The sequence below is a fragment of the Micromonospora sp. NPDC127501 genome, from assembly GCF_040302185.1.
Lineage (GTDB): Bacteria > Actinomycetota > Actinomycetes > Mycobacteriales > Micromonosporaceae > Micromonospora.
The window spans coordinates 57672-173014 of record NZ_JBEORJ010000001.1 but is presented as its reverse complement, the minus strand read 5'-3'; the positions used below and the strand labels follow the sequence as shown (position 1 = coordinate 173014).

Annotated in this window: 95 protein-coding genes (2 of these 95 cut by a window edge); 52 read left to right on the top strand and 43 right to left on the bottom strand. The window is 71.1% G+C overall.

Features of this window, described 5'->3' with window-relative positions; all coding sequences use genetic code 11:
- Positions 1 to 207, bottom strand: the start of a protein-coding gene (locus tag ABTW72_RS00700; RefSeq protein ID WP_350852339.1) for an Hsp70 family protein. Its footprint begins 1053 nt before the window's first position; 207 of the gene's 1260 nt are visible here — the first part of the coding sequence; its start codon is at positions 205 to 207; the stop codon falls past the left edge of the window.
- A gap of 300 nt (positions 208 to 507) precedes the next feature.
- Here ABTW72_RS00700 and ABTW72_RS00695 point away from each other — a divergent pair, with 300 nt between their 5' ends.
- The 3 genes from ABTW72_RS00695 to ABTW72_RS00685 all read left to right on the top strand — a co-directional run bounded on the left by ABTW72_RS00695 (position 508) and on the right by ABTW72_RS00685 (position 4818).
- Positions 508 to 1389: an IniB N-terminal domain-containing protein gene (locus ABTW72_RS00695; RefSeq protein ID WP_350852337.1), complete on the top strand. Its 882-nt coding sequence runs from the start codon at positions 508 to 510 to the stop codon at positions 1387 to 1389.
- Between the two features lie 115 nt (positions 1390 to 1504).
- Complete coding sequence (locus ABTW72_RS00690) at positions 1505 to 3361, top strand: dynamin family protein (protein ID WP_350853918.1); 1857 nt, start codon at positions 1505 to 1507, stop codon at positions 3359 to 3361.
- Positions 3358 to 4818, top strand: a complete 1461-nt coding sequence (locus ABTW72_RS00685) for a dynamin family protein (RefSeq protein ID WP_350852334.1) — start codon at positions 3358 to 3360, stop codon at positions 4816 to 4818. The genes ABTW72_RS00690 and ABTW72_RS00685 overlap by 4 nt, the downstream gene beginning before the upstream one ends.
- A 54-nt stretch (positions 4819 to 4872) precedes the next feature.
- On the opposite strand, the gene ABTW72_RS00680 is transcribed toward ABTW72_RS00685, so the two are convergent.
- Together ABTW72_RS00680 and ABTW72_RS00675 are read right to left on the bottom strand one after the other, a co-directional pair.
- Positions 4873 to 5163 (bottom strand): DUF1540 domain-containing protein, encoded by a 291-nt coding sequence (locus ABTW72_RS00680; protein ID WP_350852331.1) that lies wholly within the window; start codon positions 5161 to 5163, stop codon positions 4873 to 4875.
- A 136-nt stretch (positions 5164 to 5299) separates the two neighbouring features.
- Positions 5300 to 5959 (bottom strand): DUF2470 domain-containing protein, encoded by a 660-nt coding sequence (locus ABTW72_RS00675; RefSeq protein ID WP_350852328.1) that lies wholly within the window; start codon positions 5957 to 5959, stop codon positions 5300 to 5302.
- A 113-nt stretch (positions 5960 to 6072) separates the two neighbouring features.
- On the opposite strand from ABTW72_RS00675, the gene rpsD reads away from it, so the two are divergent.
- The 4 genes from rpsD to ABTW72_RS00655 all read left to right on the top strand — a co-directional run bounded on the left by rpsD (position 6073) and on the right by ABTW72_RS00655 (position 12378).
- Positions 6073 to 6681, top strand: coding sequence for a 30S ribosomal protein S4 (gene rpsD, locus ABTW72_RS00670; RefSeq protein ID WP_350852325.1), 609 nt, complete (start codon positions 6073 to 6075; stop codon positions 6679 to 6681).
- A 254-nt stretch (positions 6682 to 6935) separates the two neighbouring features.
- A complete protein-coding gene (locus tag ABTW72_RS00665; RefSeq protein ID WP_350852322.1) occupies positions 6936 to 10865 on the top strand; it encodes a ThuA domain-containing protein in 3930 nt (1309 codons plus the stop codon).
- A 92-nt stretch (positions 10866 to 10957) separates the two neighbouring features.
- Positions 10958 to 11305 (top strand): PadR family transcriptional regulator, encoded by a 348-nt coding sequence (locus ABTW72_RS00660; RefSeq protein WP_350852319.1) that lies wholly within the window; start codon positions 10958 to 10960, stop codon positions 11303 to 11305.
- Positions 11302 to 12378 carry a hypothetical protein gene (locus tag ABTW72_RS00655; protein WP_350852316.1) on the top strand — a complete coding sequence of 359 codons (1077 nt, stop codon included), beginning with the start codon at positions 11302 to 11304 and terminating at the stop codon, positions 12376 to 12378. The genes ABTW72_RS00660 and ABTW72_RS00655 overlap by 4 nt, the downstream gene beginning before the upstream one ends.
- A 13-nt stretch (positions 12379 to 12391) precedes the next feature.
- Here ABTW72_RS00655 and ABTW72_RS00650 read toward each other — a convergent pair whose 3' ends face one another.
- Positions 12392 to 12751 (bottom strand): hypothetical protein, encoded by a 360-nt coding sequence (locus ABTW72_RS00650; protein ID WP_350852313.1) that lies wholly within the window; start codon positions 12749 to 12751, stop codon positions 12392 to 12394.
- Between the two features lie 55 nt (positions 12752 to 12806).
- On the opposite strand from ABTW72_RS00650, the gene ABTW72_RS00645 reads away from it, so the two are divergent.
- Positions 12807 to 13259 (top strand): MarR family winged helix-turn-helix transcriptional regulator, encoded by a 453-nt coding sequence (locus ABTW72_RS00645; RefSeq protein ID WP_350852310.1) that lies wholly within the window; start codon positions 12807 to 12809, stop codon positions 13257 to 13259.
- Between the two features lie 36 nt (positions 13260 to 13295).
- Here ABTW72_RS00645 and ABTW72_RS00640 read toward each other — a convergent pair whose 3' ends face one another.
- Both ABTW72_RS00640 and ABTW72_RS00635 read right to left on the bottom strand, forming a co-directional pair.
- Positions 13296 to 13760, bottom strand: a complete 465-nt coding sequence (locus ABTW72_RS00640; protein WP_350852307.1) for a septum formation initiator — start codon at positions 13758 to 13760, stop codon at positions 13296 to 13298.
- A gap of 57 nt (positions 13761 to 13817) precedes the next feature.
- A complete protein-coding gene (locus ABTW72_RS00635) occupies positions 13818 to 14717 on the bottom strand; it encodes a helix-turn-helix transcriptional regulator (RefSeq protein WP_350853915.1) in 900 nt (299 codons plus the stop codon).
- A gap of 104 nt (positions 14718 to 14821) precedes the next feature.
- Here ABTW72_RS00635 and ABTW72_RS00630 point away from each other — a divergent pair, with 104 nt between their 5' ends.
- The 4 genes from ABTW72_RS00630 to ABTW72_RS00615 are packed head-to-tail and all read left to right on the top strand — an operon-like array spanning position 14822 to position 18108.
- On the top strand, positions 14822 to 15520 hold the full coding sequence (locus ABTW72_RS00630; RefSeq protein ID WP_350852304.1) for an SDR family NAD(P)-dependent oxidoreductase: 699 nt from the start codon (positions 14822 to 14824) through the stop codon (positions 15518 to 15520).
- A gap of 25 nt (positions 15521 to 15545) precedes the next feature.
- Positions 15546 to 16241: a response regulator transcription factor gene (locus ABTW72_RS00625; protein ID WP_350852301.1), complete on the top strand. Its 696-nt coding sequence runs from the start codon at positions 15546 to 15548 to the stop codon at positions 16239 to 16241.
- Positions 16238 to 17524, top strand: a complete 1287-nt coding sequence (locus ABTW72_RS00620) for a sensor histidine kinase (RefSeq protein WP_350852298.1) — start codon at positions 16238 to 16240, stop codon at positions 17522 to 17524. The genes ABTW72_RS00625 and ABTW72_RS00620 overlap by 4 nt, the downstream gene beginning before the upstream one ends.
- A gap of 29 nt (positions 17525 to 17553) precedes the next feature.
- A complete protein-coding gene (locus ABTW72_RS00615) occupies positions 17554 to 18108 on the top strand; it encodes a DUF5872 domain-containing protein (protein WP_350852295.1) in 555 nt (184 codons plus the stop codon).
- A 34-nt stretch (positions 18109 to 18142) separates the two neighbouring features.
- On the opposite strand, the gene ABTW72_RS00610 is transcribed toward ABTW72_RS00615, so the two are convergent.
- Positions 18143 to 19126, bottom strand: a complete 984-nt coding sequence (locus tag ABTW72_RS00610; protein ID WP_350852293.1) for a LysR substrate-binding domain-containing protein — start codon at positions 19124 to 19126, stop codon at positions 18143 to 18145.
- Here ABTW72_RS00610 and ABTW72_RS00605 point away from each other — a divergent pair.
- Entirely contained in the window at positions 19125 to 19574 is a 450-nt protein-coding gene (locus ABTW72_RS00605; protein ID WP_350852290.1) for a GNAT family N-acetyltransferase, read from the top strand. The genes ABTW72_RS00610 and ABTW72_RS00605 overlap by 2 nt on opposite strands.
- Positions 19575 to 19725: 151 nt before the next feature.
- Positions 19726 to 20271 carry a PepSY domain-containing protein gene (locus ABTW72_RS00600; RefSeq protein ID WP_350852287.1) on the top strand — a complete coding sequence of 182 codons (546 nt, stop codon included), beginning with the start codon at positions 19726 to 19728 and terminating at the stop codon, positions 20269 to 20271.
- Positions 20272 to 20374: 103 nt separating this feature from the next.
- Here the strand turns inward: ABTW72_RS00600 and ABTW72_RS00595 are convergent, their stop codons facing one another.
- The 5 genes from ABTW72_RS00595 to ABTW72_RS00575 all read right to left on the bottom strand — a co-directional run bounded on the left by ABTW72_RS00595 (position 20375) and on the right by ABTW72_RS00575 (position 26071).
- Positions 20375 to 22267, bottom strand: a complete 1893-nt coding sequence (locus tag ABTW72_RS00595) for an ABC transporter ATP-binding protein (RefSeq protein ID WP_350852284.1) — start codon at positions 22265 to 22267, stop codon at positions 20375 to 20377.
- 257 nt (positions 22268 to 22524) lie between these two features.
- Positions 22525 to 23772, bottom strand: a complete 1248-nt coding sequence (locus tag ABTW72_RS00590; RefSeq protein WP_350852282.1) for an HNH endonuclease signature motif containing protein — start codon at positions 23770 to 23772, stop codon at positions 22525 to 22527.
- A 204-nt stretch (positions 23773 to 23976) separates the two neighbouring features.
- Positions 23977 to 24324, bottom strand: coding sequence for a thioredoxin (trxA, locus tag ABTW72_RS00585; RefSeq protein ID WP_350852279.1), 348 nt, complete (start codon positions 24322 to 24324; stop codon positions 23977 to 23979).
- Complete coding sequence (locus tag ABTW72_RS00580; protein WP_350852276.1) at positions 24294 to 24686, bottom strand: MerR family transcriptional regulator; 393 nt, start codon at positions 24684 to 24686, stop codon at positions 24294 to 24296. The genes trxA and ABTW72_RS00580 overlap by 31 nt, the downstream gene beginning before the upstream one ends.
- Positions 24687 to 24859: 173 nt before the next feature.
- On the bottom strand, positions 24860 to 26071 hold the full coding sequence (locus ABTW72_RS00575; protein WP_350852273.1) for a chitosanase: 1212 nt from the start codon (positions 26069 to 26071) through the stop codon (positions 24860 to 24862).
- 269 nt (positions 26072 to 26340) lie between these two features.
- On the opposite strand from ABTW72_RS00575, the gene ABTW72_RS00570 reads away from it, so the two are divergent.
- The 3 genes from ABTW72_RS00570 to ABTW72_RS00560 all read left to right on the top strand — a co-directional run bounded on the left by ABTW72_RS00570 (position 26341) and on the right by ABTW72_RS00560 (position 28401).
- Positions 26341 to 26940 carry an RNA polymerase sigma factor gene (locus tag ABTW72_RS00570; protein ID WP_350852270.1) on the top strand — a complete coding sequence of 200 codons (600 nt, stop codon included), beginning with the start codon at positions 26341 to 26343 and terminating at the stop codon, positions 26938 to 26940.
- On the top strand, positions 26937 to 27650 hold the full coding sequence (locus ABTW72_RS00565) for a hypothetical protein (protein ID WP_350852267.1): 714 nt from the start codon (positions 26937 to 26939) through the stop codon (positions 27648 to 27650). Before ABTW72_RS00570 ends, ABTW72_RS00565 begins: the two co-directional genes overlap by 4 nt.
- Positions 27651 to 27777: 127 nt before the next feature.
- On the top strand, positions 27778 to 28401 hold the full coding sequence (locus ABTW72_RS00560) for a hypothetical protein (protein ID WP_350852264.1): 624 nt from the start codon (positions 27778 to 27780) through the stop codon (positions 28399 to 28401).
- A gap of 46 nt (positions 28402 to 28447) precedes the next feature.
- On the opposite strand, the gene ABTW72_RS00555 is transcribed toward ABTW72_RS00560, so the two are convergent.
- Positions 28448 to 30073, bottom strand: a complete 1626-nt coding sequence (locus ABTW72_RS00555) for a glycoside hydrolase family 43 protein (protein WP_350852261.1) — start codon at positions 30071 to 30073, stop codon at positions 28448 to 28450.
- A gap of 307 nt (positions 30074 to 30380) precedes the next feature.
- On the opposite strand from ABTW72_RS00555, the gene ABTW72_RS00550 reads away from it, so the two are divergent.
- Positions 30381 to 31361, top strand: a complete 981-nt coding sequence (locus tag ABTW72_RS00550) for a LacI family DNA-binding transcriptional regulator (RefSeq protein WP_502892146.1) — start codon at positions 30381 to 30383, stop codon at positions 31359 to 31361.
- A gap of 36 nt (positions 31362 to 31397) precedes the next feature.
- Here the strand turns inward: ABTW72_RS00550 and ABTW72_RS00545 are convergent, their stop codons facing one another.
- Entirely contained in the window at positions 31398 to 32105 is a 708-nt protein-coding gene (locus ABTW72_RS00545) for a SanA/YdcF family protein (RefSeq protein ID WP_350852255.1), read from the bottom strand.
- A gap of 523 nt (positions 32106 to 32628) precedes the next feature.
- Positions 32629 to 33963, bottom strand: a complete 1335-nt coding sequence (locus ABTW72_RS00540; RefSeq protein WP_350852252.1) for an extracellular catalytic domain type 1 short-chain-length polyhydroxyalkanoate depolymerase — start codon at positions 33961 to 33963, stop codon at positions 32629 to 32631.
- A 793-nt stretch (positions 33964 to 34756) separates the two neighbouring features.
- On the opposite strand from ABTW72_RS00540, the gene ABTW72_RS00535 reads away from it, so the two are divergent.
- The gene (locus ABTW72_RS00535; RefSeq protein ID WP_350852249.1) at positions 34757 to 36817 is read left to right on the top strand and encodes a cellulose binding domain-containing protein; all 2061 of its coding nucleotides are present in this window, start codon (positions 34757 to 34759) and stop codon (positions 36815 to 36817) included.
- A 45-nt stretch (positions 36818 to 36862) separates the two neighbouring features.
- Here ABTW72_RS00535 and ABTW72_RS00530 read toward each other — a convergent pair whose 3' ends face one another.
- From ABTW72_RS00530 to ABTW72_RS00520, 3 genes are all read right to left on the bottom strand, one after another.
- On the bottom strand, positions 36863 to 39214 hold the full coding sequence (locus ABTW72_RS00530) for a VWD domain-containing protein (RefSeq protein ID WP_350852246.1): 2352 nt from the start codon (positions 39212 to 39214) through the stop codon (positions 36863 to 36865).
- Positions 39211 to 39813 carry a hypothetical protein gene (locus tag ABTW72_RS00525; RefSeq protein WP_350852244.1) on the bottom strand — a complete coding sequence of 201 codons (603 nt, stop codon included), beginning with the start codon at positions 39811 to 39813 and terminating at the stop codon, positions 39211 to 39213. Before ABTW72_RS00525 ends, ABTW72_RS00530 begins: the two co-directional genes overlap by 4 nt.
- 564 nt (positions 39814 to 40377) lie before the next feature.
- Complete coding sequence (locus ABTW72_RS00520; RefSeq protein ID WP_350852241.1) at positions 40378 to 43155, bottom strand: M14 family zinc carboxypeptidase; 2778 nt, start codon at positions 43153 to 43155, stop codon at positions 40378 to 40380.
- 202 nt (positions 43156 to 43357) lie between these two features.
- On the opposite strand from ABTW72_RS00520, the gene ABTW72_RS00515 reads away from it, so the two are divergent.
- Positions 43358 to 43714: an effector-associated constant component EACC1 gene (locus tag ABTW72_RS00515; RefSeq protein WP_350853912.1), complete on the top strand. Its 357-nt coding sequence runs from the start codon at positions 43358 to 43360 to the stop codon at positions 43712 to 43714.
- Positions 43715 to 43771: 57 nt separating this feature from the next.
- On the opposite strand, the gene ABTW72_RS00510 is transcribed toward ABTW72_RS00515, so the two are convergent.
- Positions 43772 to 45100: a glycoside hydrolase family 18 protein gene (locus ABTW72_RS00510; protein WP_350852238.1), complete on the bottom strand. Its 1329-nt coding sequence runs from the start codon at positions 45098 to 45100 to the stop codon at positions 43772 to 43774.
- Positions 45101 to 45245: 145 nt separating this feature from the next.
- Between ABTW72_RS00510 and ABTW72_RS00505 the strand changes: the two genes are divergently transcribed.
- Positions 45246 to 46130, top strand: coding sequence for a bile acid:sodium symporter family protein (locus ABTW72_RS00505; RefSeq protein WP_350852235.1), 885 nt, complete (start codon positions 45246 to 45248; stop codon positions 46128 to 46130).
- Positions 46131 to 46189: 59 nt separating this feature from the next.
- Here ABTW72_RS00505 and ABTW72_RS00500 read toward each other — a convergent pair whose 3' ends face one another.
- From ABTW72_RS00500 to ABTW72_RS00485, 4 genes are all read right to left on the bottom strand, one after another.
- Positions 46190 to 46609, bottom strand: a complete 420-nt coding sequence (locus ABTW72_RS00500) for a PPOX class F420-dependent oxidoreductase (protein WP_030337921.1) — start codon at positions 46607 to 46609, stop codon at positions 46190 to 46192.
- Between the two features lie 85 nt (positions 46610 to 46694).
- On the bottom strand, positions 46695 to 47150 hold the full coding sequence (locus ABTW72_RS00495) for a pyridoxamine 5'-phosphate oxidase family protein (RefSeq protein ID WP_350852232.1): 456 nt from the start codon (positions 47148 to 47150) through the stop codon (positions 46695 to 46697).
- A gap of 11 nt (positions 47151 to 47161) precedes the next feature.
- Positions 47162 to 47788 carry a glyoxalase gene (locus ABTW72_RS00490; RefSeq protein ID WP_350852230.1) on the bottom strand — a complete coding sequence of 209 codons (627 nt, stop codon included), beginning with the start codon at positions 47786 to 47788 and terminating at the stop codon, positions 47162 to 47164.
- A 97-nt stretch (positions 47789 to 47885) separates the two neighbouring features.
- Positions 47886 to 48296, bottom strand: coding sequence for a VOC family protein (locus ABTW72_RS00485; protein WP_350852227.1), 411 nt, complete (start codon positions 48294 to 48296; stop codon positions 47886 to 47888).
- Positions 48297 to 48365: 69 nt separating this feature from the next.
- On the opposite strand from ABTW72_RS00485, the gene ABTW72_RS00480 reads away from it, so the two are divergent.
- On the top strand, positions 48366 to 49259 hold the full coding sequence (locus tag ABTW72_RS00480) for an NAD-dependent epimerase/dehydratase family protein (protein ID WP_350852225.1): 894 nt from the start codon (positions 48366 to 48368) through the stop codon (positions 49257 to 49259).
- A 1-nt stretch (position 49260) separates the two neighbouring features.
- Here ABTW72_RS00480 and ABTW72_RS00475 read toward each other — a convergent pair whose 3' ends face one another.
- Positions 49261 to 50364, bottom strand: a complete 1104-nt coding sequence (locus tag ABTW72_RS00475) for a glycoside hydrolase family protein (RefSeq protein WP_350852222.1) — start codon at positions 50362 to 50364, stop codon at positions 49261 to 49263.
- Positions 50365 to 50706: 342 nt separating this feature from the next.
- Here ABTW72_RS00475 and ABTW72_RS00470 point away from each other — a divergent pair, with 342 nt between their 5' ends.
- The gene (locus ABTW72_RS00470) at positions 50707 to 54303 is read left to right on the top strand and encodes a family 78 glycoside hydrolase catalytic domain (RefSeq protein WP_350852219.1); all 3597 of its coding nucleotides are present in this window, start codon (positions 50707 to 50709) and stop codon (positions 54301 to 54303) included.
- 30 nt (positions 54304 to 54333) lie between these two features.
- On the opposite strand, the gene ABTW72_RS00465 is transcribed toward ABTW72_RS00470, so the two are convergent.
- Positions 54334 to 55356, bottom strand: a complete 1023-nt coding sequence (locus tag ABTW72_RS00465; RefSeq protein ID WP_350852216.1) for a LacI family DNA-binding transcriptional regulator — start codon at positions 55354 to 55356, stop codon at positions 54334 to 54336.
- A gap of 196 nt (positions 55357 to 55552) precedes the next feature.
- Here ABTW72_RS00465 and ABTW72_RS00460 point away from each other — a divergent pair, with 196 nt between their 5' ends.
- The 7 genes from ABTW72_RS00460 (at position 55553) to ABTW72_RS00430 (ending at position 65056) form a co-directional block, all read left to right on the top strand.
- A complete protein-coding gene (locus ABTW72_RS00460; RefSeq protein WP_350852213.1) occupies positions 55553 to 57076 on the top strand; it encodes a sugar ABC transporter ATP-binding protein in 1524 nt (507 codons plus the stop codon).
- Positions 57073 to 58134: an ABC transporter permease gene (locus ABTW72_RS00455; protein ID WP_350852210.1), complete on the top strand. Its 1062-nt coding sequence runs from the start codon at positions 57073 to 57075 to the stop codon at positions 58132 to 58134. Before ABTW72_RS00460 ends, ABTW72_RS00455 begins: the two co-directional genes overlap by 4 nt.
- Positions 58124 to 59179 carry an ABC transporter permease gene (locus ABTW72_RS00450; protein WP_350852208.1) on the top strand — a complete coding sequence of 352 codons (1056 nt, stop codon included), beginning with the start codon at positions 58124 to 58126 and terminating at the stop codon, positions 59177 to 59179. The genes ABTW72_RS00455 and ABTW72_RS00450 overlap by 11 nt, the downstream gene beginning before the upstream one ends.
- Before the next feature lie 38 nt (positions 59180 to 59217).
- Positions 59218 to 60303 carry a rhamnose ABC transporter substrate-binding protein gene (gene rhaS / locus ABTW72_RS00445; protein WP_350852205.1) on the top strand — a complete coding sequence of 362 codons (1086 nt, stop codon included), beginning with the start codon at positions 59218 to 59220 and terminating at the stop codon, positions 60301 to 60303.
- Positions 60304 to 60367: 64 nt separating this feature from the next.
- Complete coding sequence (gene rhaI, locus ABTW72_RS00440; protein ID WP_350852202.1) at positions 60368 to 61549, top strand: L-rhamnose isomerase; 1182 nt, start codon at positions 60368 to 60370, stop codon at positions 61547 to 61549.
- Positions 61550 to 61586: 37 nt separating this feature from the next.
- Positions 61587 to 63620 (top strand): bifunctional aldolase/short-chain dehydrogenase, encoded by a 2034-nt coding sequence (locus tag ABTW72_RS00435; protein WP_350853909.1) that lies wholly within the window; start codon positions 61587 to 61589, stop codon positions 63618 to 63620.
- Positions 63620 to 65056: a rhamnulokinase gene (locus tag ABTW72_RS00430; RefSeq protein WP_350852200.1), complete on the top strand. Its 1437-nt coding sequence runs from the start codon at positions 63620 to 63622 to the stop codon at positions 65054 to 65056. Before ABTW72_RS00435 ends, ABTW72_RS00430 begins: the two co-directional genes overlap by 1 nt.
- Positions 65057 to 65180: 124 nt before the next feature.
- Here the strand turns inward: ABTW72_RS00430 and ABTW72_RS00425 are convergent, their stop codons facing one another.
- Entirely contained in the window at positions 65181 to 66143 is a 963-nt protein-coding gene (locus tag ABTW72_RS00425; RefSeq protein ID WP_350852197.1) for an AraC family transcriptional regulator, read from the bottom strand.
- Between the two features lie 215 nt (positions 66144 to 66358).
- Between ABTW72_RS00425 and ABTW72_RS00420 the strand changes: the two genes are divergently transcribed.
- The 4 genes from ABTW72_RS00420 (at position 66359) to ABTW72_RS00405 (ending at position 71341) form a co-directional block, all read left to right on the top strand.
- Entirely contained in the window at positions 66359 to 67903 is a 1545-nt protein-coding gene (locus tag ABTW72_RS00420; protein ID WP_350852194.1) for a flavin-containing monooxygenase, read from the top strand.
- A 115-nt stretch (positions 67904 to 68018) separates the two neighbouring features.
- Positions 68019 to 69218: a low temperature requirement protein A gene (locus tag ABTW72_RS00415; protein ID WP_350852192.1), complete on the top strand. Its 1200-nt coding sequence runs from the start codon at positions 68019 to 68021 to the stop codon at positions 69216 to 69218.
- 158 nt (positions 69219 to 69376) lie between these two features.
- A complete protein-coding gene (locus tag ABTW72_RS00410) occupies positions 69377 to 70273 on the top strand; it encodes an acetyltransferase (RefSeq protein ID WP_350852189.1) in 897 nt (298 codons plus the stop codon).
- A gap of 75 nt (positions 70274 to 70348) precedes the next feature.
- Positions 70349 to 71341 (top strand): alpha/beta fold hydrolase, encoded by a 993-nt coding sequence (locus ABTW72_RS00405; RefSeq protein WP_350852187.1) that lies wholly within the window; start codon positions 70349 to 70351, stop codon positions 71339 to 71341.
- A 225-nt stretch (positions 71342 to 71566) separates the two neighbouring features.
- On the opposite strand, the gene ABTW72_RS00400 is transcribed toward ABTW72_RS00405, so the two are convergent.
- Positions 71567 to 72670, bottom strand: coding sequence for an aldo/keto reductase (locus ABTW72_RS00400; RefSeq protein ID WP_350852185.1), 1104 nt, complete (start codon positions 72668 to 72670; stop codon positions 71567 to 71569).
- Between the two features lie 132 nt (positions 72671 to 72802).
- Here ABTW72_RS00400 and ABTW72_RS00395 point away from each other — a divergent pair, with 132 nt between their 5' ends.
- The 12 genes from ABTW72_RS00395 (at position 72803) to ABTW72_RS00340 (ending at position 87058) form a co-directional block, all read left to right on the top strand.
- A complete protein-coding gene (locus ABTW72_RS00395; protein ID WP_350852183.1) occupies positions 72803 to 73414 on the top strand; it encodes a TetR/AcrR family transcriptional regulator in 612 nt (203 codons plus the stop codon).
- Positions 73415 to 73624: 210 nt separating this feature from the next.
- Entirely contained in the window at positions 73625 to 75247 is a 1623-nt protein-coding gene (locus ABTW72_RS00390) for an ABC-F family ATP-binding cassette domain-containing protein (protein WP_350852181.1), read from the top strand.
- 183 nt (positions 75248 to 75430) lie between these two features.
- A complete protein-coding gene (locus ABTW72_RS00385; RefSeq protein ID WP_350852179.1) occupies positions 75431 to 76534 on the top strand; it encodes a LacI family DNA-binding transcriptional regulator in 1104 nt (367 codons plus the stop codon).
- Positions 76531 to 77466 carry a carbohydrate ABC transporter permease gene (locus tag ABTW72_RS00380; protein ID WP_350852177.1) on the top strand — a complete coding sequence of 312 codons (936 nt, stop codon included), beginning with the start codon at positions 76531 to 76533 and terminating at the stop codon, positions 77464 to 77466. Before ABTW72_RS00385 ends, ABTW72_RS00380 begins: the two co-directional genes overlap by 4 nt.
- Position 77467: 1 nt before the next feature.
- On the top strand, positions 77468 to 78307 hold the full coding sequence (locus ABTW72_RS00375) for a carbohydrate ABC transporter permease (protein WP_196923637.1): 840 nt from the start codon (positions 77468 to 77470) through the stop codon (positions 78305 to 78307).
- Between the two features lie 40 nt (positions 78308 to 78347).
- Entirely contained in the window at positions 78348 to 79640 is a 1293-nt protein-coding gene (locus ABTW72_RS00370; RefSeq protein ID WP_350852176.1) for an ABC transporter substrate-binding protein, read from the top strand.
- Between the two features lie 4 nt (positions 79641 to 79644).
- Positions 79645 to 80814, top strand: coding sequence for an ADP-ribosylglycohydrolase family protein (locus ABTW72_RS00365; RefSeq protein ID WP_350852174.1), 1170 nt, complete (start codon positions 79645 to 79647; stop codon positions 80812 to 80814).
- A complete protein-coding gene (locus ABTW72_RS00360) occupies positions 80811 to 82172 on the top strand; it encodes an ADP-ribosylglycohydrolase family protein (RefSeq protein ID WP_350852172.1) in 1362 nt (453 codons plus the stop codon). The genes ABTW72_RS00365 and ABTW72_RS00360 overlap by 4 nt, the downstream gene beginning before the upstream one ends.
- Complete coding sequence (locus ABTW72_RS00355) at positions 82169 to 83107, top strand: ribokinase (RefSeq protein WP_350852170.1); 939 nt, start codon at positions 82169 to 82171, stop codon at positions 83105 to 83107. Before ABTW72_RS00360 ends, ABTW72_RS00355 begins: the two co-directional genes overlap by 4 nt.
- Complete coding sequence (locus tag ABTW72_RS00350) at positions 83104 to 85053, top strand: SUMF1/EgtB/PvdO family nonheme iron enzyme (RefSeq protein WP_350852168.1); 1950 nt, start codon at positions 83104 to 83106, stop codon at positions 85051 to 85053. The genes ABTW72_RS00355 and ABTW72_RS00350 overlap by 4 nt, the downstream gene beginning before the upstream one ends.
- Positions 85050 to 86237 carry a CaiB/BaiF CoA transferase family protein gene (locus ABTW72_RS00345; protein WP_350852166.1) on the top strand — a complete coding sequence of 396 codons (1188 nt, stop codon included), beginning with the start codon at positions 85050 to 85052 and terminating at the stop codon, positions 86235 to 86237. Before ABTW72_RS00350 ends, ABTW72_RS00345 begins: the two co-directional genes overlap by 4 nt.
- Entirely contained in the window at positions 86237 to 87058 is an 822-nt protein-coding gene (locus ABTW72_RS00340; RefSeq protein ID WP_350852164.1) for an HpcH/HpaI aldolase/citrate lyase family protein, read from the top strand. Before ABTW72_RS00345 ends, ABTW72_RS00340 begins: the two co-directional genes overlap by 1 nt.
- A gap of 92 nt (positions 87059 to 87150) precedes the next feature.
- On the opposite strand, the gene ABTW72_RS00335 is transcribed toward ABTW72_RS00340, so the two are convergent.
- The 4 genes from ABTW72_RS00335 to ABTW72_RS00320 all read right to left on the bottom strand — a co-directional run bounded on the left by ABTW72_RS00335 (position 87151) and on the right by ABTW72_RS00320 (position 92399).
- Positions 87151 to 87744 (bottom strand): DUF305 domain-containing protein, encoded by a 594-nt coding sequence (locus ABTW72_RS00335; protein WP_350852162.1) that lies wholly within the window; start codon positions 87742 to 87744, stop codon positions 87151 to 87153.
- Positions 87745 to 87813: 69 nt separating this feature from the next.
- Positions 87814 to 88728: a DUF1996 domain-containing protein gene (locus tag ABTW72_RS00330; protein ID WP_350852160.1), complete on the bottom strand. Its 915-nt coding sequence runs from the start codon at positions 88726 to 88728 to the stop codon at positions 87814 to 87816.
- A 243-nt stretch (positions 88729 to 88971) separates the two neighbouring features.
- Entirely contained in the window at positions 88972 to 89631 is a 660-nt protein-coding gene (locus ABTW72_RS00325) for a C39 family peptidase (RefSeq protein ID WP_350852159.1), read from the bottom strand.
- 884 nt (positions 89632 to 90515) lie between these two features.
- Positions 90516 to 92399: a Xaa-Pro dipeptidyl-peptidase gene (locus ABTW72_RS00320; RefSeq protein WP_350852158.1), complete on the bottom strand. Its 1884-nt coding sequence runs from the start codon at positions 92397 to 92399 to the stop codon at positions 90516 to 90518.
- A 328-nt stretch (positions 92400 to 92727) separates the two neighbouring features.
- Here ABTW72_RS00320 and ABTW72_RS00315 point away from each other — a divergent pair, with 328 nt between their 5' ends.
- From ABTW72_RS00315 to ABTW72_RS00305, 3 genes are all read left to right on the top strand, one after another.
- On the top strand, positions 92728 to 96069 hold the full coding sequence (locus ABTW72_RS00315; protein ID WP_350852156.1) for a S8 family peptidase: 3342 nt from the start codon (positions 92728 to 92730) through the stop codon (positions 96067 to 96069).
- A gap of 127 nt (positions 96070 to 96196) precedes the next feature.
- On the top strand, positions 96197 to 97012 hold the full coding sequence (locus tag ABTW72_RS00310) for a DUF998 domain-containing protein (protein WP_350852154.1): 816 nt from the start codon (positions 96197 to 96199) through the stop codon (positions 97010 to 97012).
- Entirely contained in the window at positions 97000 to 97329 is a 330-nt protein-coding gene (locus ABTW72_RS00305) for a DUF1801 domain-containing protein (protein WP_350852151.1), read from the top strand. Before ABTW72_RS00310 ends, ABTW72_RS00305 begins: the two co-directional genes overlap by 13 nt.
- Positions 97330 to 97339: 10 nt before the next feature.
- On the opposite strand, the gene ABTW72_RS00300 is transcribed toward ABTW72_RS00305, so the two are convergent.
- The 9 genes from ABTW72_RS00300 to ABTW72_RS00260 form a co-directional block, all read right to left on the bottom strand.
- Complete coding sequence (locus ABTW72_RS00300) at positions 97340 to 97834, bottom strand: DUF2231 domain-containing protein (protein WP_350852149.1); 495 nt, start codon at positions 97832 to 97834, stop codon at positions 97340 to 97342.
- Positions 97835 to 97985: 151 nt separating this feature from the next.
- On the bottom strand, positions 97986 to 99212 hold the full coding sequence (locus ABTW72_RS00295; protein ID WP_350852147.1) for an SGNH/GDSL hydrolase family protein: 1227 nt from the start codon (positions 99210 to 99212) through the stop codon (positions 97986 to 97988).
- Entirely contained in the window at positions 99212 to 101620 is a 2409-nt protein-coding gene (locus ABTW72_RS00290) for a glycosyl hydrolase family 95 catalytic domain-containing protein (protein ID WP_350852144.1), read from the bottom strand. The genes ABTW72_RS00295 and ABTW72_RS00290 overlap by 1 nt, the downstream gene beginning before the upstream one ends.
- 81 nt (positions 101621 to 101701) lie before the next feature.
- Complete coding sequence (locus tag ABTW72_RS00285; protein WP_350852141.1) at positions 101702 to 103525, bottom strand: alpha-galactosidase D; 1824 nt, start codon at positions 103523 to 103525, stop codon at positions 101702 to 101704.
- Between the two features lie 69 nt (positions 103526 to 103594).
- Positions 103595 to 104761 (bottom strand): ROK family transcriptional regulator, encoded by a 1167-nt coding sequence (locus ABTW72_RS00280; protein WP_350852138.1) that lies wholly within the window; start codon positions 104759 to 104761, stop codon positions 103595 to 103597.
- A gap of 93 nt (positions 104762 to 104854) precedes the next feature.
- Complete coding sequence (locus tag ABTW72_RS00275; RefSeq protein ID WP_350852135.1) at positions 104855 to 105490, bottom strand: LysE family translocator; 636 nt, start codon at positions 105488 to 105490, stop codon at positions 104855 to 104857.
- 2 nt (positions 105491 to 105492) lie between these two features.
- Positions 105493 to 106239: a metallophosphoesterase gene (locus tag ABTW72_RS00270; protein WP_350852132.1), complete on the bottom strand. Its 747-nt coding sequence runs from the start codon at positions 106237 to 106239 to the stop codon at positions 105493 to 105495.
- A 75-nt stretch (positions 106240 to 106314) separates the two neighbouring features.
- On the bottom strand, positions 106315 to 107358 hold the full coding sequence (locus ABTW72_RS00265; RefSeq protein ID WP_350852129.1) for an SEC-C metal-binding domain-containing protein: 1044 nt from the start codon (positions 107356 to 107358) through the stop codon (positions 106315 to 106317).
- A 92-nt stretch (positions 107359 to 107450) separates the two neighbouring features.
- On the bottom strand, positions 107451 to 108281 hold the full coding sequence (locus ABTW72_RS00260; RefSeq protein WP_350852126.1) for an NmrA family NAD(P)-binding protein: 831 nt from the start codon (positions 108279 to 108281) through the stop codon (positions 107451 to 107453).
- A 102-nt stretch (positions 108282 to 108383) separates the two neighbouring features.
- On the opposite strand from ABTW72_RS00260, the gene ABTW72_RS00255 reads away from it, so the two are divergent.
- Both ABTW72_RS00255 and ABTW72_RS00250 read left to right on the top strand, forming a co-directional pair.
- Positions 108384 to 109310 (top strand): AraC family transcriptional regulator, encoded by a 927-nt coding sequence (locus tag ABTW72_RS00255; RefSeq protein WP_350852123.1) that lies wholly within the window; start codon positions 108384 to 108386, stop codon positions 109308 to 109310.
- A 133-nt stretch (positions 109311 to 109443) separates the two neighbouring features.
- A complete protein-coding gene (locus ABTW72_RS00250) occupies positions 109444 to 111513 on the top strand; it encodes a phosphocholine-specific phospholipase C (RefSeq protein WP_350852120.1) in 2070 nt (689 codons plus the stop codon).
- A 112-nt stretch (positions 111514 to 111625) separates the two neighbouring features.
- Here the strand turns inward: ABTW72_RS00250 and ABTW72_RS00245 are convergent, their stop codons facing one another.
- Positions 111626 to 112618, bottom strand: coding sequence for a helix-turn-helix transcriptional regulator (locus ABTW72_RS00245; protein WP_350852117.1), 993 nt, complete (start codon positions 112616 to 112618; stop codon positions 111626 to 111628).
- A 104-nt stretch (positions 112619 to 112722) separates the two neighbouring features.
- On the opposite strand from ABTW72_RS00245, the gene ABTW72_RS00240 reads away from it, so the two are divergent.
- The gene (locus ABTW72_RS00240) at positions 112723 to 113196 is read left to right on the top strand and encodes a VOC family protein (RefSeq protein ID WP_350852114.1); all 474 of its coding nucleotides are present in this window, start codon (positions 112723 to 112725) and stop codon (positions 113194 to 113196) included.
- 39 nt (positions 113197 to 113235) lie between these two features.
- Here the strand turns inward: ABTW72_RS00240 and ABTW72_RS00235 are convergent, their stop codons facing one another.
- Positions 113236 to 114072 carry an aldo/keto reductase gene (locus ABTW72_RS00235; RefSeq protein ID WP_350852111.1) on the bottom strand — a complete coding sequence of 279 codons (837 nt, stop codon included), beginning with the start codon at positions 114070 to 114072 and terminating at the stop codon, positions 113236 to 113238.
- A 62-nt stretch (positions 114073 to 114134) separates the two neighbouring features.
- Positions 114135 to 115343 carry the 3' portion of a hypothetical protein gene (locus ABTW72_RS00230; protein ID WP_350852108.1) on the bottom strand. The gene runs 327 nt beyond the window's last position, so the window shows 1209 of its 1536 coding nt (coding positions 328–1536); its start codon lies off the right edge, out of view; its stop codon occupies positions 114135 to 114137.

The window sequence follows — 115343 nt, the reverse complement described above, 5'->3', positions numbered from 1 at the left end:
GTCCCGGGTGGTGCGGCTGCCGTCGTCGGTCACCGGCTCGCCGACGCGCAGCGAACCGTCCTCGGCCAGGCACAACACCGACGGCATGAGAGGTGAGCCGGCGCTCAGCGGGACGGCCTCGGGACGGGTCCAGGTCGCGCCGCGTCGCCGTGCGACGGCGGCGGCCGTGTTGCTGCTTCCGATGTCTATCCCCAGGACGTACGGCATCGTCTCTGTCTCTCCCCGTGAGTCGGCCGGTCGGTGGCGATGGCGTCGGCTGCCCGACGACCCACCCCCGGCGAACCCCGCGGGCTCCTACGTTCGTACCAGAGATCAGTCCCTGGTCGGGACCCTAATCTCGTCGGGACGGTTTCCCCCTGTCCCCCTAACGTACGAGGTGGCGGAGCCCCTAGTTCAACCGCCCCGGATGCGGGTTCAACCCCGATGCCCGGGGGCGGGCCCCGGCAATAGCGTCGTCACCGTCGACGTACGACACCCGCCAATGCCATATCCGAGGAGAACCGGCACATGGACTCGCAGCAGACGCTCCACGACTTCGTGCTCGACCTACTGACGAACCCGGACGCGCGGTCGGCCTTCGACCTCGACCCCGAGGGCGCGTTGCGGGGCGCCGGGCTCACCGACATCACCGCCGCCGACGTGCAGGACGTCGTGCCGCTGGTCGTCGACTACGCGCCGGGGGCGGGCCTCGCGCCGTTGGCCTCGCCGGTCGAGCAGCTCGGGCTGGACCCGCTGCTCACCGACACCACGGATGTGGTGGGTCAGTTGCAGAGCGTGGCGCAGCAGATCAGCATCACCAGCTCGCCCAGTGGCGTGGACGTCAAGGCCGGCGTGCTCGGCGCCATCGCGGTCGACCCGTCGACCGCCGCCGCCGGGGTCACCGTGCTGCCGGGCATCGGTCTGGGTGTCGGTCCGTCGGGCCTCGACACCGACCTGGCCGGTGTCGCCGACGTGGCGCACACCCTCGACGCCGACGTGGTGCAGCCGGTGGACGCGATCGCGGACCCCGTGATCGGTGACGTGACCGGCACCGTCGGCGACCCGAGCGGTCTGCTCGGCGTCACCGACTCGAACCTGATCGGCGGCGACCTGACCGGTGGTGTCCTCTCCGGCACCCACGGTCAGCTCGGCGGGGTCGTCAGCTCGCTGGGTGTCGACGACACCCTCAACGGGCTGGGCCTCGGGCACGGCGACGGTGTCGTCGGCGGGGTCCCGCCGCTCGACGTGCCGTCGACGGTGGGCGGCGTGACGCACCAGGTGGACAGCCTCCTCCCCGGTGTCACCGACACGGTCGGTGACGTGACCGGTGGGGTCACCGATGGTGTGCTCGGCGACTCACACGCCTCGTCTGATCACGGGCTGCTGGGTATCACCGGCGGTCTGCTCTGATCCGGATCTCCGGTCGGAGCGGAGGGTCGGATCGTCTCGGGCGATCCGGCCCTTCCCGGTTCCACATCCGGTCCCTCTTGATAATTGAGCCGAAATCCGCACACTTGGTGCGGTGATGGCCGGGATCTGGTTGGACGTGCTGGACGAGATCGCCCGCACGTGCACTGCACACGGTCGCGGTGACCTACTTCAGACGGTGCGGCAGAAGCGTGCGCAACTGCTGGACCCGACGCTGCGTGTCCTGGTCATCGGTGAGCCGAACCAGGGTAAGAGTCAGCTGATCAACGCGATCATCAACGCTCCGGCCTGCCCGGTCGGCGACGGTCGGACGACCGTCCTGCCGACCGTCGTGCGGCACGCCGAGGCCCCCACCGCGGCGGTGGCGCAGGCGCCGCCACCAGCGCCGGGGCATCCCACCGGCACCGCCGACGCGGTGGCCGTCGAGCGGACCCCGGTGGCGCTCAACCAGGTCGCGGCGGGGGTGGCCGGCCTGGTCGGACGTCGGCCGGGCGGCGGCCCGGCGTACGTCGAGATCGGACTGCCCCGCGCCCTGCTCGGTGCCGGGCTGGTGCTGGTGGACACTCCCGGCACCGACGAGGTCACCGGCATCGGCGCCGCCGCTCCGGTCGCGGCGCCGGCCCGCGCGGACACCGTGCTGCTGGTCTCCGACTCCACTCGGGAGTTGTCGGTCGCCGAGCTGAACATGCTGCTGCACATCACGCGTTCGCATCCGAACGTGGTGGTGGTGCAGAGCAAGACCGATCTGGTGGCGGACTGGCGTACGGTCGCCGAGCGCAACCGGCAGCACCTGGCCGAGGCGGGCGTTCCGGCGACGCTGATCCCGGTCTCGGCGGCGCTGCGACTGCGCGCGGCCGCGGCCGACGACCGCGGGCTCAACGCCGAGTCGGGTTTCCCCGCGCTGATCGCCCGCCTGCAACGCGACCTGGCCGGCAAGGCCGACCACCTGGCCCGGGCGGCGGTGCAGACGGTGGCCCGGACGGTGGTGGAGCAGTTGGCGGCGCCGCTGCGCGCCGAGTTGGCGACCCAGGAGGCCGAGGAGCAGTCCGGGCCGATCTCCCGGCTGCACGCGGCGCAGCGCGAGGTCGACGAGCTGCGCCGGTGCTCCACCCGGTGGCAGAACACGTTGACCGACGAGATCACCGACCTGCTCGCCGACCTCGAGTACGACCTGCGTGACCGGACCCGACAGATCCTGCGCGCGGTGGACGAGGCGTTCGACACCGCCGACCCGTTGGTCGCCTGGGACACCTTCCAGGACTGGCTGGAGCGCAGCCTGGTGGAGGCGGCGGAGGCGAACCACGAGTGGCTGATCCAGCGCTGTGACTGGATCGCCCGGCGGGTGGCCGCCAACTTCGACCGGTACGGCTACGACGTGCTGCCGCCCTGGTCGATGACGATGCCGGACGACATCGGCGAGCGACTGCCCGAGCTGCAACGGCCGACGATCGACCGGTTCACCACCGGCCAGAAGTTGTTCACCGGCATGAAGGGCTCGTACGGCGGCATGCTGATGTTCGGTCTGGCGACCACCCTGGCCGGCATGCCGATGATCAATCCGGTCTCGGTCGGCATCGGGGCGCTCTTCGGTGGAAAGAGCATCCGTGACGAGAGCAAGCAGTTGCTCCGACGTCGGCAGGCGACGGTCAAGACGGCCATCCAGCGGCATGTCGACGACTTCTTCGTCCGGATCATCCGAGACTGTCGCGACGCCGCCCGGCAGGTGCAGCGGATGCTGCGGGACCACTTCACGGGGCTGACCGAGGAGCTCCAGGAAGCCATCGTGCAGTCGTTCCGCAGCGCGAAGCAGGAGGCCGACACCGACGCCTCCCTGCGCGAGCAGCGGCAGCGCGAGATCCGGTTGAAGATGACCCGGTTGGCGGCGGTGTACGAGCAGGCTCAGCAGTTGACCGGTGCCCGTTCCGCCCCGCTGCTGCTGGAGCCGCAGGCATGACGGTGGGAGTGCGCCTGGACGAGGCGGCGTGGGGGTTGCTGCACCAGGCCATCGAGCTGTACCAGGACAATCCCCGGGCCGTCGCTGAGCTTCGGCAACAGGTGGCCAGGTTGGAACAGCCGCTGCGGATCGCCATCGTCGGCCCGTGGCGGTCGGGCAAGTCGACGGTGCTCAACGCGTTGATGGGCGAGGAGGTCGCGCCGGTCGAGCGGGCGGACGGGGCCTTCACCTGGTACGAGGACGGGGCCGCGCCGCGTGCCATTGCCTACCCGGTCGGGCAGCCACCGCAGGAGTTGGCAGTGGTGAAGTCGGCGACCGGGCTGCGGGTGGATCTGGGCTGGGGTGCGGGGGAGGTGCGGGACATCGTGGTGCGGTGGCCGACGCGGGCGCTGCGGCAGATCACGCTGATCGACACCCCGGCGGTCACCGGCGGCGCCGAGCAGGGCCGGGCGCCGGTGTTGGAGCGGGTGCTGCGCGACTCGGACGCGGTGTTGTACCTGACCCGCGACGGTCGCGACAGTGACCTGCGGGTGCTGGAGTCCGCACGGGACAGTGCCGTCGGACAGTCCGCCCCGGTCAACGTGATCATGGTGTTGTCCCGCGCCGACGAGACCGGCGGCGGCCGGATCGACGGTCTGCTCACGGCCCGCCAGCTCGCTCGCCGGCACTACCGCGACCCCAGGGTGAACGCGCTCAGCGTCAACGTCGTGGCGTGCAGCGGCATGATCGGCCTGGCCGGCCGGATGCTCGGTGAATCGGACTTCGCCGCGCTCGCGACCCTGGCGCAGGTGCCCCGGGTCGAGCTGGACGCGCACCTCATCTCCGCCGACCGCTTCCTCCGCGGTGAGCTGCCGGTACGGCTGGACACCGAGGTGCGCGCCGCGCTGCTGGGCCGGTTCGGGGTCTTCGGCGTCCGGCTGGCGGCCACGCTGGTGCGCAGCGGGTTCGACAGCCGGGTGAAGCTCTCCGCGGAGTTGATTCGGCGCAGCGGTCTCACCGAACTGCGCGAGTCGGTGACGCGTTGTTTCATCGATCGCCGCGACGCCCTGAAGGCGCGGTCCGCGCTGGCCGCGGTGGAGGCGCTGCTGCGGGCCGAGCCCACCCGGGGGTCCACCGAGCTGGTCGGCGCGGTGGAGCAGATCCTCGCCGGTGCGCACGAGTTCCGGGAGCTGCGCCTGCTGGTGGCGCTGCGGAACACCCGGCTGGGGTTCGACGCGGAGTTGGCCGCCGAGGCGCAACGGCTGGTCGGCGGGGACGGGGTGGGCCTCGCGGCTCGGCTCGGTGTCGAGCATGAGGCCGACGTGCGGCAGCTCTGGGAGGTCGCCGCCGAGGCGCAGTGGCGGTGGCGGGACCGGGCGGAGGATCCTCTGCTCCCGTTGGCGCAGCGGCGCGGCGCTCAGGTCGTGGTCCGCAGTTGCGAAGGGATGATCGCCGAGCTGGCCGCGGGCGGGCGCTGAGCGCACCGTGAGGGACGGCCGTGGTGGCCGTCCCTCATCCGCGTCGCGCCGGGATCAGCGCGGCTCGTACGTCTGACAGTCCGCGATGTCCTGACCCGGACCCACCCGGATGGACGGCGCGTGGCACTCCAGCTCGGCGTTGTGCTGGCAGTCGTCCCGCTTGCAGGCACCGACCTGGGCGATGACGCGGTCCAGCCCGCCCTTCGCTGCGGTGTCGATGAACGTGGCGCAACTGGCGTTCTGTTGCCCGATGGTGATGGCGAACGCGTGGCAGCCGTCATGGTTGTAGCCGCAGTCGGTGACCGTGCACTCGTGTACCCGCGGCATCTCCAGCATGTCGGTCATGGCGATCTCGCTTCCGTCGGTGCTGCCGGGCCACCGTCATACCCGACCTCGACGGGACAACTCCCTATCAGCGCCCCCTTTTTGGGGCATTTTGCGTAGGCCAGCCTTGCCTAACCGCCGACGAGGGCGGCGATCGTCAGCGGGCGTGTCGGGCGCGGCAGCCGCGGGCGTGCCGAAGTAGCTCCTCGATCTGCGCGCCGAGTTCGTCCGGATGCCGCAGAGGCGCCCGGAAGCTCAGCCGGACGTCCCGGTCGCCCCTGCTCAGCTCCAACCGGAGCACGACACCATGGCGGTCCAGGCGTACCGGCCGGACCTGGCGAACACCCTGAAGGTGGCGGGCGGGTATCAGCCGGCTCAACCCCTCGACGGTGTGCGGGTGGTGGTGGTCGAGGTGGCACAACAGATCGGCCTCGACGGCGGCCAGCGGGTCGGGTAGGGCGGCCGCGAATTCGTCCGGGTCGACGCACGTGGTGTGACCGTCGACGGTCAGCTCGGCGGCGGCGAGGTCGAGGACGGTCACCAGCTCCTGATCGATCCCGGTCGTGACGGCCTCGCTCACCAGCCAGCCGGTGAGCGTGGCGCGCCCACGCACCCGGTCGCGTACCGGAGTGGGCGCCAGGTCGGTCACCTCGACCATCGCGACGGTCTCCCGTTGGTGCGTGAGGTGGTCGGCCAGGTGGCAGCCGGCCGGTAGGTCGACCCGCAGCCGACCGCCGCTCGTCACGACGTGCCGTCCGACGACGTACGCCTCAACGCCCGGGATGTGCACGGTGAGGGAGTCGGCGGCGACGAGCATCGATCGGATTCGGACACCCGCGTCATCTGTGGAGTCCGCCGTGCTGGTCGAGGGCTTGCTCAAGGCGATCATCTCCTAATAAGGTTAGGCTACCCTAACTTAAGAGGTGAAGGATGAATCAGACCCGCCCCAAGGTCAAGCGCTCCCGTGCCCTCGGCATCGCGTTGACCCCGAAGTGCGTGCGCTACTTCGAACGCCGCCCGTTCCCGCCGGGGCAGCACGGCCGGGCCCGACGCACCACCAGCGACTACAAGGTCCGGCTGCTGGAGAAGCAGCGGCTCAAGGCCCAGTACGACCTGCACGAGGGGCAACTTCGGCGCGCGTTCGACCGGGCCGTGCGTCGACCCGGCAAGACCGGTGAGGAGCTGATCGTCGAGTTGGAGAGCCGGCTGGACGCGCTGGTGCTACGAGCCGGTTTCGCCCGCACCATCTACCAGGCCCGACAGGTCGTCACCCATCAGCACGTCACGGTGAACGGCCGTCGCCTCGACCGGCCGTCCGCGCGGCTGCAACCCGGTGACGTCATCGAGGTGGCGGAGCGCAGCCGGGGCAAGGCGCCGTTCGTCGTCGCGGCGGCCGGGGCGCACGCCCCGGAACGTCTCGCCCCCTACCTCGAGGTCAACCTGCCCGGCCTGACCGCTCGGCTGACCCGCCTCCCGCTCCGCTCGGAGGTCCCGGTGGTCTGCGACGAGCAACTCGTCGTCGAGTACTACTCACGCTGACCGACGGTCGGAAGGGCCCCGAGTGCAGGCACCTGCACCGGGGCCCTCCGCGTGTGGATCGTGGCCCGAAAACCGTTATTCGATCTCACTCCACACGGTCGCCCCTGACCTGCGGAGATAACGCTCTCACGGATGGCGGGGAAGTGCTTGACGCGCCCGTGATCCGAACGCAACGATGCATTCACATGTCTCGTCCCACCACCGCCAGGCGTGATCGGCGCACGCCGTCCCTCGCACCGCGAAAGGACCCCACTGTGCGCAGATCCCTGAGATCGTGGCTCGGCCTCGCGCTGAGCGCGATCCTCGTGGCGGGCGGCATCGTCGCCGCGCCACCCACGGCCAGCGCCGCACCGTTCACCGTCCTGGTCTTCAGCAAGACCGCCGGATTCCGGCACGGATCCATCACCCCGGGCATCGCAGCGATCCAGCAACTCGGTGCCGCCAACGGCTTCACCGTCGAGGCCACCGAGGACGCCGCCCAGTTCACCGACGCCAACCTGGACCGATTCGCCGCGGTGATCTGGCTCTCCACCACCGGCGACGTGCTCAACGCCGCCCAGCAGGCCGCGTTCGAGCGCTACATCACCGGCGGCGGTGGGTACGTGGGCGTGCACTCCGCCTCCGACACCGAGTACGACTGGCCCTGGTACGGGGGACTGGTCGGGGCGTACTTCGCCTCGCACCCGGCCGAGCAGAACGTCACGGTGAAGGTCGCCGACCAGGTGCACCCGTCCACCGCGACGCTGCCGCAGCGGTGGAACCGGTTCGACGAGTTGTACAACTACCGCACCAACCCCCGCGGCAACGCGCACGTGCTGGCCACCCTGGACGAGAGCACCTACACGGGCGGAAGCATGGGCGCCGACCATCCGATCTCCTGGTGCCAGAACTACTCCGGCGGCCGAGCCTGGTACACGGGCCTGGGGCACACCGACGCGTCGTACACCGAGGCGAACTTCCGTCAGCACCTGCTCGGCGGCATCCGGACGGCCGCCGGAGCGGTCGACGCCGACTGTGGCCCCACCGTCACCAGCAGCTTCCAGCAGGTGGAGTTGGCCAAGGGCGCGGCCGAGACCGGTGAGCCGATGAGCCTCACCGTCCTGCCGGACCGGGGCGTGCTGCACACCTCCCGCAACGGCGTGATCCGGCACACCGACGCCGCCGGCAACACGAAGATCGCCGCCACCCTGCCGGTCTACACCGGCGACGAGGAGGGTTTGCAGGGCATCAAGGCCGACCCGAACTTCGCCACCAACCGCTGGGTGTACGCGTACTTCGCGCCACCACTGAGCACCCCCGGCGGCGGTGCGCCGGCCACCGGCACCCCCGCCGACTTCGCCGTCTGGGAGGGCGTCAACCGGCTGGCCCGGTTCACCGTCAACGCGGACAACACCATCAACCTGGCCAGCGAGACGTTGATCCTGAACGTGCCGACCAGCCGGGGCATGTGCTGCCACGTCGGCGGTGACATGGACTTCGACGCGGCCGGCAACCTGTACCTGTCCACCGGTGACGACACCAATCCGTTCGACTCGGCCGGCTTCACCCCGATCGACGAGCGGGCCGGGCGTAACCCGGCCTTCGACGCGCAGCGCACCTCGGCGAACAGCAACGACCTGCGCGGCAAGGTCCTCCGGATCAAGCCGAGCGCGGCCGGCGGCTACACCATCCCGGCCGGCAACATGTTCGCCCCGGGCACCGCGCGGACCCGTCCGGAGGTCTACGCGATGGGCTTCCGCAACCCGTTCCGGATGAGCGTGGACAAGGCCACCGGCATCGTCTACCTCGGTGACTACGGTCCCGACGCGGGCACCGCCGACCCGAACCGGGGGCCGGCGGGCAACGTCGAGTTCGCCCGGATCGACCGGCCCGGCTTCTACGGCTGGCCGTACTGCACCGCCCGCAACGACGCCTACAACGACTACACCTTCCCGTCCGGGCCGTCCGGGGCGAAGTTCAACTGCGCCGGTGGACCGGTTAACAACTCGCCCAACAACACCGGCATCACCCAGCTGCCGCCGGCCGTCCCGGCCTGGTTGCCGTACGGCGGCTCCGGCTCGCCGCCGGAGTTCACCGGCGGTGGCCTGTCGCCGATGGGCGGGCCGGTCTACCGGTACGACCGGAACAACACCTCGCCCGTGGCGTTCCCCGAGTACTACGACGGAACCTACTTCGCCGGCGAGTTCGGTCGCCGCTGGATCAAGAACATCAAGCTCGACGCGTCCGGACAACCGCTGAAAATCAACCCGTTCCCGTGGACCGGCACCCAGGTCATGGACATGGAGTTCGGCCCGGACGGCGCGCTCTACGTGCTCGACTACGGCACCGGCTGGTTCAACGGCGACGCCAACTCGGCGCTCTACCGCATCGAGTACGCACGCGAGGGCAGAGCACCCATCGCCAAGGTGTCCGCCACACCGACCAGTGGCACCGCGCCGCTGACCGTGGCCTTCTCCTCGGCCGGCACCCTCGACCCGGACGGTGACCCGTTCACCTACGCCTGGGACTTCGACAACAACGGCACCACCGACTCGACCGCGGCGAACCCGAGCTTCACGTACACCACCAACGGGACCCGGAGCCCAACGCTGACGGTCCGGGACACCACCGGCAAGACGGCCACCGCGAGCGTGGTCGTCACGGTCGGCAACAGCGCCCCGGTGGTCACCGTCAACACCCCGTTGAACGGGCAGACCTTCAATTTCGGAGACGCGGTGCCGTTCTCCGTCACCGTCACCGACGCCCAGGACGGCGCGATCAACTGCGCCCGCGTGAAGGTCAACTACGTCCTCGGCCACGACTCGCACGGCCACCAGCTCGGCAGCGTGCAGGGCTGCACCGGGGTCATCCAGACCTCGGCCGACGGCGAGCACGACACAGCGGCGAACATCTTCGGCATCATCGACGCCGAGTACACCGACCTGGGCGGGGGCGGCCAGCCGGCGCTGACCACGCACACCCAGGCCGTGCTGCAACCACGGGTACGCCAGGCCGAGCACTTCGGTGACTCGTCCGGCGTCCAGATCGTCTCCGGGGCCGCCGGGCACGGCGGCGCGGCGGTCGGCTACGTCGACAACAACGACTGGATCTCCTTCCGCCCCTACAACCTGACCGGCGTCCAGTCGTTCAGCGCCCGGGTCGGCGCACCGGCCGGCGGTGGTGGCACGTTGGAGTTGCGGGTCGACTCGCCCACCGGGCCGCTTGTCGGTTCGGCCACCGTCGTGCCCACCGGCGGGTACGCCAACTTCGCCACGGTCACCGGTGGGGTCACCGCCCCGACCGGCACCCGAAACCTTTTCCTGGTCTTCAAGGGCACCGGCCCGTACTTCGACATCGACGAGTTCACCCTCTCCACCAGTCCGGGCGGTCCCGGGCCTGACCCGGACCCCGAGCCGGGTGCCAACCTGGCCCGCGGCAAGCCGGCGCGCGCGTCCAGCTTCGAGGGCGCGTTCACCGCGGCCAACGCGTTCGACGGCGTGGCCGGCACCCGGTGGGGCAGCGCCTTCGGCGACCCACAGTGGATCGACGTCGACCTCGGCGCCACGCACGCCATCAACCGGGTCAAGCTGACCTGGGAGGCGGCGTACGGCAGCGGATACCAGATCCAGACCTCGCCGGACGGGGTCAACTTCACCACGATCCGTACGGTGACCGGTGGTGACGGTGGGGTGGACGACCTGACCGGGCTCAGCGGGTCCGGCCGGTACGTCCGGCTGCTCGGCACCACCCGGGGGACCGCCTGGGGCTACTCGCTGTTCGAGTTCGAGGTGTACGGCGGCACCGGCACCCCGACCGGCGGGAACCTGCTGCTGAACAAGCCCACGTTGACGTCGAGCAACGAGGGGGCCGACGTGTCCGGCGCCCAGGCGGTCGACGGCAGCCTCACCACCCGCTGGTCGAGCACGTTCTCCGACCCGCAGTGGATCCGGGTGGACCTCGGCAGCGCCACCGCTATCGGTCGGGTCAAGCTGAGCTGGGAGGCGGCGTACAGCAGCGCGTACCAGATCCAGACCTCGAATGACGGCACCACCTGGACCACGGTGAAGACGGTGACCGGGGCCGACGGCGGCGTGGACGAGCACACCGCCCTCGGAGCCAACGGCCGCTACCTGCGGATCAACGGCACCGCCCGGGGCACCGGATACGGCCATTCGCTCTGGGAGTTGGAGGCGTACGCGAGCTGAACCACCACCGATGACGTGGCCGGCACGGTTGTCCGTGCCGGCCACGCGCTTCCCCTCTTGTATATACCGACAACCTGTATATGCTCCCTGGTATGGCCGAGGCTCCACTCCGGGAACCGACGTTCCTGGTGCTCACCGCGCTGGCGGAGGCGCCCCTGCACGGGTACGCCGTCATCGAGGACGTGCTGCGCATCTCCGACGGCCGGGTACGCCTGCGCGCCGGCACCCTCTACGCCGTCCTCGATCGGCTCCGCGCCGACGGTCTCATCGAGGTCGAGCGCGAGGAGGTGGTGCAGTCGCGACTGCGCCGCTACTACCGCCTCACCGCCCTGGGTGCGCGGCGGCTCGCCGAGGAGGCGTCCCGCCTACGACACAACGCGGACGCCGCTCGGGTGCGGCTGCGCCGCAGCGGCCTCCTGACCGACGGGGGTGCGGCGTGAGCAGCGACGATCTGGAGCGCCGCTACCGACGGCTGTTGGCCGTCTATCCGTGGGAACACCGCCGGGTGTACGAGGACGAGATGCTGGCCGTGCTCCTCGCCGGTGCGCGGCCGGGCCAGCGGCGACCCGGCGCCGCGGACGTGCGGAATCTGGTCGGCGCCGGGTTGCGGGCGCGGCTGCGGGTGGGCGCACGGGGGTTCACCGAGCCGAGCTGGGCGGACGCGGCGACGGTGACCGGCCTGCTGGTCGCGGTCGTCCTGCTGGCCCTCGCCGGGAAGGCGCTGCTCGACCAGCTCGTCCTCGCGCCGAGCCTGCCGCCCGGGTTCGGGGCGAGCAGCCCGGATCTCGTCGACTGGCTGCGCGTCGCCGGCTGGGCGGGCGTCTGCGCCGCGGTGCTGGTCGGGTGGCGCTGGGTCGCCGCCGGTCTGGCCTGGGCCGGTGTGCTCGGCTGGGGCGCGCTCGTCGCCCCGCAGACGAGTGGCAACCCGACGTACGTGGTGGACACGTTGCCGCAGTTCGCCCTCGCCGTGGTGGCCGCCGCCGCGCTCACCGTGCCGGCGCCGCGCCGCCGGGCGATCGCACTGCTGGGCGCACGCCGACTGCTGGCGCTACTGCTCGCGCCGGCCGCGATGGTCGCGCTGTTGGTGACGAACCGGGTCACGAGTCCCGCCTTCGACTTCGGCGGCGGAGTGTCCTACCAGGTCTTCTACGGCATCGAGGCGAGCAGTGAGCTGGTTCTCCGGCTCTACGTCGCGGGCCTGGCGCTCGCCGCGTTGGCCATGGTGGTCGCGGTGGCCACGCTCACCCCAGGGGTACGCCGGCGGATCGTGGTCATGCTCCTGCCCGTGGCGGCTCTCGCCCTGGTGATCGACAGCGCCCTCGCCGGTTGGGCGACCTCAACGATGTACATGGGACACACCATCCCCCTGGTGCCGGCGCAGTGGGCGATGCTGGCGCTCGTCCCGCCGGTGACCTTCCTGGCCGGGGCGCTACTCGTGCGCCGACGAGAGGAGACGCTGCGCATGGTCGCCCTCGGCCGCGACGCCGACCGTGAGCAGCCGACGGGTCAGTGAGGCGGACGGCTGCTCACCCGGCGCCTGGCGGCTGTCCATCGTCGGCGCGAAACACCGCTCGGCTCACGAAGTGCCGGGACTGCCGGTCGAAGCGCCCGAGCAGGTCACGGGCGGCAGGCGGGACAACGGAGGCGGACGGATCGCCGCCGGTGAAGGCCGATACCGCGGCGAAGTCAGTGAATGTCATGGCGGTGAGAAATTCGCTGCCCTCGGCGGGGTCCAGCTCCTGCGGGGAACGACGCAGAACCCGAAGCTCCCGGAGCCCGGCCACGCCCCGGGCGAGGATCGCGGGCGCGATCTCCTGTGTCAACAACCGCTCGTAGGCGTCAGCGAGAGCGGGCTCGGTCCACCCGTTCCACAGTCGAAGAATCATGACAGCATGCTGTCATTCCAGTAATGGGCTGTCAATGTGCGCTAGCATGCCGGCGATGACCGAACGGAAGCAGGACCCTGTCGACGCGTATCGGCTGCTGATGGCGGACGTGTACGAACTGGCAGGCGAGTCTCGGCGCTCAAGCGAGGAACTGGCCCGAGAGGCCGGACAAACTGCCGCCCGATGGCACGTGATGAGCGTGCTCTCCGACGGCGCCCGTACCGTCGCGAGCGCAGCGCGCAGACTCGGCCTCACGCGACAGAGCGTCCAGCGAGTGGTCGACGACCTGGCCCGTGCCGGGATGGTGGAGTTGCACGACAACCCCGATCACCGCCGCGCGCCACTGGTGACACTCACGACAGCAGGGCGGGCCACGCTCACCGGCCTCCTGGAACGCTCGGACGCCGACCGCCGGGACGCCGTCGAGCGAGCGGGTCTCAGCCTCAGCGATCTCGAGAATGCGCGCGCGACGCTCCGCAGGCTGGTGGACGCCCTGCGGAGCCCGTGAAACGCCGCGACCCCCACCTCATCCGCGCCGAGGACGTCAGTCGTCGGCGACGGCCACCGGCTCCGAGCCGATGCAGCGCACCTTCAACTCGTACTCCCGGGCCGCCCCCTGGAACGTGACCTCGACGTCGTCGTCCGGGCCCCGGTCCACGTCGCGGACCCGGTAACCCTGCGCGGGTGCCCAGGAGACGAGGCGTACGCCGCCGGCGCCGCACTCGGCGACGGCCGTGCCGCCGTCGGTGGCGAACCCCCGGCGGGCCCCGGAGCTGGCGCTCGGCGCCGGCCCCGTCGTACCCGGCCCGGCCGAGGCGGTGCCCGTGGTGCCGGTGGGCACCGGCTCCGGTGAGGCGAGCGCCCGTTCGATCTCGGCCTCGCTGCGCACCCCACCCGGCGTGCCGGTGAGGCTCTCGCCCACCAACCGGATCGCGCCCAACCCGATCACTGTCGCGATGGCGGCGGTGGCCACCCACCCGGTGGCGACGAGGATCGAACGACGGCCCATCCCCTGACTATCCCCGATCCACTGTTGCCGCCAGCACATCCGGACCCTAAGGCACGGTTAACGCCCGCCCGGGTGGCGGGCCCTGTCGTCGAGGTCCACAGAACCCGCCGGTTGATGGACGCCTGCCACCGTGGCGAGGCGGATCTTGGTCTCGTCGTCGGTGCCCGGGGCCGCGGTGAGGATCACAATCTTCAGTTCGGCGTCGCCGTCGGTCAGCACATCGCAGTCGACCCGGACAGTACCGACCGCCGGGTGTTCGACGATCTTTCGGTCTTCCCGGTGAGCGGTGACCGTCCCGGCCGCCCACAGGTCGGCGAACTGCTTGTTGCCCTCGGCGAGATCACGGACGAGCTTCGCCAGGCGTCGATCACGGGGAAACCGCCCGGTGGCCCGCCGCAGGTCGGAGACGACGGCGGCGCTCGTGGCAGCGGCGTCCAGTGAGATCACGGGCCAGCGTGACATCCCCGGCCCGTCGGAGTTCACCGGGAAGGTGTCGCGGGCGAAGTTGCGACGAACCGGCGGGGACGCCGACGGGTCGCCCAGCAGCGCCGCCCAACTCTGGTTCCACCAGATCACCTGCCAGTCCGCGGCGAAGACGGCGACGGCAGCGTCACCGAGGCGGCCCACCACCCGCTGCACGCCCGGAGGAATGTGGTCAGAAATCTGGCCGTCCGTCGGTGGGGCAAGGTTGGCCAGCCGGAAGAGATGGTCCCGCTCGGCGGACGTCAGCTGCAGGGCACGAGCGAGCGCGGAGGTCACCTGCGCCGACGGGGTGGTCGCCCGTCCCTGTTCCAGGCGCACGATGTAGTCGACCGACACCCCGGCGAGCTCGGCCAACTCCTCCCGTCGCAGCCCGGCGGCTCGTCGCCCATGGCCGGCGGGCAGCCCGGTCGAGGCCGGCGACAGGCGGTCGCGCCAGGCACGGATCGTCGCCCCCAGTCCCGCAGCCTGCGTCATCACGCCTCGATTGTTTCGCACCCCACCACGACGAGGATGGTATTGCTTGTCCTACCGTCGCGGCGTCTCTGGCACAGGCCTGGACGGCGACAAACGATGGGTGCATGACGATCACCTTCATCACCGGAGCCAACAAGGGGCTCGGTCGCGAGACCGCCCGCCGCCTCATCGAGCTGGGCCACACCGTTCTCGTCGGCGCTCGCGACCCCGAGATGGGCGCTGCTGCGGCGGACAGGCTCGGAGCCCGTTTCGTGCAGATCGATGTCACCGACGACCACTCGGTCGCCGCCGCGGCCGCCGAGGTCGAGAAGCACGAGGGCCGCATCGACGTGCTGATCAACAACGCGGGCATCCACGGCCCGTTCGGTGACCCGAGCGAACTGACCAGCCGCGACGTGCTCGCCGTCTTCGACGTCAACCTCTTCGGCGTGGTGCGGACGACAACCGCGTTCCTGCCGCTGCTGCGCCTTTCACCCGACCCAGTGATCATCAACGTGAGCAGTGCGATGGGCTCGCTGGCGGCCACCCATGACCGGTCGCGAGCCGAATCGGGTGTCATCGCCCCCGTCTACACGTCCTCCAAGGCGGCGCTCACCATGCTGACCACCCAGTACGCCAAGGCGATGACGGACATCCGGATCAACGCGGCCGACCCCGGCTATACCGCCACGGACCTCAACGGAAACAGCGGTCCGCAGACGGTCACCGAGGGGACCGACGCCATCGTCGCCCTCGCGACGGAAGGCCCGGGACACGGCTCGGGCCGCTTCGTCGACCGCCACGGCGAGATCGCGTGGTCCTAGGCGGTGAGCCGCTAGCCTGCCAGGTGTGCCGCGCCTACTGCTCATCGAGGACGACCTGACGATCCGTACCCCGCTGATCCGGGCCCTGCGTGAACGCGGCCACGCGGTGGCCGCGGCCTCGACCGCGATGGCCGGGCTCCGCGACGCGTTGGAGGACCGACCCGACCTCGTCGTGCTCGACCTGGGCCTGCCCGACCTGGACGGCCGCGAACTGCTGCGGATGCTGCGCGCGGTCAGCGCGGTGCCGGTCATCGTGGCCACCGCGCGCGACGACGAGACCGAGATCGTCCGGGTGCTCGACGCGGGCGCCGACGACTACGTGGTCAAGCCGTTCACCGCGGCCCAACTCGACGCCCGCGTCCGGGCGGTACTGCGGCGGGGCCCCTCCGGTGCCGACGGGCAGGACCCGGCGCTCGTCGTCGGCGGGCTCCGCGTCGACCCCCGGGCCCGGCAGGTCACCCTCGACGGGGCCGCTGTCGAATTGACGCCCCGGGAGTTCGACCTGCTGCACCACCTCGCCGGTCGACCTGGCCAGGTGGTCACCAAACGTGAGCTGCTCACGGAGGTGTGGCAGATCCCGTACGGCGGTGCCGACAAGACCGTCGACGTGCACCTGTCCTGGTTGCGTCGCAAGTTGGGGGAGAACGCCCAACAGCCCCGCTACCTGCACACCGTGCGGGGTGTCGGGGTGCGTCTCGAAGCCCCGGCGGCGCAGCCGTGAGGGCGCGTCTCGCGCTGCTGGTCGCCGCGGTCAGCGTCCTCACCCTCATCGCGTTCCTGGTGCCGTTGGCGCTGCTGGTCCGCACCGTGGCCGAGGACCGGGCCACGGTCCGGGCCACCGCCGACGCGCAGAGCCTGGTGCCGGTGGTCGGCACCGCCGACGCGGCGACCATCCGGCTCACCGTCGAGCAACTCGCCGCGGAGTCCGGGCGGCCGGTGAGCGTCTTCCTCCCGGACGGCACGGTGCTCGGCGCCCAGACACCGCGTACGCCAGCGGTTGCCCTCGCCGCGCGCGGACAGAGCCTCACCGGGGAGTCGGCCGCCGGCCGGGAGGTGGTCATCGCCGTGCAGGGCCGGGCGGACGGCACCGGGGTGATCCGGATCGCGGTGCCGCAGCGCGAACTGACCGCCGGGGTCACCCGTGCCTGGCTGGTGCTTGCCCTGCTCGGCGTGATCCTCGTCCTGATCGGGCTGCTGGTCGCCGACCGGCTGGCGCGCACCCTGGTCCGGCCCATCAGCGACCTCTCGGCCGTCTCACACCGGCTGGCCAACGCCGAGCTGGACGCCCGGGTCACGCCGGCCGGCCCACCCGAACTGCGCGAGGTTGCCGGCGCGCTCAACCATCTCGCCACCCGGATCCAGGTGCTCCTGGTGCAGGAGCGCGAACAGGTCGCGGACCTGTCCCACCAGCTGCGTACGCCGCTGACGGCGTTGCGGCTGGAGGCGGAGGCGTTGCGGGACCCGGACGACGCCGCCCGGATCACCGCCGCCGCCGACGGGCTCGAACGCGCCGTCACCGGGCTGATCCGCCAGGCCCGGTGGCGGCACGCACCGGCACAGCCGGCCGCCTCGGACGCGGCGGCGATCGTCGCCGACCGGGTCGCGTTCTGGTCGGTGCTGGCCGAAGACACCGGCCGGGCCGTCACCCTCGATCTGACACCCGGCCCCCTTCCCGTCGGCGTGGCCGCCGACAACCTGACGACGGCGGTGGACGCCCTGCTCGGCAACGTCTTCGCGCACACCCCCGACGGGACGCCGTTCGCCGTCCGGCTGACCCGGGAAACGGGCGAGGTGGTCCTCACGGTCGCCGACGAGGGCCCGGGCATGCCCGTCGGGGCGATCCGGCGGGGTGCCAGCGCGGCAGGGTCCACCGGCCTCGGCCTGGACATCGCCCGGCGCGCCGCGCAGGCCGCCGGCGGTCGACTGGAGGTGCGGGCCGGCCCGCAGGGCGGTGCGCAGGTGTTGCTGCGGCTCGGGCCTCCGACGTCGGCGCGGGACGCATAGGCGCTGCGGTGCCGGGGTAGCTGCCAGTCATGGCGCGGTACACGAAACCCGAGCTCAGAGAGCAGATCAAGGAAGAGATCAAGGCCTCCGACAAGGGCGGCCGACCGGGGCAGTGGTCGGCGCGCAAGTCGCAGCTGGTCACTCAGGAGTACAAGAAGCGCGGCGGCGGATTCCTGGGCGAAAAGGACGAGCGACAGAAGTCTCTCCAGCGCTGGGGCAACGAGAAATGGCAGACGAAAGAGGGCGACACCCGGGCGCGCAAGGGCGGGACGACGAGCCGCTACCTGCCCAAGAAGGCCTGGGAGGAGATGTCGGAGAGCCAGAGGCGCGCGACCGACACGAAGAAACGCGAAGCGTCCCGATCCGGCAAGCAGTACGTCGCCAACACCGGGCCGGCCAAACGCGCGCGTCGGGATGCCACCACCGCTGGACGGATGTCGGAGATGTCGGTCGCGGAGGCGGCCAAGCTTGTTCGTGGTCTCGACACGCGACAGCTCAAGACCGCGCTGCGCAACGAGCGCGCCAGCAAGGACCGCAAGACGCTCGTCCAGCGGCTGGAAGCCGAACTCAACCGGCGCGGCTGACCCAGCCGGCACGGCAGGTGGCGCAGCGGGCAGCTCAGGAAGCCTGACCCGCCGCCTCGAAGCCCGTCGAGGTGATCCGGTCGTCCTGTCGGCGGCGCAGGATCTGCACCTCGGTGGTGGCCTCGGTTCCGGTCAACGGCAGCACTCCCACCGAAGCGGGCACCACGGCGGAGATGCTCGCCGGGGCGATCGTCACCCCGAGGCCGGCCGCGACCAGATGCGCCACTGTGGCCCAACTGGTGGCCTCCTGGACGATGTTCGGTGTGTAGCCAGCTTCGAGGCACGGCCGAAGATTGCGCTGGTAGGCCCGCTCGCCGGCCACCCGGGGGAAGAAGACGAACGGGTCGTCGCGCAGCACCGCGGCGTCGATCGCGAGGTCTCCGGCGTGCGGATGATCGGCCGGCAGGACGGCGACGAAGGACTCGGTGGCGAACGTGGTGCCGACCAGGTCGTCGCGGTCGTCCGCGTCCCGAACCACGCCGAGATCGACCTCGCCGTTCAACAACCGGTCGACGATGTGCGCCGTGTACGCCTCGTGCAGGCGTAGGTGGACGGCCGGATGGCGCTCGCGGAATCGACGGATCGGCCCAGCCAGCCCGAGCTGAATCGCCGAACTGACGAAACCGATGTCGAAGCGCCCCTGCTCCCCGCGCCCGATCCGACCTGCCTCGTGCACGTCGTCGGCCACGGTGGCCAGCACCCGCCGGCACCGGTCCAGATACGCCTCGCCCGCGGGCGTCAGCGCCACCGACCGGGAGGTACGAACGAACAGCGGCGTGCCGATCATCGCCTCGAGCTGGCGGATCTGCTGTGACAGCGGCGGCTGGGCCATCCGCAGCCGCACCGCGGCCCGGCCGAAATGGAGCTCCTCGGCGACCGCGACGAAGTAGCGCAGGTGGCGCAACTCGGGTTCCATATCTCTAGGATACGGATGGCACCGAACAAGATATTGGACGTTCGAATAGCGGTGGTCGGAGAATCCCACCATGAAGCCGAGCGCGCTGACCATCACGTCCATGACGACCATTGCGGAGGCCGAGGCCTTCCGGACGCTGAACGAAGAATGGATCTCCCACTTCTTCACCATCGAGGAGTCGGACCGCAAGACGCTCAACGACCCGTTCACCGCCATCGTCGGCCCGGGTGGCGACGTTTTGATCGTCCGCGACGGCGAGGAGATCATCGGCTGTGTCGCCCTGGTCCGCAACTCGGACGACGTCTTCGAATTGTCGAAGATGACGGTGCTCCCGACGGTGCGCGGCCGGGGCATCGGGCGCCAGCTCATCGAGGCAGCGATCGCGCGCGCCCGCGAACTCGGCGCGACCACCCTGTTCCTGGGCAGCAACACCAGGCTCGCGAACGCGGTGCACCTCTACGAGACCACCGGTTTCCAGCACGTGAGTCCGGATCAGATCCCGCTGCCGCCGTATGCCCGCGCCGACGTCTTCATGAAGATGGCGCTCTGACCAGCCCAGGCCGAGGGCCCGGCCGCAGGGCCGACACCACCGCCGGCTTAACCCGGCCTTAGCGTTCGGACAGCGCGGTGCTATCCCAGTTCAGCGGATCCTCGGAGCCGACAACCAAGGAGTTGACATCCGAGGAAAGGTAGACACCACGATGAAGCGCACCAATCTGCTTCTGGCGTCGGTCGGCGGGTCGGCGGTGCTGGCGGTGGCCGGGGTCGCGCTCGGCGTCAACGCCGCGAACGACTCGCGGACCGGCGGTACGGCACTCGCCGCGGCCACCGTCGCGCCGACGGCCACCGACGCGCCGGTGGTCACCGGTTCGCCGTCGGCCGGCACCCCATCGGGTACGCCGTCGAGCGGAACGCCGTCCGGTACGCCGTCGACCGGCAGCGCGCCCGCGGGCAGCGCGGTCGACGAGAGGCGCGCCGGTGAGATCGCGCTCGCCAAGGCCGGTGGCGGCCAGATCGTCGAGGTCGAAGCCGAGCAGGAGAACGGCCGACCGGTGTGGAGCGTCGAGATCGTCGCCGGCGACACCGAGCACGAGGTGGACGTCGACCGGGACAACGGCTCGGTGGTCAAGGCCGAGCAGGAGCCGGTCGACGACGACGACGACGCCGACGACAAGGACGACGACAACGACGCCGACGACAAGGACGACGCCGACGACAAGGACGACGACGACAACGACAACGACTGACCGCCGTCGCCGCTCACCCCGGGTGCTTCCCCGGGTTGGGCGGCGACGCGTTGTGACGCGGTGGTCGGACCGTCCCTCGCGGGCGGATCGACCACCGCGCGGGTCATATGGCGACGCGTTGCTCCTGGACCGTCGGCTGGTCCTGGGCGAACTGGGTGCGGTACAACTCGTGGTAGCGGCCACCAGCCGCGAGCAGGTCGCTGTGTCGCCCGCGTTCGACGATGCGTCCCGCCTCCACGACGAGGATCTGGTCGGCCGCCCGGATGGTGGAGAGCCGGTGTGCGATGACCACGCTCGTCCGGCCGGTCAGCGCCTCGGCGAGGGCGTCCTGAACCGCCGCCTCCGAGGTGGAGTCGAGATGCGCGGTGGCTTCGTCGAGGATGACCACGCGTGGACGAGCCAGCAGCAGTCGCGCGATGGTGAGCCGTTGCCGTTCCCCGCCGGACAGGCGGTAGCCGCGCTCGCCCACGACGGTGTCCAGCCCGTCGGGAAGTGAGCGGATCAGGTCGTCGAGGCGGGCCCGCCTGAGCACCTCCCACATCTCGTCCTCGGTCGCGTCCGGCTGGGCGAACGCCAGGTTGGCGCGGATGCTCTCGTGGAAGAGGTGCCCGTCCTGGGTCACCACGCCCAACGCCGTGCGGATCGACTCGGCGGACAGCTCACGTACGTCGACGTCGGCCAGCTTCACCGCGCCGTCCTCGACGTCGTACAGGCGAGGCACGAGCTGCGCGATCGTCGACTTGCCCGCCCCGGAGGAGCCGACGAGCGCCACCATCTGGCCCGCCTCCGCGCGGAACGACACCCCGTGCAGCACCTCCTCACCACCGCGGGTATCGAGCTTCGCCACGTCCTCCAGGGATGCGAGCGACACCTTGTCCGCCGAGGGGTAACCGAACCGGACCCCGTCGAACTCGACCGCGACCGGCCCTTCCGGGACTGGTCGGGCGTCCGGCTTGTCGAGGATCAGCGGCTTGAGGTCCAGGACCTCGAACACCCGCTCGAAGCTCACCAGCGCGCTCATCACCTCGACCCGAGCACTGGCCAGCGAGGTCAACGGTGCGTAGAGCCGCGACAGGAGCAGCGCGAGGGCGACCACCGTCCCGGCGTCGAGGCTGCCCCGGAGGGCGTAGAGACCACCCAGCCCGTAGACCAGGGCCAGTGCCAGCGAGCCGACGACGGTGAGCGCGGTGATGAAGACCCACTGGAGCATCGCGGCGCGGATGCCGATGTCCCGGACCCGACGTGCCCGCGCCGCGAACTCGGCGGACTCCTCGGCCGGCCGCCCGTACAGCTTGACCAGCGTGGCACCGGGTGCGGAGAAACGCTCCGTCATCCGGGTGCTCATAGCCGCGTTGTGCTCGGCCGCCTCACGCTGCAACTGGGCGAGCCTCGAACCCATCCGGCGGGCCGGGAGAACGAAAATGGGCAGCAGGACGAGCGCCAGCAGCGTGATCTGCCACGAGAAGGTGAGCATCACTGCCAACGTCAGCATCAGCGTGACGGCGTTGCCGACCACACTCGACAGGGTGTCGCTGAAGGCCCGCTGCGCGCCGATCACGTCGTTGTTCAGGCGGCTGACCAGCGCACCCGTGCGCGTCCGCGTGAAGAACGCCACCGGCATGCGCTGAACGTGGTCGAAGACAGCCGTCCGCAGTTGAACGATCAGCCCCTCACCGATGCTGGCGGAGAGAAAACGCGTCACCAGACCCAGCCCGGCCTCGGCCAGGGCGATCACGGCGATCAGTACGGCCAACCGGATCACCACGCCGCTGTCGGCGCCGTCGACGATCGCGTCGACCACCCGACCAGCGAGAACGGGCGCCGCCACCGTGAGGACCGCCGTGACCACACTCAACAACAGGAACCTGACGATCAAGGCACGGTGTGGCCGTGCGAACTGCGCGATCCGCTTCAAGGTGGCGCGGGACAGCGGCCGCTCGTCCTGCGCGTTCATCGCGTGGTGCAGAGACATCCACGCGGTAACTTCCATGCTCATGCGTAACCTCCGATACCGGAGGCTAGGACCTCACCCGAGCTTGAGGTCAAGTCGCCACGCAAGTCTGTGGCTACGGGTTGTTCACGGTGGTCGTAACGGTGGGCCCTGTGAGCGGCGCAGACCGTCGTGAATCGCTGCGAGCGGCCCTCTCTTGGCCCGGCCGACAGGTGAGCCGGCGGTGCCGCTGGCGCTTCGGCGTCTTCGTGTTTTCCTGGCGTGATAGTCCGACACCGGTGATCGTCTTCGGCTGTTCGCTCCTATGTTCGTCGGTGGTAGTGGTTGCGGCGGGGGAGTTGTTCGGGGTCGAGCCAGGCGGGTGGGGTGAATTCGGGGTGGCCGTCGCGGCCGAGGTGGACAGTCCAGTCGCTGTGGTGCAGGTGTCGGTGGTGGTGGCCGCAGAGCAGGACGGCGTTGTTGAGGCTGGTTGGGCCGCCGTCGGTCCAGTGGTGGATGTGGTGGGCGTGGCACCAGCGGGGTGGTCGGTCGCAGCCGGGGAAGGCGCAGCCGCGGTCGCGCAGGACGAGGGCGCGTCGTAGCGGTCCGGTGATGAGGCGGCGTTGTCGGCCGACGTCGAGGACGTGGCCGCTGCCGTCGAGGACGGCGGGCAGGATGGTGGCGTCGCAGGCGAGTCGGCGCACCGTGTCTGGGGTGAGGCTGAGGCCGGTGTCGAGCGCGCCGGCGCCGAGTTGTCGGGTGAGCGCGTCGTAGGTGGTGGTGAAGATCTGGGCGGGTTCGCCTCCGCTGTTGGGTAGTGCGCTGGTGCGGAGGGTGAGTCGGCAGACCTCGGCGAGGGCGTCGTGGCGGCGTTGCCCGGCAGAGCGGGTGTCGTCGGGGCCGCAGGGTGTGCTCAGTGGGTCGACGGCGGCACGCAGCAGGGCGGCGGTTTCGGTGTCGAGGGTGCCGGTGAGTCGCAGTCGGCCGTCGGTCTGTTCGGACAGGGTGAGGTGGCGGTCGCGGGTGGCGCGGTGTGCTTCGGCGTCGAGGGCGGCTTGGGTGGCGGCGTCGGCGATGTCGGGGGCGACGTGGTCGAGGATGCGGGTGCCGAGTTTGCGCAGGTGGGTGGGGTCGAACTGGCTGGCCCAGCCGACGAGCACGCCGGCTGCTTTGTCGGCGGTCTCGGCGTCGGCCGAGGTGTTCACGGTGTCGATGGTGTCGGCGATGACCCGGGCCTGGTCCAGGCTGATGGCGCCGTCGGCCAGCGCTTGTCGGATGCCGGGGTTGCCGGTGTCGAGGACGGTGGCGAGGTCGATCAGGCGGCGGGCGGCGGGGATGGTGAGTCGCAGGTGTTCGCGCAGCCACACGGCGGTGTTGGAGGCGCCGTGGGTGCGGGCGGTGCCGCGGCCGTCGAGCTCACGGATCAGAGCGAGTTTGACGGCGGCGAGCCGTTGCTCCAAGCGGTGCGCGGCATCGAGTGCGGCGATCAGCTCGTGCTCCGGCAGCGCCCAGGCGGCGGCGTCGGCGCAGGCGGCGATCGCGTCGTCTGCCTGCGCCAACTCCTCGACCATGACCAGAGACTAGAACAGGTGTACGACACTTCCAGTCACCATGATCGATGTGCCGCCGGTCGAGTGGTGGGAACGATGCCGATGGCCCGACATCGGCATAGTGGTTTGCCGTGAACTGACCCCTGTTGCTCGGCCCGTACGGCAGTCCCCAACCGCTGGGAAGAGTTCAGCACCGACAAGCCTCCGGCGACCAGCCGGTGACGGTCACAGGCCCGCGTGCATGGTCAGGCTCTGCCGCAGGTGGAGTTTCGGCCTGGACCCGACGACCGAGCCGACGACCTCGCCCCCACGGAACACCAGCAGCGTCGGCAGGGACATGACTGCGTAGCGCCGCGTGGCCTGCGGGTTGTCGTCGGAGTTGAGCTTGGCGATGACCATCCGGTCGCCGAACTCTCCTGCCAGCTCGACGAGGCTCTTCTCGATCATCTTGCACGGCGGGCACCACTCCGCCCAGAAGTCGACGACCACGGGCCGGTCGCTGGTCAGCACCAACTCGGCGAACGTGTCGTCGGTGACGGTGATCAGGGAGCTGACGCTCGTCTCCTGGGGCATGTTTCCTCCCGGTGCGCGATTGCGTGGGTGAGCTGGCTGTGCAACTGCTGACGGACCGCTCCGAGCCGATCGAGGTAGTCGTCGACCTCGGCGAGCTTGCGTCGCAGCACCAGCACGGAATCCGGACAGACGTCGCCCGACGCGTTGCCCGCTCGCAGACAGGCGACGAACGGCCGGACGTCGTCGAGGCCGAAGCCGACGTCGAGCAGCGCCCGGATCTCCCGGACCACCCGCAGCTCCGCCTCGTCGTAGACGCGGTAGCCGTTCGCCGAACGCTGCGGGTGTACCAACCCGTGGGCCTCGTAGTAGCGCAGCGTTCGGGTGCTCGTGCCTGCTCGTTCGGCCAGCTCGCCGATCAACATCAGACCTCCTCGACCAGCCTGTCGCGACCAGGCTAAACCTTGTCGTCAGTGTCAAGGCAAGGCTGCTTCCGGTGCCGAGCACGGCTCAGGGCGCCCGCCGCGAGGCTGCTTCCGGTCCCGAGCACGGCTCAGGGCGCCGCGAGGCGGCGCCCCGAGCGTCTGCGGGCTCCGAACTAGCCGATGCGGAACTGGTCTCCGTAGACGGCGAAGGTCAGTGGCGTGTTGAGGTTGAAGTTTCCGTTGTTGAGGAACACCCGTTGGGCGGTGTCGACGCGGGAGGTGTCCGAGTGGGCCTCTTCCTTCTTCATCTCGATGACCCGCTCGTCGAGGAACGCGTTGAGCCAGGTCCGCTCGTCGCCGCCCTGGGCGGGCGGCTTCGCCCGGTTCAGGGCGCGGTTGCGGATCTGACGCATGCCCTCGTACCCGTGCATGACCGCCGCGTCGTAGTAGGCGAACTGGCCGAGCGCCCGGACCTGGTCGTTCTTGCCGTCGCGTACCGATGGGTTGAAGTAGACCCGGTCGCGTTCGGCCTCCTGGGCGGCCTGGAACACCGGGTCGCTGGCCGCAGTCCGCCAGTCGCGGGGGAAGTTCGGGTCGAGGCCGGCGTGCGACGCGGTGCCGTTGACGTTGCGCAGCGCCGGCAGGTAGCCGGCGAGCACGTTGCCCGGCTTGGTGCGGGTGTACGCCTCGACCAGTTCGAGCATGTCGCCGGTGCCGGAGCAGAAGCCGATGATGCCGGCGGTGTAGCCGCGCCCGTCGCCGATGTCCTCGATGTAGGAGAACTGCGCGCGCCAGTCGAGCGAGGAGTTCTCCGCGGCCGAGACGAGCTGCATGGCGACGTCCTTCTTCGCCGGGTCGTCGAGGTTGGCCCCGCTCGGAGTGGTGGGCGTCGGCGTGGGGGTGCTGCCGCCGCCCGGCAGGGTCCACCGCTGGTTCGTGGTGCCGCCGCAGGTCCAGATCTGCAACCGGGCGCCGTTCGCGGTGCTCCGGTCGGTGACGTCGAGGCACTTGCCGGAGCCGTCGTTGACGAGCGCGCCGTTGCTGGCGGTCCACTTCTGCGCGCCGGTGTTGTTGCAGTCGTACAGCTGCACCTTGGCGCCGTTGGCGGTCGACGCGGCGGTGACGTCGAGGCACTTGCCGAGTGCCCGGATCGAGTTGTCGGTGTTGCCGACGGTCCACGTCTGGGCCGCGCTGCCGTTGCAGTCGTAGAGCTGGACGGGCGTGCCGTTGGCCGAGCTGGCGCCGGCCACGTCGATGCACTTACCGCCGAGGCCGGTGATCGGGCCGGCGGTCGCGGCGCTCGCCGACGGCAGGCCGTAGCCGACGGCGGCGATGCCCACCAGCAGGGCGCCCACGACGTAGGCGGCTGTTCTCTTGTGAACCATGGGTGTTCCTCGGGGAAGGGGCGGCGTGCCGCCAGCCGGTCGGTGGCCCGGCGCGACGGTTCGGCCCCGGCGGGCACCGCGAGCATCAGGAAACTGTATTAACAGATACCAGTGCGTCGATTCCTCGTCAATCGACGACCGCGAGGCGTGACGGCGTCTGTTCATCCCGTCGTTGGCGGGACGTACCCGCCGGTGGCTATCGTCGGGCCGTAACTGATCAAGGGGCCGGTCCGTCGGAACCAGCACCGTCCGACGGACAGAAGATGGTCATGGAGTCGAGTCTGCGTGCTCGGGTGCGAGCCGGTGACGCCGGCGCGTTCGCCGGGCTGTTCGACACGTACGCGCGCTCGGTCTACAACCACGCGTTCCGGCTGACCGCCGACTGGGCCACGGCGGAGGACGTCATGGCCGCCACGTACCTGCAGGCCTGGCGTTCCCGGGAGCGGGTCACCGAGGAGGGCGGGTCGCTGCGGCCCTGGCTGCTCGGCATCGCCACCAACGAGGCCCGCAACCACGCCCGCAGCAACCGTCGCTACCGCAGGGTGGCCGCCGCGCTGCTCGCCTCCGACTTCACACTGCCCGACCACGCCGACGAGGTCGCCGGCCGACTCGACGACAGTCGACGCATCGCCGCCGCGATCGACGCGTTGGCCCGGTTGCGTCGACCCGAGCGCGAGGTGCTGACGCTGTGCCTGTGGGAGGGCCTCGACTACGAGTCCGCGGCGGAGGCGCTGGGTGTTCCGGTCGGCACGGTGCGCTCCCGGCTGTCGCGGGCCCGCGCCCGACTCCGTACCCTCGTCGACGCCCCGCCGCGCGCCGCACGGCCGCCGGTCGTGGACGCCTCGCTCGTGCGGGAGGGCAGTCAGTGAGCGCGCCGGACCCGACCGAGTGGGCGAAGATCGCCCCACACCCCGGTGACCACGACCTGCCGGCGGGCCGGCACGAGCTGCACCGCAGCCGCCTGCTGGCGGCGATCGCGCAGGAGGCGCGTACCCGAAGAAGGGCCTTCGTGTCGTTGCGGCCCGCGCTCGCGGCAGCCGCGTTGGTCCTGGTCGTGGCGGGGATCGGCGGCGGGCTGGCGACCCGGTCCGGCGACGCGCCGCCGGCCGCGCTCCCGTCACTCGAGGCGACCCGTCCGGCCGCTCGGCCGGCGCCGCCGGGCACGGCCGCCAAGAATCGTGGGTACGGCACGGTGCGCCAACTCACCGACACGGCCGACCTGGTGGTCCGCGGCGAGGTGACGTCGGTGACGGACGGGCAGGCGGTCTACCGGGTGGCGGAGGTGCTCTACCGCGCCCCGGGCGCTTCGGTGCCCACCGAGATCATGGTGGCCGCGGAGCCAGCCGGGGCGGCCGGCCGACCGACCGTCCTCTACCTGGGCATCGCTGATCCGGGTACGGGCGTCTACCACCCGCTCGGCGGCGAGTTCGGGATCTTCGACCTTGCCGGGGAGACGGCCACCAGCCGGTCACCGGCGATGTCGGTGACCGGTCTGCGTACCGAGGACGCCACCGCGGCGGGTCGCGCGTTCGTCACCACGTTGGCCGAGCTTCGACAGCTCGCGGGCGAGCGGCGCTGAGCCCGGAGAGCTGAGCCCGGGAAAAAGAATGGAACTCGGTGCCCGGGACGCACAGATAGAAGGCGTGAGCAGTGCCGCGTTCCGAGCGAGACAGCCCGGGACGGCACCGAGACGCGAGGAGCGTTCCATGGCAGTCGACCTTCGCCGTACCCGGCCCCTGTGGGCCACGGCCGCCGCCGTGCTGTCCGCCGCCGCCTTGGCCGCCTGCGGCAGCGGTGGTGGCGCCGACCCGGCCGCCGCGCCCGCCCCGAGCAGCGCCGCCCCGAGCAGCGCCGCCGCGCCGACCGATGTCGCGCCTCCACCGATCAAGGGCAAGCTGCGCGGGTACGCCACCGTGCGGCAGCTCAGCGACACCGCGGACCTGGTCGTACGCGGTGAGGTCGAGGCGGCCGGATTCCGGGTCGACGAGGTGCTTCGCGCGACGACCGGATCGACAGTGCGGGCCGGCGCGCGGATCACGCTCGCCCCGCTGCCCGCCGGAGTGCCGGACATGGCGCACATGTCGAAGCTCGAGGCCGGCCAGGTCGTGGTGCTCTACCTCGCCCAGGACCCGGCCGCCCCGACGTTCCGGACGCTCAGCGGCGACTTCGGCGTGTTCGACCTGACCGGGTCCGGCGCGGAGGCCGTCGCCACGACCCGCTCGCAGACCATGGCCGTCAGCGGCCTGAACGCCGAGGACCCGGTCGCCTCCGGCCACGGTTTCCGCACCACTCTCGGTCAGCTGCGGGCCGTCGCCGCCCAGGCCAGGTAGGACAGGTGGGCACGCGGACGGCACCCGCCGAGTGCCGTCCGCGCGGTCACTGTTCCCGGTAGGTGGCCAGGTCGAAGTCGGCGTGCACGCCGTCGCCGCCCAGGTCCTGCACCCACAGGCCGAGAAACGCCCCGGTGAAGCCCCACGCCGCCGGCTCACCGTCGATGATCAGCGCGGCGTGCTCGTCGGACAGGATTGTCGCGTCCAGCTCGACCGGTAGCCGCTGCCAACCGGCGCCGAGGTCGTAGTCGAAGCGCACCGCCGGCCCGTCGAAGACGGCCCGCAGGCCGACCCGGGTGACGCCGTCGGCATCGACGGTCAGCTCTGGGTACGCGGTGCGCCGCCCGTTGTCGGAGCTGAGCAGCTCCAGCACCGTCCGGCCGTCGTCGGCCCGGGTCAGGTAGAGGTGGTGCCAGTTGAGCGTGTTGTAGTAGGCGGTGATCCCGGCAAGTTGACGGTGGTCGGCCGGTTCGAATTCCACCACGGTCTCCAGTGAGCACTCCCTTGCCCCGACGCGTCGCCCGACCAGGCTGGGTGCCTGTCGACCGACCGGCGACTGCCCGCCGTGGACCCGTAGGTACGAGGGGCGGGTGCGCAGGTCGACCCAGTCCGGGGTGGCCGGGCGACGCAGCGTCGACCAGCACCGGCCCAGCTCGGGGGCGTCGAAGTGGTCCGTCTCGGGCTCCGCCGGCCAGGGGTGCGCGGGCAGGTCGGGTGCGACGACGTCGTCCGCGGGCACCCCTCCGGCGATCCGCGGCCAGCCGCCCGACGGCCACTCGACCCGCTGGATCGCGGTCTCCCGACCCAGCACACAGTTGCCCAGCGGGGAGTACGGGCGGCCAACCAGGTGGGCCAGGTACCACTCGCCGTTCTGCGTGTGGACCAGGCTGCCGTGACCCGCCTTCTGCAACCGCAGGTCGGGCCGCCCGAAGGAGGTGAGCAGTGGCCCGTCCGGGTCCACCTCGTACGGTCCGAACAGCTCCCGCGACCGCGCCATGGTGACCTGGTGCTCCCAGCTGGTGCCGCCCTCGGCGGTGATCAGCCAGTACCAGCCGTCGTGGCGGTACAGGTGCGGACCCTCGGTGACCCCGACCGGTGAGCCGGTGAACAGGATGCGGGGGCTGCCGACCAGACGGCGTGTGGCCCGGTCGTACTGCTGGATCTCGATGCCACCGAAGCGGTCGCGGCCGGGCCGCCAGTCCGCGCTCATGCCCAGCAGCCACGTGGTGCCGTCATCGTCGTGGAACAGCGCCGCGTCGAACCCGCGCCCGTGCAGCTTCACCGGATCGGACCAGGGGCCGGTGATGTCCTCGGCGGTGACCAGGAAGTTCTGCGGATCCCAGTAGCCGCTGGCGAAGCTGGCCACGTCGCTGTAGACGAGGTGGAACTGACCGTCGTGGTACGTCAGGTCTGGCGCCCACACCCCGTTGGAGTCGCCGCATCCACGTAGATCGAGCAGGCGCCGGTCGGTGATGATCCCACCCAGACTGCGCCAGTTCACCAGATCGCGCGAGTGGTGCACGAGGACGCCCGGATACCACTCGAAGGTCGAGGTGGCCAGGTAGTAGTCGTCGCCGACGCGCAGGATCGAGGGGTCCGGGTGGAACCCGGCGAGGACGGGATTGCGGATCGACCGGGTAGCGGTCGCCACGTTAGCGATGTCGGTCGACACGAGCACTCCTCTGGACGGGCTGTCTGGAACTTCCGGAAAATCGTGCTCCCGGATCACTGGAAGTCCTGCTTACGCTAGCCGGTCTTTTCGCAATAGGACAGAGGTATTGACCGCTGGGACAACAGCTCGTAGCGTGCCGGCCATCGATCGACATTACCGGCGATGCGTTGAAAGTTTCGGAGATCCATAGCTCTCATCCCGCCCGTTCAGCCGGATGACGACGCGCCACCGCGAGCAGACCTGAAGTTTCCAGCAGGACGCAGGGGGGACCGTGGGCACGGAGAACGGCCGAAATGTCACCATCGCCATGATCGCGCGGTTGGCCGGAGTCTCCGTGCCCACTGTCTCCCGGGTCATCAACGGCCGTTCCGACGTCGCTCCCGACACCCGGGAACGCGTCGAGGCGCTACTCAACCGGCATGGCTACCGCCGCCGCTCACTGGCCCGGCGTACCGACGCCGCCCTCATCGACCTGGTCTTCAACGACCTCGACAGTCCGTGGGCCGTGGAGATCATCCGTGGGGTGGAGGACGTCGGCCAGACCAGCGGCGTGGGCACCGTCGTGTCGGCCATCCACTGGCGCATCTCCTCGGCCAAGCAGTGGCTCGACAACATGCGTACACGCTCCACCGAGGGAATCATCTTCGTGACCTCGATGGTGAACCCACCGTTGCAGGCCGAACTGCGCCGGCTCCACCTGCCGGTCGTCATCATCGACCCGGCCGGGGTCGACCCGCAGGAGTCACCCACCATCGGCGCCACCAACTGGGCGGGCAGCCTCAGCGCCAACCAGTACCTGATCAGCCTCGGCCACCGCCGCATCGGCTTCATCGCCGGCCCGCCGCACCTGATGTGCAGCCGGGCCCGGATGGACGGCTACCGGGCCGCCCTCGGCGCCGCCGGGATCCCCATCGACGACGCCCTGATCCGCCCCGGCAACTTCTACCACGAGGCCGGCTTCACCGCGGGTACGCAACTACTGGCCCTGCCGGACCCGCCCACCGCCATCTGCGCCTCCAGCGATCAGATGGCACTCGGTGTGTACGAGGCAGTCCGCAAACGGGGTCTGCGGGTGCCCGACGACGTCAGCGTGGTCGGCTTCGACGATCTGCCGGAGGTGCGCTGGTGCTCGCCACCGCTGACCACCGTCCGGCAACCCCTGGCCGAGATGGGCATGCTGGCCGCGCGGACCGTGCTGCGCCTCGCTGGCGGCGAGAGGACCGAGAGCCCCCGGGTCGAACTCGCCACCGAACTCATCGTCCGCGACAGCGCCGGTCCGCCTCGCTGAGCGGCACGGTCGGCGCGAACGCGTTAGGTGCTGACGTCAGTCGTCGCGTAGAGCGTCGTCGACGCCCGTCTCCCGGCGGCCGAGGTGCGCCGGATCCCGACCGGAGAGCAGATCCAGCGCGGCTTTCAGGCAGGCGCCGTTCTCCCGGGACGAACTGAACCACCACGTCTGGGCGTACCGCTTCGCGCTGTCGTCGCCCACGCCGTTGGCGTCGATGCCGAGGCGCCGGCACAGCGCCACGGCGCGCGGAAGATGGAAGGTCTGGGTCACCACCGTGGCTCGCCGCACCCCGAAGATCCGCTCAGCGCGCGCGCACGAGTCGTACGTGTCGAAGCCGGCGTAGTCCGGCACCACCTTGTGCGCTGGTACACCCCGCTGCACCAGCCAGTCCCGCATCGCGGCGGGCTCGTTGTAGTCGGCGTTCATGTTGTCGCCCGAGACGAGGATGGCCCGCACCTTGCCGGCGTCGAACAGCCGCCGCGCGATCTCCAACCGGGCGGTGAGGACGGGTGAGGGCGTGCCGTCCGCGTCCACTTTGGTGCCCAGGACCAGGGCGACCGGCGCGTCCGGCACCTCGGCCTCACCGTAGAGGTGGCCCTCCGCGGTGTCGCGGATCCACGACACGCTGGCCACCGTGCCCCCGGTCAGCGCCACCGCCCCCACCGCGAACGCGAGGACGGTGCGACGGACCAACCGCCGGTGCTCCCCGTACCACCGTCTGGCCGCGCCGAATCGTCCCCGCATGCCGCAAGGCTATTCCGCCCGCGCGCACGACCGTCGTCGGTGTGCCCGCGACCGTCCGGAGCAGCAAACGAAGACTGTTGTCTATGGACAATCGCTCACTGTTAGCGCTAACGTGACGGACAGTCGTCGACCCTCGACCGACCTCGGGCCGCTGTGACGGAGCTGTCGCCATTGGCCCGAGGCATGCAGGACGACGATCGTGGCGTGGGGCGGGTGGCACGTGGCCGGCGCGAGACGGCCCGAGACCACCACTGGGCGACCCGCGCGCCACGCGGCCGAGGTATGAACGGCCACCGGGATTCCAGGGCACCGCAGCAGCCGGGACAGTCGTGCGACGACAACCGGCCCGCTCACCTGCCCAGCGAACCCGCAGGGCAGGGGCCCGCACCTGGGCCGCCCTGACGGCGACCGTCGGCCCAGCCCTGGCCGCCGGGTCGCGTCCCGCTGTTCGGAGTCCGGGCCCGAGCAGCGGGACGCACACCCGCACGAGCAACCGACGGGTACGCCGCCGTCGGTCACCGCGTCAGCTTCGGGTCCACCGCTGGCTGTTCGTGCCGTTGCAGCTCGACAGCACCGCCGGGGTGCCGTTGGCGGTGCCGGCGGCATTGGGCGTCAGGCACAGCGCGGACTGCACGCCGGTCACCGTGCCATCGGTGTTGACGTTCCACTGCTGGTTGGTGCCGCCGTTGCAGTCCCAGATGATCACCCGGGTGCCCGGCGAGGTCCCCGCGCCCTCCGCGTCCAGGCACTTCGTGCCGTACACCTGGAGTTGTTTCGCGGCGGTCGATGTCCACTGCTGGTTGGCGCCGCCGTTGCAGTCCCACAACGTCAGCTGGGTGCCGTTGGTCTGCGACCGCGACGGGACGTCGAGGCAGCGGTTGGCACCGGTGTTGCGCAGCGGTGCCGACGTGCCGCCGGGTGGCGGGGTGGTGGGGCTCGTCGTGTCGAAGCCGAGGAACCGGACGGCCTGCGCGGCGTCGAACGGGATGGAGTGGCCGTACCCCTGGAAGCTGATCGCCTCGACGGGCGCCGTGCCGCCGGTGCCCCCGTAACGGGTACGGGTGGCGCTGGTCTGCGGGGAGTCGGTGAAGCTGGGGGTCTGCGACACTCCCAGCACGTTGGTCCACTGCTTGATCTGCTCGCCGAAGTTGACGTAGCTCAGCGTGGTGTCCGTGGTGCCGTGCCAGATCTGGAACCGGGGACGCTTGCCGGAGTAACCGGGGTAGGCGTTGCGGACCAGGTCACCCCACTGCTGCCCGGTCCTGACGATGCGTCCGCCGGAGCACTCGCTGTTCCACTCCGCGCCGTTGGTGGTGGCGAAGCAGCCGAATGGGACCCCGGAGGAGCTGAACCCGGCGTGGAACAGGTCCGGGTAGAGGCCGACCATGACGTTGGTCATCATCGCGCCGGAGGAGAACCCACCCACACCGATCCGGCCGGCATCGACCGGGTAGCGGCTCCGGACGTGGTCGACCATGGACTTGAGGCCCACCGGGTCGCTGCCGCCGTCGCGCCGCAGGGCCTGCGGTGACGAGACGTCCCAACACTTGCTGCTCCGGGTCACCGACGGATAGATCACGATGAAGCCGTAGCGGTTGGCGAGGGTGCTCAGCCCGAAGCCGCTGTGCAGCGCCGGGCCGCTGCCGGTGCAGTAGTGCAGGGCGAGGAGCAGGGCCGGCTGAGCCGCGACGCGATCCGGCACGTACAGGTGCATCTGAAGGTTCGTCGGGTTGGTGCCGAAGTTGGTCACCTGGGTGAGCGTCGCGGCCGACGCCGGGGTGGCGACCGTGACCACGGCCGTCACCGTCGCCAGGGCCGTCGCCAGCGCGGCGGCCAGCAGTGCGATCCTTGATCTCATCGGCGGTTCCTCTTGTCGTGAGTCGGGGACCGGCGGCAGCACGGCGGTCCGGCGCAGGCGGTCGACGACGGTGCCTGGGCGGTCCCCAGGCGCGCGACGTCCGCCGCGCGTCACCGGCGGCTGCGGACAGATCCTGATGCGACGTCCACCTGCCCGGGGACGCCCTGACCACTGAGGACAGACCAGCGAGGGGTCTCCCGGTGAGCCGCGGACACTGATCGCCTCGCATCGACTGTGAGCGATAACATGCCGTTCGTCAAGCTGTAACGTATGACGTCTACCGATCTCCTGTCGAGCGTTCGCGTCTTCCGCTCGGTGGAGAGTGGATGCCACAATGAGGGCGGCGCTCAAGCGGTCACCGCTGAGCCCGGGGGAGGGCCTTCCGCAGGAAGCGGACGGTGGGCACGAACCCGGAGGCCGTCTCATGACCCATCTGCCAGACGCTACCGCCATGTCCGGCGTGGTCGATCTGCTCGTCGGCGTGCTGCAACTGGCCGCCGCGGTCGTCACTCTGCTGGCCGCCGTGAATGTCCGTGGGCGTCGTTCAGGGCGCGGCGAGGACGACGTCTGACGCACCTTGAGATTGTCGTGCCGACAGTGCAATTGTGGTACGTCGATGAAAGCCACGCGCGGGGCTGACGCCCGTCCACTGGGCAGCCGGGATCCAGATGTGATCTCCGGGGGACGGTGACACAAACGATGGACCAACCAGAGCCTGCCGTCCACGAGTTGCCCCCTCCCGCGTCGCACCCCGACCGGCCGGAGCGCTCATCCGCGTGAAGGAACCCCGCCCATGCGTGAACCGAAGACCCGAGCAGCACTCCTGGCGGGCCTGCTGCTCGCCGCGAGTGCGCTCGCCGGCGTCAACCCACCAACCGCCAGCGCGGCGGCCGACCCGGTCACCGTGACCGTCAACACCCGCGCGGGCCTGGCGACCGTGCCGGACACCGCTCTCGGTGTCAACCACGCCATCTGGGACACGAACCTCGGCACCACGGAGACGTCGGACCTGCTCAGAGATGCCGGCGTGCAGATGATGCGCTACCCCGGCGGCTCGTACGCCGACATCTACCACTGGAAGGACCACACCGCGCCCGGCGGCTACGTCGCGCCGGGGACCGACTTCGACACCTTCATGGCGGCGGTCCGGCGCGTCGGCGCACAGCCGATGATCATCGCGAACTATGGCACCGGTACGCCCGCCGAGGCCGCCGACTGGGTGCGGTACGCCAACGTGACCAAGGGCTACGACGCGCGTTACTGGACCGTCGGCAACGAGAACTACGGCAACGGCCACTACGGGTCCGCGTGGGAGGCTGACGACCACCCCGACAAGAGCGCGACACAGTACGCGAGGCTGGTCGTCGAGTACGCCGACGCGATGAAGGCGGTCGACCCGAGCATCAAGGTCGGAGCGGTGCTGACCATGCCGGGCAACTGGCCGGACGGGATCACCGCCGGCAGCGACCCGGGCCCGTGGAACCAGACGGTGCTCTCCATCGCCGGCCCGAAGATCGACTTCGTGGACGTGCACTGGTACCCGGGCGGCACCGCGGCCGAGTCGCTGGCCCGCGTCAACCACCTTCCCGACGCCACCTACCTGCTGCGGCAGCAGCTCGCCCGGTACGCCGGCCCGAACGCCGACCGCATCGGCATCAGCTTCACCGAGCTGAACGTCGACGCCGGCCGCAACACCCAACCGGCCGCGCTGTTCCTCGCCGACGTCTACAGCGGTCTGCTGGAGAACGGCGTCTTCACCGCCCACTGGTGGAACGTGCACAACGGCATGGGCACCGTGACGCAGGTGGCCGGTCAGACCGACTACGGCGACTTCGGGATGCTCTCCAGCGGGGCCTGCACCGCGGACGGCTCGGTCTGCCAACCGCCGCTGAACACACCGTTCGCGCCGTACCACGGGCTGAGCATGATGACGCTCTTCGCGAAGACCGGCGACCAGTTCGTTCGCGCCGGCACCGACGAGCCCCTGGTGACCGCCCACGCCGTCCGCCGGAGCAACGGAGATCTCGCCGTGCTGCTGGTGAACAAGGACCCGGACAACGACCACCCGGTCACCATCGACTACGCCGGGTTCACCCCGTCGGCCGTCGCGCCGACGGTGTCCACCCTCACCAACGGCGCCACCGGCATCGTCACCAACCAGTCCGGCTCGGCGACCAGCCGGACGCTGCCCGCGTACTCGTTGACCACGCTCGTGCTGCGCCCGGCAGGCGCGACCGCCGGACGGCCGGCGGCACCGGGACAGCCGACCGCGAGCGGCGTCACCGACCGCGCCGCGACGATCACCTGGCCGGCGTCCACCCCGGGCGGCAGCCCGATCGCCAAGTACGAGGTGTACCGGCAGAACGGCGCGGTCAGCGAGCAGCTCGGCGAGACGTCGTCCACCTCGTTCACTGTCGGCAACCTCGTGCCGGGCAGCAGGTACACCGTCAACGTGCTGGCCCGCGACACCGCCGGACGGGTCTCCTGGGCCTCACCGCCGCTCACCTTCGCCACCGGCAGCCCCGCCGCCAGTACGTGCACCGTCCGCTTCAGCGCCAACAACGACTGGGGCAACGGTTACATCGGCGGCGTCGAGATCATCAACAACGGGTCCCGCCCGATCAACGGCTGGACGCTCACCTGGACCTGGCCCACCGGCTGGCAGCAGGTGAGCAGTGGTTGGAGCGCCACCTGGGAGCAGGTCGGCACCGCGGTGCGGGTCACGCCCACCACCGACAACCGGCAGATCGCCGCCGGCGGCACCGTGAGCGCCGGCTTCGTCGGCGCGTACGGCGGGCCGAACGTCCTGCCCACGGCGTTCACCCTCAACGGCACCATCTGCGCCACCGGCTGACGCCACGGCCGGCTGGCCCGTTCGTCGGGTCAGCCGGCCGTCCGGTCAACCGACCTGGCGGACGGTGACCGTGGCCGACCCGGTCTCGTCCGCCCATGGGTCCAGCACCAGGGCGTACGTGCCGCCGGTGGGCAGCGGGCCCATCTCGAAGCGCCCGACACCGCCGATGACGCAACCACTGCCCACCGCCTCGCCGCCCGGGCCGGTGACGGTCAGAATCGCGCACCGGTCGGGAAGGCTCGCGGCGCTCACCTCGACGATGAGGCGCTTACCGCTGTCGACGGGAAACCGCAGGCGGCTCACCGCACCGGGCCGGCTGACCGACAGGGTGGTCGCCCGTCCATCAGCGACGGTGTCCCGCTGCTCGTCGCTGGCGTCGCGCAACCGCACGTCCGCCGAGCCGGTGTCGGTGGAGGTCCCGTCGACCTCCAGCACGTACCGGCCGGCGGCCGGCAGGACGAACCCGTCGACATGCCCCTGGCCGCCGATCACGCAGCCGCTGGCCACCTGTTCACCGGCCGGGTCGCGCAGGCGCAGCAGGTTGCACCGGTCCGGCAGTGTGGCGTCGGTGACCTGGAGGAAGACCTTCTGGCCGGCGCGGCCGTCGAAGGACAGGCGGCTGACCGCGCCCGGTTGGGCGAGCGTCGCCCGGACCGGCGGCCCGTCCAATGTGAGCGTCTTCTCCTCGTCGGTCACCGCAACGACCCGTACCGTCGCTCGACCGAGGTTGGCATCCCACGGGTCGAGCACCACCTGATGGTCGCCGGTGGCGGTCAAGGTGGTCGTGTCGATGAAGCCGACGCCGGAGATGACGCAGCCGGTCGCCAGCTGACGGCCCTGCGGGTCGAGCAGCAACAACACCCCGCAGCGATCCGGCACGGTGGCGGCGGGCACCTCCACGAAGATCTTCTGACCGGCCCGGCCCGGTACCTTCATCGCGGCCGTGGCGCCGGCCCGGGTCACCGCCAGGTCGACGTCGCCGGCAGCGGGTGCCTCGCGCTGCGCGCGGGCGGCGTCCTCGGCGAACGCCACCTGCCCGGTGAGGCCGACGTCGAGCACACAGTCGGCGAGGATCTGCGGATCGGTGACACCGGCCCGCCGGCAGACGAGTTCGGCGGTGGCCCGGTTGGGCAGGTCCCCGACGGTGAGCAGTCGGTCCGGGAAGCGCCGGTCGGTGAACGTGCCGGTGTTCTGCCCCGGCTCGTAGTCGAACAGCGACCGTTGCGCCTCGACGCGCCAACTGTCGGCGAAGCCGGGGTACAGCGCCTCGAACGTGGGCGGCTGCGCCATCCGCTTCCCGTTGCGCACTGTCAGGTCGTCGCCGGGGTCACCGTCATGGTCGCCGAGCAGGCCCTCCAGCGTGCCGGCCCGGGCGGTGGGCGCGCCGACGCTCACGCTCAGCCCCCACACCCCGATCGGCTGCGCGGTCAATCGGGCGGCGTCCGGCCACTCCACTGTCACAGTGCCGTCTCCCCAGGTGGTGACGGTGCCACCGCGCGGAAGCTTCACCCTGTCGGGCGCGGACACCGGCGCGGCGCCGTTCACCCGGACCGCCGGGCCGTCGGGTGTGACGTACACGCCGACCCGGTCGCCGGCCACCCGAACCGCGACGGCCGAGTTGACGGCCACCACCGAGCTGGCCGGGAACATCGTCTGTCGTACCTGGACCTCGAAGTCGTCGGTAGTCGAGCGGGTCAGCACGAACTCGCCGGCGGCCTGGAAGTCGTACCGCAGACCGTCGTAGGTGAGCAGGTGCGGGTCGCCGTTGCTGTTCGCGCAGCGGTAACCCTTGCCGATCACCGAGATCGAACAGCCACCGCCACCGGGGGGTCGGGGCTTGGGCTGGTCGCAGTCCTTGCCGTTCGACGGCAGCTTCTGACCGCTGTACGTCGTGCGCAGCGGCACCCCCACGGCCTTGCGGTACGCGTTCTCCGCCAGCACCGCGTGCACCTCGGCGGGGTCCACGGTGCTCGCCTGTTGACCGCCCTGCGTGCAGAACTGCCCCCGGTCGGTGTCGTTCACCTCATCGAGGGCGTGGTTCATCTCGTGGACCAGGGTGGCGCACTGGTCCTCGGTGAAGCCCGCTCCCTCCTCCGGCAGCGCCCGCCCGTCGTTCTCCGGCACCCAGTTGATCTGCACATCACTGCCCGGGACGTACGTCGTGGTGCTGCTCTCCGAGCCGAAGATGGGTCTGCGCACCTTGATCTGCTTGCCGGAGCGTTCCAGTTCGTCGAGCACCGCGCCGTTGCCGGAGCCGCGGATCTGTCCGACGCAGCCCGCGTACTCCGCTTGCAGGTCGCTGTTGACGCTGACCACGGCGGACGCCGCCTGGGGGGCGACGAGCACCAGCACGCCTGCCAGAACCAGACCCGTCCGGATCACGCGCAACCCGGTCACCCGCCTCTCACCTCGAACGCGACAGCGCCCTGCTCGGCCGTCGCGGCGCAGGCGTCCGCCGGCACACCGCGCAGCGGCGCTCGCAGGTAGCCCAGCACCAGCCGGTACGCCCCCGGCTGGTCGACCGGCCACCAGGTGACGTCGGCCCCGCCCCGCCCGTCCGGGGCGGAGGTGGTCAGCGCCGGGCCGGCCGGGCTCTGCGGGTCGCTGCCCAGCGTCAGCTCCACCGACCCACGCGGCGGCACCCGTACCAGGTTCTCGACCAGGTACGCGGTGAAGTCCCGGTAGTAGGCGGCGCCGCCGACCGCGGGCGCCACCGCCGTGCCGTCGCGGGTCAACGACATGACCGTCACCGCCCCGTCCGGCACCCGACTGAGTTGGCACTCGGCGTCGCGGTTGTTGACCAGCTTCAGCCGCAGACTGATCTGCTCACCCACCCGGTACGACGGTTGCCCGGCGCTGACGGTCAGGCCGACCGTCGCCGTGCCGCTGGACGGCGTCGGCGACGGACGTGACCGTCTGCACCCGACGGTGGTGGCCATCAGCAGTAGCGCGAGACCGCCGGCGAGCACCGCCGTCCGTGCGCGGGTTACACCCATGGGCCGCGAGCCTCCTCCGGGTGCCGCCGGTCGGCACAGATCCCGGCCAGCCTGCGCCGACGGGTGCCGGGGCGCTGTCGTGATCCGGCCCGGTGGGTGTCCGCTAGCCGACCCGAGGGGCCGAAGGTCGATGATCGTGGACGGTGTGCTGCGGGACCGGACAACAGGCGGGGGAGAGGTGGCCGATCATGACGCAGTCGCAGTCGCAGTCGCGGCCGGAGGTCGCTCTTGCACATCGGACCCACGCTCCCGAACCACCCTCTCAGTCGCTATGGAGCTGATGTCCCAAACGAATCACCCGATCGCACTGCTGCCTGATTCGTCAACGACATCAAATTCCAAAGGCCCCAAACCCCTCCTTCACCCCAGGCCCCGGGGCAAGCGGGCGGTCGTCGCGGCAGCCAGCCACAACGTGTGGCGGGCCACCGACGAGTTTGCCGCCATCGTTCGGCCGCGGGTCGGAGCAGGGCGACCGAGGTCGCCGGGCGGTCGTAGCCGATCCCCGAACGCGCCGAAGCGCCCGCCCCCATTCGAGGGGGACGGGCGCTTCGCTGTGCGGGTTGGTCAGCCGACCACGGACCGCAGTGGCACCTTGGCGGCGTTCAACGCGCGTACCAGATCCCTCGCGAACGGGTGTTCGTCCACCTGGAGTCCCTGCGGGTTCGGGATCACGACGTACGCCGAGCCGTTCTTCTCGGACGCCTGCGCGTCGGCGGTGAAGCGTTCGACGACCGCCCGGGTGCGGGCCAGGTCGCCGGCCGCCACCTGGATGGTGATCGGCCGCCAGCCGCCGCCCAGGTCCGGCGGTACCGGCGCGGCGGCGGCGCTGGCGCGCGCCGCGTCGACGCCGGCCGGACGCCGGGCGTCGGGCGCGGCGGTCGTCGGGTAGAGCAGCGCGTTGGCGACCAGGTGCAGGCCATTTTCGTTGTACGCGCGGAAGAGCGGATTGAACGCGAACAGCACCGCCCGACCGGCGCCGGTCGGCTCGTCGACGACGGCTGCGGTGCCCTTCAGCGTCTCCGCCCCGACGGTGAAACCGTTGGCCCAGAAGGTATCGCCCGTCGGGTAGGTGAGCACGTTCGTCCCGGTGGTGCTCGGGGTGAGGATCGGGTCGCTGTTGTTGAACTCGAAGTCCTCCGCCGGGCGACCCAGCGCCACCGGGCTGGCCTGGTCGACGTCGACACGCAGGTGCGAGCCGATCACCAGGTAGTCCGCCGGCTTGGCCTTCTCCGTGGTCGAGGTGAGCCCGGCGGCCCGGGCCACCCGGGTGCCCTCGTTGCGCAGCCCGAGGTAGGTGTGACCCTGGCTGATCCAGTCGCGCAGGTTGGCCTGCCCGGCGGCGGTCAGGCCGCCGCTGGCGCTGCTGCCGTCCGGCACCAGCAGCACGGTACGCCCGGTGAACGCCTCGGTGTTGTCGTTGATGTCGGCAGTGGTGACCGGTGTGAGGTCGAGGCCCCACCGCTTGCCGAGCACGTAGCGGGCCTCGCCGTGCGAGCCGGAGGTGGTGGAGATGCCGGTGCCCTGGAACAGCCCCACGTCGGGTAGATCGAGGCGGGTGCCGGAGGGCCGACCGCCCGGGGTGAGGCTGACCCCGAGGGATTCGGCCAGCCCGTCCACGGTCCGGTTCACCCTGGCCGCCGGGATGGCGACAGTGCTGGTCGTGAGGTCACGGACCAGGGGTACGCCCCGGCCGAGCAGGCTGAAGGTGAACTCCGCGGCGGCGGCCGAGTCGAGCGGGTACGTGTACGAGCCCCAGGGCCAGGCCGCACCGGTGCGACCGCCGGAGACCTTGCGTACCAGTTCGGCCCTCGGCCGGACGGTGTCTCCGGTGTAGATGGTGTTGATGCCCATCAGCAGCGGGTTGCTCCAGGACGACACGTCGTAGAAGTACGGGAACGGGACGTAGGGGTCCTCGCCCATGATGGCCTGGATCCAGTGCTTCTGCGGTTGGTCCATCGGGATCCAGTACGCGCCCTTGGGCACCGTCACGTTGGTGGCGCTGCGCCCACCGAAGACCCGCGCGGTGGGCACCCGGGTCGGCTTCTGCACCTCGTACACCTCGACGTCCATCCGGCGCAGCCGCTCGACGAGTTGGCGGACGTCGGCGAGCTGCCGGTCGGGCAGCAGGAAGTACGAGCGGATGGTGAGGTCCGGCACCGGGAACTGGACCTCGTTGGTGGGCTGCACCACCTCGTTCGGTTCGAGCGTGCCCGCCCTGCCCTGGGCGAGCGCGTCGGTCCAGATGTCGAAGTAGCCGTCGAGCACCTCGCGTTTGTTCGCGGCAGCCCAGCCGAGCGTCGACCACTGGGTGTGGAACTGCTGCTGGACCCGGTCGGCCACGGCCGACGCGCTGCCCTTCTCGTACGTCATGCCGGCCGCACCGAAGCCGGTGGTCGGCACCGTGTCGCCGTAGCCCATGAAGAACATGTCGTACGTGTCGTAGTTGAAGTAGCACTCGGTGGTGACGGTCTCGTCGCAGGCCCCGTTGAAGCCGAAGCCCGCCTTGTTGGCCTCGCCGATGCGGTTGATCCAGTCCACCGCCTCACCGGCGATCTCGTGGTGGATCGGGTCGGCGTTGGGCGGGAAGAAGTACTGCCGGCCGCCCATCTCGTGTGCGTCGATGAACACCTGCGCCGGGTAGCGGCGCAGCAGTTCGAGCTTGCCGTCGGTCTCCTGCTGGGTGCGGGCGAACCAGTCCCGGTTCAGGTCGAAGCCGAACTCGTTCTGCCGGCGGGTCGCGTCGCGGCCGTCCGGGTTCTGGGTGGGGACGATGATGGTGACCAGGTTGTCGTTGCGCTGGGCGACAGCGCAGGACAGGCCCGCCGCCAACTCGTACAACGTCTTGAGCGCCGCGTCGGCGCCGCTCTTCTCGCCGCCGTGCACGTTCGCGGTGACCCAGACGATGGCCGGGCTGTCCTTCGCCGTCCGAGCGGCCGTTCGCGCGCTGGTCCGGCGCGGATCGCGCAGGTCCCGGATGTCGTCGGCGATCTCGCGTAGCGCGGCGGGCCGCACGTGGCGTTCGTTGGACACCACCGCGTACGGCAACGGCTGGCCGAGCACGCTGGTGGTCATCACGCCGGTGACGACCCGGTTGGAGGCGCGGTCGACCGCCCCGAGATAGGTCCGGACCTCGTCGTTGGTGACGACCCGCTCCTGCCCGACGCCGAGCGGGAAGCCGAGCACGTTCTCCGGAGTGGGCACCGTACCCAACCGGGCGGCCGGGTCGTCGCTGCACCGGGTGGGCGGGGCGGCGCTCGCGGCCGTTGTGCCGCCGAGCAGGGGGACCATGCCGAGCAGGAGGGCGATCGTCGCGGCACCTGCCAGCCGCCTGGCGGGGACCATCCGGAATGGACGTGTCGGTGGGGCCATGAGTCGTGTTTCCCTTCTCGGGAACAACTTCGCAGTGGCCGGAGCCTATGAACCGCCGATACGACGGTCAAGGGTTGATCGATATTGACGACTACTCGGCGTGCCGGTTCCGACGCGGACTGGCAGGATGGTGGCGTGGGCTTGTCGTCGTCTGGGAGGAGGAGACGTGCCGGAGATGATCACGCTCTCGGTCCATCCGGATTTTCCGTCCGCCGATGCTCGGCGTTCGCTGGCGTCCTGGCTGCGCGCTGAGGATCGGCTGCGGGAGGGGGTGACCACGACGTCCCCCGACGGGACGTCGGCGGACACCACGGACGTCCTCCAGGTGGCGGCCAGCGATGCGGGCACCGCCATGGTGCTGGTGCAGGCGATCGCCGGCTGGCTGACCCACCGCCGCGACGATGTGACGGTGAGACTCACCCGGCCCGACGGATGGTCGGCCGAGGTGGACGTGCACCGGGCTCGGGACATGGACCAGGTGACAGCGCTCATCGAGGCCGCGGTGCGCGCGGTGACACCCGCACAGCGGTGAACGGCCCGCCGCCGGCCGAGAGGTCGGCCGGCGACGGGCCGGGTGACGCAGGTACGGCTACCAGGTGGTCAGGCCGAGGCCGATCGTCTTGGTCAGCGTGGCGTTGTCGTCGTCGCCGTCGAGCGACCAGATCATGGCGCCGGCCAGGCCGGCCCGGCGGATGTAGAGCGTCTTCTGCAACACGACCGCCGGATCGTCGTACGTCCACAACGTCGTACCGTCGAACAACCAGGCGTGCCCGGCGCGCAGGTCGCGGTGCACCGTGTAGCCGTTACCGGTCAGGGTCTTCAGCTTCTTGTAGTCCTCGTAGCCGGCCTCGAAGGTGGCCGGCGCGGGCCCGGTGGCCGGCTGGAACAGGCCGTTGCCGCCGCCGGTGATGCCGGTCCAGCCGCGACCGTAGTAGGGGATGCCGAGCACGAGCTTGTCCCGCGGCGCGCCACGGGCGATCCACCCGTCGACGGCGACCTCGACGGAGAAGTCCGGGTTGTCCGGGGCACCCGCCGGAACGCGCAGCGCCGACTGCTGGTTGGCCCGCGCATCCCAGCCGCCGTGGAAGTCGTAGCCCTGCACGGTGGCGAAGTCCAGGTACTTGAAGATCTTGCGGCCCTCGTAGCCGGCGTCCATGGTGGCCGGGCTGGCCGGCAGGAACGCGGTCAGTGGGTGGTGCGCGCGGGTCGTGCGACCGTACGCGTCGAGCTGCCGGCGGAACTCGGCGAGCAGTTTGGTGAAGTTCTCCCGGTCCTCCGGGCGGATGACGTTGCCGGGCTCACCCGCCCAGTTGGGCCACTCCCAGTCGAGGTCGATGCCGTCGAAGACGCCGGCTGCGGTACCCGGGGCAGTGCCCGGCAGGTTTCCCTTGAGGTAGAGATCGATGCAGGACGTGACGAAGGCCTTGCGGGAGGAGTCCGTGCGGGCCGCGTTCGAGAAGTACGTCGACCAGCTCCAGCCGCCCAGCGAGATCAGCACCTTCAGTTTGGGGTGCTTGGCCTTGAGCTTGGCGAGCTGGCCGAAGTTGCCGTTGAGCGCCTGGCCCGGTGCGTCCGCGACGCCGTCGACGCTCTCCTCGGCCGGGACGGGACGCTGGTAGTCGGCCCAGGCGTCGCCCTCGCCGGGCCCACCGTCCACGTAGCAGCGGCCGTCCTCGCTGACGTTGCCGAAGGCGTAGTTGAGATGGGTGAGGCGGCTCGCCGCCCCGGAGGTTTCGAGCTTCTTGACCGGGAAGGCCCGGCCGTAGATGCCCCACTGGGTGAAGTAGCCGACCCGGTGGTAACCGGTGCGGCGCTGCTGGTTGTCGCCCGCGCTGGCCGCGCTGGGCGGGGCGGCCGTGAACAGCAGGGCCGCCAGGGTGACCACGGCGGTGAGACGGCGGTGGCGGAATGGTCGCATCGGCACACTCCCACGAGGCATGAGACAGAATTAGTAAAGAGACTTATCTGATTGATGAAGTTAAGCCGGTCACCGTCCGGGGTCAAGGGCGTCCAGCCACATGGGGGATTGTTGCGGCGTTACCCGGTGGTAACGATGTTGTGCCATGGACTCCGCCCTGACTCTGATCGGCCTGCCCATCGCCCTCGGCATCATCATGCTCGGTCTGGGTCTCGGACTGACCATGGCGGACTTCCGCCGGGTGGCCCAGCATCCACGCGCCGCCGTCATCGCCCTGGTGTGCCAGGTGCTGGTGCTGCCGGCCCTCTGCTTCTGCCTCGTCCTCGCGTTCGACCTGGCACCCGAGCTGGCCGTCGGCATGATGCTGCTGGCCGCCTCGCCGGGCGGCACCACGGCCAACCTCTACAGCCACCTGTTCGGCGGGCACGTGGCCCTGAACATCACCCTGACCGCCATCAACTCGGTGCTCGCCGTGTTCACCCTGCCGATCCTGGTCAACCTGTCCGCGGCGTACTTCCTGCCCGACGGCAGGAGCATCGGCCTACAGTTCGACAAGGTGCTCCAGGTCTTCGCCATCGTCCTCGTACCGGTCGCGATCGGCATGCTCGTCCGGGCGCGGATGCCGCACCTGGCCGAGCGGCTGAACCGCCCGGTCCGGATCCTCTCCGTCGTCGTACTCGTCGCGGTGATCGCCGGCGCGGTGCTCGGTGAGCGGGAGAACATCGCCGACTACTTCGTCTCGGTCGGCCTGGCCGTGCTCGCGTTCAACCTGCTCAGCCTCGCCATCGGGTACGGGGTGCCGCGCCTCGCCGGTGTCGACCGGAGCGCCGCGACGGCCGCCGGTTTCGAGATCGGCATCCACAACAGCACCCTGGCCATCACGATCGCGCTCAGCCCGGCGCTGCTGAACAGCACCCAGATGGCGATCCCGGGCGCCGTCTACGGCATCGTCATGTTCTTCACCGCGGCGGCCTTCGGCTACCTGGTGACCCGCGTCGGCGCCCGGTCCGCCACCGCCCTGACGCCCTGACGGCCGGTGCCCTGTCGCCCCGAGGGCAGCCGTCGAGGCGACAGGGCGGACGGTGACGGTCAGCCGACCTGGTTGTTGTCCTTCTGCGCGCCCCAACCGTGCCAGCGGTCGATCTCGATCAGGGCACTGACCCGGGCCCGTTCCCGGCGTGGGTACGCGTTGCCCGTGTAGTGCTTCGACAGCCGGTCGATGTCCGCCAGACCCTCGTCGGGGCGCAGCTCGGTGACGTGCCCGATGATGCTGACGTGGGTGTACCAGCCAGCCTCGTCGAGCACGGTGAGAGACACCCGGGGGTCGTTGCGGACGTGCTCCAGCCGGCGGCGGCTCTCGTCCATGTTCACCAGGATCCGGCCGTCCTCCCACAGGTACCAGGTGGCGGCGGACACCGGCTGGCCACCATTGCGAAGGGTGGTCATGACGGCGGGGTTCGGCTTCTGGAGCATGGCGACCGCGGCCTCGGGAAGCGGTGGCTTGGACATGAAGTCTCCTCGTCGCGACAACGTTTACCCCTGCACGTTACGCACCCGCCCGCCCCGATCATGGTGCTACAGGTACATCGCGCGGTCAGCCGAGCCAGCGGCCGTCACGCATGAGGACGCGGCCCTTCAGCTCGTTCGCCTCCCGCCAGGCCTGGATGCGCTGCGGTCGGATCAGAAAGTACTGGTAAGGCTCGTCGAGGCCACTCGGGTCGAAGCCCGTCTTCGTCGCGAACGCATCACCCGTCTCCGGGCCGAGGTCGGCGATGTCCACCGGCTCGGCGGTGCCGTCGACGATGACGACGTCGCGCGTCGGCCCGAGGCTGAGTCGCACCCGACCGTCCGCCACCAGGTTGCGGCCGGTGATCGAGGCGCGCGGCGTTGAGACGAGGAACGCGGTCCCGTCCCAGAGGAACGAGAGCGGTATGAGGTGTACGCCCCCGGGGGAGCCCGCCGTCGCGACCCAGAGGTCGATGTCGCTCTCCAGTCTGGCGCGAGTGTCCCGAAGCCTCTGCTCGAGCCCACGCGGCGGAACTTCCGTCATGCTTCCTCCGGTCACTTCGCGGTCGCCAGCGATGAGGCTTCCCAGGCGAACCCGTCCGGGTCGGTGAAATGCCCGCCGTCGCCGCCGATCGTGAGTCGATGCGACCCGGTGCCGTCGGGGGCGACGCCGACGTCCTTGGCGAGGGCACGACGTCGGTACAGCGCCAGCTTCACGGGGCTGGACCCGGCAACGAACTCGACGTACATGCGGCCGAAGCTCCTCGCCACGGCAAGGCCGCGCTCGACGTAGAACCGCTTGCTCGCAGCCACGTCCGCGACTCCGAGCAGGAGCACGATCTCGTCGATCTGCCGGGTAGCCGGGCCGCTGTCCTTCTTCGCCGAGGTCGCGATCTTCCAGATCGTCCCGTCCGGGGCCTGCACGACACCGCCGTAGCCCCAGAGCGACTTCGCGGCAGGCTTCAGCGACGTGGCACCGGCGTCCAGGGCGGTGCCGATGAGGCCGTTGACGGTGGCCGGCTGGGACACCGTGAGCGCCAGCGTGAACCCACGGAAGCCGCTCGTCGGTGCGTCCGAGGCCCGCAGGCGGATCTGCTTGTCCAGACCGAAGGCGGCGGTGTAGAAGCGCTGGGCGGCCGCGGGGTCGGCCACGTCGAGGGTGACGGAAGCGATGGATGTCATGGCGATCACGCTATTCGCGGCCGGGCGACCGGCGCTTCTTGAATCCTGACCGGTCTCGTCAGCTGTCCCGAACGGCGCAGATCGAGGACCGGACGGCTCAGCGAAGCTCTTGGATGCGGACCAGGTTGCCGGCGGGATCGCGGAAGGCGCAGTCGCGGATGCCGTACGGCTGCTCGGTCGGCTCCTGGACGACCTCGGCGTCGCCGGCCTGCACCTTCTCAAATGTGGTGTCGAGGTCCCGGGTGGCCAGCAGGATCCAGCCGTAGGTGCCCTTGGCCATCATCTCGGTGATGGTGCGGCGCTCGTCCTCGGTGGCCCCGGGGTCCGCGGCCGGCGGTGCCAGGAGGATGGACGTGCCGGGTTGGTCGGCGGGTCCGACCGTGATCCAACGCATCGTGCCCTGACCGACGTCGCTACGGACCTCGAAGCCGAGGGCGTCGCGGTAGAAGGCCAGGGAGGCGTCCGGATCGATGTGCGGCAGGGAGCACGTGTGAATCGTGATGTCCATGTCGATCATGCTAGGGGTAACGCCGTACCCGCGTGTGGATCCCCGTTCGCCCCCGACGAAGATGTGGTCATGAGCGAATCCACACTGCCCAGGCGTGTCGTCGTCACCGGCGCCACCGGCAAGCTCGGCCGTGCCGTTGTCGCCCACCTGCGCGCGGTCGGCGTCGACGTGCTGGCGGTGGACCGCGCCGGCGGCCGCGACCCACGCGACGTGGACGGCGAGTTCCTGCTGGCCGACCTGACCGACTACGGGCAGGTGGTGGAGGCGTTCACCGGGGGCGTCGACGAGCACGCGGGTGGCGTCGACGCGGTCGTGCACCTGGCGGCGGTTCCGGCTCCCGGGCTGATGTCGAACGCGGCCACCTTCGCGAACAATTCCGCCGCCACGTACAACGTGTTCGCCGCGGCCCGGGCGGCCGGAATCAAGCGGGTCGTGTGGGCGTCGAGCGAGACGGTGCTCGGGCTGCCGTTCGACACCCCGCCGCCGTACGCGCCGGTCGACGAGGAGTACGCGCCACGGCCCGAGTCGACGTACTCGTTGAACAAGGCCCTCGAGGAGGAGATGGCCCGGCACTTCTGCCGGTGGGACCCGGAGCTGGTCATGGTGGGGTTGCGCTTCTCCAACGTCATGGACGTCGAGGACTACGCGCCGTTCCCCTCGTTCGACGCCGACCCGCAGCTGCGCCGGTGGAACCTGTGGGGCTACATCGATGCCCGCGACGGGGCCCAGGCGGTCGAGCGCGCCCTCGCGTACGACCAGCCCGGTGCCGACGTCTTCGTCATCGCCAACGCCGACACCGTCATGAGCAGGTCCAGCGCCAGCCTGATGGCCGAGGTCCACCCGGGCGTCGAGATCCGCAAGGAGCTGGGTGAGCACGAGACACTGCTCAGCATCGACAAGGCCCGCCGGGTGCTGGGGTACGAGCCGCAGCACTCCTGGCGGGACCACGTCGACGTGCTGTAGGTCAGCGCGCCGCCTGGTAGGCGCGGCCGACGGCGGTCGCGGTGCTGCCGGTACGGAACAGGCCGGTCTGATCCTTGTCCGTGGCGGGCAGGCCGAACCACGCGTACCGCTGTAGCCAGGACAGGCCCCCCAGCATCCGGGTCGCCGCGGTGAGGAACGCGGCCTGCTGCGCCTGGGTGGGGAAGCGGACGCCGTTGGAGAAGTCGATCAGGGCGAACTCGGTGAGCCAGATCGGCAGCTCGTACCGGTCGTGCACGGCCTGGAGGTACGACCTGAGCTGGTTGACCGCGTTGGCGGTGGTGAAGTCGCCGCCGTACCAGTGCAGGGCGATGAAGTCGACGCGGTAGCCGCGCTGCTTCACCCCGGCCATGAACCGGTCGAGCCACTCGCCCGGCCGGTCGCCGCCCCAGGCCACCGCCGGGCTACCCAACGGAAGGCCGGTGGCCTGCAACTGCGGCCACAGGTCCAACGCCTGCTCGACGGTCATCTCCGCCTGACCCTTCAGGTCCGGCTCGTTGAACCCGAGCAGGTGGCGGCCGTTCTTCCTGGCCTGTTGCAGGTTGGTGGCGGTGACGCTCTTCGCCCCCCAGATCATCGGGACGAACTCGGTGTCCTTCGGGCTGGTGACGCCCGAGTGGGCCACGTCCCAGGTGTAGTACCAACTCGCCCCGGAGCTGGCCAGCGCCTGGTTGACGCCGTCGAAGGTCCACACGCCGACGCCCTTGCGCTTCGAGGTCGCCGCCGGGGCCGCCGGGGCGACCGGACGTCCCGTTGTCGGCTTCGCGGTCGGCGTCGGCGTCGGGCTCGCTACCGCCGGACTCGTCGCGGCGGCGGGTGTGGTCGCGCTGGGTGCGCCGGGCTGCGGGCTCGTTGGCGGCGGCGCGTCGAGCGCCTGCGTCGCCGCCGGGGCGGGCGTCGGCCCGGTGGGCTGCACCACGACGATCACACCGGTCACCAGTACGGCGACCACGGCGGCCACGAGGAGCGGCCACAGCAGACGCTGCGCACCGATCGGAAGGCGGGCGAGCAGACCGCCCCGGGGTTCCGCGTGGGCGCCTCGGGTGACCCCTGGTGTGACGACTCCATCCGGACCGGTTCCGCGCATCGTCTCGACTCCTCGTGTGGTCGTACCGCTACCGTCGTGGAACTGGCGGAAGATCCGCTACAGCCTCCCCTCAGGAGACTGACCGGTCGCACCGGGATAACAGTTTCCACCGCTGACGTCGGCCGCCGATCATCACGCGTCCGGCGGGATCGGATTCACCGCCGTCAACGTCTTCACTTGACCACAACGAGCGCGTAGCCTACCTGAAACGATTCATTAACCCGGAGGCCGACCCCTGCCGCCACACCGCGCAGAGAAGGATGAGGGCCAGGAATGATGCACACGTCGCGGCGTCACACCACACTTTCCGCACTTCTCGTGCTGCTACTTGGCCTGACACCGATGGTGGCACCGCACTCGGCGACCGCCGCGACGGCCGCCGCGGCGTTGACGGCGACCGACCTGACCGCCGAACGGGCCACCGCGCCGATCGGCCTGGACGTGGCGCGACCCCGCCTCGGCTGGCGGATCGACGCCACCACCCGGGGCGTCGTCCAGGAGTCCTACCAGGTACGTGTCGCCACCAGCGCGGACCGCCTCGGCGCCCCCGACGTCTGGGACAGCGGCCGGGTCCGGTCGCGGCAGAGCACCCTCGTCCCGTACGCCGGGCCGGCACTACGGCCATGGACCCGCTACGCCTGGCAGGTCCAGGTCTGGGACACCTCCGGCAACGCCTCCGGGTGGAGCACGCCGACGTTCTGGGAAACCGGCGTGCAGGGTGGTGCGGGCTGGCAGGCCGACTGGATCGGGCTGCCCTCGCCCACCGAATCCTGGGCCGACTACACAGTGCAGACGACGGTCCGGCTGGAACGCGACGCGGCTGGGATCTTCCTGCGTGCCCGGGGCGCGGGCAACGCGTACATGTGGCAGTTCTCCATCACCGGCGGCAGCGCCAAGCTGCGCCCACACGCCCGGGTCAACGGCGCCTGGACCGTGCTCAAGGAGGTGCCGCTCGGCGGTGTCGTACCGGCCGACAGGCTGACGACGCCGCACACCCTGCGCATCACGGCGGCCGGGAACACCATCACGACCTGGGTCGACGGCACCCAGGTCGACGTCACCACCAGCACCGCGCACCAGTCCGGCTCGGTCGGCCTGCGGACCAACGGGCTGGAGTCCGGCGTCTTCTCCAACTTTTCGGTGACCAGCGGCGGCCAGACGCTCTTCGCGGCTCCGCTCACCGACGGGGTGAACCCGTTCGGGGCCGGCACGGCCACCGCGGCCGGGCTGCGGGTCGGCGGCGACACCGAGGCCATGCTCGTCGCGCTGGACGCGAACCCGCTGCTGCGCCGAGGCTTCCGGGTCGACGGTACGGTCGCCCGGGCCCGGATCTACGCCACCGCGCTCGGTGTCTACCAGCTCTCCCTCAACGGCCAGCGGGTCGGCGACCACGAGCTGGCACCCGGCTGGACCGACTACCACAAGCGGGTGCAGTACCAGACGTACGACGTGACCGGCCAGCTCCGCCCGGGCGACAACGCCCTCGGCGCCCTGCTGGGCGATGGTTGGTACGCGGGCAGCATCGCCTGGTTCGGCACCGACAACTACGGCTCCCGGCCGCACCTGAGCGCGCAACTGCGCATCGACTACACCGACGGTCGCAGCGCGACTGTCAACACCGACGGTTCGTGGCGCGCCACGGCGGGGCCGTTCCTGCAGAGCGACCTGATCCACGGTGAGACCTACGACGCGCGGCGGTTGCCGGCCGGCTGGAACCAGCCCGGGTTCAACGACTCCGGCTGGAAGCCCGCCACCGTCGACGCCGTCGACGCCACCGACAAGATCGTCGCCCAGGTCGACCCGCCGGTGCGGGTCACGCAGGAGTTGCCGGCCCGGGTGCTGACCCAGCCCACCCCCGGCACCTGGATCTTCGACCTCGGCCAGAACATGGTTGGCAAGGTGCGGCTGAGGGTCAACGGTCCGGCCGGTACGACGGTCCGGATCCGGCACGCCGAGGTGCTCAACCCGAACGGCACCGCGTACACCGCCAACCTGCGGTCGGCCCGAGCCACCGACCTCTACACCCTGCGCGGCGGTGGTGCCGAGGTCTACGAGCCGACCTTCACCTTCCACGGCTTCCGCTACGTCGAGCTGACCGGCTATCCGGGCACCCCCGACCTGTCCTCGGTCACGGGTCTGGTGATGCACACCGACGGGGAGCTGACCAGCGAGTTCCAGACCTCCAACGCCATGGTGAACCGGCTGCACAGCAACATCACCTGGGGGCAGCGCGGCAACTTCCTGTCGATCCCGACCGACACCCCGGCCCGCGACGAGCGGCTCGGCTGGACCGGCGACATCAACGTCTTCGCCGACACCGCGACGTTCAACATGGACAGCCTGACGTTCCTCACCAAGTGGTTGCAGGACCTGCGCGACGCGCAGTCGGCCAACGGCGCGTACCCCGACGTCGCGCCGCGCGCCTGCTGCGGGGACGGCGCGACGGGCTGGGCGGACGCCGGGATCACGGTGCCGTACGCGCTGTGGCAGCGCTACGGCGACACCCGGGTGATCGAGGAGCACTACGCGTCGATGGTGCGGTACGCGTCCTGGCTGGAGAGCACCAGCTCGGGCAATCTGCGGACCAACGCCGGCCCGTACCTCGACTGGCTCAACCTCGACGATCCGACACCGGCCGGGGTGGTCGGCACCGCCTACTACGCGTACAGCATCCGGCTGCTGGGGGAGTTGGCCGCCGCCATCGGGCGCGACGCCGACGCGACCCGCTACGCGGCGCTGTCCAGGACCATCGCCCAGGCGTTCGTCAACACCTACGTCGCGGCCGATGGAACCGTGCAGGGCGACAGCCAGACCGGCTACGTGCTGGCCATCGGTATGGGCCTGCTGACCGACCCGCTGCGGAGCAGGGCCGCCGACCGGCTGGTCGCCAACGTGCAACGGCACGACTGGCACCTCTCCACCGGTTTCCTCGGCACCCCGGACCTGCTGCCGGCGCTGACCGCCACCGGGCACCTCGACGTCGCCTACCGGCTGCTGCTCAACGACACCTACCCGTCCTGGGGTTACGAGATCGCCAGGGGCGCGACCACGATCTGGGAGCGCTGGGACTCGATCAGACCCGACGGCAGCTTCGGCGACGTGGGGATGAACTCCTTCAACCACTACGCGTACGGCGCCGTCGGCGACTGGATGTACCGGACGGTGGCCGGCATCCAGCCCGACGCCGCCAACCCGGGATACGCGCACGTCACGTTCGCCCCGCAACCGGGCGGCAACCTCACCTCGGCCACGGCGTCGTACCGCTCGGCGTACGGGACGATCGGCAGCGACTGGGACCTCGACGCGCGCGGCGACATGCGGCTGCGCGTCACAGTGCCGCCGAACACCACGGCGACGGTGCGCTTCCCGGCGCCCGGACGCGAGGCGGTCACCGAGGGCGGGCGGCCGGCGGAGCAGGCCGACGGGGTGCGGTTCGTGCGGATGGACGGCGCGGTCGCCGTGTACGAGATCGGGTCCGGTTCCTACTCCTTCGCGGTCGTCCCACCGACGGGCGCCTCCGACCACGTCGACCTCGGCGTTGCGGCGTCCGAGCAGGCGCACCGCCTCACCGCCTCCACCTACTCGGCCACCAGCACCGAGGCCGGGCTGACCCGCCGGTACACCGACGTGACCCGCCCGGGCGGTTGGTTCGAGTTCGATCTCGCCGTCCGGCCCGGTGAACCGTTCGCGCTGCGCCAGGTCGAGACGTACGACGGGCCTCAGCTCAAGGACTACCAGGTGGTCGTGGACGGGGTGGTGGCGCACACCCGCTCGTGGCAGCGCACGGCGGGCGGCGCCGGCACGGTCAGCTACCAGTTCGTCGTCAACCTGCCGGACGCCACCCGGGACGGCGTCGTGCGGGTGCGGTACCAGGACACCGGCACCGGCTACGACCCGTCGATCGCCGACGTCTGGGCGATGCCCGGCCCGGCGGCCTGACCCGGCGGGCCGAGCCTGCGGATTCGTGAATCAGCGTCGGGGCTGGTCGCTGGATCGGCGGACGACCAGCTCGGGCTGGAACACCACGTGCCGGTGCCGGTGCGTGTCGCCGGAATCGGCCTCGTCGAGCAGTAGCTCCGCCGCGGTGCGGCCGAGCTGGTCGCGGGGCTGGCGTACCGACGACAGCGGCACCGCCGCCGCGTCGGCGAACTCGATGTCGTCGTAGCCGACGATGGCCACGTCGGCCGGCACCCGCAGCCCACGCGCGGTCAGTTCCTGGAGTACGCCGAGCGCGAGCAGGTCGTTCGCGCAGAACACGGCGGTGGGGCGCTGCCGGGCCGGTAGGGCCAGCAGTTCCTCGGCGGCACGTCGGCCGGCGGCGACGGTCAGGTTGCTGGTGACCGCCACCCGGAGTTCGGCGGTGCCGCCGCGTTCCTTCAGCGCTGCGGCGGCTCCGGCGTGCCGGTCGGCGACCTGGGCGATGGAGACCGGGCCACCGAGGTAGGCGATGCGCTGGTGGCCCTGGTCCAGCAGGTGGTCCATGGCGAGTCGGCCACCGAGGACGTCGTCGACCGCCACCGAGCAGCGGTTCGCGCGGCCCGTGCCCCGGTCCACCAGCACCACCGGGATGCCTCGGTCGACGAGCTTGTCCAGGTTGGGCTGAGGGCCGTGGCCGACCGGGGTGATGAGGACGCCCCGGACCCGCTGCTCCTCCAGCAACTCGAGGTGGCGGCGCTCCCGGGCGCTGTCCTCGCCACTGTTGCAGACGACGAGCATGGCGCCGGCTTCCTCGATCACCTGCTCGGCACCCCGCACGACGTCGGTGAAGAACGGGTTGGCCACGTCCAGCACCACGATGGCGACGGTGCGACTGTGCCCGGCGCGTAGTTGACGCGCGGAGTCGTTGCGGACGTAACCGAGGGTGGTGATGGCGTCGAGCACCCGTTGGCGGGTGGCGGGGGCGACCGTGTCGGGCCGGTTGAGCACGTTGCTCACGGTGCCGAGGGAGACGCCGGCGTGCCGGGCGACCTCCTTGATGTTCGCCGTTGCCATGACTCCCTCAATGCCTGGTGCGGTGGTCGGGGCCCGCGCCGACCGGGTCCGCCCGGCAGTCTATAGCGGCTAAAACGTTTCATCTATTCGCCTCGGTGTGGCAACAACGAAGAAATGACAGTGAAACCCTTGACGCTCTCGAAGGCCCGACCCTACGGTCCATGTCGATGCATGAAACGATTCAGGAAGGGGTCGCATGACCGCCGAAGCACCGGACACGGACCGCGCTCCGCTGCTGGTACTCGACGGCGTGACGAAGTCCTTCGGGGCCGTCGCCGCGCTGCGCGGGGTGCACCTGGCGCTGCACTCCGGCGAGGCGCACGCCCTGGTCGGTGAGAACGGAGCCGGCAAGTCCACACTGGTGAAGATTCTGGCCGGCGCGCACGACCCGGACTCCGGCGAGATGACCCTCGACGGGCAGCCGCTGCGCCTACGCGGCCCCGGCGACGCCCGGGCCGCCGGCATCGCCGTCATCTACCAGGAGCCGACGCTCTTCCCGGACCTGTCGGTGGCGGAGAACATCTTCATGGGCCGCCAACCGCTTCGCGGTCTACGCCGCATCGACACCGCGGCGATGAACCGTGACGCGGCGACACTCTTTCACCGGCTGGGCGTCCGGATCGACCCGACCCGCCCCGCTCGCGGGCTCTCCATCGCCGACCAGCAACTCGTGGAGATCGCCAAGGCGATCTCCTTCGATGCCCGGGTCCTGGTCATGGACGAGCCCACCGCCGCGCTGTCCGGTGTGGAGGTCGAGCGCCTGTTCGCGGTCACCCGGTCGCTCTGCGAGCGCGGGGCCGCGGTGCTGTTCATCTCGCACCGGTTCGACGAGGTGTTCGACCTGTGCCACCGCATCACCGTGCTCCGTGACGGTGCCTGGGTCTCCAGCGACGCCGCCACCGACCTCACCGTCGACGAGGTGGTGCGGCGCATGGTCGGTCGGGACGTCTCGTCGCTCTACCCGAAGCAGGACGCCGAGTTGCGGGACACCTTGCTCGAGGTCCGTGGGCTGACCCGGAACGGGGTCTTCGCCGACGTGTCGTTCCGCGTCCGGGGTGGGGAGATCGTGGCCCTCGCCGGGCTGGTCGGGGCCGGGCGCAGCGAGGTCGCCCGCGCCGTGTTCGGCGTCGACCGCTACGACACGGGTGCGGTGCTGGTGGCCGGCCGGACCGTACCGGCCGGGAACCCAGGCCGGGCGATCGCCGCTGGCATGGCGCTGGTCCCCGAGGACCGTCGACAGCAGGGCCTGGTGATGGAGCTGTCGGTGGAACGCAACGCCACCCTGGCCCGCCGTCGGGCACTGAGTCGGCTGGGTCTCCTGCTCGGTGGCGCCGAGCGGTCCGAGGCCCACCGCTGGACACGGCGGCTACAGGTGAAGGGCGCCCGGCTCGGGGCACCCGTGGCGACCCTCTCCGGAGGCAACCAGCAGAAGGTCGTACTCGCCAAGTGGCTGGCCACCGAACCACGGGTCCTGATCGTCGACGAACCCACCCGTGGCATCGACGTCGGGACCAAGGCCGAGGTGCACCGCCTGCTCTCCGAGTTGGCCGGCGAAGGTCTGGCCATCGTGATGATCAGCAGTGAACTGCCCGAGGTGCTCGGCATGGCCGACCGGGTTCTCGTCATGCACGAGGGGCGGCTGGTCCGCGAGCTGTCCCGGGCCGAGGCGGACGAAACCTCGATCATGTTCGCCGCCACCGGTCAAGGAGCAGTCGCGTGAGCCCCACCGACGTCGAAGCGCCCGTCCAGACCGCCGGGCACGCCCCGACCGACCCCGGCCGGCGGCGCCGTGGCCTCACCGAGCGGCTGCTGGCCGTACGCGAGCTGAGCCTGCTGATCGCGCTCGGTCTGCTGGTACTGGTCACGACCCTGCGCAACGACCGGTTCCTGAGTGGCCAGAGCGTCAAGGACCTCCTGCTGGGCTGCGCGATCCTGGTGATCCTGGCGGTCGGCCAGACCCTGGTCATCGTCACCCGCAACGTCGACCTCTCCGTCGGCTCGATCCTGGGCCTGGTCGCCTTCGCCACCGGCACGCTGTTCGTCTCCGCGCCCGGCACCCCGTGGCCGGTGGCGCTCGTGCTGGGCATCGCGTTGGGCGCGCTGTGCGGGGCCGTCAACGGCGGCCTGATCGCGGTGGCCCGGGTGCCCGCCCTGGTCATCACCCTCGGCACCCTCTACGCCTTCCGGGGCGTCGACTACTACTGGGCGTCCGGGCGGCAGATCAACGCCGCCGACATGCCACAGTCGTTCCTGCGGCTGGGCAACCAGACGGTGCTCGGCGTACCCGTGCTCTTCCTCGTCGCAGTGGGCGTCGTGGCCGTCATCGGTTTCTACCTGCGGTCCTACCGGAGCGGCCGGGAGCTCTACGCGATCGGTTCCGAACCCGCCGCCGCGCGCCTCTCCGGCATCCCGGTGCGCCGGCGGGTCTTCGCCGTCTTCGTGACCAACGGCGCCCTCGCCGGCCTCGCCGGCGTTCTGTACGCGGCCCGGTTCGGCACCCTGGACGCGGCCGCCGGGACCGGGCTGGAGCTCCAGGTCGTCGCCGCTGCCGTGGTCGGCGGAGTGGCGATCTTCGGCGGCAGCGGCAGCGCGTACGGCGCGGCGCTCGGCGCCGTGCTGCTGACCACGATCGGCAGCTCGCTCGCCGTTCTGCGCATCGACCCGTTCTGGCAGCAGGCAGTGGTCGGCGCACTCATCCTTGCCGCCATCGGGTTGGACCGGCTCCTGGCCCTGCGGGTGGCGGCCCGGCTCCGAGGGAGAAGCGCCCATGGCGCATGACAGCCTGTACGCGGCACCGCCCACCGCCGAGGCCGAGCCCGGCGCGGGCCGCATCGCCAGCCTGCGCGGGCTGCTCGGGTCCTGGGACGCGGTGATCGTCGCCGCTCTCGTGGTGGTCGTGCTGCTCGCCGGCCTGACCGTGGAGAATTTCGCCACCGGCCGCAACGCCCAGTTCCTGCTGCTCGATCTGGTGCCGCTGGCGCTCATCGCGCTACCGATGACCCTGATCGTGATCACCGGCGAGATCGACCTCTCAGTCGCCAGCATGGTGGGCCTGAGTAGCACCCTGATGGGCCAGCTCTGGCTCTCCAGCGGGCTGTCCCTGGAGCTGATCTGCGTCCTCGTGGTGCTGCTCGGCGCCGTGCTCGGCGCGGTGAACGGCCTCTTCGTCACCGGCTTCGGCCTGCCGTCGCTGGCGGTCACCATCGGCACGCTCGCCCTCTACCGCGGCCTGTCCTTCGTCGTGCTCGGCGACCAGGCCGTCGCTGACTTCCCCGCCGACTGGACGGCCGCCATGGTGCGCAACATCCCCGGCACCTCCGTTCCGGTCGTGATCGTGCCGCTGCTGCTGCTCGCGGTGGTGTTCGCGGTCGTGCTGCACGCCACACCGGCCGGCCGAGCGCTCTACGCCATGGGCAACAACGACCAGGCCGCCACGTTCACCGGCGTCTCGGTCGCCCGGACGAAGTTCTGGCTCTTCGTGGTCTCGGGTGCCGTCTGTGGGCTGGTCGGCATCTTCTGGACCCTGCGCTACGCCAGCGCCCGCGGCGACAACGCCACCGGCCTGGAGCTGACCGTGGTGACCGCTGTCCTGCTCGGCGGTGTGTCGATCTTCGGGGGCCGGGGTGGTCTGCTCGGTGTGCTGGCCGGTGTCCTGCTCCTCGGAGTCCTGCGCAACGCGCTGCAACTAGCCGACGTCGACGCCAACGCGCTGACGATCGTCACCGGCACTCTGCTCATCGCATCCGTCGTACTGCCCAACGCCGTCGCGGACGTCCGCGCCCGGCTGCACCGTCGACGACATCGGCAGCCCGCCGGGTCGTGACGTTCCCCCGCGCACCAACCACCCCCGGAAGGATGACGATGTCCGCGTACCGCAGAGGGCTCCGCGTCGGGGCCACCAGCCTCACTCTCGTCGCACTGCTGCTCAGCGCCACGGCCTGTGGCGGCACCACCCGGGACGACACCGACAACGACGCCGGTGCCGGCAACCAGGCCAGCGGCGCCGCCAATCCCAACGCCGCTCTCCGGGAAGGACTCAAGATCGCCTTCCTGCCGAAGCAGCTCAACAACCCGTACTTCACGGTCTCGGACAACGGCGGAAAGGACGCGGTCACCGAGATCAAGGGTGAGTTCAAGGAGGTCGGTCCCTCCGAGGCCAGCGCCTCGTCCCAGGTCAGCTACATCAACACCCTGTCCCAACAGGGCATGGACGTGATCGTCACCTCGGCCAACGACCCGAACGCGATCTGCGGGGCGCTGAACCAGGCGAAGGCGGCTGGCGCGAAGATCGTCACCTTCGACTCGGACACCAAGCCGGAGTGCCGCCAGGTCTTCGTCAACCAGGTCACCGCCGAGGGCATCGCCGAGAACCAGGTCAAGCTCATCTCGGAGCAGATCGGTGGTGCCGGCGAGATCGCGATCCTCTCGGCCACCGCCAACGCGACCAACCAGAACGCCTGGATCGCGTTGATGAAGACCGAACTGGCGAAGCCCGAGTACAGCAAGATCAAACTGGTCACCGTGGCGTACGGCAACGACGACGACCAGAAGTCCTTCCAGGAGACCCAGGGCCTGCTGCAGTCGTACCCGAACCTCAAGGGCATCATCTCGCCCACCACCGTCGGTGTCGCCGCCGCCGCCCGCTACCTCAGCGGGTCGCAGTACAAGGGCAAGGTCAAGCTGACCGGCCTGGGCACGCCGAACCAGATGCGCCAGTACGTCAAGGACGGCACCGTCGACGCGTTCGCCCTGTGGAGCCCGGCCGACCTCGGCTACCTCGCCGCGTACGCCGGTGCGGCCCTGGCCTCCGGGCAGATCACCGGCGCCGAGGGTGACACGTTCAAGGCCGGCAAGCTCGGCGAGTTCACCGTCGCCAAGGACGGGGTGGTCATCCTCGGCCCGCCCACCGTGTTCGACAAGAACAACATCGACCAGTTCCAGTTCTGAGCGCCCTTCCGGTCGGTGCCGGCGCACGCCGCGCACCGACCGGGGAGCCGACGGGAGAGACACCATGACGCTGCCCGACACGCAGACCCTCGAACGGGTCAGGCAGGCCCTGCGGTCCCAGCGGATCGAGACGCCATCCTGGGCGTACGCCAACTCTGGGACCCGGTTCAAGGTCTTCCCGCAGGAGGGGGTGCCGCGTGACCCGTACGAGAAGGTCGCCGACGCAGCGGTCGTGCACCAGCTCACCGGCATCGCACCCACCGTGGCGCTGCACATCCCGTGGGACCGGGTCGACGACTACACCGAGCTGGCCGCGTACGCGGCGGAGCGGGGTGTCGCCCTGGGCGCGATCAACGCCAACGTCTTTCAGGACAACGACTACAAGCTGGGCAGCGTCACCAACCCGGATCCGGGGGTACGCCGCAAGGCCGTCGACCACCTGCTCGAGTGTGTGGACATCATGGACCGCACCGGTTCCCGCGACCTGAAGCTCTGGTTCTCCGACGGCACCAACTACCCGGGCCAGGACGACATCCGCGCCCGGCAGGACCGGCTCGCGGCGGCGCTGCGCGAGACGTACGACCGGCTCGGCGACGACCAGCGGCTGCTGCTGGAGTACAAGCTGTTCGAGCCGGCGTTCTACAGCACCGACGTGCCGGACTGGGGCACCGCGTACGCGCACTGCCTGGAACTGGGGCCGAAGGCGCAGGTGGTCATCGACACCGGGCACCACGCTCCCGGTACGAACATCGAGTTCATCGTCGCGTTCCTGCTGCGCGCCGGCAAGCTCGGGGCGTTCGACTTCAACTCACGCTTCTACGCCGACGACGACCTGATGGTCGGTTCGGCGGACCCGTTCCAGCTGTTCCGGATCATGTACGAGATCGTCCGCGGTGACGCGCTGGCGCCGGAGGCCGGCATCGCCTTCATGCTCGACCAGTGCCACAACATCGAGGCGAAGATCCCCGCCATCATCCGCTCGGTGCTCAACGTGCAGGAGGCCACGGCGAAGGCGCTCCTCGTCGACGCGGACGCGCTGGCCGCCGCACAGCGAAGCGGCGACGTGCTCGCCGCCAACGGCGTGCTGATGGACGCGTACAACACCGACGTCCGACCGCTGCTCGCCGACCTGCGCGCGGAGGTGGGCCTCGATCCGGACCCGATGGCCGCGTACGCCCGCTCCGGCTACTTCGAGCGGATCCGCGCCGAACGCGCTGGCGGCCAACAGGCCGGCTGGGGTGCCTGATCGCCACACAGATTCGCAGACTGAGGACGTGAGGACCATGCAATCCGAGGTTCAGGCGCTGATCGCGCGCAGCAACCGGCTCGGCGCTGACCCGACCACCACGAACTACGCCGGGGGCAACACCTCGGCCAAGGGTGCGGCCACCGACCCGGCCACCGGCGGTCCGGTCGAGCTGCTCTGGGTCAAGGGCTCCGGCGGTGACCTCGGCACGCTCACCGCGTCCGGGTTGGCCGCGCTACGGCTGGACCGACTGCGCGCCCTCGCCGACGTCTACCCCGGCGTGGAGCGGGAGGACGAGATGGTCGCCGCGTTCGACTACTGCCTGCACGGCCGAGGCGGTGCCGCGCCGTCCATCGACACCGCCATGCACGGCCTCGTCGACGCCGCCCATGTCGACCACCTGCACCCCGACGCCGGAATCGCGATCGCCACCGCCGAGGACGGGCCGGAGCTGACCAAGGAGATCTTCGGCGACCGGGTGCTGTGGATTCCCTGGCGACGACCCGGTTTCCAACTCGGCCTCGACATCGCCGCGGCGGCGCGAGCCAACCCACGCGCGATCGGTGTGATCCTCGGCGGGCACGGCATCACGGCCTGGGGCGCGACCAGCGACGAGTGCGAACGCAACTCGCTGGAGATGATCCGGGACGCCCAGGCGTTCCTCGACGAGCGGGGCCAGGCGGAACCGCTCGGCCCGGTCATCGCCGGCTACGAGCCGCTGCCACCGGACGAACGTCGGCGTCGGGCGGCGGCGCTGTTCCCGGTGCTGCGGGGTCTGGCGTCCACCGACCGGCCGCAGGTGGGCCACTTCGATGACAGTGACGTGGTGCTCGACTTCGTCGCGCGGGAGAAGCACACCGCACTCGCCGCCCTCGGCACCTCCTGCCCGGACCACTTCCTGCGTACCAAGGTCCGTCCGATGGTGCTCGACCTGCCGCCCACCGCCCCCGTCGAGGCCGTGCTCACCCGCCTCAGCGAGCTGCACGCGGCCTACCGTGACGACTACCGCGCGTACTACGAGCGGCACGCCGGTCCGGACAGCCCCGCGATGCGTGGTGCCGACCCTGCGGTCGTGCTGCTGCCGGGCGTGGGCATGTTCAGTTTCGGTGCCACCAAGCAGACCGCCCGGGTCGCCGGCGAGTTCTACGTCAACGCCATCAACGTGATGCGCGGTGCGGAGTCGGTGTCGCGCTACGCGCCGATCGACGAGGCCGAGAAGTTTCGGATCGAGTACTGGGCGTTGGAGGAGGCGAAACTTCAGCGGATGCCGAAGCCGAAGGCCCTCGCCACGCGGATCGCGTTCGTCACCGGCGGCGGCTCCGGCATCGGCCGGGCCATCGCCCACCGGCTCGCCGCGGAGGGCGCGTGCGTCGTGGTCGCCGACCGCGACGCCGAGGCGGCCGGCACCGTCGCCACGGAGATCGGCGGCACCGACGTGGCGGTCGCCGTCGCCGTCGATGTCAGCGACGGTACGGCCGTCGCGAACGCCCTGCGCGACGCGGTGCTCGCCTTCGGCGGAGTGGACCTGGTCGTGAACAATGCCGGGCTCTCGCTGTCCAGGTCGCTGCTCGAGACGACCGAGGCGGACTGGGACGTCCAGCACGACGTGATGGCCAAGGGCTCCTTCCTCGTCTCGCGGGAGGCCGCACGGGTGCTGCTGGCGCAGGGGATGGGCGGGGACATCGTCTACATCTCCAGCAAGAACTCGCTGTTCGCCGGCCCGAACAACGTGGCGTACGGCGCGGCCAAGGCCGACCAGGCGCACCAGGTCCGCCTGCTCGCCGCCGAACTGGGCGGCCACGGCATCCGGGTCAACGGTGTCAACCCGGACGGGGTGGTCCGCGGCTCCGGCATCTTCGCCGGGGGCTGGGGTGCGCAGCGGGCCGCCGTCTACGGCGTGCCGGAGGAGAAGCTGGGCGAGTTCTACGCCCAGCGCACGCTGCTCAAGCGCGAGGTGCTGCCCGAGCACGTCGCCAACGCGGTCTTCGTGCTCACCGGCGGCGAGCTGTCGCACACCACGGGGCTGCACATCCCGGTGGACGCCGGGGTCGCTGCGGCCTTCCTTCGCTGATGACGGCCGTGCGACTGGCCGCCGTGGACGTGGGCGCGTCCAGCGGCCGGGTCATGCTCGCTCGTGTCGGGCCCGAATCGCTGGAGCTGACCGAGGCGCACCGGTTCCGCAACGATCCGGTGCGGGTCGCGGGCACCCTGCACTGGGACGTCCTGGCGCTCTACCGGGGCGTCCTGGAGGGGCTGCGCTCCGCCGGTCCGGTCGCCGGTCTCGGCATCGACACCTGGGCGGTGGACTACGGGTTGCTCGACGCCACCGGTGCTCTGCTCGGCAACCCGGTGCACTACCGCGACAGGCGTACCGAGGGCGTCGGTGACCGGGTGGCGAAGCAGCTCGGCCCGGCGCGGCTGTATGCCACGACCGGGCTGCAACACCTGCCGTTCAACACCCTCTACCAGCTCGCCGCCGCCGCCGGAACGCCTCAGCTGGAGGCCGCGCACCGGCTGCTGCTGATCCCGGACCTCATCGCCTACTGGCTCACCGGTGTGATCGGCGCGGAGGTAACCAACGCCTCCACCACCCAGCTGTACGACCTGCGTCGCCGCACCTGGGCCACCGACCTGATGGCCGACGCGGGGATCCGCGGCGAGATGTTCCCGCCACTGCGCGAGCCGGGAACCCGGATCGGCCCCGTGCTGCCCACGCTCGATCTGCCCGGAACGCCGGAGGTGGTGGCGGTGGGATCGCACGACACGGCCTCGGCCGTGGTGGGAGTGCCGGCGGTGGGTGAGCACTTCGCCTACATCTCCTGCGGCACCTGGTCGCTGGTCGGCGTCGAGCTGGACGCTCCGGTGCTCACCGAGGCGAGCCGGCGGGCCAACTTCACGAACGAATCCGGCGTCGACGGCACGTTCCGCTACCTCCGTAACGTGATGGGCCTCTGGCCGCTGCAGGAGTCACTGCGTACCTGGGGCACCACGGACCTGCCCGCCCTGCTCCGTCAGGCGGCCGACCAGCCGGCGTTCCGGTCCGTGGTGGATCCTGACGACCCCACGTTCCTGCCACCCGGTGACCTGCCCGCCCGCATCGCCGAGACGTGTCGGCGTACCGGCGAGCCGGTGCCGGAGCACCCGGCGGCGACCGTCCGGTGCATCCTGGACAGCCTCGCGTTGGCGCACCAGCGCGCCGTCCAGCAAGCGCAGCAGCTCTCCGGTCGGCACGTCGACGCGGTGCACGTCGTCGGCGGCGGCGCCCGCAACGACCTGCTCTGTCAGCTCACCGCCGACGCCTGCGGCCTGCCGGTCCTCGCCGGGCCGGTCGAGGCGACCGCCCTGGGCAACGCCCTGGTGCAGGCTCGGACCCTCGGCGTGATCGGCGGTGGCCTGGCCGAGCTGCGGTCCGTGCTGCGCGCGACCCAACAGATCGTGCGGTATGAGCCACGCCCCGACGCGACGGCGTGGCGCGCCGCCGCCCGACGGCTCGGATGGGCGGACTGAGCGGGCGGGCGGTCCCGGGTTCAGCACGCTTCGGCGCCGACGGCGGCGTGGGCTCCACGATCTACGAGGCGGGTCCACGCCTGGGCGCCCGGATCTGCGTGGTCCGGGCGGTCTGAATCGCTCGTCACCGACGCAGGGTGGTGGACGGCGTCTCACCGAAGCGGCTCCGATACTCGGTCGCGAACCGACCGAGGTGCACGAAGCCGTGTTGCAGGGCAACAGTGGTCACGGACGCCCCCGGCGCGGCCGAGCGGAGCGTGCGGTGCGCCGCGTCGAGCCGGCAGGCCCGCAGGTACGCCGTCGGGGTGGTCTGCAACTCACGGCGGAAACAGTCCTGAAGTGTTCGTACGCTCACCCGTAGCGCCTCGGCGACGTCACCGACGGTCAGCGCCTCCCCGTGGTGTTCGGAGATCAGGGCGCAGGCCCGGCGGACGAGACGCCCGGGGTGGGCGTGCTGGCCCGGCTCGACCAGCAGGTGGGAGTGGCTGTGCCGATGGGCCAGCAGCAGCTTGCCGATGAGCCCCTGTTCGAAACGGGCGGCTACCTGCGGGTGGTCGAACAGGGACGCGTCGGCCGGCTGGGACAGCTCGTCGGCGAGGAACGCCACCCCGCGCGCCCACGCCTGCGCGGTCGGCGTGGTCATGACCATGCCGACGTCGAGGCGGACCGGCTCGTCCACCGGGTGGCCCAGCAGGCGGGCGAGTTCCCGGTCGACGGCGCGCCGGTCGGCGTAGAAGATCCGGTGGGGCGATCCCTCGGACCACCGCATGTCCGAGGAGTCGTACGGCGACAGCACCGAGGCGACGTCCGGGGTCGAGGTCACGGTCTGACCGGCGTGCCGGACCATCGTGCTGCCGGCGCTGGGGATCTGGACGAGGTAGAAGGTCTCCAACGCGGGCGGTTGGATGCGCACCGCCTGCCCGTAGTCCAGGTCGATGACGCCCACCCCGCCCGCCCGGCGAGCCGCCATCCGCAGTCGCACGGTGTGCACACCCGCCTGCGGGGTGAGCCGGTGTGGACAGAAGACCCGACCCACCTCGGCGCGAGCCCGGTCGACGTCGTCCGTCCGGACCGTCACCGCATCCATCCGACACCTCCCGGGCGTCCCGTCGCGCTGACCGTAAGGCGTGACCGGCCCGGGCCAGACCGGAAAGCCGTCGACCCGACAGGAAAAGGGTCCGGCTGCGGAGCGCGGACAGCGCCCGCGTCGAGCGGATAGCGACAGTCCCGGCCTGCTGGCTAGCGTGCGACCACCGCGGGCGGTCAGCGCCGGCACGGTTCGTACGTCCTTCGGAGGAGATCATGAGGATTGCCGTCGTCGGTGCCGGATTCGCCGGTGTGAGCGCCGCGAAGGTGCTGCGCCAGAGCGGATTCGACGTCACCGTGTTCGAGCGCGCGCCCGACGTCGGTGGGGTGTGGAGTCGTACCCGGCGATACCCCGGCCTGCACACCCAGAACGACAAGGGCACCTACCACCTCTCCGACCTGCCGATGCCCGCCGACTACCCGCAGTGGCCGTCGGGAGAGCAGGTCCAGCGGTACCTGGAGAGCTACGTGGAGAAGTTCGGGCTGGCCAGCGCGCTGCGCCTGTCCACGGAGGTCACCTCGGCCGAGCTGGTCAACGACGAGACCGGGTGGCTGGTCACCTCGCGGCCGGCGGGCGCGCAGGACCCGCTGACCGTGGAACGGTACGACCACCTGATCGTGGCCAACGGCATCTTCTCCGACCCGCTCGTCCCGTCCTTCGCCGGGCACGCGAGTTTCGCCGCCGCCGGAGGGCGCGTGCTGGCAACGGGGGAGTTCCACGACATCGAAGCGGCCCGAGGTAAGAACGTCCTCGTGGTCGGGTACGGCAAGTCGTCCTGCGACGTGGCGGTCCCGGTGAGCGAGGTCGCCGCCCAGACCCACGTGGTGGCTCGTCAGTTGCTCTGGAAGATGCCCCGCAAGCTCGGTGGAGCGGTCAACTACAAGTACCTGCTGCTCACCCGGATGGGTGAGGCGCTCTTCCGCTACCTGCACCTGAGGGGCTTCGAGCGGTTCCTGCACGGCCCGGGGAACGGTCTGCGCCAGCGCATGGTCGACAGCGTCGGCTCGGTCGCGACCCGGCAGTTCAAGCTGCGCGAGCTGGGTCTGGTGCCCAACGGCAGCTTCGAGGACATCGCCCGCAGCACGGTCAGCCTCGTCACCGAGGGCTTCTTCGAACGGGTCACCGACGGCCGCATCGCCGTGCACCGGGATCAGGTGATCACCGAGTTGCTGGTCGACGACGGTGGCCGGCCCGCCGCCCGCCTGGCCGACGGCACGGTGCTCCCCGCCGATCTGGTGATCTGTGGCACCGGCTTCCGCCAGCACGTGCCGTTCTTCGACGACGCGTTGCACGCCCGGCTCCAGGACGACGCCGGTAACTTCATGCTCTACCGGCAGATCCTGCCGATCGGCGTACCGCGGTTGACGTTCGCCGGCTACAACTCGTCGTTCTTCAGCCCGCTCAGCGCGGAGATGGCGGCGGTCTGGACGGCCGCGTACCTGCGGGGTGGCATCACGCTGCCGACCGAGGTCCGGATGCGCGACGAGGTGCGCGCCCGGCTGTTCTGGATGACGAAGCGCACCAACGGCCGGCACGCTCGCGGCACGAACATCATTCCGTTCTCGATGCACAACGTCGACGAGGTGCTGGACGAGTTGGGGCTCAACGTCGGCCCGCTGACCCGGGCCAGGCAGTGGCTGCTCCCCGTCGACCCGGGCTCGTACCGCGGGGTGACGGCAGAGATGATCCGGCGTACCGCCGACCCGGTATCCGCCATCAGCGACGGAGACCCGATAAAGATGGATAAAATACGCAGATAGGGATCATGTGGGGCCGGTGGGCGAGGGAGGCTCGGGGACGATGGCAGCGGAACAGGGTCACCACGGTGGTGTGCCCGTGCCGGCGGCCCTGGCCGGCTGAGCTGTCTCGCCGTCCGTGCTGACGCGCACCGAGTTCTTTCGTGGTCTCGGGGACAGCAGGAGCCCCCGCTCGGCGACCGTCCTGGAACTGCTGTTCGACATCGTCTACGTCTTCGCGCTGGCCCGCCTCGCCGGGCGGGTCGCGGACGACCTGACCATCGTCCGGCACACACTGCTGTCGGAAGCGGGCCAGACCGTCCTGTTCTTCACGGCGATGTGGATGATCTGGTCGCTCAACGCCCTACTGGCGAGCACCTACGATCCCCGGCGCCCCGATCTGCAGGTCGTCCTGCTGGCGACGATGTTCGGCACGCTGGTGCTGGCGGTCACCCTGCCGCAGGCCTTCGGCCAACGCGGCGTCGTGTTCGCCTGCACCTACGTCGTCATCCAGGTCGGTCGACCGCTGTTCCTGTCGTTCGCCCTGCGCGGCCACGCGGGCCGGGCGTTCGCGCTCCGGGTGCTGACCTGGCACCTGGCGTCCAGCGTGCTCTGGATCAGTGGCGGCATCAGTGGTGGTCTCGGCCGGGGTGTCTTCTGGACCCTCGCTCTCGCCATCGAGCTGATCGGCGCCGCCACCACCTACCCCCTGCCCCGGATGGGCAGCAGACAGCTCACCAGCTCAGGGGTCACCGTCTCGCAGGAGCATCTCGCCGAGCGGTACAACCAGTTCTTCATGATCGCTCTCGCCGAGGTGGTGCTCGAGGCCGGCGCGGCGGTCAGCTTCCCGGGCTTCACCACCGAGGGAACCATCGCCCTCGTCGCCTCGTTCGTGGCGGTCGTCTCGTTCTGGCGGATCTACTTCTACCACGTCAGATCCGGCCACGCCTCGACCCCGAGCGGGGAGGGGATCCAGCTGTCGCGGTTTGCGAGCTACAGCCTGCTGTTGATCGTCGGTGGCATCATCTGCACCGCCGTCGGTTTCGGTCAGGTCATCGAGGATCCGCACCCGCCGATCGACTGGGCTCTGGTGGCCATCATCTTCGGCGGCCCGGTGCTGTTCCTGATCGGGCGGAGCGCCCTGGAGAAGGAGGACCGGTCCGCCCCGCGGTGTCGGGCGCTGTACTTCGGCGCGGTGGCGCTGGTCGTGGCGGCCCCGCCGATGGTGCTGCTCCCGCCGATCGCCGTCGCGGCCGTCGCGGCGGTGATCCTGGCCGGCATCACCGTGTACGACCAGCGTGCCCACAAGCGTGGGTCGGAGACCAACCCGACGCTGTGACGACCCGTTGCGAGTCGGCGACCGGTCCGCGTAGGGTCGTCGGGCACGCCGTCGAGCGGGAAGGAGGTCAGAACAATGTCCGATGTTCTGCGCCCCCTCCGCGCTCCGGCGTCCGCGCGGATCTGATCCGGGGCGCGCGCTTCCCGGAGGTCCGACCCATGACTGATCTGGTCATCCGTCCGCTCGTCGCGGGCGAGGAAAACCTGTTCGACTCCATGCCTGATCCGCTGCCCCAACTACGCCAGGTCGCGTACGCCGACGGGATCGCCGGCGGCGGCTACCGTCCCGAGAACACCTGGGTCGCACTGCGCGCCGGCCGGTTGGTGGGCCGGGCCGCCTGGCTCCTTCCGCCGGGCGCCGTCGGTGCCCCCTGGTTGGACCGGTTCGATCTGGACGCCGAGCCGGAGGTGGGCGCCGAGCTGCTGCGCGCCGCCCACGAGGCACTGGGCGGTCCCGGTCTGTACTACGCCGCACTGCCGGCGCACTGGCGGCGTCGGCCCGAGGTGCTGGCCGTGGTGCGGGCACCCATGGAGGCCGCCCGGCTCGCCGGGCTGGTCGAGCGGGGGGAGCGGCTCCGCTGTTCCTGGACGGGCACCCCTCTGCCGGCATCCTCCGGGCGGTACGACTTCCGCGCCCCCGTCGACGTGGCGGAGGTCAAGGCCCTGGTCGCCAGGGTCGCCGAGCCGGACGTGCTGACCGGCGTCGAGATCGCCCGGGTGGTCGGTGGCGTCGACCTCGCCACCGGCCCGCTGGCCTGGTTGGGCGAGAACACCGAGGAGTGGCGTATCGCCCTGACGGCCGGCAACCCGGTCGGGCTGGTCGGCACGGCCGGAGACGCCTGCTACCCCCTGCTCGCCTATCTCGGCCTCCTCGACGAGGCGGCCCGGCCCGAGCTGTTGGCCGAGGCGGTCCGGGTGCTGGCCGCCGGCGGTGCCCGCGAGGTCATCGCCGACGTGGAATCGCACCGGGTGACGGTGCTGGCGGAGTTGGAGCGGACCGGCTTCCGGCAGTTGCGCTCCCGGGTCGTCTTCGCGCCGCCGAACAGCCAGGAATAGCTGACCGGGTGCGCCCGGTCACCCGGGCGCACCCCCTCAGCCGGCGTCGAGCGCGACCCCTGTCAGCATCTGACCATGCCGGAGATCATCGCGCTTCTCGTCGGCGGGTTGGCGCTCGTCGGGGCGGCGGTCGCCGGGCTCTACCTCTGGCCGGTGGGCCGCCGTGGGCTACGGGTCGCACCGGCCCGACCGCTCGACTTCGACACGGCAACCCGTGCCGCAGCGGCCATCATCGCCGCCGAGACGGCCGATCCGGAGGTCCGGCCGGAGTCACGCAGCCGCTTGCTGAGCCACGGTTCCCGTACCGGACGGGCCGTACTGCTGTTGCACGGGTACACCCTCGCGCCCGAGCAGTACGCGGGGTTGGCCGAGGAGTTCTTCGACAGTGGATACAACGTCTGGGTTCCCCGGGCGCCCCGGCACGGGACCGTCGACCGGCGGGCCCACCACCGGGTCGAGGCCGGTGAGCTGACGACCTACGCCGCGCAGGGCTGGGCCGTCGCGGCGGCTCTGGGAGACGAGGTCGGCGTCGTGGGGATCTCCGGGGGTGCCGTGCTGGCCGCCTGGCTGGCCCAGGTGCCGGGCAACGTCGTACGGCATCTGCTGTTGCTGTCGCCGTTCTTCGGTCCGAATCCGCGACAGGCGCCGGCCTACGCGGTGAAACCGCTCATCGTGCTGTACGGGCGTCGCGTTCTCCGGGACCGCGTCACGTCGCGCGGATACTCGCTCGCCGCGGTCACCCAGTACCTGACGATCGCTCGAAGCCTGCCGAATCCGCCCCGGCGGACCGGTCTGCGGACCGCGGCGGTCGCGATCAGCCCGCTCGACGGCGTGGTGGACCTCAGGGCAGCGGTCGACGTGCCGCGCCGGATCGCCGACGCGAACGCGGTAACGCTGCGGGTGTGCACCCTGCCGGAGACGTTGGGCGTCGAACACAACACCCTCAACCTCGCCGCCCTCGGCACCGACGGTGAGGAGTGGCGCCGCCGGTACGTCGCGCTCTACGAGGGGGAGACGGTGCCGGAACCAAGCCCTGCGACGGCGGACAACGCACCAACCCAGCGGTAGCCCCGCCCCTCGCCGTCCCGCCCCCCGCCCCGCCGCCGTCCCGCCCCCGGCCCCGCCCCGCCGATCTTGCACTTTCGGTTGTCGACATGAGTGGGATGCCCCTTATGTCGGGACAGTAAGTGCAAGATCGGCGGGGCGGGGCGGGGGCGGGGCGGGGCGGGGTCGCGGGCGGGGGGAGGGGGAGGGGGGCGGGGTCGCGCGGGGGCGATTGTTGTGCGCGAGGTCTTACCTGGTGGGCTGGGTGGCGCCGTTGAAGACCGGAGGGGCGTAGCCGGCCGGCTTGTCGCCGATGCCGAGGCCGGGGCTCACCACCCAGGACTGGTACTGCGGGGTGAACATGCCGTACGGCAGCCCGACGTTCGGGGTGCTGGCCTCCTCGAGCTGGCGGCGGGCGTCGGCCGGGATGTCGAAGTCGAGCGCACCGAAGTTGCTGGCGAGCTGTTCGGGGCTGCTCGCGCCGATGATCACCGAACCGATGGCGGGCTGGGTGGCCACCCAGTTGATCGCGACCTGCGCCATGCTGCGACCCAGGTCGGCGGCCACGCCCTCCAGGGCCTCGATGACCTTCCAGTCGCTGGGACTGATCTCCCGACCCGCGGCGTTGGGGGTGGTCAGCCGGCCGGTCCCGGTCAGTCCCTCGCTGGTCCGCCGGTACTTGCCGGTGAGGAGGCCGCCGCCGATCGGGCTGAACGCGGTGATGCCCATACCCAGGGTCTGGGCCATCGTCACGAACTCCGCCTCGATGTCCCGGGTGACCAGGGAGTACGGCAGCTGCACGTTGATCATCGGGGCCAGCCCGTGCGCCTCGGCGTAGCTCTGCGCCCGAGCCGCGTACCAGGCCGGTACGTCGGAGAGCCCGGCGTAGCGGATCTTGCCGGAGCGCACCAGGTCGTCGAAGGTGCGCACGACCTCCTCGACCGGGGTGATCCGGTCCCAGGTGTGCAGCAGGTACAGGTCGATGTAGTCGGTGCCGAGCCGGCGCAGCGACGCCTCCACGGCCCGCATGATGTGCTTGCGACCGTTGCCGCTGGCGTTCGGGTCGGACGGGTCGACGGTGTTGGTGGCCTTGCTGGTGAGCACGAGCCGCTCGCGTACGCCGGCCCGGTCGATCAGACGGCCGAGGATCGTCTCGCTCTCGCCGGCGGTGTAGAAGTCCGCCGTGTCGATGAAGTTCCCGCCCGACTCCAGGTACTGCCGGAAGATCGGCTCGGCCTCCTCCTCGGTCCTGCCGTACGCGGCGTGGAACCCGTCGACGCCGAAGTTCATCGTGCCCAGCGCCAGCCGGCTCACCCGCAGACCGGACCGCCCGAGCAGGTAGTAGTGGTTCATCGTGGTGCCCTCCCGATCGTGGTGTCGGCCCGCTGCGGACCGCGCGTTCCAGACCTTTGCTCGGCAAAAATGGACCTGCAAGTCCAAAAACGGGGATAGGGTTGGGTCCGCAGGTCCAGACCAGGAGGTCTCATGACACGGGCGTTGACCCGCAAGGGCGAGGCGACCCGGGCGCGGATCGTCGCCGGCGCCGCCGCCGAGGTCCGCGAGCGCGGCGTCGACGAGGTACGCCTCGAGGATGTGATGGCCCACACCGGCACCAGCAAGGGCCAGCTCTTCCACTACTTCCCCGACGGGAAGGAGGGATTGCTGCTCGCGGTGGCCCAGCACGAGGCGGACCAGGTGCTCATCGACCAGGAGCCGATGCTGAGCAACCTGACGTCCTGGCCGGCCTGGTTCGCCTGGCGCGACCGACTTATCGAGCGGTATCTCGCGCAGGGGGTGAAGTGCCCCCTCAACGGTCTGCTCGGCCAGACCGGCCGGCGGGCCCCCGGCGCGCAGGCGATCGTGACCGGGCTCATGTGGCGCTGGCAGAAGGCGATCACCGAGGGCATCCGGCACATGCAGTCGACCGGCGACATCGACCCGGAGCTCGACGCCGACCGGGCTGCCGCGGCACTGCTCGCCGGCATCCAGGGCGGGGTGCTGCTGCTGCTCTCCACCGGAAAGATCGACCACCTCGAAGCCGTCCTCGACCTCACCATCGACTCGCTGCGGGCAGGCGCCCGGACGGGCGGGAGCTGAGCCGAGGCCGGCGACGGCCGCGTTATTCTTGCGCCCGAACGGAGATCGGAGCAGACGTGGCAGGTGACGACGACATCTCCGGGTGAGCACCCGGACCGGCCGCCGACGGGCGCGTGATCGCGCCTTTGTCGCCGCGGCCTCCGTCGTCATGTCCTGCTTCCGCCGGGGTGCCGGTGTGCGCCCCGGATCGTCGTTCTCCGAGGTTCCCCCATGTCTGTTCGACCTGCTCTCATCGCCCATGACCTCGTGCGTGTCCGCGGCGACCGCCGGGTGCTCGACGGCCTCTCCCTGACCGCCGCGCCCGGCCACCGGATCGGCCTGATCGGTGAGAACGGCACCGGCAAGACGACCCTGCTGCGGGTCCTGGCCGGCGTCGACGTACCCGACTCCGGCACCGTCACGCGTCCGCCGGACGTCGGCTTCCTCCACCAGGAACTGCCCTTCCGAGCATCCACCACCATCGCCGCGGTCCTCGACGACGCGCTGCGCGAGGCTCGCGCCGACCTCGCCGAGCTGGACCGGATCGGCGACGCGCTCGGCACCTCGCCGGAGGGCACCGAGCAGCACGACCGGCTGCTGTCCGCGTACGGCGAGGTGCTGGAGCGGGCCCAGGACCGCGACGCCTGGGACGCCGACCGGCGCGCCCGGACGGTCCTCGACGGCCTCGGCCTCGGCGGGCTGCCCCACGACCGCATGGTGGGTGCGCTCTCCGGCGGGCAACGTGGCCGGCTCGCCCTCGCAGCGATGCTGATCCGCCGGCCGAGCGCGCTGCTGCTCGACGAGCCCACCAACCATCTCGACGCGGCGGCGGCGTTCTGCGAGGACCAGCTTCGTGCCATGCCCGGGGTGGTCGTGGCGGCCAGTCACGACCGGGCCTTCCTGGACGCGGTCTGCACCGATCTCATCGACCTGGACCCGGCGGTCGACGGGCCGGTCCGCTTCGGCGGCGGCTACACCGCGTACCTGACGGCGAAGCGCGCCGAGGCGCAACGGTGGCGGCGGCGCTACGACGACGAGCAGGCGCTCCTCGCCGACCTGCGCGAGGCCGCCGCCGTGACCGGGCACCAGGTCGCCCACGGCCGGGGCCCGCGCGACAGCGAGAAGATGGGGTACGGGCACACCGCCGGCCGCGTCCAGAACCAGATCTCCCGTCGCGTCCGCGACGCCGTCCGTCGACTGGAGACGATCGAGCGCGACCCCGTGCCGGTTCCGTCGGAGCCGTTGCGCTTCCACGCGCCGGCGCTCGCCGTCGGCGACAGCGACGGGGTCATCGTCACGGCGGACCGGCTGGAGGTTCCCGGCCGACTGCGGCTGGCGCACCTGGAGCTGAAGTCCCGCGATCGGCTGTTGGTGACCGGTCCCAACGGCGCGGGCAAGTCGACTCTGCTCGCCGTGCTCGCCGGCCATCTGGTCGGTGCCGGAGCGCTCTGGCGACGACCGGAGCTGCGGGTCGGCCTGCTCGCCCAGGACAGCGTCTTCGCGGATGCGCGGCGGACGGCCCGGCAGGTCTTCGACACGGCCGTCGGCGTGGAGCGGGCCGAGGTCGTACCGCTGTCGTCCCTCGGGCTGCTCGCCCCGGCGGACCTCGACCGTCCGGTGGCCGACCTGTCGGTGGGGCAGCGCCGTCGGCTCGCCCTGGCGGTGCTCGTCGCCGATCCGCCGGAGCTGCTCCTGCTCGACGAGCCCACCAACCACCTCTCGCCGACGCTCTGCGACGAGCTGGAGGACGCCCTGGGCACCGGCCCGGGTGCCATCGTCGTGGCCAGCCACGACCGTAGACTCCGCTCCCGCTGGCCAGCCAGGGAGCTGCCCCTCCCGCTGTCACGCCCCTAGAGCGTTGATCAAGAGGTTGGCGTCATCCCGCCCGGCGTGGCGTGACGCAAAACCTCTTGATCAGCGGCGGCGGATCAGCGGGTACGGGTTGGAAACGTTTTCGTAACGGGGGGTTGACCTCTCGGGCGCCTGCGGAGCAAACTCCCCGGAAACGTTTACAGCTATCGGGTGGAGGTGCCGGACGTGGGTCGTAAACGTTTACAGGAACCGGCGGACGGCCGGCCCACGGTGCACACCGTCGCCGCCCGCGCCGGCGTCTCCATCGCGTCCGCCTCGCGGGTGCTCAACGGCGTCGGTGGCAGCCCCGAGACGATCCGCAAGGTTCGCGAGGCGGCGGCCGAGGTGGGCTACGTGCCCAACGCGATCGCCCGATCGTTGCAGTCCCAGCGCACCGGTCTGATCGCGCTCGCGGTGGAGGACATCGGCAACCCGGTCTACGTGGAGATGATGCGGGCCATCGAGGCCGTGGTCGCGTCCTCCGGGCGGCAACTGCTGGTGCACGCCACCGGCGGGCGGATCGACAACGAGACCGCTCTGCTGCGACGACTGGCCAACCGCTACGTGGACGGCATGATCGTCTCGCCGATCCGGGTCACCGACGACCACCTCGCCGCGCTGGTGGACAGTCCGGTGCCGGTGGTGGTCGTCGGCCAGCTCGGCGCGGACGCCCCGATCGACAACGTGCGTACCGACTCGCGGCACGGTGTGGCGCTTGCCGTGGACCATCTCGTCGCCACCGGTCGACGGCGGATCGGCTTCGTCAACGGCCCGCTCGACACCGTCCCGGGCGCCGCTCGTGACGCCGGATTCCGGGCCGCCCTGGCCCGACACGGCATTGGGCTCGACGCCGAGCTGATCGAGGTCGGCGACTTCCAGTACGCGGCCGGCCGCGCCGCCACCGAGCGACTGCTCGCCCGCGCCGAGCCGGATGCCCTGGTCTGCGCCAACGACCTCATCGCGGTCGGCGCACTGCACGCCCTGCTGGCCGCCGGTCGTCGGGTGCCGCAGGACGTCGCCCTGGTCGGCATGGACGACACCGAACTGGCCCGGATGATGTTTCCCCAGCTCTCCAGCGTCTCGCTCGGCTCGGCCGAGCGTGGTCGCCGAGCCGCCGAACTGCTCCTGCAACGCATTGCCGACGCCGCCCTGCCGCCGCGGCGCGAGCAGGTGCCGCCAAGTCTCGTCGTTCGCGCGTCCAGCGCCGCGACCCTGCCGGTCCCTCGCCCCGCCACGGGGACGGCCGGCCCGCCGACCACCCACCCGTCCAGCGAAGGGGTGACCGCATGACCACCCTGGCCGAGCGGCCGGACGTCGAGCGGGCCGAGCCGGCCCGCCGGTCGAGCCGGTTCCGCTCCGACCGCACCACCATCTACCTTCTGTTGCTGCCGTCGCTGCTGCCGATCCTGGTGCTGTCGGTGTTCCCGCTGCTGCGGGGCATCTACCTCGGCTTCACCGACGCCCGCGCCGGTCGCAACGTCGAGGTCAGCTTCACCGGCCTGGCCAACTACCGCGAACTCCTCGGCGACGAGCTGTTCTGGAACTCGTTCAAGATCGGCCTGCTCTGGGCGGTCGGGGTGACGGTGTTGCAGTTCCTGCTCGCCCTCGGGCTGGCGCTGCTGCTCAACCAGCAACTGCGGTTCCGAGGGGTGGCGCGGGTGCTGGCCGTCGTGCCGTGGGCGATGCCGCCGGTCGTGGTCGGCATCCTGTGGAAGCTCGTCTACCACCCCGACGCCGGCCTGATCAACGAGTTCTTCCACCGCATCGGCGCCGACGGACTGCGGACGAACTGGCTGGGCGACTTCAGCACCGCCCTCCCCGCGGTGATCATCGTCGGGGTCTGGGCGGGCATGCCGCAGACCACCGTCGTCCTGCTCGCCGGTCTGCAGGGCGTGGGTCGCGAGCTGCACGAGGCGGCGGCGGTGGACGGGGCGAGCACCTGGCACCGGTTCCGGCACGTCACGTTGCCCGCGCTGGCGCCGGTGATCGTGGCGATCACCTCGCTGGACTTCATCTGGAACTTCAACTCGTTCGGCCTGGTCTACGTGCTCACCGCTGGCGGACCGGGCGGCAAGACGATGCTGCCGATGCTCTTCGCGTACGAGGAGGCGTTCCGCTACGGCAACTACGGCTACGCGGCGGCGCTCGGCAACGTCATGGTCGTGATCATCATCGCGCTGCTCGCGGTCTATCTCCGTCGCCGGCTCAGGGAGGCGAACTGACATGTTCGGAAAACCGAGCCGCACGAGCCGGACGCTGCAGTACCTGGCGCTCGCCGGTTACCTGATCTTCCTCGGGTTCCCGCTGGTCTGGCTGCTCTCCACGGCGTTCAAACCGCCGCGCGAACTGGTACGCCTGCACCCGACGTTGATCCCGGACAACCCGACAGTGCAGAACTTCGTGCAGGCGTTCACCGAACAGGAGCTGGGTCGGGCGGCGCTCAACAGCCTCCAGGTCTCCCTCGCCTCGGCGGTGCTGACAGTGCTGGTCGCCATGCCTGCGTCGTACGCCCTCGCCCGGTTCCGCTCCAAGCTCGGCACCGCCGCGCTGGGCTGGGTGCTGCTGTCCCAGCTCTTCCCGTTCGTGCTGCTGATCATCCCGATCTTCCTGGTGCTGCGGCAGGTCGGGCTGGCCAACACGCACGCCGGGCTGGTGCTGATCTACGTGGTCTGGGCGCTGCCGTTCGCGCTGTGGATGTTGCAGGGCTTCGTCCGCAACATCCCGAGAGAGCTGGAGGAGGCCGCCTCGGTCGACGGCGCTACCCGGGTACAGGTCCTGCGGCGGGTGGTCTTCCCGCTGCTCGCCCCGGGCCTGGTCGCGACCGCGCTGTTCTCCTTCATCTCGGCCTGGAACGAGTTCTTCTTCGCCCTGGTGCTGATCAAGACCCCGGAGCTGGCCACCCTGCCGGTGGCGCTGGCCCGGTTCGTCGGCATCGAGGGCACCGCCCGGCTCGGCCCCCTGGCCGCCGGCTCACTGCTGGCCACGCTGCCCAGCCTGATCTTCTTCGCGTTCATGCAGCGCCGGCTCTCGTCCGGGTCGCTCGCGGGCGCGGTCAAGGGCTGAACCGTCCCCCCAACCACCACCACCAAGGAGGTAACCCCCCATGCTCCGTACCCGATTCCGTCGACTCGCGGCGGCCGCCGCGGTCACGGTCATCGGCCTCGGCGCGCTCACCGCGTGCGGTGCCGGCGGCGACGACGAGGCCACCTCCGGCCCGGCCAAGCTGCGCTTCCTCAGCCTCGCCTGGCAGAAGGAGTCGTTGCAGGTCAACAAGGATCTGGTCGCCAAGTGGAACGCCGAGCACCCGGACATCCAGGTCGAGTACGTCCAGGGTGACTGGAACTCGGTGCACGACCAGCTGCTCACCTCGTTCGAGGGCGGCGACGCGCCGGACATCGTGCACTACGAGGCGTCCGCGATCGGCGAGTTCAGCAAGCAGGGCTACCTGGCCGACCTCTCCGACCTGGTCTCCGGCGACCTGTTGGGTCAGATCGACAAGGGCATCTGGGACACCGCCACCGTCGACGGCAAGGTCACCGGTGTGCCGTTCCTGCTGGAGTCGCAGGTCGTCATCGCCAACAAGAAGCTGCTCGACGCCGCCGGTGTCGCGGTGCCTCCGGCCGACGGCGGCTGGACCTGGGACGAGTTCCAGGCCAACGCGCAGAAGCTCACCAAGCCCGGCCAGTACGGCGCGGCCTGGGCGCTGAAGTCGCCGACCAACCGGGTGCTGAACCTGGCGCTCAACTACGACGGCAAGTTCTTCTACGGCGACGGTGGCCGCACCGAGGTCAAGGTCGGCGACGCCGAGAAGGAGATCCCGAAGCGGATCCACGACATGATCTACACCGCCAAGTCCGCCTCCCCGGAGGCGCTCGGTATGAGTGGCGCGGACACCCTGCCCGGCTTCTTCGGCGGCAAGTACGCGATGCTGCCCGGCTCGGTGTCGCTGCGCCAGCAGATGGTCGAGCAGGCGCCGGCCGGCTTCGAGTGGGTCACCCTGCCCCCGATCAAGGGGCTCTCCACCAAGCAGGCCGCCAACCCGCAGACGTTGTCGATCTCCGAGGACAGCAAGCACAAGAAGCAGGCCGCGCAGTTCCTGGAGTACTTCCTCAACCCGACCAACATGGCTGCCCTGGCCAAGGGCGACTGGTTGGTGCCGACCGGCAAGCAGGCCAACGAGGAACTGGTCAAGCTCACCGCCGGCAAGCAGGGCTGGGACGTCGCCGCGGACAGCGCCGCGGACCTGACCGTCGCCCCGTTCCAGCAGGCCGACGGCTACCCGGAGTGGAAGACCAAGTACGCCACCCCGGCCCTCCAGCAGTACTTCGCCAACAAGATCACCCTCGATCAGCTCGCCACGCAGCTGGTCGACGGTGGCAAGCAGGTTCTGAGGTAACGACATGTCACTCTTGCTCGACACATCGGTCGGTTGCCTGGTCGGCGCCGCGGTCGGAGACGCCCTCGGTGGCGCCACCGAGACGGCGCTGCCCGAGCAGATCCGCACCCGCTTCGGCGGCTGGGTCGAGGGCATCGTGCCCCCGTACCACGCCGACTGGGCCACCGCGCGACCCCTTGCGCCGTACCACAAGGGCGACGGGCACATCACCGACGACACGTTGATGACCCATGCCCTGGTCCGCGCATACGCGGCCAAACGCGACCACCTCGACGCGTACGACGTGGTGGAGCTGCTGGTTCCCGACCTGATCGAGCGGGTGGTGTACATCCCCGACCTGGAGCGCGACGGGGTGACCTTCCATCGGCTCGCGGCCGCCGAACGGTGGCTGGTCACCCGACTGCATCACGCCCACGCGGACCCGCGCGAGGCCGGGGTCGGCAACATCGTCAACTGTGGCGCGGCCATGTACATGGCCCCGGTCGGCATCGTCAACGCCGGCGACCCGGCCGGGGCGTACGCCGAGGCGGTGGAGATCGCCGGCGCGCACCAGCACAGCTACGGGCGGGAGGCCGCCGCCGTGTTCGCGGCCTCGGTCGCGGCGGCCGCGACCCCCGGCGCGGGCGTCGAGGACGTCGTCGCGGCGGCGCTGGACCTGGCCCGCGACGGCACCCGCGCGGCGATCGACGCGGTGGTCAAGGAGGCCCGCGGCCACCACGACTGGAAGCAGGCCATCCCGGCGCTGCGGGCAGCAGTCGCCCCCTACGACACGGTGGGGGAGGAGTACCGCAGCCCCGGCCTCGGCGCGCGGCGGCCCAGTCGGCTGCACGCCATCGAGGAGCTGCCGGTGGCTCTCGGCATGCTCGTGGTGGCCGGCGGCGACTTCCGGGCCGCGGTGCTCGGCTCGGTCAACTACGGCCGGGACGCCGATTCCACAGCCACCATGGCCGCCGCCATCGCCGGGGCGCTCGGTGGCGCCGACGCGGTACCGGCGGAGTGGTCCGACGTGGTCGCCGCCGCCTCGAAGACCGACCTGGTGGAGCCGGCCCGGGTCCTCGCCGCGGTGGCCGGCGAGGTCTTCGAACGCGACCAGGCCCGGTTCGCCCGCCGGGCGGAGCGGTTCGCCGGGCTGGCCGCCGGTGCCACCCGGGGGGTTGGGGGCGAGACCCGGTGAGGATCACCTGGGTACAGCCGGAGGACCTGCTGCCGCACGAGCTGGCGGCCAGCCGAGACGAGGGGCGTGACGTCGCCGCGATCGCCCAACGGTGGACGGCGGCCGGCGGGGACCTGACCCCACCGGTCAGCGGGGCGTCGGCCACTCCGGCGTCACCGCAGCTGCGAGCCCTCGCCACGGAGCTGCTGGACGCCGCCGACGCGTTGCCCGCCGTCGACACCGCCGACGAGGCCGACGACCTGGCCACGCTGCGCGCCGGATGGCCGACCAGCTGGTCGCTGCCGACCGAGGTGTCGTACGACCGGCTGCACGGCGGGTGGCTCGGCCGGGCGGTCGGCTGCCTGCTCGGCAAGCCGGTGGAGAAGATTCCCCGCGAGGGCATCCGGGAGATCCTCACCGCTACCGACCGGTGGCCACTGCGCGACTGGTTCACCGCGAAGGGACTCCCGGCCGACGTGGCCGCGCGCTGGCCGTGGAACCGGCGCAGCGCGCCGACCAGCCTCGCCGAGAACATCGACGGGATGCCCGAGGACGACGACCTGAACTACGCGTTGCTGGCGCTGCGCGTGCTGGAGACGCACGGTCGGGGCTTCACCAGCGCCGACGTGGCGCAGGCGTGGCTGGACTGGCTGCCCGGCGGGCGGGTCTTCACCGCCGAGCGGGTGGCCTACCGCAACCTGCTGCTCGGGTACCCGCCGCCGCAGAGCGCCCGCCGGCACAACCCGTTCCGGGAGTGGATCGGCGCGCAGATCCGCACCGACGTGTACGGCTGGGTCAACCCCGGCCGGCCGGACCGCGCCGCCGAACTGGCGATGCGGGACGCGACGGTCAGCCACGTCCGGGGTGGGGTGCACGGCGCGCTCTGGGCGGCGGCGCTGGCCGCCGCCGCGCCGGTGGCCGACACCGTGGACGAGGTGCTGGACGCCGCCGAGGCGGTGCTGCCGCCGGGTAGCCGCTTCGCCGCCACCGTCCGGGAGGCGCGCGCCCTCGGCGCGGGCACCGACGACTGGGAACGCGTGGTCGACGAGCTGTACGCACGACACGGCCACCTGCACTGGGTGCACGTCCGCAACAACGCCGCGCTGGTGGCCGCCGCCCTGGCGTACGGGCGGGGGGACCTGGAACGGTCGATCACCGCGGTGGTCAGCGGCGGCTGGGACACCGACTCGACCGGCGCGACGGTCGGCGCGGTGACCGGAGCGCTCACCGGCGCGTCCGGGCTGCCGCAGCGCTGGGTGGCCCCGCTGCGCAACCGCCTGGCCAGCAGCATCGCCGGCTTCGACGGGATCGGCTTCGACGAGCTGGCCGAGCGGACCCTCGCCCTGGCGCAGCCGGCGACGGAAGGGAGCGTGGCATGAGCGCGCGGGTGGCGGTGGTGGGCAGCAGCAACCTGGACCTGGTGGTCACGGCGTCGCGGCTGCCCCGCCCCGGTGAGACGGTGCTCGGCGGAAACTTCCGGACCGTACCCGGCGGCAAGGGCGCCAACCAGGCCGTCGCCGCCGCCCGGGCCGGTGCGGCCTGCGACTTCGTGGGCGCGGTCGGCGACGACGAGTTCGGTACCCGGATGCGGGCGAGTCTCGTCGACGCCGGCGTGGACGTCCGGGGCCTGCGAACCGCCGCCGGCCCTTCCGGTGTCGCGTTGATCGCCGTCGACCGGGACGCGGAGAACTTCATCCTGGTCGCGCCCGGCGCCAACGGCACGCTGACCGATCTGGACGCGGACGACCGGGTGACGATCGCGGCGGCGGACGTGCTGCTGCTGCAACTGGAGGTGCCGCTGACCGCCGTGCTCCAGGCGGCGCACTGGGCCCGGGCCGACGGCACCACGGTGGTGCTGAACGCCGCGCCCGCCGCCGCGCTGCCCACCGCACTGCTCGACCTCGTCGACGTGCTGGTGGTCAACGAGCACGAGGCGGCGGTCGTCGCCGAGGTCGCCTCCGACGACCCACCGGTGCTGCTCGACGCCCTGCTGAAGCTGGTGCCCCGGGTGGTGCTCACCCTCGGCGCGCGCGGGGCCGCGTACGCCGATCGACACGGCCTGCGTCTCGCGGTCCCGGCGCCGCAGATCGACGCTGTGGACACCACCGCCGCCGGTGACGCGTTCACCGGCGCGCTCGCCGTGGGCTGGGCCGAACGCGGCGGCGCCAGCAGTGAGGACACCGTCACGGCCAGCCTGCGCTGGGCCTGCGCCGCCGGCGCGGCCTGCGCCCAGCGGCCCGGTGCGTCCACCGCCCTGCCCGACCGGCCGGCCATCGACGCCCTCTACGACGCGACCTACCGAGGTGCACCGTGAGCTTCAACCCGTACGTCCCACGCCCGATCGACCGGCCGACCGAGGTGCCGTTGGGCGGGCACGCCGATCTGAGCACCCTGGATGAGGCGAAGATCTTCGCCGCCCCGGCCGACCCGGCCGACTGGCCGGCCTGGCGGGAGCAGATCGCCCGGTGGCGGGTCGACGCACGGGACCGGATCGGCTACGTCGGCGAGCACTACGACCAGATCGCCGGTGACTGCTTCAGCGTCTGCCTGGCCTGGCTCTGGGACGAGACGCTCTACGACCACGAGCGCGGCGTCTTCACCGTCGACGAGTTCCTCGACGCGGCCGGGCGGGACTTCGGCGGCTTCGACGGGGTGGTGCTCTGGCACGCGTACCCGGTGATCGGCCTCGACGACCGCAACCAGTTCGACTGGTACCGCGACGTGCCCGAGCTGCCCGAGGTGGTGCGCGCGTTCCAGCAGCGCGGGGTGCGGGTCTTCGTCGACTACAACCCGTGGGACACCGGCACCCGGCGCGAGCCGGGCAGCGACGCCGAGGAGGTCGCCACGCTGGCCGGCAAGCTCGGCGTCGACGGGGTCTTCCTGGACACCCTCAAGGAGGGCGCCGGGGAGCTGCGCGCCGCGCTGGACGCGGTGCGCCCCGGCATGGTCCTGGAGGGCGAGAGCCGGGTGCCGCTTGCGCGCATCGCCGACCACGCGATGTCCTGGGCGCAGTGGTTCGCCGACTCCGAGGTGCCCGGCGTGCTGCGGGCCAAGTGGTTCGAGCGACGGCACGTGCTGCACCACACCCGGCGCTGGCACCGCGACCACCTCGACGAGCTGCACTCCGCCTGGCTCAACGGCGTCGGCGTGCTGGTCTGGGAGAGCGTCTTCGGCGTCTGGGTCGGCTGGAACGACCGGGACCGCGCGGTGCTGCGGGCGATGCGCCGGGTGCAGGCCAGCCACGCGGCGTGGTTGCGCGCCGAGGACTGGGTGCCGCTCGCCGACCATCCCGGCGACGGCCAGGTGTACGCGTCCCGCTGGACGCACGACGACGAGCCGCTGTGGACGGTGGTGAATCGGGGCGCGGACCACGACGGCCCGTGGCTGGTCACCGACCCGAACGCCGGCCGACACTTCGTCGACCTGGTCACCGGTGCCGAGTTGACGGTCACCGAGACCGCCGACGGTCGACTGGCCGTGGGCGGCCCGCTTCCGGCCGGCGCGATCGCGGCCGTGGCGCGCGGACCCGCCGCCGCGCACCGGCACGAGCCGCCGACCGGCGACCCGTCCTTCCCGGCCCGCGCCGCCGTGCGCGTCCGCACGCCGTGGGCACCCCGACCGCAGGTGCCGCCGGGCCTGGTCGCCGTCGAGGGCGGCCGGCACGACCTGCTCGTCCGGCACCGGGTACGGGAGACCGGGCTGTACGGCGAGGCGCCCTACGTCGACGAGTGGAAGCCCCTGCCGCCCCGGCTGCACCAGCCCGGCACATTGCGGCGCAATGTGCGGCTCGGCCGGTTCGCCATCGCCGTGCACGAGGTCACCCACGGCGAGTACGCCGAGTTCCTGCGCGCCACCGGCTACGTTCCGGTGCGCCCGGAGCGGTTCACCGCCGGCTCCGGTCCGGCCGACGCCCCGGTGACCGGGGTCGAGTTGGCCGACGCGCGGGCGTACGCGGCGTGGGCCGGGCTACGCCTGCCCACCGAGGACGAGTGGCAGGTCGCCGCCGAGGCGGGGCTGCTCGTACGGCGCGAACCGCTGGTGTGGAACCTGACCGAGAGCGAGCACTCCGACGGTCGTACCCGCTTCGCCATCCTCAAGGGCGGTGCCCAGTACCGGGCGGAGGGCTCCGACTGGTACCTCGACGGTGGCCCGCAACCGGCGGACGTGTCGGTGAAGCTGCTGCTGACCGGCGCCGGTCTCGCCCGCTCCGAGCAGGTCGGCTTCCGCTGCGCGGCCGATCTGCCGGAGGTGACCCGGTGACCGCGCCACTGGACGGCGTCACTGTCGTCGACCTGGCCACCCTCTTCGCCGGGCCGCTCGCGGCGGCGTTCCTCGGTGACTTCGGCGCCGACGTGATCAAGGTGGAGCATCCGGCCAAGCCGGACCCGTCGCGGGGGCACGGCCCGGCCCGCGACGGTGTCGGGCTCTGGTGGAAGGTGCTCGGCCGCAACAAGCGCACCGTCACCCTCAACCTCTCCGACCCGGACGGCGCGGCGCTGCTGCGCCGGCTGCTCGCCGACACCGACGTGCTGGTGGAGAACTTCCGCCCCGGAACCCTGGAACGGTGGGGGCTCGGCCCGGCCGAGCTGCACGCCGTCAACCCTCGGCTGGTGATCACCCGGATCAGCGGGTTCGGGCAGGTCGGCCCGTACGCCCGCCGGCCCGGTTTCGGCACCCTCGCCGAGGCGATGAGCGGTTTCGCGGCGGCCACCGGGGAACCGGACGGGCCGCCCACGCTGCCCCCGTTCGGGCTGGCCGACTCGGTGAGCGCGCTCGCCGCCGCGTACGCGGTGATGCTCGCCCTGCGGGCCCGCGACGTCAGCGGCGCCGGGCAGGTGGTCGACCTCGCCATCATCGAGCCGATCATGGCGATGCTCGGGCCGCAGATCACCTGGTACGACCAGCTCGGCTACGTCCAGCCCCGGCTGGGCAACCGGTCCAACAACAACGCCCCGCGCAACACCTACCGCTGTGCCGACGGGCGCTGGGTGGCGGTCTCCACCAGCGCGCAGAGCATCGCCGAGCGGGTGCTGCGGCTGGTCGGCCGCCCCGAGCTGATCGACGAGCCGTGGTTCGCCACCGGCAGCGGCCGGGCCGCCCACGCCGACGAGTTGGACGCGGCGGTGAGCGCCTGGGTGGCGAAACGGGACCGCGACGAGGTGGTGGCCGCGTTCGAGGAGGCGCAGGCCGCGGTCGCGCCCGTCTACGACGTACGCGACATCCTCGCCGACCCGCAGTACGCCGCGCTGGGCACCGTGCGCACCGTGCCGGACGAGGAGTTGGGCGAGGTGCGGATGCAGAACGTGCCGTTCCGCCTCGCCGAGACGCCCGGCGAGATCCGGCACGCCGGCCGGCGGCACGGCCAGGACACCGACGCGGTCTTCGGCGCGCTCGGCCTGAGCGCCGAGGAGTTGGCCGCGCTGCGCGAGCGGGGAGTGCTCTGATGCTGTTGAGCTGGCTCTACGTGCCCGGCGACCGCCCGGACCGGTTCGCCAAGGCGGTCGCCTCGGGTGCCGACGCGGTCATCCTCGACCTGGAGGACGCCGTGGTCGCCGGGCGCAAGGCGTACGCCCGCGACGCGGTCGCCGAGTTCCTCGCCGAGGCGCATTCGGTGCCCGTGCAGGTCCGGGTCAACGAACTGACCGGCCCGGACCTCGGTGCCGACCTGGCGGCGGTGGCCGGCCGGCCCGGGTTGGCAGGGCTGCGGCTGCCGAAGGTCGAGTCGGCCGCGACGCTGGCGGCCCTCGCCGAGCGGGTCGACGTGCCAGTGCACCCGCTGATCGAGTCGGCGGTCGGGCTGGAGGCCGCGTACCCGATCGCGGCTGCCCACCCGGCGGTGGCCTCGATCGGTCTGGGTGAGGCCGACCTACGCTCGGATCTGGGGGTGAGCGACGACGACGGGCTGCTCTGGGCGCGCGGCCGGGTGGTGGTCGCGGCCCGCGCGGCCGGTCTGGCCCCGCCGGCCATGTCGGTGTACGCCGACGTGGTCGACCTCGCCGGTCTGGCCGCCTCCTGCGCGGCGGGCCGACGGCTCGGCTTCCTCGGCCGTGCGGCGATCCACCCACGCCAACTTCCGGTGATCGTCGACGCGTTCCGGCCGGCCGACCGGGAGGTGGCCCGCGCCGCGGAGCTGCTGGCCGCCGTCGCGGACGCGCACCAGCGGGATTCGGGGACCGTGGTCCTGCCCGACGGCCGGTTCGCCGACCGGGCGATGGTGGCCGCCGCCCGGCGCGTCGTGGACCTCGCCGCCCGTTACGCCGCCTGAGCCTCGCCGGTCCTGTCCCGTCCGGTCGAGATGGCCGCGTTCGTGACCGCTCGCGGCTGAGTCCCTGCGGGTTTGGGTGTGAGCGCCTGCGGCTACGCGGGGTCGAGATGATCGAGTCGTTCGAGGTCGGCGGTGCCGGACCGGACCACGGCCGCCGCCAGCGCGACGGTTGCCGGCTGGGCCCCGTTCTGCTGCTCCGCTGTGGCGATCCGGACCGACTGTGCGAGATGCGCCCGCAGGTGCCCGGCGAGCAGTCGGTGGAACGGCTGCCCGCTGGCGGTCCGCAGCGCGCTCATCTCCTGCGCGGTGGCCATGCCCGGCATGTCGTGCCCCTCGTGCGGATTGGTCGTCGGGGCGGCGGCGTCGGCCAGTAGCCGGCGGGCGCGGTCCAGATCGGCGCGCCGGGTGGTCGCCACCTGGGTGGCCGTCCGCCGCCAGGCCGGGTCGGTGGTCCGCGCCGGCACCAGATCGAGTACGGGCAGCAGGCGTTCGGTCATCGCCACCGTCAGTTGCAGCCAGGCGATGTCGGTGGGGTTGAACGCCGTACCCGTGGGTGTCGGCGCGACCGTCGCCGGTGGCGCGGTCACGGGTGGTGCGGTGGTGCTGGCCGCGCCCCGTGGTCCGGCGCCGCAGCCGGCGACGAGCAGCACCGCGACGAGCACTGTGAACGCCGTGGGCTGGCGCATCCGATCCCCCTTCGACCAGGGCGGCGGGCCCGGGTGACCGGACCCGCCGTCGTGGTGTGGAGCTGTCGCTCAGATCGGTCGGCCGTCGTGACCGCACTTGATGACGGGACGGATGCAGTCCTGGACGCGACGGGCCAGCTCCGCCACCGGCCAGGCGTTGAAGAAGTCGCCGTGCATCGTGTAACCCGGCCCGGAGGCCAGCCGGAACCGCGACGGGTCGCCGGTGACCGGGTACCGAAGCACCTGGCGCAACTTCGGCACGTGCACCGGGTGGGTGCTCGGGCAGGCCTGGTTCACCGGGTACGCCAGGTGGCTCTTGTGGTCCGGCGAGTCGAGGTCACGGCCGTTCCAGCACTGCGGGAAGTCCAGGTACGACTCCAGCATCGTGCCCGACGGGCAGTTGACGAAGTCCTTCGACGGCGGCACGTGCCCGGCGTGCAGGCAGGACCAGCGGGCGATGCTGTCGTTCGGCCCGGTGGCCTTCGCGTTGCCGGCGACGAGCCGCAGCCCCTGCGGGAACGGCTGGGTGTTCGCGACGACGTCGGCGCGTACGCCCTCGCCCAGGTAGTAGAACGTTGCGATCGCCGGCTCCACCGCGACGTTGTCCCGATACAGGGTCGGCACCCAGTACGACGAGACGTCCACCCGCGGGTTGCAGGTGGTGGGTGAGTTGACCAGGTCCGGGAGCGTGGTCCTGGCGTTCGTCACCGTGCTGCCGAAGAAGCTGTGCATGTGCGACGCCCCGGGCAGCCCGGGGAAGACGATCGGGTCGTCCGGCAGCCGGTGGCTGTAGGTGCAGTCGGCGGGGAACTCGGCGACCCGGATGGCGTTGGCGCCGAAGTCAGCGCCGGCTCGGCCGGGGGCGGCGTCGGCCCGGTTGGTGGTGGACACCAGGTACGTGCCGAGTAGCACCAGCAGTGCGCCGATCGCCGTGGCGAGGCGCAGTCGGCGGGGGATGCCGGAGAGGGGTGCGGCCCTGTCCATCGTGACTCCTGTCGGGGGACGGGTCAGGGACAGCTCCGGCGCCGCCGCCGAAGGCATCGGAGTTGTGCCTGGCCAGACTGGGTGGTGGCCGGTTGGGCCGGTGCGAGAGAGCGCTCTCACTGCCCCCAGCCTCACGCTGAAGTCGACAATTGTCAATACGTGCCGCAGTTGGTGGAAAAGACGCCGAAGGGCCGGGCCCCGTGGTGGGGTCCGGCCCTTCAGTGTGTGCTGGTGGTGCTGGGGTCAGCTGGTGGCGTAGCCGCGGGTGGCGATCCAGTCGGCGAGGTGCTCGACGGTGACTTCGTAGGAGGCGGTGTTGGCATCGGCGGAGTCGGCGATCTTCACTACGTTGCCGCCGTCGCGGTAGCCCACGACGCTGATGTAGTGCCCGCCCTCGAAGGAGTGCGCCTCGCCGTCGGTGTCGACGCTGGTGCCGGCGATGTTGGCGACCACGGCCCGGCCGTCGTCGACGGTGCGGACGATGTCGGCGCGCAGCCGGTCGGTCTGCGTGGCGTCGGCGTCGGGGCTGGAGATCTCCACGGACCGGTAGGCGTCGTTCTTGCCGGTTTCCTTGTTCAGTACGGGGGTGATGTCGTTGATGGAGTTGGTGCCGGCCTCGGTGGTGCCCATTTCCTTGGCCATGGCGTCCACGCTGATGTCCTTGCCCTGTACGGACAGGGCGTTACGCGTGGCGGCCGGGCCGCAGTAGTAGAAGTTCGGCTGGGCCTCGTAGCGCACACCGAGCTGACGCTCACCGGCGGGCTTGCGGTCGTTCTGCGTCTGGGTGGCCGGCTTGGCATCCGAGGCGGCGTACGCGGCGGTCACCGGTCCGGCGATGGCCCCGCCGGTGAACGCGAGGCCGGCGGCGGTCAGGGCGGTCTTACGGATCAGATCGGTACGCATGATGGCGTGCTCCTCTGCATCGGGGGTGTCCGCACGGCAGTCAACGGGGGGTCGGTGTGACCGTGCGGGAAAGTTCGAGGGGTTCTGCCCGGTGACCCGCGAAGGGGGTCGGCGTCGGGACAGGGTGTAACCGTTCGCGGTGGCAGGTCATTCCGCCTACCCGCGGGGGTCGGCCGTTGTGGTGCTCGGCCGTACCGGGGGGTGTAACCGGGGTGGGCTGGCGGATGTTCCCGCCGGCTGCCGCGCCCGGATGCTCGACCGTGCCGGGGGTGTAACCGGGGTGGCCTGGCGGGTGTTCCCGGCCGGGGGCCGGCGCACCATGACCCGGGGCTGTTGCGGTGGTCTGCCAGGTATAACGACCCGGCCCGGCCGCCGATTCCGCCGACGGGGTGGCCCCGACCACCCGACAGCCGACACCAGACCCGACAAACCTCTCACGCCGCCGGGCTGGCGAACCCGACACGAAGGCCGTGGCGGCGTGATCCACTCGGGTTCCTGAAAGTCGCGGTGTCGGGCTGGCGGGGATGCCCCGACATCACGAAAGCCGAGTGGATCATGCCGGTCTGCGCCGTTCGCGCGCACCGGACCGGTCCGACCCGAGGGCAGCGCGCCGTGTGCCCCGGCCTGGTCCGGGTCAGCACCGCGGACGGGCAGCAGCCAAGGTCCGAGGGAACCTCGCATCCCGCCAAGGTCCGACGGAACCTCGCATCCCGCCAAGATCGTGCTCGATCCAGGAAACAGGCCCTTCCCCACGGCACGAGGCCACTACATCCAGGATCGAGCACGATCATGCGGACTCGGGCAGGGCGGCGGGGTGCTCCCGACGTGCGGGTGGGGCAGCCCGAACGTGTCGGACTGCCCCACCCGGAAGCGCACTGACGGAATCAGAACCCGAGGACGCTCCGCCCGCCGACAACCGGCAGTCGCAGTTCGCTGTCGTTCGGTGCGACCCGCAGTTCGGTGCCGCCCAACGGCAGCAGGGTGTACTCCTGGTCGCTGGAGAAGACGACCACGCCGATCCGGTGTCCCGCCGGGAAGATGTAGTCCTTCGGCTCCATGGTCCACCGGTAGTCGTACAACTTGCCCTGCTTGACCGGCTCGGTGCGCGCGGCGCTCTTGCGGTTCTGCGGGTCCATCCACCCTCGCGTCACCACTGTCGGGGCGGCCGTCGACCCGGCCGGGCCGTAGTCGACAAGGTACGCGGTGAGGTTGGCGTCCGGCTTGTTGTCGATCGCCATGCGCAGTCGCATCTCCGGACGCCCGGAGATGCGCACGCTCTGCGTCAGCTCGGGGGAGCGGTAGGCGAGTCGGTTGGCGCTCGCGGTGTCCGGATTGGACACCAGGGTGTCCGGGTGGATGGTCCGGCCCTCGTCGACGAAGCTCTGCTCGACAGTGGCCTTCGGCGGCTTGCCGGTGGTGAGCGCGCCGGGTGCCGTGGCGTCGGTGGCCGCGAAGCGCAGGGCGACCTCCCGCGCCGCCGGGTCGGGCCAGTTGGCGTACGTGGTGTAGGCGCGGTCCTCGCGCTGGAGCACCGCCGTCGGCTCGTCCATGATGCCGTTGCGCACGTTCCACAGCCAGAAGTCGAACCAGCGGTTCTCGGTCTGCTTGTAGGTCCACGTCTGGCCGCTGGGCAGGGTCACCGAGGCGCTGCTGCCGGGACCGCCGTGGCCGCCCTGGTGCAGCCAGATCTTGCGGGGGACGTCGCGCTTGGCGAGCTGGTCCCACCAGCCGGCGAAGTGCTCGGTCTTCACGTTCCAGTCGTTGAGGCCGTGCACGACGAAGACGCTGGCCTTGACGTCGCGGGCGTCGAGGTAGTCGCGGTCGCGCCAGAACTTCGAGTAGTCGCCGGTGACCCGGTCCTGCTTGGCGGTGATCTCCGCGAGTTCGTCGGCGCAGGGCCCTTCGGCGCGGGCCTGCCCGGCGGTGTACTGGGCCAGGATGTCGAGGTCCTCGCCCTGGAACGTCCCGGGCGCGACCACCAGGCCGTTGGCCCGGTAGTAGTCGTACCAGCTGCTGATCGCGGAGACCGGCACGATGGTCTTGAGCCCCTTGACGCCCGTGGTGGCCACCTGGTTGGGCAGCGTCCCGTTGTAGGAGACACCGGTCATGCCGACCGCGCCGGTGGTCCAGCCGGCGGTGACCGGGGCGCCGTTCGCGTCGTACCCCTTCGCCCGGCCGTTGAGCCAGTCGATGACCGCCTTGGTGCCGAGCGTCTCGGCCTGGTCCCCGCTGGTCGGGCAGCCGTCCGAGTCGCCGGTGCCGACGCTCTGGCCGAGCACCACCGCGTACCCGCGGGGCACGTAGTAGTCGTCCAGCGAGCCGGGCAGGTTGGCCTTCGCCTGGGCCCGTTGTGCGCCGGCGTCGAGTGCGCGACGCCCGTTGCGGTCGGTCAGGCCGTTCTGCGGCAGGTCGTCGACCAGCACGCTCGGGTACGGCACGTCACCCCAGGTGCCCTTGCGGTACGGGCTGTGCTCGAAGATGACCGGCACCTTGAAGCCCTGCGTGGCGGTCTCGCGGGGGCGGGAGATGTCGATCGCCACCCGGTCGGGCCGACCGTCGTGGTCGGTGTCCACCGGGGTCTGGACGAACACCCGCTCCTCGATCGCGTCGGCGAGCGAGAACACCGGTTGGGTCATGCCGTCGCTGACCACGATGCCGGTGGGCGTGGTGGGCGTGGGCGCAGCGGCAGCCGCGGGTGGGGCTGCGCCGAGGGCCAGGGCGCCGGACACGCCGACGCTCAGGAGTGCCAGATGACGGGGTCGACGCATGCGCGTCTCCCTTCGGTTGGGCTGGTTGCCGGGGGTCGGCAGGGGCCAATCTCGAAGATCCATTCGTCGTCATGCTAGGTCCGGGCCGGCGTCCCGTCGATCCCTTCGGCCAGGGACGCTATCTGTCGTCGACACCGTCGCTGCCGGTCCAGTGGCGGCAATCGAAACGACATCGAACTGTGCCCGGCGGCGAAACAGCGCCGAAATCCTCAGCGCGTGGGCCGGAAAACCCCTCGTCCAAGGGGTGCCCGGATGATCGTTCCCGTGCATATGATCTTGCCGGAGTCGCCCGAAGAGGCGGGTTCGTCCACATTAGACGAGGAGCGACATGCTCAGGAAAACGCGATGGCTGTTGGCCGTCGCCGTCACGGCCACGACGCTGACCGCCCTACCGGGCGGCACCGCCACGGCCGGACCCAGCGACATCGGTCAGGCCGGCGCACCCGCAGCCACGGCTGACGGGAAGACGCACACCGTCACCCTGCTGACCGGAGATGTGGTGACCGTACGGGACAGCGGAGCGGGCTGCCCACAGGCAACAATTCGGCCGACGGACGAGAACGAGGTGATCCACCAGAGCTGCGGCCCCGACGGTCACCTGCACGTCATTCCCGCCCGTGTCGCGTCCCAGCTCGGCTCGGTCCTCGACCCCGACCTGTTCGACGTCACCACGCTGATCGCCGACGGCTACGACGACGACAACTCCGCCGAGCTGCCGCTCATCGTGCAGCCCGCCACCGCGTCCGCCCGGGTGGCCGCGCTCGGTGACGTGCTGTCGCTACCCAGCATCGGTGCGGTCGCCGGGCGCGTACCCAAGAAGAGCCCGGCCACGGCGAAGCTCGCGACCAACTCGCTGCTCGCCGGCGCGAAGAAGGTCTGGCTCGACCGCAAGGTCCGGGCCACCGGCCTGACCGGCACTGGGCGCCCGGCCGGCCTGGACCGCAACCTGGGCCAGATCGCCGCGCCGGACGCCTGGAAGGCCGGCTACACCGGCAAGGGCGTCCGGGTCGCGGTGCTCGACACCGGCGCCGACTTCACCCACCCGGACCTGGTCGGCCGGGTCGCCGACCGGGCCGACTTCACCGTCGAGGGCGGTGACGCCGTCGACCACAACGGCCACGGTACGCACGTCGCCTCGACCATCGCCGGCACCGGCGCGGCCGCCCACGGTCAGCGTCGCGGCGTGGCGCCGGACGCCAAACTGGTGATCGGCAAGGTTCTCGACGACCACGGGTACGGCGACGACTCCGGCATCATCGCCGCCATGGAGTGGGCCGCCACCCGGGCCGACGTCATCAACATGAGCCTCGGCGGCAGCGACCCGGACGACGGCAGCGACCCGCTGTCGCTCGCCGTCGACGCTCTGAGCAGATCCACCGGCGCGCTCTTCGTCATCGCCGCCGGCAACAGTGGCGCCGCCATCTCCTCGCCGGGCTCGGCCGCCAGCGCGCTGACCGTCGGCGCGGTCGACCGCAACGACAAGCTCGCCGACTTCTCCAGCCGCGGACCGCTGGTCACCAGCAACGTGGCCAAGCCGGAACTGGTCGCGCCCGGTGTCGACATCGTCGCCGCCCGGGCCGCCGGCACCAACCTCCAGGACCCGATCGACAGGTACTACGAGGCGATCAGCGGCACCTCGATGGCGAGCCCGCACGTGGCGGGCGCCGCCGCGCTGCTCGCCCAGCGCCACCCGGACTGGAGCGGTGAGCGGCTCAAGGCCGCCCTCGTCGGCGCCGCCGACCCACTCAGCGGCATCGACCCGTACGCCGTCGGTGCCGGTCGGCTCAACGCGGCCCGGGCCCTCGGCGGCCCCGCCAGCGACCAGCCGGTGGTCAACCTCGGCACCTTCGCCTACCCGCAGTCCGGGACCAGCGAGACGACGCTGAGCTGGACCGGTGAGTCGACGGCCGTTCTCGACCTCGACGTGTCGATCGTCAACCACGACGGCCAACCGGTACCGCGTGGCGCGGCGTCGCTGTCGACGAGCCGGCTGACGCTCACGCACGGCACCACCGGCTCGGCGACCCTGCGGGTCAACCGTGCGGCGTTGGCCGCGCGACCGGGCTTCTACCTGGCCACCGTCACCGCCCGTTCCGGCCGCAAGCTGGTCGCGACGACCCCGGTGAGCTTCTACGTCGAGCAGCCCAGCTACGACCTGACGATCCAGACGAAGCCGCTGCCGGGCCTGAAGGACGGCGCGGAGAGCTGGATCAATCTGCTGGTCAGCAACCTCACCGACCCGCTGATCTACTACGGCGGGGCGGGCGGCGCGCCCGGAGACACCTTCACGCTGCGGGTGCCGGCCGGCCGGTACGCGATCCTCGGCTCCTCCGTCGCCTACTACGTCGACAGTGACGTGCTGGAGACGACGCTCGCCGCCGAGGTCGACCTGGACGTGCGCGGCGCCCGGAGCGTGACGCTCGACCCGGCGCGGGCCAAGCCGGTGACGGCGACTGTCGACGGGGTGCCCACCATGCCCACCCGGACCGACCTCACCAATGTCCAGACCGCGCCGAACGGCCTGTCCTGGTGGCACCAGATCAGCGGGTACGGGGCCCAGACGACGGTCCGTACCACCGCGCTGCCCAAACCCACCGTCGGCTCCCGGCGCACCTGGGCGGCGGTCAACCTGGACTCGCCGGCCGGCACCGCCAAGCCGTACCGCTACAACCTGGTGCACGAGTACGCGGGCGGCGCACCGGCCGACCCTGCCTTCCGGGTGAGCAGGGCGGAGCAGGCGAAGCTCGCCCGCATCGAGGAGCGCTTCCACCAGGTGGACTCGGAGGGGATGGTCACCCAACTGATCCGCAGCGGCTTCACCGCGGACGGGGTGCCGGTGACGCAGACCCACGAGGGGAACCTGCCGCCGTACCGGACCGACTACCTCTCGGCCGGCTACCGCTGGGCGGACGAGGGTGTCTACGGTGGCCTGTCGGCCCAGGAGGCGCCCCGCACCTACCAGCCGGGCAGTCGGCAGACCAAGGTCTGGGCCCGCCAGCCGCTGCACTCCGGCTGGTACGACGACCCGGCCGGTGTCGACCACAGCTGCGCCACCGCGCCGTCACGGACCCGGGGCAACCTGCACATCGACCTGGTGTCGCTGACCGACCAGCACCAGCGGGCCGACTGCCTCCAGGGCTCCTCGATCGGCGTGAACCGCAAGCTGTCGTTGTACCGCAACGGGAAACTGGTCGAGGAGCGGGACCGCCCGCTCGCCGACTTCACGGTGCCGCAGCAGGCTGCCGACTACCGGCTGACCCTCAACGTCGACACGAGCCTGATCCTGCCGATCTCCACCAAGGTCAACACGTCGTGGACGTTCCGGTCGGCCGGACCGGACGGCACCGGGAGCGTGCCGCTGCCGCTGCTGGCGGTGGACTACGCGCTGCCGATGGACACCAACAACCACGCCACCGGCGGAACGGCGGAACTGGCCGTCCGGCAGATGCGGGGCATCAAGGCGCAGAAGGTGACGTCGTTCCAGGTCTGGACCTCGACGGACGACGGTGCCACCTGGAAGTCGGCCCGGGTCACCGGCAGCGGCGACAGCTACCGGGTCGCGCTGCCGAAGGCCACCTCCGGGCAGTCCGTGTCGTTGCGGGTGAAGGCCGCCGCCAACGGCGGTAGCGGAATCGACCAGACCATCATCCGGGCGTACCACGCCGACTGACTGTCGACAAAGGTGGTGCGGTCCGGCTCCGGCCGGGTCGCACCACCTTTTGCGTCGCGGTGTCGATCCGGCCCCACCTCGTTCGTCGTGACGGTGAACCCCGACGTCGACAACGAGAGGCACGCCCATGACGTCCGTCGCCGAGACATCGCTGCGCCGAACCCGTTTCCTGCTGGGCTGTGGCACTGTCGCCGGCCTGTTGTTCCCTCTCCTGTCGTTCGGGCAGGCGTTCACCCGATCCGGATTCGACCTGCGCCGGCACGCGATCAGCTCACTCACCCTCGGTGACCTCGGCTGGTTGCAGGTCATCGCGTTCGTGGGCACCGGCGTGCTGGCCGTCGCCTTCGCGGTGGGTCTGTGGCAGGCGCTGCGACCGGGTCGGGCCGGCACCGTGGTGCCGGTGCTGGTCGGCGTGTACGGGGTGGCGATGGTCGGCGGTGGGATCTTCGTGCCCGATCCCGCGCTCGGCTGGCCACCCGGCGCCCCGGGGCTGCCCGAGCAGGCCAGCACCGGCAGCGTCCTGCACACGGTGTGCGGCGCGGCGGCGTTCCTGTCGTTGATCGCGGCCGGCCTGCTGCTCGCTCGACGGTTCGCCGCCCAGGGGGACCGGACCTGGGCGCGCTACAGCGGTACCAGCGGTTGCGTCGCGTTCGTGCTCACCGCCCTGCCGTGGAGCGGGGGGAGTGCGAGCATCCGCTTCGCCGTCGGAGCGGTGCTCATCTCGCTGTGGCTCGTGGCGCTCTCCTGGTGGGCGCGCGGCGAGTGGCCCCGACCGCTGAGGGGATTGTGGTCGTACGCAGGTGACAGCATCACCTCATGGCCACAGCGAAGCAGCCAGCAGCCGTTCCGACCGTTGTCAGCGTCGACGACTTCCTGGTCGGCAATCCCGACGAACGTAGGCGGGCCGACGCGGGGCGGCTCCGCGCGATCATGGGCGAGCTGACCGGGGAGCCGGCGGTGATGTGGGGCCCGAGCATCGTCGGCTTCGGCAGCTACCACTACACCTACGAGAGCGGGCGTAGTGGCGACGCGCCCCTGGTGGGGTTCTCGCCGCGCAAACAGCACCTCGTCGTCTACCTCGCCGACGGCAGCCTCGATGAGCGGCACGCCGCGCTCCTCGCCCGGCTCGGCCCGCACCGCTCCGGCAAGGGATGCCTCTACCTGAAGCGGCTCGACGACGTCGACCAGAGCGTGCTGCGGCATCTGATCGAGCGCACCGTCCAAGTGCACAGGGGCGTCGACCGGGCCAGCCGCCAATGAGCCGCCGACGTCACTGGCCTTCCCAGACCGCCTTCGCTCCGGAGTCGCCCGTGCGGAACACGTAGTAGATGGCGACGCCAGCGGCCACCACCGACAACACCTGCAACGCCAGGGTCAGCAGTCGACTGGGGCGTCCAGCCGCACTGGTCTCGGCGGCCCTCGGTGGTACGAGCCAGACCAGTGCCAGCGCCACGACCGCCAACCCGATCGTCGCGTAGAGCGTGATGTCGCCGAAATCCTGATGCGCCTGGAGCTTCGGGAGGAACTCGGGGGTGACCCGGTTGGCCGCCTGCATACGTTCGAGGAAGGCGTCGCCGGAGAGCTTCGTCAGCAGCGCGGCGACCGGCGCGCCCACCGCGAGCAGCCCCAGCACCCAGCGGGTGTGCGGCCGGATCGGTGCGACGAGCGCGTAGCCGACCGCCAGCAGGGCCAGCAGCGGCACGAACACGACCGCGGCGTGCAGCAGCAGAGGATGGGCGGGGATGCCCATGAACTCCTCGAACATCGGCGGCTCCTCCTGATTTCGGCCAGACGTCGACCGTTCGGGGGTGGACGCTATCGGTACCGCGGGGGTGTGTCAGCCCCCAAGATTGCCCCCGCAGCGGCCATCCGGCCAGCCGCGCTGGTGACCGGCCGGATGGAGGCACGCCGATCGCTCACCTGTCACAGCGCAACGCGGCCAGGTCGACGGCGTCCGCCATCGCCTGCATGCCCTTGTCGTTCGGGTGGACGTGATCCCCGCTGTCGAGGAACGGCAGCAGCGCCTGCGGGTCGTACGGACTGCGGGTGATCCGGTCGAAGTCGACCACGGCGTCGAACACGCCGCTGTGCCGGATCCAGTCGTTGACGCCCTGGCGCACGGCCTCACCTGCGGCGTCGTACTCCGGCCAGCCCTTGTACGCCATCACCGTGGCGCCGACGACGCACTTGCCGGCCGCGTGCGCCCGGTCGGCCAGCTGCCGATAACCCGTGGTCAGGTCGTCCACCGTCACGCCGGTGTGGGCCTTGATGTCGTTGATGCCCTCGTACACGAAGACCGTGCCGACCCCGGGCTGGGAGAGGACGTCACGGTCGAAGCGGCGCAGCGCGGCCTCCCCGGCGCCGTCGGCGAGCACCTTGTTGCCGGAGATACCGGCGTTGCCGACGCCCTTGACCGGGCTGTCCGCCGCGGCCTGGAGCCGCCGGGACAGGTAGTCGGGCCAGCGCCGGTTCGCATCCGTGCTGGAGGCCCACCCGTCGGTGATGGAGTCGCCGAGGGCTACCACCGAACGGGTCGCGGTGGACGTCCGCACGCTGACCGCGTCCAGCCAGTACCAGGAGGTCATCGAGTCGGTCCAGTTGGTTGCCGCCTCCTCGGCGGCGTGATCACCGGAGGTCGCGTACGACGTCTGCATGGCCATGCCGTGCCCGCTCGTCGGGCCCTGCGCTCCGGTGACGTGGAGGCTCACCACGAGATTGCTCTGGGCGGCCAGTCGGCCGGGCAGCGGGTCGCTGAGGATCGTCTCCCCGGCGGCGACGGTGACCGACGGCTGACCGCCGAACGTCAGCCGGCGGTTGCTGCCGCCGACCAGCTCGGCGCCCTGCCGCTGCAAGCCGGCGTACGCGCTGCTGAAGGTCACCGGGTGCTCGCCGAAGGCGTTGGTGAGGCGGACCCGCAGCGCGTCCCCGCCGACGCTGGTGCGCACCACCAGCCGGTAGCTGCGCTCGGCGGGCCCGGCGCCCTGCCGGTCGGCACTGGCGGCCCAGGTGACAGCGAAGTGCCGGCCGGCACCGGCCGCTGGGTCGTGCCGCGTGCGCGCCTGCGCCGCCGACCCGACCACTGGTACGCAGAGCAGCGCGGCGACGGCCGCGGCCGCCCCGCGCCGGGCGAGACCGGCCCGCATCAGAGGTTCCTCAGGGTGACCGACTCGCCGGGGCGCACTGTGACCTGGCGGGAGCGACCGTTGGCGAGCACTGTGGTGCTGCGGCCACCGACGCTCGTCAACCGCGCCTGGGTGACCCGCCCGTCGCGCCAGCTGAGGTCGGCGGTGAAACCACCGCGTACGCCGACGCCGGCCACCGAACCGGCGGACGCCCACGCGGCGGGCAGCGCCGGCAGCAGCTCGACGTGACCGGGCCGGGAGTAGAGCAGCATCTCGACGATCGCGGCGGGGGTGCCGAGGTTCGCGTCGATCTGGAAGATGCCCCGGCCGGGGTTCGTCTCGTAGATGTCGAAGAGGTTCATGGCGCTGCCGTTGCTGCCGTTCGTCGACGGCCGCAGGTTGTTGACGACGAGCTGGTACGCCTTCTCCGCGTTCTTCAGCCGCGCCCAGCACAGGCTGCGCCACGCGTTGGCCCAGCCGAAGCTGTTCATGCCGCGCGCGGTGAGCAGGGCGGTGGCACCGGCGACGATCTCGGTGGGGGTGGAGCCGTCCGGGCGGATCCGGTCGCCGGGGAAGAGGCCGATCAGGGGGGAGAGGTGCCGGTGGGTGGTCTCACCGAGGTTGTCCGGTGACATCCACTCCTGCAACCAGCCCGAGGTGGGGCTGACCTCGGGCAGGTAGAGGCGTTTGCGGAGCGCGTCGACGCTCCGGGCGTGGTCGGCGTCGCGGCCGAGCACCCGGGCGGCGGTGTGGTAGTTCTCGAAGAGGTTCCACACCAGCTCCTGGGAGTAGGTGTTGCCCCGGGTGTCCTGCGGCCCGTGCTCGGCCGACCAGTCCCGGTCGGCGACCAGCACCTCGCGGGTGGCGCCGGACGCGTCGGTGACGGTCGCGGTGACGAGTCGGGTCTCCCAGAACTCCACGGCACCCTTGACGACCGGGTAGATCTTCGCCAGGTAGCCGCGGTCCTGGGTGTACTCGTAGTGCTCGAACAGGTTCTGGCAGAGCCACGCGTTACCGCTGGGGTGCCACCACCAGCCGCTGCCGCCGTACGGGTTGGTGGAGAAGGCGACGGCCCACCCGGCGACCTTGCCGCTGGTGTTGCGGAACCGGTTGGTCGAGGTGTTGAAGAGCCGCTGGGTGACCTCGGTCCAGACCGGCAACTGCGCCACGCAGTAGTCGGCGTACGCGTCGAAGGTGTCGGTGAGGCCGGCCCGGTCGGCCGGCCAGTAGGTCATCTGGATGTTGACGTCGCTGTGGTAGTCGCCCATCCAGTCCGGGTCGTTGCCGTCCAGCCACGGGCCCTGCAGACCGATCGGCAGGCTGCCCCGCGACCCGGAGATCAGCAGGTACCGGCCGAACTGGAGGTACGCGGCCTCCAGCTCCGGGTCGGGGACGTTGTCGCGCCAGCGCGCCTGCACCCGCTCCCAGGTGTCCAGTTCGCGCTGGCCGGCGGACGACGCGCCGAGGTCGATGGCGAACCGCTCGAACGCCGGCCGGACGTCGGCGACATGGGTGTGCAGCAGCTCGCGGACCGACGCCCGCGCCGCTGCCAGGACCTTGTCCCGGGCCAGCCGTTGCGGCTGTACCGATTCGTCGCGGAACCCGGTGGCGGCGGTCGGCGCGTAGTTGGTACCGCCGCTGACGATGACGGTGAGGTCCCGGCAGTCGGCGAAGGAGATCGACGTGCCGCTCACCGCCACCGTTCCGGTGCCGCTGTGCGCGGTGACGGCCGCGCCGTAGCGCAGCCCGTTGGCGAACGACGCGCCGAACGACGCGTACCGGCCGGCGGGGTCGGCGGTGGTGGACTCGTCGTGGGTGCCGGCCAGGGAGACGGTGCCGGTGTACGTGCCGCCGGCCTGCGAGGTGAAGTGCAGGACGATGACGTCGTCCGGGCGGCTGGCGAAGACCTCCCGCCGGTAGCCGACCCCACCGATGTCGTACGCGGTGCTGACCAGGCCCTGCGCCAGGTCGAGGGTGCGGCGGTAGGCGTCGACCGCGCCGAGGTCGTGCCCGGGGATGTCGACGGTGAGCGTGGCCAGCATGGTCAGCGAGCCGAAGTCCTCGCGCCCGTAGGGGAACTGCCCGTCGCCGTCGAGCGTGTCGTTGCGGCCACCGGTCCAGAGCGTCGCATCGGTGATCGTCAGGAATTCCCGGGACGGGTCGTTGCTGGCGAGAGCCCCGAGTCGGCCGTTGCCGACCGGCAGGCCCTGCTCGATCATCGAGGTGGCGGAGCCGGGTGCCCGCCACCAGAGTTGGTTCTTCGCGGCGACGTTCGGGGCGAGCATCGGCGACGTCGTGGGCCGCCGGGGTGCGGGTGTGGCGGCGAAGGCGGGTAGGCCACCCAGTGCGGTGGCCGCGCCGGCGGCGGTGGCCAGCGCGAGAAAGCCGCGACGGCTGGGGTGGTTGTCGCGCGTGCTGTGGATCTCCATGTCGGGTTCTCCAACCTGGGCGTTCGGCGGATGCGCGCGCCGGCGCGGCCCGGCTGTTCGCGCCGGGCCGCGCCGGGCACGTCAGAGGGTCTGCGGTACGGCGATCCGGTCGATGTCGGGGGAGTACCAGGTGCCGCTGTCGAAGGTGATGGTGTTTTTGCCCGCCTTCAGCGCCAGCTGGACGCTGACCGTCTCGACGGTGCCCCAGTCACCGGTGGAGGGGAACTTCAGGTAGCTGCCGTTGCCGCTGTTGGAGGAGACCTGCACCGAGCGCGCGTCACCGCTGACGTAGGAGACGGCGACGGTGTAGATGCCGTCCTTGCGCACTGTCACCTCGTTGAACCGCACAGTGCCGCCGACGTAGAGGTTGCCGACCTTCTGACCGCCGGAGCAGGCGTCACAACCGCCGACGGAGGCGGTGCCGGTCAGGGTGTTGACCGACGCCTCGGCCTCGTAGCTGGTCGAGGTCAGAGCGGTGCCCGGCCGTACGGTGAACAGCCGTGAGCCGTGCGCGGGCAGCGCCGCGGTGATGGCGTTTCTCTGCGTGCCGAGGTCGCGGCGGTTCCACACGTCCCGGACCGAGGCGTTGCCGGTGAACCCGAACGACGCCCAGTGCGCGGTGACCGACGCGGGCGCGTCGCCGAGGTTGAACAGCGCGACGGTGTAGCTGCCGTCCGGGTTCTTCGCACCCCAGACCTGCTGGTCACCGGCGGGGGTGACCGGCCGGGCCGGCGCGCCGCCGTTCTGGTCGATGGCGATGACCTCGCGGTTGGTCAGCAACGACAACCCGTAGTCGTCGAGTCGGGTGAGGTCGTCCCCGGTGTACAGCGGCGACTTCGAGATCGCCCACAGCGTCGCGTACGACTGACGCTCGGCCCTGGTGAGGCCGTCCATCTCGCCGTTGCCCACGTTGAGCGAGTCGAGGTCGTTCCATCCGCCGGGGCCGGCCTTGCGGCTCCAGGCCGGCGCGTCGTCGAACCGGTCGTCGACTGAGTTCTCCCAGCTGACCAGGGTGTTGCAGTAGCACTCGACGTCGGTGTCGATGCGCCACCCGTTGGAGTAGCGCTTCCAGTCGGCGGCGTGGTTGATGTCGAGCGACCAGGACAGTTCGAGGTGGATCGGGCGGCCGGCGGTGGCGATGGCCCGCTGCCAGGCGGCCACGTCGGCCACGTTGTCGTAGTTGTCGCCGGACTTGAACGAGCCCGGACCGACCCCGTCGAGCTTCAGGAAGTCGTAACCCCAGTCGGCGAAGAGTTGGGCCTGCGAGTCGATGTACTTCTGCGCGCAGGGGTTGTCGAAGTTCAGCTTGTACGCGCTGTCCCAGCCGTTGGTGGTGCGCAGGTCCGGGTAGACGATGTTCGCGGTGGTGCAACCGGGGGCGTTGAAGATCGGCGCGGTGCCGTTGGCGTACGCCTCCTTCTCCAGCCCGACGGGCAGGTAGATGCCGGCCTTCAGCCCCTTGCCGTGGATGTGCTCGGCGACGGCCTGCATGCCGCGCGGGAAGCGGACCGGGTCGGGGGTCTGCCGGGCGTACTGGTCGAAGCGCGGCACCCAGGCGTTGTCCCGCCACCAGCCGGCGTCGATGTTGACGTACTCGTAGCCGTACGGCTTCAGCTTGGTGGCGAGGGCGTCGGTCTGCTTCAGGACGTTGGCCTCGGTGAGGTAGCTGTAGTCGCCGTCGGGGTTCAGGCCCGGGTACTTCGAGGACTGCATGGTCCAACTGGTCCACCCCATGAAGGGGCGTTGCGCGATGTCCGCGACGGTCTGCACCGGCGCGGCCTGGGCCGCTGTCGTCGGGGCGGCCTGGGCTGGGGCGGCGCCCGCGGCGAGGAGCACGCCCAGCGCCGCCGCGACGAGCGGCACCCGGGTGCGGGGCTGTCTGCGCGGGGTTGTCGGTGACGGCATGGTCAACCTCCTGGTGCGGTGGGTCGAGTCGAGCGCTATGGACGGGAAGTGGCCGAGGTGACGCCGGGGTCAGGGGACGACGAGCGACTGGATGCTCACGGCCGCCGCCGCGCGGGCCCACTCCTCGAAGGGCAACGGGCGGATGAAGAGGGGGCACCGCGCGGCGGCACCGAAGGCCTGCCGTTCGAAGCTGGCGCGGATGTGGCTGTCGAACAGGTCGTACGCGGCCAGCCCTTCACCGGACACGACGATGCGGGTGGGACCGACCAGGTTCGCGACGGCCGCGATGCCACAACCGATCGCGCCGCCGGCCCGGGTGAAGACCGCCCGCACCTGCTCGTGGCCGCCGCGGGCCAGGGCCACCGCCTCGTCGATGGTGAGGTCGGGGCGGCCGGTGCGGTCGCGGGCCCGGGCCACGATGGCGTCGGTGCCGGCGATGGACTCGACGCAGCCGCGACCACCGCAGTGGCAGTCCGGTCCGGTGGCGTCGACGGTGAGGTGGCCGATCTCGCCGGCCACGCCGTACGACCCGGAGACCAGACGGCCGTTGACGACGAGGCCACAGCCGATGCCGGTGCCCACGGTGACCAGGGCGAACGACTCCGCCCCCACTCCCTCGCCGAACCAGTGCTCGGCTGCGGTGAGCGCCTTGACGTCGTTCTCCACCGTGACGGTGAGACCGGTGCGCTGGGCGGCGAGCCGACCCAGCGGCACGTCCCGCCAGTGCAGGAACGGTGAGTAGCGCACCAGGCCGATGCCGCGGTCGATGTCGCCGGAGAGGGCCAGCCCGAGCCGGCGGACCCGGGCCCGGTCGCCGGGGAACGCGTCGAACAGGTCGTCGGCGAGCCGGTCGACCTCGGTGAGGACCGCGTCGACGTCGGGGTCGTCCAACGGCCGGCGGGCGCTGGCATGGACCTGCGCGCGCAGGTCGCAGACCACGCCGATCACCTCGTCGGCGGTGATCTTCACGCCGAGGAAGAACTCGCGTTCGGCGCGCACCGCGAGCGGGCTGGCGGGGCGTCCGGCACCCGGCCCGGAGCGTTCGGTGGCGGCCAGTTCGTGCAGGTAACCCAGGTCGATGAGCGGCCGGGCGGCCTTGGTGACGGCGGCAGAGGAGAGCCCGAGCCGGCGGGCGAGCGCGACCCGACTCACCGGCCCCTCGGTCAGCACCGTCGTGAAGATCGCCGTCGCCGCCGGTGGCCCGGCGAACGCACCGGCGTCGATCCCAGGAAACATGGACGGAATCTAAGGCGAATATTTAACTTCTTCAAGTATTGATTTGCCTCAGTGCTCCGTCCTAGAGTCGGCGGCGCGCCCGCCACGGCAAACTCAGGTCGCCGCCGCACGTACGCCGAGGCCGACCAGGATCACGCCGGTCAGCCGATCGAGCATTCGTCGCACCGATACGGTGCGGAGCAACCGGGCGGCGGCACCGGAGACGACGGTCCAGCCGGCGAGCCAACAGGTGGCCAGCGCGGCGTGCGCCGTGGCGAGCAGCAACATCGGCACCAGTACCGGTCGGCCCGGTTCGAGGAACTGCGGTGCCAACGTGAGGTAGATGGCGGCGGCCTTGGGGTTCAGCACGTTGCCGAGCAACCCTTGCAGGTACGGGTGGGCCACCCGCCAGGGCAGCCTTCGGGCGGAAACCCTCGGTCGCCGTCCCGCCTCCGTGCGACGGCGCGACGCGGACCAGAGCATCCAGAGCCCGAGCCCGACCAGATAACCGGCCCCTACCAGCTTGACCACCCAGAACGCCTGCGACGAGCGGAGCACCAGCGCGGCCAGGCCGACAGCGGCCAGCGTGGCGTGCACGTAGAGCCCGGTCACCGTACCCAAAATCACCCACCAGCCCTGCCGCCGCCCGCCGGTGGCGACCCGCGAGACGACCAGGGTCAGGCTCGCGCCCGGAGTGGCGGTGATCGGCGCGACGGCGAGCAGGAAACCGAGCACCGTGACCCCGTGCACGCTCAGACCACCACCCGGTAGTGGGTGGTGAGCAGCCCGGCGTCGTCGTACACGTGGAACGCGACGCCGGGCGGTTGGGTCTGGGTGGCCAATGGGCCCTCGCCCTCCCAGGGCATCCGCACTGTGGAGACCACACCCGGGGCGATCCGCAGTGGACGGCCCGCGAAGGTGCTCGCGGCGGCGGTGTGGAAATGCCCGGTCAGCACGGCGACGACCTGCGGGTGGGCGGCGACGAGTTCGGCCAGGGGATCGGCCGGCAGAAGCCGCATCGGGTCGATGACCGGGTGGTGCAGCACCACCGGCGGGTGATGCAGGGCGATGAACGTCGGCGTCCCGGCCGGCACCGAACCCAGCTCGTCGGTGAGCCAGGCCATCGTCTCCTCGTCCAGGTGACCGTCGTCCGCGCCGGGCACCGAGGAGTCGGCGAGGAGGAAGACCGCCCCGGCCACGTCGTGGCGGGCGTTGATCGGGCCGGTGCCGCCGCTGTCTTCACCGAGCAGACCCTTGCGGTACGCGTCGCGCACATCGTGGTTGCCGGGGCAGACCATGACCGGCAGCGGGGAGTCGAGGAGCTTCGCGGCGGTCTCGTACTCGGCCACCTCGCCGTGGTCGGCGATGTCCCCGGTGATCAGGATCGCGTCGACAGGTCGTGGCAGGCCGTGCAGGTAGTCCATGACCCGGGCGGTCCGCTCGGCCGACCGGGGATGGCTGTCGAGGTGGGTGTCACTGAGATGCGCGATGACCAGCACGAGGGTTCTCCTAACGGCTACGAACGTCAAAGCCGTTAGGGACGCTACTCTGGGCCAGGTCGGCCGCCGCCGAGGTCAGCTCCGCGAGCGCGGCAGGCAGTCTTTCTTGTACTTGAGGCCCGAACCGCACCAGCACGCGTCGTTGCGCTCCGGCGGCCAGGGGATCCGTGCGCTGGGCCGCGCCGACACCTCGGCCGCGTAGCCGGCGCGGACCGCCGCGTCGGCCGGATCGCCGCCACGTCGACCGGCGAACGCGGTCAACCCGGCCACCGTCGCGCCGAACACGCCCAACCCGGCCTGACCGGCACCCCGCAGCCGAACCAACTCCGTCTCCAGCCGGCCCCGGTGCGCGTCCCAGTCCGGCCCGTACACCTCCGTGAGGGCAGGGTGCTCGGCGAGCAGGCGATCGAACTCGGCCCGCGGCCAGAAGAGCAGATCCGACTCGGCGTCCCGACGCTCCCCGGCCCGCCGCACGAGCTGGGTCTCCAACCGGTCCGCCAGGTCGTCCTGCCGGTCGTGCGGCAGGTTCAGATTGCGGCGTACCCGATGCCGTTGCTGCAACAGGAAGAAGGCGACACCGGGCGCATCCGGCGGACCGAGATCGACCACCGGGTCGATCGCGGTGCTGGCCGGCCCGGACGCGGCGGTCGCACGTTCGTTGAGCACTGTGTCGACAGCCTCGCTCAGCCACGTCTCGGCGGTCGCCGAACGCCCACCGGCGTCCAGCGCGGCACTGACGTAGGCGGGGGCGTCGGGCTGCACGAGCAGCAACGGACGCAACGCGGTCAACTCCGCCATCGCCTCGTCGTCGCGACCGCCGGCCCGGAACAGCGCGCGGGCCCGCAGCGCGCGGGCGAACCCGGCCCGAGGGTCATCGCCGGACGGGTACGCCGCCAGGGCCTGCTCCGCGTACCGCAGCGCGGCCTCGGGCCTCGCTCGGATCTCCGCGATCTCGGCGGCCAGAGTGAGCGCGTCCCCGGCGTCGTCCGGGTCCTCCAGCCGGCCCTGCTCGGCCGCCTCCGCGAGGTCGGCGGCGACACCGAGCGGATTCGCCGTCCCGAGCGCGGAGCGGCGCAGTTCGGCGAGGTCAGCCTTGGTGAGTGTCTCTCTCGTCGGCACGATCTCACGGTACGTCGGGGTGCTCGCGGTATGCGGGCAGATCACCTGTTACGCCGCTCTCACACCGCGTCTTCTGCCGCCTGCCGGGCAAGCTACGACCAGGCGCCGGCCGCCGCGGCCCGGGCGGCGTAGGTGTCGAAGTCGAGCGGGTCCCGCCCGAGAATCCGACGTACCCCGTCGGTCGGTTGGGCGAGATGGCCCGCCCGCATCCCGGCGAAGAGGGCGTTCAGCGCCGTGGCCGCCTCCGCCGGATAACCCTCGGCGAGCAGTTCGGCGTGGTACTCCTCCGGGGTGAGTTCCACGTAGCGGATCGAACGGCCGCTCACCCGGGCGATCGTCGCCACCGCCGCGTCGAAGGTGAGCGCCCGAGGACCGGACAGGTCGTACACCTGTTCGTGGTGACCGGGCGACGTCAACAGCGTCGCTGCCACGTCGGCGACGTCCTGGGCGTCGACGAACGGCTCCGGGGTGGCACCCATCGGCAGGGCCAGCCGACCGTCGAGCAGCGGTTGGCGAAACAGGTCCTCGCTGAAGTTCTGACAGAAATTGTTCGGCCGGATGATCGACCACTCGATGCCGGACTTCCGCACCGCCTCCTCGGCCGCGAGCATGCCGGGGGAGAAGTCACCCACCCGGTCGATCCCGCGTCCGGACAGCGCCACGATCCGGCCGACACCCGAGTCGACCGCCAGCGTCACGAAGTCGGCGGCCGGCGCGGGGTCCTCCGGGGCGAGCAGGTAGACCGCCGAGGCGCCCACCAGGGCCGGCCGCCACGTGTCGCGCCGCGACCAGTCGAACCGCACCTCACCGGAGCGAGAGGCGGCCCGCACCTGCCGACCCGCCGCCCGCAGCGTCTGGACCAGCCGGCGACCGGTCTTGCCGGTGCCGGCCATCACGAGTGTCGAAGGTGCGTCCGTCGTCATGACCACGAGTCAACTCGCCCCGCCGCGGGCGGGACATGTCCCGTCGTACGCCAGGCATGTCCGATCGTCCGCGGTCCATCCTCCGCGACCTATGGTCGGTGCATGGACCCGTTCGACAATCTGCTGCGCGGCCTGCACGCCGACGGCGCGGCCTTCGGCCGGTCGGTGCTGACGCCACCGTGGGCGCTGCGGTTCACCGACGGCGCCCCGCTGACACTCTGTGTCCCGATGCGGGGCGAGGGCTGGATCTCCCACCCGGAGAGCGACAAGCCTCGCCTGGTCCGGGTCGGCGAGGCGGCCACCGTGCGCGGACCGGCGCCGTTCGTCTTCTCCGCCGAGCCCCGGTCGAGCTTCGAGCCCGGGGAACTGCGGGACGTCCGACGCGGCCGGACCGGGGTGGTCGACCCGGCGGGCGCGGACCACACCGACAGTCTCGTCCTGCTGGTCGGGGTGTACCACGTCCGGGGTCGGGTGCCGCAGCGGCTGCTGGGTGCGCTGCCGCCGGTGCTCGTCGTGCCGGAAGACCAGGACTGCGCCGCGCTACGCGACTACCTGGACGCCCAACTCGACGCGGGGCGGCCCGGACGGCAGGTTGTGTTGGACCGCCTGCTGGACTGGCTGTTGGTGTGCACGGTGCGGGACTGGTTCGACCAGCCGGAGGCCGAGACCCCCGGCTGGTACCGCGCGTTGAGCGACGACACGGTCGGGCCGGTGCTGCGCGCCATGCACGACGCGCCGGGCCGGCCGTGGACCCTGGCCAGCCTGGCCGCGCAGGCCGGCGTCTCCCGGTCCACACTGGCCAAGCGGTTCACCACGTTGGTGGGCGAACCGCCGCTCACCTACCTGACCGACTGGCGCATGACAGTCGCCGCCGACCTGCTGGCCGAATCGACAGCGACGGTCGCCGCCGTGGCGCGTCACCTCGGGTACGCCGACGCGTTCGGCTTCAGCGCTGCCTTCAAACGCGTGCACGGCATGAGCCCCAGCGGGCATCGACGGCTCGCCCGCGCTGACGCCACGGCGGCCTGACCGCTGCTCTTCCAGGCCCAGAGCCGGTCGACGAGTGGTCGCAAAACCAACGAACTACGGTCATCTGCCGTCAACCCGTCGTCGGTAGCGTCCGGTCGCCAGTTTCCCGACCAGGTCGCACAAAGGCGGAGTTATGGGCACCGTGGATCGCCGTACGTTCCTCAAGGCGATGGGAGTTCCCGCGATCGGCGCGGCGCTCCCGTTGGACCTCAGCAAGGCGCTCGCCATCCCGGCGAACAACCGGACCGGCTCGATCAAGGACGTCGGGCACGTCATCATCCTGATGCAGGAGAACCGCTCCTTCGACCACTACTTCGGCACCATGCGTGGCGTACGCGGCTTCGGTGACCCCCATCCGGCGACACTGCCGTCCGGCAAGGACGTGTGGCACCAGCCCAACGGGGCCGACGAGCTGCTGCCCTTCCGCCCCGAGGTGAAGGACCTCGGCCAGACCTTCCTGCCGGACCCACCGCACGGCTGGAACGACGGGCACGCCGCCTGGAACGACGGTCGGTTCGACAAGTGGGTGCCGAACAAGGGCGTCACGGCGATGACCTACCACACCCGCCAGGACCTGCCGTACCACTACGCGCTCGCCGACGCGTTCACCGTCTGCGACAGCTACCACTGCTCGCTGATGGGGCCCACCGACCCGAACCGCTACCACATGTGGAGCGGCTGGGTCGGCAACGACGGCAGGGGCGGCGGGCCGGTCATCACCAACGCCGAGGCCGGCTACGACTGGTCCACGTACCCGGAGCGGCTGGAGCGCAACGGCATCTCCTGGAAGATCTACCAGGACGTCGGCACCGGCCTCAACGCCACCGGGTCCTGGGGCTGGACGAACGACCCGTACATCGGCAACTACGGCGACAACTCGCTGCTCTACTTCCACCAGTACCAGAACGCGCAGCCCGGCAGCCCCCTGGCCGACAGGGCCAAGACCGGCACCGAGGTCAGGACGCAGGGCCGCGACCCGGAGGCACTGCTGGCCGACTTCCGCGCCGACGTCGAGGCGGGACGCCTGCCGGAGGTCTCCTGGATCACCGCGCCCGAGGCGTACACCGAGCACCCGAACTGGGAGCCGGCGTACGGCTCCTGGTACATCTCGCAGGTCATCGACATCCTCGCCTCGAACCCCGAGGTGTGGAGCAAGATGGCGCTCTTCATCACCTACGACGAGGAGGGCGGCTTCTTCGACCACGTGGTCCCGCCGACGCCCCCGCAGACCCGCGAGCACGGGCAGTCGACAGTGCCGACCACCAACGAGATCTTCCCCGGCGACGCCGACCACCCGGCCGGGCCGTACGGACTCGGCATCCGGGTGCCGATGGTCATCGTCTCGCCGTGGACGCGCGGCGGCTACGTGAACTCGCAGGTCTTCGACCACACCTCACTGATCAAGTTCCTGGAGGCGCGGTTCGGGCACGGCCGGCCGGACCTGGTCGAGAAGAACATCACCCCGTGGCGGCGGGCCGTCGTCGGCGACCTGACCACGGCCTTCGACTTCAAGCACCCGAACCGCTCGCGCGAGGTCAGGCTGCCCGACACCGACGACTTCAAGCCCGAGGAGTTGGTCCGGCACCCCGACGAGGTGCCGGTTCCGCCGGCGGACCAGCGGCTGCCGAAGCAGGAGCACGGCGTACGCCCGGCGCGGCCGATCCCGTACACCCTGCACGCCGACGGGCACCGCGGCGACGAGTCGTTCCGGATCGACTTCCGCAACTCCGGCGGGGTCGCCGCGGTCTTCCAGGTCCGCCAGGCGGGCAGCGCCGACGCCCCGCGCAGCTACACCGTCGAGCCCGGCAAGCACCTGACCGACACCTGGCCGGTCACCTCCGGGTACGACCTGTCGGTGCACGGGCCGAACGGGTTCTTCCGCCGGTTCACCGACGGCCGGTCCCAGCTCGACGTCACCCCCGCCTACGACGAGCACGGCTACAAACTCACCCTCACGCTGCGCAACCATGGCGCGAAGCGGGTCGAGGTGACCGTCCGGGACGGGTACAACGCCCGACCGGTCAAGCTGTCGCTGCGCCCCGGCGAGACCGAGCGCGCCACGTGGGCGCTCGCCCGCACCCACGGCTGGTACGACCTGACGGTTTCCGTCGCCGGTGACGGCGACTTCGCGTACCGCTGCGCGGGTCACGTCGAGAACGGCAAGGACAGCATCAGCGACCCGGCCCTCGGCGGGCTCGTCTGACGTTCCGGCTCGACGCGGGCGATGTGCTCGCGCCACTGGCTGGTCGGCGGGGGACGCGGTGGTGAGCGCCATGACTCAGCGGTATATCTGTGCCCCGGAGTCATGGCGCCCATCACGGCGTCCGCCCGCCCGGACCTTCCGTTCCCGGCGCAGCCACGGCGCGGGTGACGCGGTCGCCGAGCCGCCGCAGATGGTCGACCAGCTCCACTGGCTCGTGGACCGTGAAGTCGCAACCGAGCAGCGTGAGCCGGAAGGCGAGCCAGTCGACGGTGTCTTCCGGGCTGCGCCACCGGCACGACGCGTCATCGAGCGGCTCCAGCTCTCCGGCATGGTCACCCAACCGGGCAGCCGCCTGCTCAGCCGGCAACGCGAGCGTCGCCACCGCTCGGAACACCGGCGCCAGGCTGTGCAACTGGTCGGTCACGAACGCGGACGCGTCGTCGGTCGCTAGCGCGCGGGGCGCCACCCGTACCCCCGTTGTGGTGGCGTGTTCGATGCGGTCGACGCGGAACGTGCGCCAGTCCTCGCGCTCGTTGTCATAGGAGACGACGTACCAACGGCGGCCCAACACGACGAGCCGGTGCGGTTCGACGAGCCGCCGGCTGACGCCGCCATCGCTGTCGCGGTAGTCGAAGCGGACCCGCTCATGTGCCGAGGCTGCTGCCGCGAGGACGATGAGCTGCGTCGGATCAACCAGCGACACCGCCGCCGCGGTCGACGACACCGTGGCCGCGGTGAGGGCGCTGACGTGGCGGCGCAGCCGCGGCGGCAGCACCTGCTGCAGTTTGGCGAGCGCCCGCACCGACGCCTCGGCGATACCAGCGACCGGTTGCCGGGCCGCGGTGTGCAGGCCGACCGCGATCGCCACTGCCTCCTCGTCATCGAGCAGCAGCGGAGGCATCGCCTTACCCGCTACCAGCCGGTAGCCGCCCAGCGTGCCCAGACTGGCCTGGACCGGGTAGCCGAGTTCACGCAGCCGGTCGATGTCGCGGCGCACGGTCCGCGGGGTCACCGCGAGACGCTCGGCGAGTTCGCTGCCGGGCCATTCGCGGGGCGTCTGCAGAAGGGAGAGCAGTCGTAACAGGCGGGCGGGTGTGTCGCGCATGCTCCCATGATGGCCCTTGATCTAGGACAGGTAACGGCCTAGATCAGGTCTATCGTCGCCCATCTGAATGCGCGGACGCCGCACCAGAATGAGGAGACAGACCGATGAAGGTTGTTCCCGACGGCTACCACACCGTGACCCCCTGGATCATCTCGCCGGGGAGGACGGGCGAACTGATCGATTTCATCGTCGGCGTCTTCGACGCCACCGAACTGGCCCGCATGGAGGTGGACGGGTGGATCGGCCACGCCGAGGTCCGTATCGGGGACTCGGTGGTGATGATGTTCGACAAGCCACAATGGCCGGCCACGCCCGCCTTCCTACGCCTCTACGTCGCCGACGACGCCGAGGTGCTCCGCCGGGCCGTCGAACGCGGCGCGAACGTCGTCACCGAGCCGACCGAACTCTTCTGGGGCGACCGCGTCAGCCGTTTCCGCGACCCGCTCGGCAACCTGTGGTGGATCCACCAGCGCGTGGCGGAGCCCACCGAGGAGGAGATGGGCCGACGGCTCGACGACCCGGAGTTCACCAAGGCAATGGAGTACGTCCAGAGTGCCGACTTCTCTCCCCACGGCTGACCGCGCTCGCGCGCCTCGATCGCCCCGGGTTCGGGTTCGTCAGAACTCCTCGTACACCGCCGGGTCCTGGTCCGAGAGCCGCCCGTCCGGGCGGCCCAGCGCGGTGATGGCCTCGACCTGCGCGTCGGTGAGCGTGATGCCGAAGACGTCCAGGTTCTCTGCCTGCCGCTGTGGGGAGGCGGCCTTGGGCAGCGGAATCACCTGGCGGGCCACGTGCCAGGCGAGGATCGCCTGCGCCGGGCTGACACCGAGCGCTGTCGCGATCTCCACGACGACGGGATGCTGCTGCAGGTCGTTGCCATGGCCGAGCGGGCTCCAGCCCTGCACCAGGATGCCGTTCTCCCGGTGGTAGTCGATCGCCTCCTGCTGCGGAAAGTACGGGTGCACCTCGATCTGGTTGACCACCGGGGCGACCCCGGTCTCGGCCACCAGCCGCTCGATGTGCTCGGGCAGGAAGTTGGAGAGCCCGATGTGCCGCACGAGACCACGCTCACGCGCCTCGATCAGCGCCCGCCACGCCTGCACGTACAGGTCGACCTTCGGGTTCGGCCAGTGGATCAGGTACAGGTCGACCCGGTCCAGGCCGGTGCGGAACACACTCTCCTCGATGGTGGTCAGCGCCTCGTCGTAGCGGTGGTGCCGCCCCGGCAGCTTCGAGGTGACGATCAGCTCGTCCCGGACGTCACCGGCCGACCGGGCGGCCCGGCCGACCGCGCCCTCGTTCTCGTAGTTCACCGCCGAGTCGATCAACCGATAGCCCGCCCGGATTGCCTGACCGATCGCGTCGACACCGGCCGAGCCGTTCAACCGGTACGTGCCGAGCCCGATCGCCGGCAGGGTGGTGCCGTCGGCTGCCGCAAGATGGGGAATCGTCATGATTGGGACCCTACCCGTACGAGCTGCGCGCCGACGGAGGCTCGATGCTGAATGCCTTGCGGTTACCGGGTGATCGCCCGGGCCGTCGAGGACTCACCGCTCAGCAGCGGGTCGGTACGCCGCTCGGACTCGGGTAGGTCCATCGCCGCCGCCAGGAGATTGGCGAGCCGGCGGCTGTCGTCCAACCCCTGCCCCTTGCCGGCCCAGTCGTCGAAGGTGAGCTTGATGTTCTCGTCCGTGGTGATGATGTCCAGAACCGGGCCTCGCTTGTCGCGTTCGCGGAAGCGCACGTAGCGAACGTCCGCGAGCGGAAACTCGCGCTCGATCACGCCTTGTTTGCGAACCGAGCTCTGCGTCGAGATGAAGAGACGTGCGGGTGTGACGCCGAGGTACGCGTCCTCGCCGACGAGGCGGTCAAGGTTGACGTCGGCGATGGCCAGCAAGGGTTCCTCGCCTGGCACGACCCACCGGAGGATGCGCAGCACGTCATCCGGCACAGCCTCGGCGAATACGGTGAGAGGCGGATCCAGCGGTCCGGGTTGCGTGTGAACGCGATTGCGAAGGGTCGCTACCCGCTCGGCCAAGGCCTCGGCCATGGCAACGGTGTCCCGGGTGTTCTGGCGCTTCGTGGTGAACGGCAGGCTCCACTCGGCCGGGAGTTCGGCGATCAGACGGCACTGACGTTCAAGGTCGGTGAGGAGATCCGCCACCTCGTCCATGGCTCGGGTGTGCTCGCGCTGAGTGTCGGCGACCAACTCGGCCAGGAGCCGTTCGTTCTCGACGGCATTCGCCTCGTCGCGGCTGATGTGGCCCGCACGCAACACTTGAGCGCGATACCAGGACCACTCCGCCATGAGCATGCCGTGCGCGTCGGCGAGAATCTGCTCGATGTTCTTCTGGATATGGGCACGGCGGCTCGGTCCGTCAGTATCGAGCGCCTTGATGTGCCCGCGGACGAACGACCTGAAGAGCAGCCGTTGCTTGCGCAGGTCCGGTTCCCTGGTCGCGATGGCGGCGTAGATGTGGTCGTTGACGGCGCCGGCCGCCTGGGCCTCGCGCACCGCGCGCATTGTCGTCTCGTGCAGGCCAAGCAGCGTCGTCCACTGATCCTCGTGCAGCGCCTGGAGGACGTCACGGGTGAGCTGGATGTTCTCGTCGATACGACGTGAGATCGACGCCAGCTGTACCTGCAGCGCGAGGAGCGCGGCGGCCGGCCCGAGAGCGCTGAGTATGGATGCGGCCTGCGCCCCCGTCACAGGTGCCCAGCGTAC

Bases quoted from the DNA above. Each gene is read 5' to 3' on its own strand.
- ABTW72_RS00695 (WP_350852337.1), top strand. From the start codon at position 508: ATGGACTCGCAGCAGACGCTCCACGACTTCGTGCTCGACCTACTGACG.
- ABTW72_RS00690 (WP_350853918.1), top strand. From the start codon at position 1,505: ATGGCCGGGATCTGGTTGGACGTGCTGGACGAGATCGCCCGCACGTGC.
- ABTW72_RS00685 (WP_350852334.1), top strand. From the start codon at position 3,358: ATGACGGTGGGAGTGCGCCTGGACGAGGCGGCGTGGGGGTTGCTGCAC.
- ABTW72_RS00680 (WP_350852331.1), bottom strand. From the start codon at position 5,163: ATGACCGACATGCTGGAGATGCCGCGGGTACACGAGTGCACGGTCACC.
- ABTW72_RS00675 (WP_350852328.1), bottom strand. From the start codon at position 5,959: ATGCTCGTCGCCGCCGACTCCCTCACCGTGCACATCCCGGGCGTTGAG.
- rpsD (WP_350852325.1), top strand. From the start codon at position 6,073: ATGAATCAGACCCGCCCCAAGGTCAAGCGCTCCCGTGCCCTCGGCATC.
- ABTW72_RS00660 (WP_350852319.1), top strand. From the start codon at position 10,958: ATGGCCGAGGCTCCACTCCGGGAACCGACGTTCCTGGTGCTCACCGCG.
- ABTW72_RS00650 (WP_350852313.1), bottom strand. From the start codon at position 12,751: ATGATTCTTCGACTGTGGAACGGGTGGACCGAGCCCGCTCTCGCTGAC.
- ABTW72_RS00645 (WP_350852310.1), top strand. From the start codon at position 12,807: ATGACCGAACGGAAGCAGGACCCTGTCGACGCGTATCGGCTGCTGATG.
- ABTW72_RS00640 (WP_350852307.1), bottom strand. From the start codon at position 13,760: ATGGGCCGTCGTTCGATCCTCGTCGCCACCGGGTGGGTGGCCACCGCC.
- ABTW72_RS00635 (WP_350853915.1), bottom strand. From the start codon at position 14,717: ATGACGCAGGCTGCGGGACTGGGGGCGACGATCCGTGCCTGGCGCGAC.
- ABTW72_RS00630 (WP_350852304.1), top strand. From the start codon at position 14,822: ATGACGATCACCTTCATCACCGGAGCCAACAAGGGGCTCGGTCGCGAG.
- ABTW72_RS00615 (WP_350852295.1), top strand. From the start codon at position 17,554: ATGGCGCGGTACACGAAACCCGAGCTCAGAGAGCAGATCAAGGAAGAG.
- ABTW72_RS00605 (WP_350852290.1), top strand. From the start codon at position 19,125: ATGACGACCATTGCGGAGGCCGAGGCCTTCCGGACGCTGAACGAAGAA.
- ABTW72_RS00610 (WP_350852293.1), bottom strand. From the start codon at position 19,126: ATGGACGTGATGGTCAGCGCGCTCGGCTTCATGGTGGGATTCTCCGAC.
- ABTW72_RS00600 (WP_350852287.1), top strand. From the start codon at position 19,726: ATGAAGCGCACCAATCTGCTTCTGGCGTCGGTCGGCGGGTCGGCGGTG.
- ABTW72_RS00595 (WP_350852284.1), bottom strand. From the start codon at position 22,267: ATGAGCATGGAAGTTACCGCGTGGATGTCTCTGCACCACGCGATGAAC.
- ABTW72_RS00590 (WP_350852282.1), bottom strand. From the start codon at position 23,772: ATGGTCGAGGAGTTGGCGCAGGCAGACGACGCGATCGCCGCCTGCGCC.
- trxA (WP_350852279.1), bottom strand. From the start codon at position 24,324: ATGCCCCAGGAGACGAGCGTCAGCTCCCTGATCACCGTCACCGACGAC.
- ABTW72_RS00580 (WP_350852276.1), bottom strand. From the start codon at position 24,686: ATGTTGATCGGCGAGCTGGCCGAACGAGCAGGCACGAGCACCCGAACG.
- ABTW72_RS00575 (WP_350852273.1), bottom strand. From the start codon at position 26,071: ATGGTTCACAAGAGAACAGCCGCCTACGTCGTGGGCGCCCTGCTGGTG.
- ABTW72_RS00570 (WP_350852270.1), top strand. From the start codon at position 26,341: ATGGAGTCGAGTCTGCGTGCTCGGGTGCGAGCCGGTGACGCCGGCGCG.
- ABTW72_RS00560 (WP_350852264.1), top strand. From the start codon at position 27,778: ATGGCAGTCGACCTTCGCCGTACCCGGCCCCTGTGGGCCACGGCCGCC.
- ABTW72_RS00550 (WP_502892146.1), top strand. From the start codon at position 30,381: ATGATCGCGCGGTTGGCCGGAGTCTCCGTGCCCACTGTCTCCCGGGTC.
- ABTW72_RS00545 (WP_350852255.1), bottom strand. From the start codon at position 32,105: ATGCGGGGACGATTCGGCGCGGCCAGACGGTGGTACGGGGAGCACCGG.
- ABTW72_RS00540 (WP_350852252.1), bottom strand. From the start codon at position 33,963: ATGAGATCAAGGATCGCACTGCTGGCCGCCGCGCTGGCGACGGCCCTG.
- ABTW72_RS00535 (WP_350852249.1), top strand. From the start codon at position 34,757: ATGCGTGAACCGAAGACCCGAGCAGCACTCCTGGCGGGCCTGCTGCTC.
- ABTW72_RS00525 (WP_350852244.1), bottom strand. From the start codon at position 39,813: ATGGGTGTAACCCGCGCACGGACGGCGGTGCTCGCCGGCGGTCTCGCG.
- ABTW72_RS00520 (WP_350852241.1), bottom strand. From the start codon at position 43,155: ATGGTCCCCGCCAGGCGGCTGGCAGGTGCCGCGACGATCGCCCTCCTG.
- ABTW72_RS00515 (WP_350853912.1), top strand. From the start codon at position 43,358: ATGATCACGCTCTCGGTCCATCCGGATTTTCCGTCCGCCGATGCTCGG.
- ABTW72_RS00510 (WP_350852238.1), bottom strand. From the start codon at position 45,100: ATGCGACCATTCCGCCACCGCCGTCTCACCGCCGTGGTCACCCTGGCG.
- ABTW72_RS00505 (WP_350852235.1), top strand. From the start codon at position 45,246: ATGGACTCCGCCCTGACTCTGATCGGCCTGCCCATCGCCCTCGGCATC.
- ABTW72_RS00500 (WP_030337921.1), bottom strand. From the start codon at position 46,609: ATGTCCAAGCCACCGCTTCCCGAGGCCGCGGTCGCCATGCTCCAGAAG.
- ABTW72_RS00495 (WP_350852232.1), bottom strand. From the start codon at position 47,150: ATGACGGAAGTTCCGCCGCGTGGGCTCGAGCAGAGGCTTCGGGACACT.
- ABTW72_RS00490 (WP_350852230.1), bottom strand. From the start codon at position 47,788: ATGACATCCATCGCTTCCGTCACCCTCGACGTGGCCGACCCCGCGGCC.
- ABTW72_RS00485 (WP_350852227.1), bottom strand. From the start codon at position 48,296: ATGGACATCACGATTCACACGTGCTCCCTGCCGCACATCGATCCGGAC.
- ABTW72_RS00480 (WP_350852225.1), top strand. From the start codon at position 48,366: ATGAGCGAATCCACACTGCCCAGGCGTGTCGTCGTCACCGGCGCCACC.
- ABTW72_RS00475 (WP_350852222.1), bottom strand. From the start codon at position 50,364: ATGCGCGGAACCGGTCCGGATGGAGTCGTCACACCAGGGGTCACCCGA.
- ABTW72_RS00470 (WP_350852219.1), top strand. From the start codon at position 50,707: ATGGTGGCACCGCACTCGGCGACCGCCGCGACGGCCGCCGCGGCGTTG.
- ABTW72_RS00465 (WP_350852216.1), bottom strand. From the start codon at position 55,356: ATGGCAACGGCGAACATCAAGGAGGTCGCCCGGCACGCCGGCGTCTCC.
- ABTW72_RS00460 (WP_350852213.1), top strand. From the start codon at position 55,553: ATGACCGCCGAAGCACCGGACACGGACCGCGCTCCGCTGCTGGTACTC.
- ABTW72_RS00450 (WP_350852208.1), top strand. From the start codon at position 58,124: ATGGCGCATGACAGCCTGTACGCGGCACCGCCCACCGCCGAGGCCGAG.
- rhaS (WP_350852205.1), top strand. From the start codon at position 59,218: ATGTCCGCGTACCGCAGAGGGCTCCGCGTCGGGGCCACCAGCCTCACT.
- rhaI (WP_350852202.1), top strand. From the start codon at position 60,368: ATGACGCTGCCCGACACGCAGACCCTCGAACGGGTCAGGCAGGCCCTG.
- ABTW72_RS00435 (WP_350853909.1), top strand. From the start codon at position 61,587: ATGCAATCCGAGGTTCAGGCGCTGATCGCGCGCAGCAACCGGCTCGGC.
- ABTW72_RS00430 (WP_350852200.1), top strand. From the start codon at position 63,620: ATGACGGCCGTGCGACTGGCCGCCGTGGACGTGGGCGCGTCCAGCGGC.
- ABTW72_RS00425 (WP_350852197.1), bottom strand. From the start codon at position 66,143: ATGGATGCGGTGACGGTCCGGACGGACGACGTCGACCGGGCTCGCGCC.
- ABTW72_RS00420 (WP_350852194.1), top strand. From the start codon at position 66,359: ATGAGGATTGCCGTCGTCGGTGCCGGATTCGCCGGTGTGAGCGCCGCG.
- ABTW72_RS00410 (WP_350852189.1), top strand. From the start codon at position 69,377: ATGACTGATCTGGTCATCCGTCCGCTCGTCGCGGGCGAGGAAAACCTG.
- ABTW72_RS00405 (WP_350852187.1), top strand. From the start codon at position 70,349: ATGCCGGAGATCATCGCGCTTCTCGTCGGCGGGTTGGCGCTCGTCGGG.
- ABTW72_RS00400 (WP_350852185.1), bottom strand. From the start codon at position 72,670: ATGAACCACTACTACCTGCTCGGGCGGTCCGGTCTGCGGGTGAGCCGG.
- ABTW72_RS00395 (WP_350852183.1), top strand. From the start codon at position 72,803: ATGACACGGGCGTTGACCCGCAAGGGCGAGGCGACCCGGGCGCGGATC.
- ABTW72_RS00390 (WP_350852181.1), top strand. From the start codon at position 73,625: ATGTCTGTTCGACCTGCTCTCATCGCCCATGACCTCGTGCGTGTCCGC.
- ABTW72_RS00380 (WP_350852177.1), top strand. From the start codon at position 76,531: ATGACCACCCTGGCCGAGCGGCCGGACGTCGAGCGGGCCGAGCCGGCC.
- ABTW72_RS00375 (WP_196923637.1), top strand. From the start codon at position 77,468: ATGTTCGGAAAACCGAGCCGCACGAGCCGGACGCTGCAGTACCTGGCG.
- ABTW72_RS00370 (WP_350852176.1), top strand. From the start codon at position 78,348: ATGCTCCGTACCCGATTCCGTCGACTCGCGGCGGCCGCCGCGGTCACG.
- ABTW72_RS00365 (WP_350852174.1), top strand. From the start codon at position 79,645: ATGTCACTCTTGCTCGACACATCGGTCGGTTGCCTGGTCGGCGCCGCG.
- ABTW72_RS00355 (WP_350852170.1), top strand. From the start codon at position 82,169: ATGAGCGCGCGGGTGGCGGTGGTGGGCAGCAGCAACCTGGACCTGGTG.
- ABTW72_RS00340 (WP_350852164.1), top strand. From the start codon at position 86,237: ATGCTGTTGAGCTGGCTCTACGTGCCCGGCGACCGCCCGGACCGGTTC.
- ABTW72_RS00335 (WP_350852162.1), bottom strand. From the start codon at position 87,744: ATGCGCCAGCCCACGGCGTTCACAGTGCTCGTCGCGGTGCTGCTCGTC.
- ABTW72_RS00330 (WP_350852160.1), bottom strand. From the start codon at position 88,728: ATGGACAGGGCCGCACCCCTCTCCGGCATCCCCCGCCGACTGCGCCTC.
- ABTW72_RS00325 (WP_350852159.1), bottom strand. From the start codon at position 89,631: ATGCGTACCGATCTGATCCGTAAGACCGCCCTGACCGCCGCCGGCCTC.
- ABTW72_RS00320 (WP_350852158.1), bottom strand. From the start codon at position 92,399: ATGCGTCGACCCCGTCATCTGGCACTCCTGAGCGTCGGCGTGTCCGGC.
- ABTW72_RS00315 (WP_350852156.1), top strand. From the start codon at position 92,728: ATGCTCAGGAAAACGCGATGGCTGTTGGCCGTCGCCGTCACGGCCACG.
- ABTW72_RS00310 (WP_350852154.1), top strand. From the start codon at position 96,197: ATGACGTCCGTCGCCGAGACATCGCTGCGCCGAACCCGTTTCCTGCTG.
- ABTW72_RS00305 (WP_350852151.1), top strand. From the start codon at position 97,000: ATGGGCGAGCTGACCGGGGAGCCGGCGGTGATGTGGGGCCCGAGCATC.
- ABTW72_RS00300 (WP_350852149.1), bottom strand. From the start codon at position 97,834: ATGTTCGAGGAGTTCATGGGCATCCCCGCCCATCCTCTGCTGCTGCAC.
- ABTW72_RS00295 (WP_350852147.1), bottom strand. From the start codon at position 99,212: ATGCGGGCCGGTCTCGCCCGGCGCGGGGCGGCCGCGGCCGTCGCCGCG.
- ABTW72_RS00290 (WP_350852144.1), bottom strand. From the start codon at position 101,620: ATGGAGATCCACAGCACGCGCGACAACCACCCCAGCCGTCGCGGCTTT.
- ABTW72_RS00285 (WP_350852141.1), bottom strand. From the start codon at position 103,525: ATGCCGTCACCGACAACCCCGCGCAGACAGCCCCGCACCCGGGTGCCG.
- ABTW72_RS00280 (WP_350852138.1), bottom strand. From the start codon at position 104,761: ATGTTTCCTGGGATCGACGCCGGTGCGTTCGCCGGGCCACCGGCGGCG.
- ABTW72_RS00260 (WP_350852126.1), bottom strand. From the start codon at position 108,281: ATGACGACGGACGCACCTTCGACACTCGTGATGGCCGGCACCGGCAAG.
- ABTW72_RS00255 (WP_350852123.1), top strand. From the start codon at position 108,384: ATGGACCCGTTCGACAATCTGCTGCGCGGCCTGCACGCCGACGGCGCG.
- ABTW72_RS00250 (WP_350852120.1), top strand. From the start codon at position 109,444: ATGGGCACCGTGGATCGCCGTACGTTCCTCAAGGCGATGGGAGTTCCC.
- ABTW72_RS00245 (WP_350852117.1), bottom strand. From the start codon at position 112,618: ATGCGCGACACACCCGCCCGCCTGTTACGACTGCTCTCCCTTCTGCAG.
- ABTW72_RS00240 (WP_350852114.1), top strand. From the start codon at position 112,723: ATGAAGGTTGTTCCCGACGGCTACCACACCGTGACCCCCTGGATCATC.
- ABTW72_RS00235 (WP_350852111.1), bottom strand. From the start codon at position 114,072: ATGACGATTCCCCATCTTGCGGCAGCCGACGGCACCACCCTGCCGGCG.